At 70.3% G+C, this 112,954-nt stretch carries 111 protein-coding genes, 1 tRNA gene, 1 pseudogene and 1 riboswitch (2 of these 114 cut by a window edge); of the genes and pseudogenes, 65 read left to right on the forward strand and 48 right to left on the reverse strand.

Translation table 11 applies throughout. From position 1 onward, the window contains the following. Positions 1–250 carry the 3' portion of an STAS domain-containing protein gene (locus tag AB0C16_RS15025; protein ID WP_357682795.1) on the forward strand. Its footprint begins 68 nt before the window's first position, so 250 of the gene's 318 nt are visible here — the last part of the coding sequence; its start codon lies beyond the left edge, outside the window; it ends in the stop codon at positions 248–250. Between the two features lie 230 nt (positions 251–480). On the opposite strand, the gene AB0C16_RS15030 is transcribed toward AB0C16_RS15025, so the two are convergent. The 4 genes from AB0C16_RS15030 to nucS form a co-directional block, all read right to left on the reverse strand. Next, positions 481–1,041, reverse strand: a complete 561-nt coding sequence (locus AB0C16_RS15030; RefSeq protein WP_357682797.1) for a TetR/AcrR family transcriptional regulator — start codon at positions 1,039–1,041, stop codon at positions 481–483. A 144-nt stretch (positions 1,042–1,185) separates the two neighbouring features. Further along, complete coding sequence (locus tag AB0C16_RS15035) at positions 1,186–2,658, reverse strand: aldehyde dehydrogenase family protein (protein WP_357682799.1); 1,473 nt, start codon at positions 2,656–2,658, stop codon at positions 1,186–1,188. 4 nt (positions 2,659–2,662) lie between these two features. Next, on the reverse strand, positions 2,663–4,000 hold the full coding sequence (locus AB0C16_RS15040; protein ID WP_357682801.1) for a carotenoid oxygenase family protein: 1,338 nt from the start codon (positions 3,998–4,000) through the stop codon (positions 2,663–2,665). 106 nt (positions 4,001–4,106) lie between these two features. Beyond that, complete coding sequence (gene nucS, locus AB0C16_RS15045) at positions 4,107–4,769, reverse strand: endonuclease NucS (RefSeq protein ID WP_357682803.1); 663 nt, start codon at positions 4,767–4,769, stop codon at positions 4,107–4,109. A 36-nt stretch (positions 4,770–4,805) separates the two neighbouring features. Here nucS and AB0C16_RS15050 point away from each other — a divergent pair, with 36 nt between their 5' ends. The 7 genes from AB0C16_RS15050 to AB0C16_RS15080 all read left to right on the forward strand — a co-directional run bounded on the left by AB0C16_RS15050 (position 4,806) and on the right by AB0C16_RS15080 (position 16,092). Continuing rightward, positions 4,806–6,254: a 3-hydroxyacyl-CoA dehydrogenase NAD-binding domain-containing protein gene (locus AB0C16_RS15050; RefSeq protein WP_357682805.1), complete on the forward strand. Its 1,449-nt coding sequence runs from the start codon at positions 4,806–4,808 to the stop codon at positions 6,252–6,254. Further along, entirely contained in the window at positions 6,251–6,541 is a 291-nt protein-coding gene (locus AB0C16_RS15055) for an ATP/GTP-binding protein (RefSeq protein ID WP_357682807.1), read from the forward strand. Before AB0C16_RS15050 ends, AB0C16_RS15055 begins: the two co-directional genes overlap by 4 nt. Positions 6,542–6,558: 17 nt before the next feature. Next, on the forward strand, positions 6,559–7,263 hold the full coding sequence (locus AB0C16_RS15060; RefSeq protein WP_357682809.1) for an alpha/beta fold hydrolase: 705 nt from the start codon (positions 6,559–6,561) through the stop codon (positions 7,261–7,263). Between the two features lie 481 nt (positions 7,264–7,744). Continuing rightward, positions 7,745–7,897: a hypothetical protein gene (locus tag AB0C16_RS15065; RefSeq protein ID WP_357682811.1), complete on the forward strand. Its 153-nt coding sequence runs from the start codon at positions 7,745–7,747 to the stop codon at positions 7,895–7,897. 28 nt (positions 7,898–7,925) lie between these two features. Further along, positions 7,926–14,189 carry an RHS repeat-associated core domain-containing protein gene (locus tag AB0C16_RS15070; RefSeq protein ID WP_357682812.1) on the forward strand — a complete coding sequence of 2,088 codons (6,264 nt, stop codon included), beginning with the start codon at positions 7,926–7,928 and terminating at the stop codon, positions 14,187–14,189. Between the two features lie 240 nt (positions 14,190–14,429). Then, positions 14,430–15,194: a glucose 1-dehydrogenase gene (locus tag AB0C16_RS15075; RefSeq protein ID WP_357682814.1), complete on the forward strand. Its 765-nt coding sequence runs from the start codon at positions 14,430–14,432 to the stop codon at positions 15,192–15,194. A gap of 103 nt (positions 15,195–15,297) precedes the next feature. Then, a complete protein-coding gene (locus tag AB0C16_RS15080; RefSeq protein ID WP_357682816.1) occupies positions 15,298–16,092 on the forward strand; it encodes an alpha/beta fold hydrolase in 795 nt (264 codons plus the stop codon). Here the strand turns inward: AB0C16_RS15080 and AB0C16_RS15085 are convergent. From AB0C16_RS15085 to mce, 3 genes are all read right to left on the reverse strand, one after another. After that, on the reverse strand, positions 16,052–17,254 hold the full coding sequence (locus AB0C16_RS15085) for an AI-2E family transporter (protein WP_357682818.1): 1,203 nt from the start codon (positions 17,252–17,254) through the stop codon (positions 16,052–16,054). The two genes, AB0C16_RS15080 and AB0C16_RS15085, sit on opposite strands and share 41 nt — an antisense overlap. A 137-nt stretch (positions 17,255–17,391) precedes the next feature. After that, a complete protein-coding gene (locus AB0C16_RS15090; RefSeq protein WP_357682820.1) occupies positions 17,392–18,678 on the reverse strand; it encodes a DivIVA domain-containing protein in 1,287 nt (428 codons plus the stop codon). Positions 18,679–18,861: 183 nt separating this feature from the next. Then, positions 18,862–19,293 carry a methylmalonyl-CoA epimerase gene (gene mce / locus AB0C16_RS15095; protein ID WP_357682822.1) on the reverse strand — a complete coding sequence of 144 codons (432 nt, stop codon included), beginning with the start codon at positions 19,291–19,293 and terminating at the stop codon, positions 18,862–18,864. An 81-nt stretch (positions 19,294–19,374) separates the two neighbouring features. Here mce and AB0C16_RS15100 point away from each other — a divergent pair, with 81 nt between their 5' ends. Beyond that, entirely contained in the window at positions 19,375–20,559 is a 1,185-nt protein-coding gene (locus AB0C16_RS15100) for an acetyl-CoA C-acetyltransferase (RefSeq protein WP_357682824.1), read from the forward strand. Between the two features lie 18 nt (positions 20,560–20,577). Here AB0C16_RS15100 and AB0C16_RS15105 read toward each other — a convergent pair whose 3' ends face one another. Beyond that, complete coding sequence (locus AB0C16_RS15105) at positions 20,578–21,249, reverse strand: DUF4230 domain-containing protein (protein WP_357682826.1); 672 nt, start codon at positions 21,247–21,249, stop codon at positions 20,578–20,580. 28 nt (positions 21,250–21,277) lie between these two features. Further along, a complete protein-coding gene (locus AB0C16_RS15110; protein WP_357682828.1) occupies positions 21,278–22,636 on the reverse strand; it encodes a hypothetical protein in 1,359 nt (452 codons plus the stop codon). Positions 22,637–22,872: 236 nt separating this feature from the next. Here AB0C16_RS15110 and AB0C16_RS15115 point away from each other — a divergent pair, with 236 nt between their 5' ends. The 4 genes from AB0C16_RS15115 to AB0C16_RS15130 are packed head-to-tail and all read left to right on the forward strand — an operon-like array spanning position 22,873 to position 26,437. Further along, positions 22,873–23,400 carry a MarR family transcriptional regulator gene (locus AB0C16_RS15115; RefSeq protein WP_357683058.1) on the forward strand — a complete coding sequence of 176 codons (528 nt, stop codon included), beginning with the start codon at positions 22,873–22,875 and terminating at the stop codon, positions 23,398–23,400. Continuing rightward, positions 23,393–24,331 (forward strand): tetratricopeptide repeat protein, encoded by a 939-nt coding sequence (locus AB0C16_RS15120; protein ID WP_357682830.1) that lies wholly within the window; start codon positions 23,393–23,395, stop codon positions 24,329–24,331. Before AB0C16_RS15115 ends, AB0C16_RS15120 begins: the two co-directional genes overlap by 8 nt. A 9-nt stretch (positions 24,332–24,340) precedes the next feature. Beyond that, entirely contained in the window at positions 24,341–24,970 is a 630-nt protein-coding gene (locus AB0C16_RS15125) for a cytidylate kinase-like family protein (protein WP_357682832.1), read from the forward strand. 57 nt (positions 24,971–25,027) lie between these two features. Beyond that, positions 25,028–26,437 (forward strand): NAD-dependent malic enzyme, encoded by a 1,410-nt coding sequence (locus AB0C16_RS15130; protein ID WP_357682834.1) that lies wholly within the window; start codon positions 25,028–25,030, stop codon positions 26,435–26,437. A gap of 5 nt (positions 26,438–26,442) precedes the next feature. Here AB0C16_RS15130 and AB0C16_RS15135 read toward each other — a convergent pair whose 3' ends face one another. Continuing rightward, positions 26,443–26,988 (reverse strand): hypothetical protein, encoded by a 546-nt coding sequence (locus tag AB0C16_RS15135; protein WP_357682836.1) that lies wholly within the window; start codon positions 26,986–26,988, stop codon positions 26,443–26,445. Positions 26,989–27,104: 116 nt separating this feature from the next. Between AB0C16_RS15135 and AB0C16_RS15140 the strand changes: the two genes are divergently transcribed. Then, positions 27,105–27,683 (forward strand): YqgE/AlgH family protein, encoded by a 579-nt coding sequence (locus tag AB0C16_RS15140; RefSeq protein WP_357682838.1) that lies wholly within the window; start codon positions 27,105–27,107, stop codon positions 27,681–27,683. Here AB0C16_RS15140 and AB0C16_RS15145 read toward each other — a convergent pair. Beyond that, positions 27,680–28,291, reverse strand: a complete 612-nt coding sequence (locus tag AB0C16_RS15145) for a TetR family transcriptional regulator (protein ID WP_357682840.1) — start codon at positions 28,289–28,291, stop codon at positions 27,680–27,682. The two genes, AB0C16_RS15140 and AB0C16_RS15145, sit on opposite strands and share 4 nt — an antisense overlap. A gap of 155 nt (positions 28,292–28,446) precedes the next feature. Here AB0C16_RS15145 and AB0C16_RS15150 point away from each other — a divergent pair, with 155 nt between their 5' ends. The 6 genes from AB0C16_RS15150 to AB0C16_RS15175 all read left to right on the forward strand — a co-directional run bounded on the left by AB0C16_RS15150 (position 28,447) and on the right by AB0C16_RS15175 (position 35,605). Next, positions 28,447–30,051 carry a DHA2 family efflux MFS transporter permease subunit gene (locus AB0C16_RS15150; RefSeq protein ID WP_357682842.1) on the forward strand — a complete coding sequence of 535 codons (1,605 nt, stop codon included), beginning with the start codon at positions 28,447–28,449 and terminating at the stop codon, positions 30,049–30,051. Between the two features lie 107 nt (positions 30,052–30,158). Continuing rightward, complete coding sequence (locus AB0C16_RS15155) at positions 30,159–30,413, forward strand: DUF3039 domain-containing protein (RefSeq protein WP_357682844.1); 255 nt, start codon at positions 30,159–30,161, stop codon at positions 30,411–30,413. 77 nt (positions 30,414–30,490) lie between these two features. After that, complete coding sequence (locus AB0C16_RS15160; protein ID WP_357682845.1) at positions 30,491–31,402, forward strand: zinc metalloprotease; 912 nt, start codon at positions 30,491–30,493, stop codon at positions 31,400–31,402. Positions 31,403–31,423: 21 nt separating this feature from the next. Beyond that, positions 31,424–32,812, forward strand: coding sequence for an MFS transporter (locus tag AB0C16_RS15165; protein ID WP_357682847.1), 1,389 nt, complete (start codon positions 31,424–31,426; stop codon positions 32,810–32,812). Between the two features lie 104 nt (positions 32,813–32,916). Next, positions 32,917–33,720, forward strand: coding sequence for a hypothetical protein (locus tag AB0C16_RS15170; protein WP_357682849.1), 804 nt, complete (start codon positions 32,917–32,919; stop codon positions 33,718–33,720). 133 nt (positions 33,721–33,853) lie between these two features. Beyond that, positions 33,854–35,605: a DEAD/DEAH box helicase gene (locus AB0C16_RS15175; RefSeq protein ID WP_357682851.1), complete on the forward strand. Its 1,752-nt coding sequence runs from the start codon at positions 33,854–33,856 to the stop codon at positions 35,603–35,605. 36 nt (positions 35,606–35,641) lie between these two features. Here the strand turns inward: AB0C16_RS15175 and AB0C16_RS15180 are convergent. Beyond that, a pseudogene (locus tag AB0C16_RS15180) lies at positions 35,642–35,743 on the reverse strand (arginine deiminase family protein); the annotation flags it as partial. A 114-nt stretch (positions 35,744–35,857) separates the two neighbouring features. On the opposite strand from AB0C16_RS15180, the gene AB0C16_RS15185 reads away from it, so the two are divergent. Next, positions 35,858–36,232 (forward strand): STAS domain-containing protein, encoded by a 375-nt coding sequence (locus AB0C16_RS15185; RefSeq protein WP_357682853.1) that lies wholly within the window; start codon positions 35,858–35,860, stop codon positions 36,230–36,232. On the opposite strand, the gene AB0C16_RS15190 is transcribed toward AB0C16_RS15185, so the two are convergent. The 3 genes from AB0C16_RS15190 to AB0C16_RS15200 all read right to left on the reverse strand — a co-directional run bounded on the left by AB0C16_RS15190 (position 36,229) and on the right by AB0C16_RS15200 (position 38,845). Beyond that, complete coding sequence (locus AB0C16_RS15190; protein WP_357682855.1) at positions 36,229–36,858, reverse strand: hypothetical protein; 630 nt, start codon at positions 36,856–36,858, stop codon at positions 36,229–36,231. The two genes, AB0C16_RS15185 and AB0C16_RS15190, sit on opposite strands and share 4 nt — an antisense overlap. 112 nt (positions 36,859–36,970) lie before the next feature. Next, entirely contained in the window at positions 36,971–37,540 is a 570-nt protein-coding gene (locus tag AB0C16_RS15195) for an isochorismatase family protein (protein WP_357682857.1), read from the reverse strand. A 15-nt stretch (positions 37,541–37,555) separates the two neighbouring features. Further along, positions 37,556–38,845 carry a nicotinate phosphoribosyltransferase gene (locus tag AB0C16_RS15200; protein ID WP_357682859.1) on the reverse strand — a complete coding sequence of 430 codons (1,290 nt, stop codon included), beginning with the start codon at positions 38,843–38,845 and terminating at the stop codon, positions 37,556–37,558. Positions 38,846–38,876: 31 nt separating this feature from the next. Here AB0C16_RS15200 and clpS point away from each other — a divergent pair, with 31 nt between their 5' ends. From clpS to AB0C16_RS15225, 5 genes are all read left to right on the forward strand, one after another. After that, positions 38,877–39,179 carry an ATP-dependent Clp protease adapter ClpS gene (gene clpS / locus AB0C16_RS15205; RefSeq protein WP_185089642.1) on the forward strand — a complete coding sequence of 101 codons (303 nt, stop codon included), beginning with the start codon at positions 38,877–38,879 and terminating at the stop codon, positions 39,177–39,179. A gap of 10 nt (positions 39,180–39,189) precedes the next feature. Beyond that, entirely contained in the window at positions 39,190–39,720 is a 531-nt protein-coding gene (locus AB0C16_RS15210) for a DUF2017 domain-containing protein (protein ID WP_357682861.1), read from the forward strand. Positions 39,721–39,730: 10 nt separating this feature from the next. Beyond that, on the forward strand, positions 39,731–40,132 hold the full coding sequence (locus AB0C16_RS15215; protein WP_357682863.1) for a M67 family metallopeptidase: 402 nt from the start codon (positions 39,731–39,733) through the stop codon (positions 40,130–40,132). Positions 40,133–40,272: 140 nt separating this feature from the next. Next, positions 40,273–40,545 carry a MoaD/ThiS family protein gene (locus AB0C16_RS15220; RefSeq protein ID WP_357682865.1) on the forward strand — a complete coding sequence of 91 codons (273 nt, stop codon included), beginning with the start codon at positions 40,273–40,275 and terminating at the stop codon, positions 40,543–40,545. 1 nt (position 40,546) lies between these two features. Then, positions 40,547–41,494 carry a cysteine synthase gene (locus AB0C16_RS15225; protein WP_357682867.1) on the forward strand — a complete coding sequence of 316 codons (948 nt, stop codon included), beginning with the start codon at positions 40,547–40,549 and terminating at the stop codon, positions 41,492–41,494. Between the two features lie 202 nt (positions 41,495–41,696). On the opposite strand, the gene AB0C16_RS15230 is transcribed toward AB0C16_RS15225, so the two are convergent. After that, a complete protein-coding gene (locus AB0C16_RS15230) occupies positions 41,697–43,721 on the reverse strand; it encodes a DUF3352 domain-containing protein (RefSeq protein ID WP_357683060.1) in 2,025 nt (674 codons plus the stop codon). Positions 43,722–43,807: 86 nt separating this feature from the next. Continuing rightward, on the reverse strand, positions 43,808–44,134 hold the full coding sequence (locus AB0C16_RS15235; RefSeq protein WP_357682869.1) for a hypothetical protein: 327 nt from the start codon (positions 44,132–44,134) through the stop codon (positions 43,808–43,810). Between the two features lie 109 nt (positions 44,135–44,243). On the opposite strand from AB0C16_RS15235, the gene AB0C16_RS15240 reads away from it, so the two are divergent. The 3 genes from AB0C16_RS15240 to AB0C16_RS15250 all read left to right on the forward strand — a co-directional run bounded on the left by AB0C16_RS15240 (position 44,244) and on the right by AB0C16_RS15250 (position 46,673). Next, complete coding sequence (locus AB0C16_RS15240; RefSeq protein WP_357682871.1) at positions 44,244–45,035, forward strand: thioesterase family protein; 792 nt, start codon at positions 44,244–44,246, stop codon at positions 45,033–45,035. Between the two features lie 65 nt (positions 45,036–45,100). Beyond that, the gene (murI, locus tag AB0C16_RS15245) at positions 45,101–45,967 is read left to right on the forward strand and encodes a glutamate racemase (protein ID WP_357682873.1); all 867 of its coding nucleotides are present in this window, start codon (positions 45,101–45,103) and stop codon (positions 45,965–45,967) included. Next, on the forward strand, positions 45,921–46,673 hold the full coding sequence (locus tag AB0C16_RS15250; protein WP_357682874.1) for an MBL fold metallo-hydrolase: 753 nt from the start codon (positions 45,921–45,923) through the stop codon (positions 46,671–46,673). Before murI ends, AB0C16_RS15250 begins: the two co-directional genes overlap by 47 nt. On the opposite strand, the gene AB0C16_RS15255 is transcribed toward AB0C16_RS15250, so the two are convergent. Continuing rightward, complete coding sequence (locus tag AB0C16_RS15255) at positions 46,658–47,914, reverse strand: MFS transporter (protein WP_357682876.1); 1,257 nt, start codon at positions 47,912–47,914, stop codon at positions 46,658–46,660. The genes AB0C16_RS15250 and AB0C16_RS15255 overlap by 16 nt on opposite strands. Before the next feature lie 53 nt (positions 47,915–47,967). Here AB0C16_RS15255 and rph point away from each other — a divergent pair, with 53 nt between their 5' ends. The 5 genes from rph to AB0C16_RS15280 all read left to right on the forward strand — a co-directional run bounded on the left by rph (position 47,968) and on the right by AB0C16_RS15280 (position 52,557). Then, complete coding sequence (gene rph / locus AB0C16_RS15260; RefSeq protein WP_357682878.1) at positions 47,968–48,687, forward strand: ribonuclease PH; 720 nt, start codon at positions 47,968–47,970, stop codon at positions 48,685–48,687. Further along, positions 48,684–49,286: an RdgB/HAM1 family non-canonical purine NTP pyrophosphatase gene (gene rdgB / locus AB0C16_RS15265; protein ID WP_357682880.1), complete on the forward strand. Its 603-nt coding sequence runs from the start codon at positions 48,684–48,686 to the stop codon at positions 49,284–49,286. Before rph ends, rdgB begins: the two co-directional genes overlap by 4 nt. Before the next feature lie 46 nt (positions 49,287–49,332). Beyond that, the gene (locus tag AB0C16_RS15270) at positions 49,333–51,072 is read left to right on the forward strand and encodes a molybdopterin-dependent oxidoreductase (protein WP_357682882.1); all 1,740 of its coding nucleotides are present in this window, start codon (positions 49,333–49,335) and stop codon (positions 51,070–51,072) included. A 370-nt stretch (positions 51,073–51,442) separates the two neighbouring features. Next, on the forward strand, positions 51,443–52,291 hold the full coding sequence (locus AB0C16_RS15275; protein ID WP_357682884.1) for a toxin glutamine deamidase domain-containing protein: 849 nt from the start codon (positions 51,443–51,445) through the stop codon (positions 52,289–52,291). Next, a complete protein-coding gene (locus AB0C16_RS15280) occupies positions 52,288–52,557 on the forward strand; it encodes a hypothetical protein (protein WP_357682886.1) in 270 nt (89 codons plus the stop codon). The genes AB0C16_RS15275 and AB0C16_RS15280 overlap by 4 nt, the downstream gene beginning before the upstream one ends. 143 nt (positions 52,558–52,700) lie before the next feature. Here AB0C16_RS15280 and AB0C16_RS15285 read toward each other — a convergent pair whose 3' ends face one another. The 4 genes from AB0C16_RS15285 to AB0C16_RS15300 all read right to left on the reverse strand — a co-directional run bounded on the left by AB0C16_RS15285 (position 52,701) and on the right by AB0C16_RS15300 (position 57,872). After that, entirely contained in the window at positions 52,701–55,190 is a 2,490-nt protein-coding gene (locus AB0C16_RS15285) for an FtsX-like permease family protein (protein WP_357682888.1), read from the reverse strand. Position 55,191: 1 nt separating this feature from the next. Further along, a complete protein-coding gene (locus AB0C16_RS15290) occupies positions 55,192–55,944 on the reverse strand; it encodes an ABC transporter ATP-binding protein (RefSeq protein WP_357682890.1) in 753 nt (250 codons plus the stop codon). A gap of 126 nt (positions 55,945–56,070) precedes the next feature. Then, positions 56,071–56,721 (reverse strand): response regulator transcription factor, encoded by a 651-nt coding sequence (locus AB0C16_RS15295; RefSeq protein ID WP_357682892.1) that lies wholly within the window; start codon positions 56,719–56,721, stop codon positions 56,071–56,073. Continuing rightward, entirely contained in the window at positions 56,718–57,872 is a 1,155-nt protein-coding gene (locus AB0C16_RS15300) for a sensor histidine kinase (protein WP_357682894.1), read from the reverse strand. Before AB0C16_RS15300 ends, AB0C16_RS15295 begins: the two co-directional genes overlap by 4 nt. Positions 57,873–58,289: 417 nt before the next feature. On the opposite strand from AB0C16_RS15300, the gene AB0C16_RS15305 reads away from it, so the two are divergent. Next, on the forward strand, positions 58,290–58,631 hold the full coding sequence (locus AB0C16_RS15305; protein WP_357682896.1) for a hypothetical protein: 342 nt from the start codon (positions 58,290–58,292) through the stop codon (positions 58,629–58,631). Between the two features lie 92 nt (positions 58,632–58,723). Next, positions 58,724–59,641: an NAD(P)-dependent oxidoreductase gene (locus AB0C16_RS15310; protein WP_357682898.1), complete on the forward strand. Its 918-nt coding sequence runs from the start codon at positions 58,724–58,726 to the stop codon at positions 59,639–59,641. Between the two features lie 11 nt (positions 59,642–59,652). On the opposite strand, the gene AB0C16_RS15315 is transcribed toward AB0C16_RS15310, so the two are convergent. Both AB0C16_RS15315 and bcp read right to left on the reverse strand, forming a co-directional pair. After that, positions 59,653–59,725, reverse strand: a tRNA-Leu gene (locus tag AB0C16_RS15315). Positions 59,726–60,365: 640 nt separating this feature from the next. Further along, positions 60,366–60,839 carry a thioredoxin-dependent thiol peroxidase gene (gene bcp / locus AB0C16_RS15320; RefSeq protein ID WP_357682900.1) on the reverse strand — a complete coding sequence of 158 codons (474 nt, stop codon included), beginning with the start codon at positions 60,837–60,839 and terminating at the stop codon, positions 60,366–60,368. Positions 60,840–60,985: 146 nt separating this feature from the next. Between bcp and AB0C16_RS15325 the strand changes: the two genes are divergently transcribed. After that, positions 60,986–61,315, forward strand: coding sequence for a DUF3618 domain-containing protein (locus tag AB0C16_RS15325; RefSeq protein ID WP_357682902.1), 330 nt, complete (start codon positions 60,986–60,988; stop codon positions 61,313–61,315). Positions 61,316–61,347: 32 nt separating this feature from the next. Here the strand turns inward: AB0C16_RS15325 and AB0C16_RS15330 are convergent, their stop codons facing one another. Beyond that, a complete protein-coding gene (locus AB0C16_RS15330) occupies positions 61,348–62,541 on the reverse strand; it encodes an amino acid deaminase/aldolase (protein WP_357682904.1) in 1,194 nt (397 codons plus the stop codon). A 138-nt stretch (positions 62,542–62,679) separates the two neighbouring features. On the opposite strand from AB0C16_RS15330, the gene AB0C16_RS15335 reads away from it, so the two are divergent. Together AB0C16_RS15335 and AB0C16_RS15340 are read left to right on the forward strand one after the other, a co-directional pair. Then, entirely contained in the window at positions 62,680–63,279 is a 600-nt protein-coding gene (locus tag AB0C16_RS15335) for a DUF6286 domain-containing protein (protein WP_357682906.1), read from the forward strand. Then, on the forward strand, positions 63,279–63,779 hold the full coding sequence (locus AB0C16_RS15340) for a hypothetical protein (protein ID WP_357682907.1): 501 nt from the start codon (positions 63,279–63,281) through the stop codon (positions 63,777–63,779). Before AB0C16_RS15335 ends, AB0C16_RS15340 begins: the two co-directional genes overlap by 1 nt. A 1-nt stretch (position 63,780) precedes the next feature. Here the strand turns inward: AB0C16_RS15340 and AB0C16_RS15345 are convergent, their stop codons facing one another. The 4 genes from AB0C16_RS15345 to AB0C16_RS15360 all read right to left on the reverse strand — a co-directional run bounded on the left by AB0C16_RS15345 (position 63,781) and on the right by AB0C16_RS15360 (position 65,721). Beyond that, a complete protein-coding gene (locus AB0C16_RS15345; protein ID WP_357682909.1) occupies positions 63,781–64,026 on the reverse strand; it encodes a hypothetical protein in 246 nt (81 codons plus the stop codon). Next, the gene (locus AB0C16_RS15350) at positions 64,026–64,331 is read right to left on the reverse strand and encodes a type II toxin-antitoxin system Phd/YefM family antitoxin (protein ID WP_357682911.1); all 306 of its coding nucleotides are present in this window, start codon (positions 64,329–64,331) and stop codon (positions 64,026–64,028) included. The genes AB0C16_RS15345 and AB0C16_RS15350 overlap by 1 nt, the downstream gene beginning before the upstream one ends. Before the next feature lie 159 nt (positions 64,332–64,490). Continuing rightward, positions 64,491–65,222, reverse strand: a complete 732-nt coding sequence (locus AB0C16_RS15355) for a hypothetical protein (protein WP_357682913.1) — start codon at positions 65,220–65,222, stop codon at positions 64,491–64,493. Continuing rightward, the gene (locus AB0C16_RS15360) at positions 65,209–65,721 is read right to left on the reverse strand and encodes a SigE family RNA polymerase sigma factor (RefSeq protein WP_357682915.1); all 513 of its coding nucleotides are present in this window, start codon (positions 65,719–65,721) and stop codon (positions 65,209–65,211) included. The genes AB0C16_RS15355 and AB0C16_RS15360 overlap by 14 nt, the downstream gene beginning before the upstream one ends. Before the next feature lie 142 nt (positions 65,722–65,863). Here AB0C16_RS15360 and AB0C16_RS15365 point away from each other — a divergent pair, with 142 nt between their 5' ends. Then, on the forward strand, positions 65,864–66,742 hold the full coding sequence (locus AB0C16_RS15365; RefSeq protein ID WP_357682917.1) for a hypothetical protein: 879 nt from the start codon (positions 65,864–65,866) through the stop codon (positions 66,740–66,742). A gap of 36 nt (positions 66,743–66,778) precedes the next feature. Here AB0C16_RS15365 and AB0C16_RS15370 read toward each other — a convergent pair whose 3' ends face one another. The 8 genes from AB0C16_RS15370 to AB0C16_RS15405 form a co-directional block, all read right to left on the reverse strand. Continuing rightward, entirely contained in the window at positions 66,779–68,155 is a 1,377-nt protein-coding gene (locus AB0C16_RS15370) for an L-serine ammonia-lyase (protein ID WP_357682919.1), read from the reverse strand. Positions 68,156–68,204: 49 nt separating this feature from the next. Further along, complete coding sequence (gene gcvH, locus AB0C16_RS15375; protein ID WP_357682921.1) at positions 68,205–68,594, reverse strand: glycine cleavage system protein GcvH; 390 nt, start codon at positions 68,592–68,594, stop codon at positions 68,205–68,207. Further along, positions 68,591–69,676 carry a glycine cleavage system aminomethyltransferase GcvT gene (gcvT, locus tag AB0C16_RS15380; RefSeq protein WP_357682923.1) on the reverse strand — a complete coding sequence of 362 codons (1,086 nt, stop codon included), beginning with the start codon at positions 69,674–69,676 and terminating at the stop codon, positions 68,591–68,593. The genes gcvH and gcvT overlap by 4 nt, the downstream gene beginning before the upstream one ends. A 133-nt stretch (positions 69,677–69,809) precedes the next feature. Then, a riboswitch (glycine riboswitch) is annotated at positions 69,810–69,907 on the reverse strand. A gap of 18 nt (positions 69,908–69,925) precedes the next feature. Beyond that, positions 69,926–70,291 (reverse strand): FAD-dependent monooxygenase, encoded by a 366-nt coding sequence (locus tag AB0C16_RS15385; RefSeq protein WP_357682925.1) that lies wholly within the window; start codon positions 70,289–70,291, stop codon positions 69,926–69,928. A 139-nt stretch (positions 70,292–70,430) separates the two neighbouring features. After that, a complete protein-coding gene (locus AB0C16_RS15390; protein ID WP_357682927.1) occupies positions 70,431–71,120 on the reverse strand; it encodes a gamma-glutamyl-gamma-aminobutyrate hydrolase family protein in 690 nt (229 codons plus the stop codon). Between the two features lie 9 nt (positions 71,121–71,129). Next, on the reverse strand, positions 71,130–71,894 hold the full coding sequence (locus AB0C16_RS15395; protein ID WP_357682929.1) for a 3-oxoacyl-ACP reductase: 765 nt from the start codon (positions 71,892–71,894) through the stop codon (positions 71,130–71,132). 51 nt (positions 71,895–71,945) lie between these two features. After that, the gene (locus AB0C16_RS15400; RefSeq protein ID WP_357682931.1) at positions 71,946–73,289 is read right to left on the reverse strand and encodes an aldehyde dehydrogenase family protein; all 1,344 of its coding nucleotides are present in this window, start codon (positions 73,287–73,289) and stop codon (positions 71,946–71,948) included. 8 nt (positions 73,290–73,297) lie between these two features. Next, positions 73,298–74,668 (reverse strand): glutamine synthetase family protein, encoded by a 1,371-nt coding sequence (locus AB0C16_RS15405; protein WP_357682933.1) that lies wholly within the window; start codon positions 74,666–74,668, stop codon positions 73,298–73,300. A gap of 124 nt (positions 74,669–74,792) precedes the next feature. On the opposite strand from AB0C16_RS15405, the gene AB0C16_RS15410 reads away from it, so the two are divergent. From AB0C16_RS15410 to AB0C16_RS15420, 3 genes are all read left to right on the forward strand, one after another. Continuing rightward, positions 74,793–75,497 carry an FCD domain-containing protein gene (locus tag AB0C16_RS15410; protein WP_357682935.1) on the forward strand — a complete coding sequence of 235 codons (705 nt, stop codon included), beginning with the start codon at positions 74,793–74,795 and terminating at the stop codon, positions 75,495–75,497. A gap of 69 nt (positions 75,498–75,566) precedes the next feature. Next, on the forward strand, positions 75,567–76,319 hold the full coding sequence (locus tag AB0C16_RS15415; RefSeq protein WP_357682937.1) for a hypothetical protein: 753 nt from the start codon (positions 75,567–75,569) through the stop codon (positions 76,317–76,319). Positions 76,320–76,322: 3 nt separating this feature from the next. Next, positions 76,323–76,718 carry a hypothetical protein gene (locus AB0C16_RS15420; protein ID WP_357682939.1) on the forward strand — a complete coding sequence of 132 codons (396 nt, stop codon included), beginning with the start codon at positions 76,323–76,325 and terminating at the stop codon, positions 76,716–76,718. A 73-nt stretch (positions 76,719–76,791) separates the two neighbouring features. Here AB0C16_RS15420 and AB0C16_RS15425 read toward each other — a convergent pair whose 3' ends face one another. From AB0C16_RS15425 to AB0C16_RS15445, 5 genes are all read right to left on the reverse strand, one after another. Beyond that, positions 76,792–77,601 carry a GDSL-type esterase/lipase family protein gene (locus AB0C16_RS15425; protein ID WP_357682941.1) on the reverse strand — a complete coding sequence of 270 codons (810 nt, stop codon included), beginning with the start codon at positions 77,599–77,601 and terminating at the stop codon, positions 76,792–76,794. After that, positions 77,598–78,173, reverse strand: a complete 576-nt coding sequence (locus AB0C16_RS15430; RefSeq protein WP_357682943.1) for a PadR family transcriptional regulator — start codon at positions 78,171–78,173, stop codon at positions 77,598–77,600. The genes AB0C16_RS15425 and AB0C16_RS15430 overlap by 4 nt, the downstream gene beginning before the upstream one ends. Positions 78,174–78,255: 82 nt before the next feature. Next, on the reverse strand, positions 78,256–79,716 hold the full coding sequence (locus AB0C16_RS15435) for a sulfite exporter TauE/SafE family protein (protein WP_357682945.1): 1,461 nt from the start codon (positions 79,714–79,716) through the stop codon (positions 78,256–78,258). Beyond that, positions 79,713–80,912, reverse strand: a complete 1,200-nt coding sequence (locus AB0C16_RS15440) for a hypothetical protein (RefSeq protein WP_357682946.1) — start codon at positions 80,910–80,912, stop codon at positions 79,713–79,715. The genes AB0C16_RS15435 and AB0C16_RS15440 overlap by 4 nt, the downstream gene beginning before the upstream one ends. Before the next feature lie 149 nt (positions 80,913–81,061). After that, the gene (locus AB0C16_RS15445) at positions 81,062–82,438 is read right to left on the reverse strand and encodes a DUF4331 domain-containing protein (protein WP_357682948.1); all 1,377 of its coding nucleotides are present in this window, start codon (positions 82,436–82,438) and stop codon (positions 81,062–81,064) included. Positions 82,439–82,673: 235 nt separating this feature from the next. Between AB0C16_RS15445 and AB0C16_RS15450 the strand changes: the two genes are divergently transcribed. Genes AB0C16_RS15450 through AB0C16_RS15460 form a run of 3 tightly spaced genes read left to right on the forward strand, consistent with a single transcriptional unit; the run spans position 82,674 to position 86,978 of the window. After that, complete coding sequence (locus AB0C16_RS15450) at positions 82,674–84,395, forward strand: ABC transporter ATP-binding protein (protein ID WP_357682950.1); 1,722 nt, start codon at positions 82,674–82,676, stop codon at positions 84,393–84,395. A 52-nt stretch (positions 84,396–84,447) separates the two neighbouring features. Continuing rightward, the gene (gene hutU / locus AB0C16_RS15455; RefSeq protein ID WP_357682952.1) at positions 84,448–86,097 is read left to right on the forward strand and encodes a urocanate hydratase; all 1,650 of its coding nucleotides are present in this window, start codon (positions 84,448–84,450) and stop codon (positions 86,095–86,097) included. A 47-nt stretch (positions 86,098–86,144) separates the two neighbouring features. Next, on the forward strand, positions 86,145–86,978 hold the full coding sequence (locus AB0C16_RS15460) for a MurR/RpiR family transcriptional regulator (protein ID WP_357682954.1): 834 nt from the start codon (positions 86,145–86,147) through the stop codon (positions 86,976–86,978). A gap of 23 nt (positions 86,979–87,001) precedes the next feature. Here the strand turns inward: AB0C16_RS15460 and AB0C16_RS15465 are convergent, their stop codons facing one another. Beyond that, the gene (locus AB0C16_RS15465; RefSeq protein WP_357682956.1) at positions 87,002–87,583 is read right to left on the reverse strand and encodes an ATP-binding protein; all 582 of its coding nucleotides are present in this window, start codon (positions 87,581–87,583) and stop codon (positions 87,002–87,004) included. Between the two features lie 356 nt (positions 87,584–87,939). On the opposite strand from AB0C16_RS15465, the gene AB0C16_RS15470 reads away from it, so the two are divergent. The 18 genes from AB0C16_RS15470 (at position 87,940) to AB0C16_RS15555 (ending at position 106,332) form a co-directional block, all read left to right on the forward strand. Then, entirely contained in the window at positions 87,940–88,764 is an 825-nt protein-coding gene (locus AB0C16_RS15470) for a helix-turn-helix transcriptional regulator (RefSeq protein WP_357682958.1), read from the forward strand. Then, on the forward strand, positions 88,761–88,979 hold the full coding sequence (locus AB0C16_RS15475; RefSeq protein WP_357682960.1) for a DUF397 domain-containing protein: 219 nt from the start codon (positions 88,761–88,763) through the stop codon (positions 88,977–88,979). Before AB0C16_RS15470 ends, AB0C16_RS15475 begins: the two co-directional genes overlap by 4 nt. 149 nt (positions 88,980–89,128) lie before the next feature. Further along, positions 89,129–89,401 carry a putative ATP-grasp-modified RiPP gene (gene tgmA, locus AB0C16_RS15480; protein ID WP_357682962.1) on the forward strand — a complete coding sequence of 91 codons (273 nt, stop codon included), beginning with the start codon at positions 89,129–89,131 and terminating at the stop codon, positions 89,399–89,401. A 26-nt stretch (positions 89,402–89,427) separates the two neighbouring features. Continuing rightward, the gene (tgmB, locus tag AB0C16_RS15485) at positions 89,428–90,387 is read left to right on the forward strand and encodes an ATP-grasp ribosomal peptide maturase (protein ID WP_357682964.1); all 960 of its coding nucleotides are present in this window, start codon (positions 89,428–89,430) and stop codon (positions 90,385–90,387) included. After that, positions 90,384–91,508, forward strand: coding sequence for an ATP-grasp peptide maturase system methyltransferase (tgmC, locus tag AB0C16_RS15490; RefSeq protein ID WP_357682966.1), 1,125 nt, complete (start codon positions 90,384–90,386; stop codon positions 91,506–91,508). The genes tgmB and tgmC overlap by 4 nt, the downstream gene beginning before the upstream one ends. A 64-nt stretch (positions 91,509–91,572) precedes the next feature. After that, positions 91,573–92,259, forward strand: a complete 687-nt coding sequence (locus AB0C16_RS15495) for an SDR family oxidoreductase (protein WP_357682967.1) — start codon at positions 91,573–91,575, stop codon at positions 92,257–92,259. A 33-nt stretch (positions 92,260–92,292) separates the two neighbouring features. Further along, positions 92,293–93,564: an allantoate amidohydrolase gene (locus AB0C16_RS15500; protein WP_357682969.1), complete on the forward strand. Its 1,272-nt coding sequence runs from the start codon at positions 92,293–92,295 to the stop codon at positions 93,562–93,564. Further along, the gene (locus AB0C16_RS15505; protein ID WP_357682971.1) at positions 93,555–94,877 is read left to right on the forward strand and encodes a formimidoylglutamate deiminase; all 1,323 of its coding nucleotides are present in this window, start codon (positions 93,555–93,557) and stop codon (positions 94,875–94,877) included. Before AB0C16_RS15500 ends, AB0C16_RS15505 begins: the two co-directional genes overlap by 10 nt. 5 nt (positions 94,878–94,882) lie before the next feature. Continuing rightward, on the forward strand, positions 94,883–96,040 hold the full coding sequence (hutI, locus tag AB0C16_RS15510; RefSeq protein WP_357682973.1) for an imidazolonepropionase: 1,158 nt from the start codon (positions 94,883–94,885) through the stop codon (positions 96,038–96,040). Positions 96,041–96,143: 103 nt separating this feature from the next. Further along, on the forward strand, positions 96,144–97,085 hold the full coding sequence (locus AB0C16_RS15515; protein WP_357682975.1) for a sigma-70 family RNA polymerase sigma factor: 942 nt from the start codon (positions 96,144–96,146) through the stop codon (positions 97,083–97,085). A 184-nt stretch (positions 97,086–97,269) separates the two neighbouring features. Beyond that, positions 97,270–97,839, forward strand: coding sequence for an ABATE domain-containing protein (locus tag AB0C16_RS15520; RefSeq protein WP_357682977.1), 570 nt, complete (start codon positions 97,270–97,272; stop codon positions 97,837–97,839). Positions 97,840–98,055: 216 nt separating this feature from the next. Then, positions 98,056–99,366, forward strand: a complete 1,311-nt coding sequence (locus AB0C16_RS15525) for an ammonium transporter (protein WP_357682979.1) — start codon at positions 98,056–98,058, stop codon at positions 99,364–99,366. After that, positions 99,363–99,701: a P-II family nitrogen regulator gene (locus AB0C16_RS15530; RefSeq protein WP_357682981.1), complete on the forward strand. Its 339-nt coding sequence runs from the start codon at positions 99,363–99,365 to the stop codon at positions 99,699–99,701. Before AB0C16_RS15525 ends, AB0C16_RS15530 begins: the two co-directional genes overlap by 4 nt. A 70-nt stretch (positions 99,702–99,771) precedes the next feature. Then, complete coding sequence (locus AB0C16_RS15535) at positions 99,772–101,997, forward strand: [protein-PII] uridylyltransferase (RefSeq protein ID WP_357682983.1); 2,226 nt, start codon at positions 99,772–99,774, stop codon at positions 101,995–101,997. Positions 101,998–102,290: 293 nt separating this feature from the next. Next, the gene (locus tag AB0C16_RS15540) at positions 102,291–104,936 is read left to right on the forward strand and encodes a nitrate- and nitrite sensing domain-containing protein (RefSeq protein ID WP_357682985.1); all 2,646 of its coding nucleotides are present in this window, start codon (positions 102,291–102,293) and stop codon (positions 104,934–104,936) included. Positions 104,937–104,961: 25 nt separating this feature from the next. Continuing rightward, positions 104,962–105,384: a roadblock/LC7 domain-containing protein gene (locus AB0C16_RS15545; RefSeq protein ID WP_357682987.1), complete on the forward strand. Its 423-nt coding sequence runs from the start codon at positions 104,962–104,964 to the stop codon at positions 105,382–105,384. A 26-nt stretch (positions 105,385–105,410) separates the two neighbouring features. Next, positions 105,411–105,773 carry a DUF742 domain-containing protein gene (locus AB0C16_RS15550; RefSeq protein ID WP_357682989.1) on the forward strand — a complete coding sequence of 121 codons (363 nt, stop codon included), beginning with the start codon at positions 105,411–105,413 and terminating at the stop codon, positions 105,771–105,773. Next, positions 105,754–106,332 (forward strand): ATP/GTP-binding protein, encoded by a 579-nt coding sequence (locus AB0C16_RS15555; RefSeq protein WP_357682990.1) that lies wholly within the window; start codon positions 105,754–105,756, stop codon positions 106,330–106,332. The genes AB0C16_RS15550 and AB0C16_RS15555 overlap by 20 nt, the downstream gene beginning before the upstream one ends. A 16-nt stretch (positions 106,333–106,348) precedes the next feature. Here AB0C16_RS15555 and AB0C16_RS15560 read toward each other — a convergent pair whose 3' ends face one another. Beyond that, complete coding sequence (locus AB0C16_RS15560; protein ID WP_357683063.1) at positions 106,349–107,113, reverse strand: TetR/AcrR family transcriptional regulator; 765 nt, start codon at positions 107,111–107,113, stop codon at positions 106,349–106,351. 240 nt (positions 107,114–107,353) lie between these two features. Between AB0C16_RS15560 and AB0C16_RS15565 the strand changes: the two genes are divergently transcribed. Beyond that, positions 107,354–108,604 (forward strand): ATP-binding protein, encoded by a 1,251-nt coding sequence (locus tag AB0C16_RS15565; RefSeq protein ID WP_357682992.1) that lies wholly within the window; start codon positions 107,354–107,356, stop codon positions 108,602–108,604. Here AB0C16_RS15565 and betA read toward each other — a convergent pair. The 4 genes from betA to AB0C16_RS15585 form a co-directional block, all read right to left on the reverse strand. After that, complete coding sequence (betA, locus tag AB0C16_RS15570; RefSeq protein WP_357682994.1) at positions 108,582–110,249, reverse strand: choline dehydrogenase; 1,668 nt, start codon at positions 110,247–110,249, stop codon at positions 108,582–108,584. The two genes, AB0C16_RS15565 and betA, sit on opposite strands and share 23 nt — an antisense overlap. Further along, entirely contained in the window at positions 110,246–111,181 is a 936-nt protein-coding gene (locus tag AB0C16_RS15575) for an ABC transporter substrate-binding protein (RefSeq protein ID WP_357682996.1), read from the reverse strand. Before AB0C16_RS15575 ends, betA begins: the two co-directional genes overlap by 4 nt. Before the next feature lie 65 nt (positions 111,182–111,246). Then, positions 111,247–112,212, reverse strand: a complete 966-nt coding sequence (locus AB0C16_RS15580; RefSeq protein WP_357682998.1) for an ABC transporter substrate-binding protein — start codon at positions 112,210–112,212, stop codon at positions 111,247–111,249. After that, positions 112,209–112,954: the end of an ABC transporter permease subunit gene (locus tag AB0C16_RS15585; protein ID WP_357683000.1), read on the reverse strand. 1,168 nt of this gene lie beyond the right edge of the window; the window shows 746 of its 1,914 coding nt (coding positions 1,169–1,914); its start codon lies off the right edge, out of view; the stop codon is at positions 112,209–112,211. Before AB0C16_RS15585 ends, AB0C16_RS15580 begins: the two co-directional genes overlap by 4 nt.

Genomic DNA, 112,954 nt, shown 5'->3' on the forward strand with positions numbered 1-112,954 from the left:
CGCCGGAGTCCGGTCGCGGCTGCACGACGCGGTCGACCGCGGCGACGGCGATCTGATCCTCGACGTCTCGGAGTTGGAGATGATCGATGCCACCGGGCTGGGGGTTCTCGTAGGCACGCATCGGCGCGCGCTCAGCGTGCAACGCCGTCTCGTTCTTCGGGGGGTGCCGCCGCGGATCATGCGGATTCTCGCGGTGACCCGGCTGAATCGGGTCCTTCACGTCGAGGTGCCCGCGGCCGCGGTGGCCTGACGGGGCGGCGACGGGCCCTTGGGGCCCGCCGGATGCCGTGCCATATGGAGCGGGCGACGATCAGCCGTTGCCCGCTCCCGTGTGCCGCCTCGTGGTCAATGTCCTTTCCGGACAGGACTCGATTGTGCGGGCCGGAACCCTTAACTACTCCCGTACGCGAGAGTAGTTAAAAATCCGCCCGATATGCGAATAGCGGGCGATTATCACCTTGTCACGCGATCATGTACTCACTATGTGTGATCAACGTCGCGTGGTGACCCGAGCGCTCGCCCGAAGATGTGCACGGCCACGCCGACCAGATCCTCGATCTCCGGTGGATCGTCCGACAGCAGCCATTCGATGAGCAACTCTTGTAGCGCCCCAATTGCCCCAAGAGCCACCAGCCGCCGGTTCACCGCGCCGGCGGATGGAAAATCGGCTGAGGCGTCCTCCACGAGTTGGGCGAAGGACTTGATCGCGCGCTGTCTCGAGTGCGTCAGAACGTCACCCGATCTTCGCACCTCCAGGTGCATGATGCGGGCGCGACGCCAGTCGGCGGTCGCGAATCCGATATACGCCCGAATCCCGGCCTCGACCCGCCCGGCGAGCGTGCCGGGCGCCTCCTCCAGAGCCTTGGCCACAACGGAGAGGCTTTCCTCCACGCACCGCTCGTGCAGTGCCTGAAGGAGTTCCTCCCGGCCGCCGAAACATTCGTAGAAGGCGCGGTTGGAGATCCGCGCCTCGGAGCACAACCTTTCGATCGTCGTAGCCGCGAAACCAGGCTTCGCGTATAGCGTGTAGGCGGCTGTCATCAGCCGCTCCCGTCTGTCTGCCAGCCTTTGCTCAGCCGACATTCCCCGGTAAGACCGGTTCACATTCCACCCGTCCAACATGATCGTGGCCCCCAGAGCACACAATTATGGACGGATGATCCGTTTTGGGAAAGGGCGTAGAGTTTACCTCTTACGTCGTCCGTGCAAGAACGTGACAAGGCTGATCAGTCGCTCAATCTCGTCAGCCCCTCGGGCGAAGGAAGTGAGGTTCATTCCCGGCATGGCGAAGCGCTGACGGGAGATGGCCTTGGGCCTGGCGAACTCCCGCAGGCCATCGGCTCCGTGGATGCGCCCGAAGCCCGAGTCGCCGACGCCGCCGAACGGCAGCGCGGGCACCCCGGCGAACGAGATGACCGAGTTGACGGCCGTCATCCCCGATCGCATCATGCGGGCCAGCTCCATCGCCCTGCGCGTGTTGCGGGAGAAGATGGTGCCCGCCAGACCGTAGGCCGAGGCGTTGGCCAGCTCCAGCGCCTCCTGCGCGTCGCGGGTGCGCCGCACGGTGATGGTCGGGCCGAAGGTCTCCTCGCGCACCGCGGGGGAGTCCTCGGGCACGTCCTCGACGATCACCGGGTCCACGTACGGCGGGCGGACCGAGTCGGGGCCACCGGTCACGACTTTTCCGGACTTGGTGGCGTCATCGATGTGCCGCTTGATGATGTCGAGCTGCCCCGGCATGGTGATGGGCCCGTACTGGTCGCCGGCCTTGACCGTGGCGACGCGCTCCGACAGCTCGCGTATGAAGCCTTCGTAGACCGCGTCCACCACGTAGACCCGCTCCACGCCCACGCACGTCTGCCCGGCGTTGGACATCGCGCCCCACAGGCAGGCGTCGGCGGCGGCCCGCAGATCGGCGTCGGCGTCGACGATGAACGCGTCCTTGCCGCCGCACTCGGCCACGATCGGGGTGAGGTTCTCCGCGCAGGCCGCCATGACGCGCTTGGCCGTCGCGGTCGAGCCGGTGAACGCCACCTTCTTGACGCGCGGATCGGAGGCGAGCGCGGCGCCCGTCTCGCCCAGCCCGGTCACGGTCTGGAACACCGGCTGCTCCGGCACCGACTCGGCGAACAGCTCCGCCAGCCGTACCCCGACCCCGGGAGTCAGCTCGGATGGCTTGAACACGACCGCGTTGCCCGCGGCGAGCGCGTAGGCGATCGAGCCCATGGGCGTGAAGACGGGATAGTTCCACGGCCCGATCACGCCGACGACGCCCAGCGGCAGGTATTCGAGCGTGGCGGACAGGTTGAGGCCGATCATGCCGGTCGCCACCCGGCGGCGGCCCAGGACCTTGTGCGCGTTGCGGGCCGCCCAGTCGATGTGCGTGATCGCCAGCACGATCTCGAGCGTGGCATCGCCCACCGGTTTGCCCGTCTCGTCGTGCACCAGGGCGGCCAGCTCCTTGATGTGCTGGGCGATGACCGCCTTGTAGTCGAGCAGCCGCCGCCTGCGCTCGGCCGGGGCGAGCCCGGCCCACCAGGCGGCGGCCTTCTCGGCCTTGCCGACAGCTTCGTGCACCGCGTCGGCGGTCTGCTTGGGGTGGCTGCCGACGATCTCGCCGGTCGCCGGGTTGAGTGAATCGAAGCTCAGCGTCGTCATGGCGTCACGATAGACCGGTAAGCCGACGCTTACTAGGGGCGGTCTCGTCCTCGAACCACGATCCGTGGAACCCGGCCGGGACGCGGCGCGGCAGCCGTACCGAGGCCACTTCGGACAGGTCGCCGGCGTCGAGCACCAGCAACTCGGAGGAGTCGCCGGCGGTGACCACGGACAGCAGCCAGCCCTCGTCCTCGGCGCTCGCCCCGGGCGCCGGCGCGAAGACCGCCTCGCCCGTGTAGCCGCCGGTCTGGTTCATACGGGTCTCACCGGAGCGCTGGTCGTACTTGACCACCGACTCCTCGCCCACGGTGTAGAGGTAGCGGCTGGCCCGGCCCAGCAGGCCGTCGTTGAACGTGGGGAACTCGACCGGCCGGTCGTCCAGCGCCTCGTCCACGACCTTGCCCGTCGCCGGGTCGAGTGTCCAGCGATGCAGCACGCTGCCGAACATGCTCGCTGCGTGCCGGGCGGGGTCGCTGGTGCCGCTGATGCGATCCCACAGCGGGCCGAAGACGCCGGCGGTGTAGCGGGCGGCGTTCAGCACGATGCGCCCCTCCGTGTCCTCCCAGGCGTTGCCGACGTGGAAGACGTAACAGGGGTCGATCTCGAACCAGCGCGTCGGCCCGCCCGCCTTGGGCGTCACGCCGATGCGCGCGCCGTAGGACTCCTGCCAGGCGTAGGGCATGGCGCCGCGCCTGAGGTCGAACACCACGGGCAGGTCCAGCCAGATCAGGTAGTGCTCGGTGACCGCGAAGTCGTGCATCATCGTCGACTCGGCCACCTCGATCTCCCGGCTCTCCACCAGCTCGCCCTCGGCGGACAGGCGGTGGTAGGTGACGAAGGGCGGGGCGAAGCCGTAGCCGAAGAAGTGCAGCTCGCCGGTGACAGGGTCCTGCTTGGGGTGCGCGGTCATGGCCGTGGTCAGCCGCCCGCCGAAGTCGCACGGCCCCACCGTGGCGAGCTCCGGCGTCACCTCGTACGGCAGGCCGTTCTCGACCAGGGCGAGGATGCGCTCGCCGTGCCTGATGACGTGGGTGTTGGCCGTGACCGCGGCCAGGTCGAGGCCCTGGTCGCCGAGGAACCGGGCGTCGTCGGTGAACTTGCTGGTGCGGACCCAGCGGTTGCGGTACCACTCGGCGCGGCCCGCTCTGAGCCGGATCCCGTGGATCATGCCGTGGCCGGCGAACCAGTGGCCGGGGTCCTCGCCCGGCTTCGGATTGGGGCCGTTGCGGAAGTAGCGGCCGACCAGCTCGGGCGGCAGGGCGCCGGTGACGGGAAGGTCGTGGGCGTCGGCCTCGTCGGGGACGGGTGCCAGGTTGTCGCTGAGGTAGTAGGGGGTGGTCATGGAAACACTCCAATCACGATATGTCGAACGTAGAACTTCTACGTAAGACCTGTCAATGATGGAACGTCGGAGGTGACCGCGGGGGCGGCCGTACCGGCCGGGAAGGTCAGAAGAGGGTGGGGTTCTCCGGCTCGATGCCGCGCAGGGCGGCGTAGTCGAGGGTGACGCAGTCGATGCCGCGGTCGGTGGCCAGCACCCGGGCCTGCGGCTTGATCTCCTGGGCGGCGAACACCCCGCGGACCGGGGAGAGCAGCGGATCGCGGTTGAGCAGCTCGAGGTAGCGGGTGAGCTGCTCGACCCCGTCGATTTCGCCCCGCCGCTTGATCTCGACCGCCACGGTCGCGCCGCCCGCGTCGCGGCACAGGATGTCGACCGGGCCGATCGCCGTCATGAACTCGCGGCGGATGAGGGAGTAGCCGGGACCCAGCGTGGTGATGTGCTCGGCGAGCAGCTCCTGCAGGTGGGCCTCGACGCCGTCCTTGATCAGGCCGGGATCGACGCCCAGCTCGTGGCTGGAGTCGTGGAGGATCTCGTCCATGGTCAGCACGAGCTTCTCGCCCGTCTTGCCGTGGGTGACCGTCCAGGTCTCGCCGTCCTCCTTGAGCTTGCACGGTGGGTTCATCCAGTTGAGCGGCTTGAAGGCACGGTCGTCGGCGTGAATGGACACGCTTCCGTCGGCCTTGATGAGGACCAGCCTTGGCGCCATCGGCAGATGTGCCGTGAGCCGTCCGATGTAATCCACACTGCATCGTGCAATGACCAGCCGCATGACGGTCCACCCTACCGGCTCTGGAAAACTGGACACATGGTGTTTGAAATGGTGGGAGTGGTCGGGCTCGGCACGATGGGCGCCGGCATAGCGGAGGTCTTCGCACGGGCGGGGTTGCGGGTGATCGGCGTGGAGGCCGATCCGGAGGCGCTGGCCAGGGGGCGCGGCCACCTCGAGCGCTCCACCGGCCGCGCGGTCGACCGGGGCAAGCTGACCGGCGGCGAGCGCGACGAGATCCTCGGCCGCATCACGCTCACCACCTCGCGCGACGACCTGCGCGACGCCGACCTCGTGGTGGAGGCGATCCCCGAGATCCTCGACTACAAGGTGTCGCTGTTCAAGGACCTCGACGGGATCTGCAAGCCCGAGACGGTGCTGGCCACCAACACCTCCTCGCTGTCGGTCACCGCCGTCGCCGCCGCGACGGGGCGTCCCGGCCGGGTGATCGGGATGCACTTCTTCAACCCGGCGCCCGTGATGAGGCTGGTCGAGGTCGTGGACACCGTGGTGACCGAGCCTGAGGTGGTCGCCGGCATCTCCGAGCTGTCCGTACGACTCGGCAAGACGCCGGTGGCCGTGGGCGACCGCGCCGGGTTCGTGGTCAACCGGCTGCTGCTGCCCTACCTCAACCACGCCGCCGTGCTGCTCGACCTGGGCCTCGCGGGGCGCGACGAGATCGACGCGGCGATGAAGCTCGGCGTGGGCCTGCCCATGGGGCCGTTCACGCTGCTCGACCTGATCGGGCTCGACACCGCCTACGAGGTCATGGGCGTGCTGTTCGACGAGACCCGCGACCGCCGCCACGCGCCGGCGCCGCTGCTGCGCGAGCTGGTCACCGCCGGGCTGCTCGGCCGCAAGACCGGCCGCGGCTTCTACGGCGACGAGACCGGGCCGGCCGAGCCGGAGCGGACCGCGGACATCACCTTCGGCGTCGACGGCGACGACACCTCCTCGATCGCCGAGCAGCTGGTCAAGGCCGGGTTCGCCGCGTCCGGCGATCCCGACGTGCTGCTCCGGCTCTCCGACCGCCCGGTGGTCGAACACGCCGTACGCCTGCGCCGCCCCTCCGCGCTGGTGGGTGTCCACCTCGTCGGCGACCAGGTGGCCGAGCTGGCCGCGACGGCGCTCACCTCGCCCGAGGCCGCCCGCGCCGCCGCCGGCCTGATGACGGCCATCGGACGCACCCCGGTGCCGTGCAAGGACCGGGCCGGGTTCGTGGTCGACGCGCTGCTCTACCCCTACCTGAACGACGCGGTGCGGATGCACGACTCGGGCTACGCCTCGATCGAGGACATCGACGCAGCCATGCGCCTCGGCTGCGGCTACCCGGCCGGGCCGTTCGAGATGCTCGAGTCGCTGGGGCCGGCCCGGGTCCGCGACGGGCTGCGCGCGCTCTACGCCGAATACCGCGAGCCCGCCTTCGCTCCGGCCCCGCTGCTCGACCACCTGGTCACCGCCGGCATGACGGCCTTCCCCCGGCCATGAGCCCGCGTCGTGCCCGCCGCAGGGAGCCCTCCCGCCCTGTCGCCTTCCCCCAGGGCACGGACCGGGTCGAGGAATGGCCCGACGGCGAGTGGAAGGTTCGCATGCTGACGGGCGCGACCTCGGGCAAGAGCTACCGGTGCCCCGGCTGCGACCAGGAGATCTCCGCCGGCCAGCCACACCTCGTCTGCTGGCCCAACTGGGCCGGCGGCGACGAGGAGCGCCGCCACTGGCACCGCGCCTGCTGGCGCAAGAGACTTGACCGCGGCCCCGGCCGCAGCCGTTACTGACGACCGAAAGGACCCTCGTGGAGATCCGCGCGGCGACGGAGCTACCCGCCCGGCGAGAGCCGATCGAGCTGCACACCGGCGACGGCCTGACCCTGGTCGGCGAGCTGGCCCGACCCCTTGACCGCCCGCCGGTGGCCACGCTGGTCACCCTGCATCCGCTGCCCACCCACGGCGGCTTCATGGACAGCCACCTCTACAAGAAGGCCGCCAACCGGCTGCCCGCCCTCGCCGACCTGGCGGTGCTCCGCTTCAACACCCGCGGCACGTCGTCCGACCGGGGCACCTCGCAGGGCGCCTTCGACAAGGGTGAGGGCGAGCGCTACGACGTGGCGGCGGCCCTGGAATACGCCGAATTCCACGATCTGCCGCACATCTGGGTGGTCGGCTGGTCCTTCGGCACCGAGCTGGCCCTGAAGTGGGCGCACGATCCGGCGGTGGAGGGCGCCGTCCTGCTGTCGCCGCCGCTGCGCCGCGCCTCCGACGACGATCTCGACGCCTGGGCCCGCTTCGGCCGGCCGCTGGTGGCGCTGGTGCCGGAGTTCGACGACTACCTGCGGCCCGAGGAAGCCCGCCGGCGGTTCGCCCGGGTGCCGCAGGCCGAGGTCATCGGGGTCGACGGGGCCAAGCACCTGTGGGTGGGGGAGCCGTACGTGCGCGTCGTCCTGAACGAGATCGTCAAGCGGGTCAACCCGGCCGCCTATCCGCTTCCCACCCACGTCTGAGCGCGGCGGACATCTTCTACTGACCGGTACGCGTGCCGCCGGCGATTTTTTCCAAACCGAACCTGCCTCTGACGAGATATGCCATTCGCGTATGGACGGATGGCTTTGCCGGAGTCACAATCCGAGTGTCAAGTGAAGATCGTGGAGACGCCGGTGCGGTCGCTGACCCGTACGGCATCCCAGCTCGGCAGGGGCGTGGGCGCATGCGGGTGGTTCGCGGGCTGGTGGCGGCGGTGTCGGCGGGCGCGTTAACGGCGGCGCCCGGCGATCGTTCGGGCGCCGCCGCCGACACGCGACATCAACACACCGGGGCGGTCGCCCGGCAGGACGACGGCCCGGTCGCGCCCGTCGCGACGGCGGTCGACCTGCACTTCTCGGGTGGGGGGAGCGAGCCGCTCGCCCGGATGGCACGCGGGGGCCCGGGCCGCCGGCCTCCTGCTCGGTCAACGGCCGGCTGTCCGCCGGCACCGTCACCGATCACGTGAGTCTGTGGAACGCGGCCGGCCCGCTGCAGGTGGGCCGGTTCAAGGACACGGGCGCCTTCACCGGTCACTGGCCAGGGGCCGCTGACGACGTCCGCGCGTGCGACGGCGTGCTCAGCGCCGAACAGATCTCCCAACTGGCCGCCCAGTAGCCCCTTCGACTGATCGGGTGAGGTTCGCATGGATGTGCCGACCGAGTTAGACCTGCCAGAGTCCTACTGGAATCGTTTTCAGGAGCAGCCCGTACGCCAGTCGCCGTGGCCACGACGGCTGGCCACTCTGCTGGCCGTCGTCGTCGTCCTGCCGCTGGCGCCTGCCGTGCCCGCGAGCGCCGCACCGGCCACCGCCCCGGCCGTGCGCAACGAGACCCCGGTCCGCGGCAAGCCGGTCCCGGTGCTGCCACGGGAGGCCGATCCGGCCCAGGAACACGCCTGGAAGGCTCCGCCGGGCGTCGCCTGGCCGAAACCGCAGGCGGTCGAGCTGTCCACGACCGGTGACCCGGCCGCCCGGACCCTGACCGCCGGCTTCCCGGTACGGCTCGCCGAGCCGGACGAGCCGGCCAAGAAGTCGAGCAAGAAGTCGGCCACGGGGTCGAGCTCGGAATCGGAGGCGGCGTCGGTCAAGGCGTCGGCGCCCGAGCGGGTCCGCGTCGAGTTGCTCGACGCCACGCAGGCGGCCCGGCTCGGCCTCGCGATGCGGGTGACGCCCGGCCAGGGACTCGCGGCCGAGCGCGGCAGGACCCGCCTGCGGATCGACTACTCCGGATTCCGCCACGCCTTCGGCGGCGACTACGGCACCAGGCTCCGGCTGGTGCGGCTCGACGAGTGCGCCCTGAACGCCGCCGCGACGGCCCCGGGGACGGCCTGCCCGCTTCCCGTGCCGGTGCCCGGCCGGAACGACGCGAAGGCGGGCACGCTGACCGCCGACGTCGAGCTGCCCGCGTTGTACGCGCTGGCCGCCGCGCCCTCGGGGCCGTCGGGCGACCACGCGGCGACCTCGCTCGCGCCCTCGGCCGACTGGAGCGTCGGCACCCAGTCGGGCGACTTCACCTGGTCCTATGGCCTGCGCTCACCGCCCGCGCTGGGCGACGACGAGCCGGAGATGTCGCTCTCGTACTCCTCCCAGAGCGTGGACGGCCGTACCGCGTCCACCAACAACCAGCCGTCCTGGGCGGGAGAGGGCTTCGAGCTGAGCCCCGGCGGCTACATCGAGCGCCGCTACAAGTCGTGCATGCTCGACGGCAAGAAGACCGGCGACCTGTGCTGGGACCAGGAGAACGCGACCCTGGCCCTCGGCAACTCGGCCGTCGAGCTGGTCAAGGACGCCACGACCAAGCAGTGGCGGCCCAAGCGTGACGACGGGACCCGGGTCGAGTACCTCAAGGGAGCCGTCAACGGCGACAACGACGGCGAGTACTGGCGGGTCACCGACGAGGAGGGCACCCAGTACACCTTCGGCCTCAACCGCCTGCCCGGATGGGCCACCGGCAAGCCGGAGACCAGGTCGACCTGGACGACGCCGGTGTTCGGCAACAACAGCGGCGAGCCCTGCTACAAGAGCGACAGGACCGCCGCCTGGTGCCAGCAGGCCTACCGGTGGAACCTCGACCTCGCGGTCGACACCCACGGCAACGCCACCACCTACTGGTACGAGACCGAGAGCAACTACTACGGCCGCGACATGAAGCCCGAGCAGGGCACCGTCTACGTCCGCGGCGGCCACCTGACCCGGATCGACTACGGCTACCTGCAGGGTGAGCTGTTCACCCGGTCGCCCGCGGCCCGGGTGCTGTTCGACGTCGCCGAGCGGTGCGTCCCGGGCGGGGCCGTCACCTGCGCGCCCGACCAGCTCAAGAAGGACACCGCGAGCCACTGGCCGGACGTCCCCTTCGACCAGATCTGCAACGCCGGGGAGAAGTGCACCGACCGGCTGTCGCCGACGTTCTTCTCCCGCAAGCGGCTGGCCAAGATCACCACCCAGGTGCTCGACTCCACCAGGTGCCAGCCGTACTGCGCCGTCGACTCCTGGACGCTGACGCACGCGTTCCCCGCGACGGGTGACGGCCTCAGCCCCTCGCTGTGGCTGGCGTCCATCCAGCAGAGCGGCCATGTGGGCGGCACCATCACGCTGCCCGGGATCACGTTCAGCGGCGTCCAGCTTCCCAACCGGGTCGACGCGGACGAGGGCCGCGCGCCGCTGGTCAAATGGCGGGTCCAGGCGGTGAACAACGAGACCGGCGGGCAGCTCCGGGTCAACTACGCTCCCGCCGACTGCCTGCCGGGCGAACTGCCGGCCGCCGACCGCAACACGCGGCGCTGCTTCCCGCAGCGGTGGGCGCCGGAGAACGAGCCCGAGGTCACGGACTGGTTCCACAAGTACGTGGTGGCCCAGACGCTCGAGATCGACCGGGTCGCCGGGTCGCCGGCGGTGGTCACCGACTACGAGTATCTCGACGGGGCCGCCTGGCACTACGCCGACAACATCCTGGTCAAGCCCGAGCACCGCACCTGGGCGGACTGGCGCGGGTTCGGCAGGGTCCGGGTCCGCGAGGGCGACGGGCAGGACGGCAGGCGCCGGCTCACGGAGTTCAGGTACTTCCGCGGCATGAACGGCGACCGCCTGGCCGACGGCACCCAGCGCAGCGCGCAGGTCGAGGACAGCGAGGGCCGCAAGCTCGACGACCACGATCAGCTGAGCGGCTTCGAGCGTGAGGAGATCCTCTACGACGGCGACGGCGGCGTGATCGTCAGTGCCATGACGGAGGAGCCGTGGTCGCTCAAGACCGCGGAGTCCACCCAGGGCGGCGTCACCAAGGCGGCGCACATCGTCCAGGCCAAGTCCATGGTCACCCGTACCGCCCTGGGCGGCGGCACGTGGCGGCGCACCGGGGAGGAGCGGGCCTTCGACGAGTACGGCCTGCTCACCCAGGTCGACGACAAGGGCGACCTGGCGACCGCCGACGACGACCAGTGCACGCGCTACACCTACGTCCGCGACCCGGCGAGCTGGATGCTCGACTACACCAGCAGGATCCACAAGGTCGCCGCCGGGTGCGGCACCGGCATGGCCACGCTGGCCGCCACCGACGTGCTCTCCGACGAGCGGGTGCACTACGACGGCCGGCCGTACGGGCAGGCGCCGGTCAAGGGCGACGTCACCACCGTCCAGGAGGTCGTGTCCGGCGACGGCGCCACCGTCGACGACGCCGTCCGGACCTACGACGCGTACGGGCGGATGACCAGTGAGACCGACTCGGTCGGCACCAAGGTCACCACCACCTACACGCCGGCGTCGGGCGCCCCGGCGACCGAGATCAAGGAGACCAACCCCCTCGGCCACGAGGAGCGCACCTTCATCGAGCCGGCTTGGGGCGAGCCCGTGGCCGAGATCGACGCCAACAACCGGCGCACGGACATGGAGCACGACGCGCTCGGCCGCCTGGTCAAGGTGTGGCAGAGCGACCGCAGCAAGGGGGCCGGCCAGTCGCCCAACACGGAGTACTCCTACCTGACCCGCGACGACGGTCCCAGCGTCGTCACCACCAGGACCCTCGGGGCGGACGGCGCCTACACCACCAGCCACGAGCTGTACGACGGCCTGCTGCGCCCCCGCCAGACCCAGGAGCCCGCGCCCCGCGACGACCAGACGCAGGATCCCGCGTTGCGCGACGGGCGCACGATCACCGACACCTTCTACAACTCCTTCAGCGAGGTGGCCAAGTCCAACGGCGGCTACTTCAGCCCCGGTGTGCCGTCCACCGACCTGCTCGGGGTGGCGGACGCGGACGTCCCCAGCCAGCTCGCCGCGGTCTACGACGGCACCGGCGAGCTGACCGCGCAGGTCCTGCTGGCCAAGGGCGTGGAGAAGTGGCGCGCCTCGGCCACCCACAAGGGCGACCGGGTGGACGTCACGCCGCCGCCCGGAGGCACGGCCACCACCAGCATCGGCGACGCCGAGGACCGGCTGGTCGAGCTGCGCCAGTACAAGGGGGCCACACCGACCGGCGAGTACGAGGCGACCAGATACGCCTACGACGACGCGGGCCGGCTGGCCAGTGTGACCGACCACGCGGGCAACGTGTGGCGCTACCACTACGACATGCGCGGCCGGGCGATCAGGACCGAGGACCCGGACAAGGGCGTCACGACCTTCACCTACAACGACGCCGACGAGATCGCCACCACCACCGACGCCCGGGGCATGACCCTCGCGTACGTCTACGACGACCTCGGCCGCAAGCGGGAGCTGCGCGAGGGCTCCACGGACGGTCCGCTGCTGGCCGAGTGGAAGTACGACGCGCTGGCCAAGGGGCATCTGAACGCCGGCATCCGCTACGTGGACGGCCAGGCGTACAAGGCCGAGATCAACGCGATCGACGCCCAATACCGCACCCTGCGGCAGACCGTCACCATCCCGGCCCGTGAGGGCAAACTGGCCGGGTCGTACGTGCTCAACACCCGCTACACCCTCGACGACCAGGTCCAGTCCATCAGCTTCCCGGCAGCAGGCGGGCTGGAGGCGGAGTCGGTCGTCTACTCCTACGACGGGCTCAGCCAGCCCACCAAGGTGACCGGCCTGTCGTCGTACGTCACGGCGACCCGCTACTCCAAGATGGGCGAGACCCTCCAGCACGAGCTGAGCACCGGAGGCAAGAAGGCCTGGCTCACCTTCACCCACGACGAGACCACCCGCCGGCTGACCCGAAGCCGGCTGGACCGCGACGGCGCGGCGTCGGCCGACCTGGACCTCAACTACACCTACGACCCGGCCGGCAACATCACCAAGATCACGGACATGGTAGGCGGGCAGTCCAGGGACACCCAGTGCTTCACCTACGACCACCTGCGCCGGCTGACCTCGGCATGGACGGCCACCGATGGCTGCGCGAGCGGCGCCCCGCAGCCGGACGGCATCGGCGGCGTCGCGCCGTACGCGACGAGCTACGCCTACGACTCCACCGGCAACCGGACGAAGGAGACCAAGCACGCGTTCGGCGGGCGCGCGGAGTCCGTCCGCTCCTACACCTATCCCGCGGCCGGCGCCAAGCAGCCGCACGCCGCGCTGTCGGCCGGCACGGACACCTTCGCCTACGACGCGGTGGGCAACACCACCAGGCGCAAGGTCGCAGCCACCGACCAGACCCTGGTCTGGGACGCCGAGGGCAACCTCCAGTCGGTGACCGAGGCGGGCAAGGTCACCTCCTTCCTGTACGACGCCGACGGCGACCGGCTGCTCCGCAGGACGCCGACGGACTCGACCCTCTACATCGACGACATGGAGCTGAGGTTCGACGTCGCCAAGGACGTCGTCGAGGCCACCCGCTACTACACCATCGGCGGCCAGGCGGTGGCCGTGCGCACTCCGGACAACCAGGTGTACTTCCTGGTCTCCGACCACCAGGGCACGGCCCAGGCCGCGGTCAACGCCGGCAACGGCGACCTGGCCGTACGCAGGACGACGCCGTTCGGCGAGGACCGCGGCGCTCCACCGCCGTGGTGGCCCGGCCGGCGCGGGTTCGTCGGAGGCGGGCAGGACCCGTCGACCGGGCTCGTCCACCTCGGCGCCCGCGAGTACGACGCGAGGAACGGGCGGTTCCTGTCCGTCGACCCCGTGATCGCCGAGGACGATCCGCAGCAGCTCAACGGCTACGCCTACGCGAACAACAGCCCCGTCACGATGAGCGACGCCGACGGGCAGCTCGTCTGGTTCGTGGTCGCGATCGGGGTCAGGGTCGCGGCCCAGGTGATCGCCAGGAGGCTCGCCCTGGCCGCGGCCAGGCGCGCCGCCATCGCGCTGGCCAGGAAACGCGCCGCCGCGCTGGCCAGGAAGAAGGCCGCGGAGCTGGCCAAGAGGAGAGCCCTCGCGGCGGCCAAGAAGAAGGCCCGGGAGAAGGCCAAGAAGAAGGCGGCGGAGCTGGCCAGGCGGAAGAAGGCGGCCGAGGCGAAGAAGAAGGCGGAGGCGATGCGCAAGAAGGCCGCCGCCGAGGCGGCCAAGCGCAGGGCCGCCAAGGCGCGCCGCCAGCTGGCGAAGAACACCAAGCGCCTGCGGGCCGCCCAGCGAGCCCGCAGCAGGCGCGCGAGCAGGGCTCCGGACCGGGTCGCCCGGCAGCGGCCCGCCCACCGGCCGACCAGCCAGCGGGCGGCCCAGCGGGAGATACCGCCCAGGGCCGGTCGCGCACCCGTCAGGCAGGGGCAGGTGTACAACATCAACGGCCAGACCCAGCAGACCAGATCCATCACCGTCTACCGCGACGGCCGGATGTACCCCGACGGGCGGCCACCGGTCAACCCCAACGGCTCCGGTCAGCTGCAGAGGCAGGACTACAAGCCATGGGAACTGGAGCCGCCACATACGAGAACGGGCACTGTCGCTGAAACCGGGGCACGCGTCACCCGCTGGATCGACCAGAGCGGGCTGGACGACTTCTTCGGCTTCTTCTTCTGACCCGGCTCGACGTCTGACCCGGTTCAGCTTGTGACCCGGTTCAGCTTGTGACCCGGCTCGGCTTGTGACCCGGCTCGGCTTGTGACCCGGCTTGGCTTGTGATCCGGCTTGGCTTGTGACCCGGCTCGCGGGGAACGGCGCGGGGCATCCTGCCCCGCGCCGTTCGTCGCGCACGGGGCATGGCGTCGCGGGCGCGCGAGTCCATAGAATCTTGTTCGGTTCTAGCCGGAGGAGGACACTGTGGGCGCGTTCGATCTCAGCGGGAAGAAGGCCTTGGTCACCGGGGCGTCGAAGGGGATCGGGCGGGCCATCGCGCTCGCCTACGCCGAGGCGGGCGCGGACGTGGCGCTCGTGTCGCGGTCGGCCGCGAGACTGGCCGAGGTGGCCAAGGAGGTCGAGGCGCACGGCCGGGAGGCCGTGGTGATCCCGGCCGACCTCACCGATCGCGACCAGGCCGCCGGCGCCGTCCACGGGGCGATCGACGCGCTGGGCCGGCTCGACATCGTGGTCAACAACGCCGGAGGGTCCAACTTCCTGGTCGAGTTCAAGGACCTGCGGCTGTCCGGGTGGGACAAACTGATGCGGCTCAACCTCGACTCCGCCATGGCCGTGTGCCACGCGGTCGCTCCGCACCTGCTCGAACGGGGCGCCGGGTCCGTGATCAACGTCGCCTCCGCGGCGGCCCTGGGCGCGCCGCTGCTGGCTCCCTACGCGGCGGCCAAGGCGGGCGTGGTCGCGCTGACCAAGTCGCTGGCCGTGGAGTGGGCGCGGGCCGGCGTGCGGGTCAACGCGCTGTGCCCCGGCTGGACGGCCACCGACCTCAACCGCAACCTCTGGGACGACGAGGCGGCCAGCGCGTCGACCATCGCGGGGGTGCCCATGCACCGGTGGGGGAGCGCGGAGGAGATGGCTCATCCGGCCGTGTTCCTGGCCGCGCCCGCCTCGGCGTACATGACCGGACAGGTGCTCTTCGTCGACGGCGGGATGACGGCGACCGCCGGATGACCTCGGGCGGGAGGCGTTTTCTGGAGAACTGGTCGGCGCATTGGGGGTATATCGGCATACGTCGTGGAGTGATTGTCGCGGGGAACAGGGCTACCGTGTGGTCGTGCAGCTCTACACGAGATCAACCGGGACCGGACTCCCGGTCGTACTGCTCCACGCGTTCCCGCTCTCCTCGGCCATGTGGCTGGCACAGCGGGAGGGGTTGGCCAAGTCGTGCCGGGTGATCACCCCTGACCTGCGCGGCTTCGGGGGTTCACGGCTGGGCGAGGACGAGCCGTCCGTCGACCTGATGGCGGACGACGTCGCCAGGCTGCTCGACGACGAGGGCGTCGACCGGGCGGTGGTCGGCGGCCTGTCGATGGGCGGCTACGTCACGATGGCGTTCTGCCGCCGCCACCCCGATCGCCTGCTGGGGGTCATCCTGGCCGACACCAAGGCCGGGCCCGACCCGCGGCCCGCCCGCGACAACCGCGAGCGCATCGCGCAGGCCGTGCTGTCCGGCGGCAGCGACGTGCTGCTCACCGACGTGCTGCCGGCGCTCATCGGGCCGACCACCAAGGAACGCCGGGCCATGGTGTTCGGGCGGGTCAAGGGCCTCGTGCAGTCGGCGCCGCCGGGCGCGGTGGCCTGGGCGCAGCGGGCCATGGCGGGCCGGCCCGACTCCTTCGCCACGCTGGCCGCGCTCGAGGTGCCGCTGCTGGTCGTGGTGGGCGAGGAGGACGAGCTCACGACGCCGGTCGACGCCGAGGCGATGGTGCGCGCCGCGTCCGACGGCAGGCTGGAGATCATCCCGAAGGCCGGTCACCTCAGCGCGGTCGAGCAGCCCGAGGCGTTCAACGCGGCGGTGGCGGAGTTTCTCAGTACCGGGCTTGGCGAGGCAGCACGATCTCCCGGATGATCAGGGCGATCGCGGCGGCCACGGGGATGGCGACCAGGGCGCCCACGATGCCGAGCAGAGCGCCGCCGAACAACGCGGCGATGACCGTCACCGCCGGCGTCACGTCCACCGAGCGCTTCATGACGCGCGGGTAGATCAGGTAGTTCTCGACCTGCTGGTAGATCACGAAGAAGATCGCGCAGGCGAGGCCCGCCGGCACCGACTGCAGCAGCGCCACGCCCGAGACCAGCACGGCTCCGATGGTCGCGCCCACCAGCGGGATCAGGTCCGTCAGCGCGATCACCAGGGCCAGCGCCAGCGCGTACTTCACGTCCATGATCGACAGGAAGATCCAGGCCAGCACGCCCGCGATGACCGAGATGAGGACGTTGCCGGCGACGTAGCCGCCGATGCCGTCGAGCACCTCCTCGGCGATCCCGCGGGTGCGATCGCGCCGCGAGGCCGGGACCAGCCTGAGCAGGTAGTCCTTGATCGTGGGCAGTGAGCCGAGGAAGTACAGCATGAGCACCAGCAGCGTCACCGTGGTGAACATGCCGTCGAGCACCACGAGCCCGGCCCCCACGACACCGGTGGCCAGCGCGGGCCCCAGCGTGCCGGTGACGAACGCGGCCAGCTTCGGCAGGATCTGATACTCGGCGTCCAGCCGGCGGAGCGTCGGATGGTTGCTCAGCTCGGTGACGTAGCCGGGCACGGCCGCCACGAACTCAGCCAGTTGCTTGCTCACCGGCGGCACCACGGCCAGCCCGAAGAGCACGAACGCCACGATGACCCCGGCGAACACGATCGAGATCGCCCCGCGCCTGCCCAGCCGGCGCCGCTGCAGCGCCTCCACGGCGGGGTTCAGCCCGACGGCCAGGAACATCGCCACCACGACCAGGATGATCACGTGCAGCGAGGCGACGACCATCTGCGCGATCGCGATCGCCGTCAGCACCCCCAGCCCGCCGACCAGCCCGAACAGGAACGGGCCGCGCGCCAGCGGTTTCCCCGGCAGCCCGTACGGCGCGCCGCCGGCACCGGCCCTTCCGGGAGTCGTGCTCTCCGCGGAAGTTGTGCTCTCCGCCGGGGCTGTGCTCTCCGCCGGGGCTGTGCCCTCGGCCGGAGCAGTGCCCTCGGCCGGAGCTTCGCCTTCGGCTGGAGCGGGCTCGACTTCTGCGGACACGGGAGACTCCTGGTGACTCGGGGGGTGAAACCGCGACGAACGCCGTAAGCCGCGGCAACAGGAAGAGAGCCTAGCGACCATCAAGGTCACCAGGCTCTCTTCAGCCGTCTATCAGCCCCCGCGTAGTGGCTTGCTGGCTACTCCTGCCACCACTCCGCGTCGTCCTCGGCCTTGGCCGCCGGCTTGGGAGCGGGCGCCGGCGTGGCCGGCTTGTCGTTGGCGGGTGCGGCGATCGCCGGCTTCGGCGGGGCCGCGACCACCGCGGGCTCGGGCTCCATGCCCGGCAGCGCGGCGCCGCCGAGCAGCTGGCGCAGCTGCGCCAGGTGGCTGGTGATGCTGTCGCGCTGGCGGGTGAGCTCGTCGACCTGGCGCTGCATCGAGCTGCGGGTGCGCTCGGCTTCGTTTTTCGCCTCGGTCACTATCGTCTCGGCGCTCGACTTGGCCTCGGCCACGATCTGCTCGGAGTTCTTGCGAGCGTTGGCGACCAGCTGCTTGGCGTGCAGATCGGCCTCGCGGCGGGTCTGGTCGGCCTGCTGGGTGGCCTTCGTGGCCCTCGTCTCGGCGGTCGCGGCGCGCTGCTCGGCCTCGTCGACCAGCTTCTGGGTGCGGGCCTGGGCGTTGTCGTGGCGCTCCGCCTCCTGGCGCTCCGCCTCCTCGCGCCGGGACGCCAGCTGGATCTCGAACTCCGCCTCGTCCTGCGCCCGCTTGGCCTCGGACTCCTCCAGGACCCGCTGAGCCTGCGCCCGCATCTCGTCGGCCTGGCGCTTGGCGGTGGTCAGCACCTCGTCGCGCTCGCGCTTGGTCGAGGCCCGAAGCTGGGCGACCTCGCGCTCGGTCGTCGTGCGCAGCTTGGCGATCTCGCGCTCGGCGTCGGCCCGCTTCTCGGCCACCTCGTGGTTGGCGGTGGCGCGGAGCTTGGCCGCCTCGCGCTCGGTGGTGTTGGTCAGCTCGTCGGCCTCGCGGCGCGCGGTCGAGCGGATCTCCTCGGCGTCACGCTCGGCGCTGGTGCGCATCTCGTCGCTCTCGCGAGTCGCCTGCGCACGCTTCTCGGCCGCCTCGGCCTCGGCCGCCGCCCGCAGGTCGGCCGCCTCGACCTTGGCCGCGGCCTTGATCTCGTTGGCCTCGGACCTGGCGGCCTGGACGAGCTCGGTGGCCTGCTCCTCGGCGAGCCTGAGCAGCTGCTCGATGCGGGCGCCCAGACCGGAGTAGGTGGGGCGCTCCTGCTCCTGGAGCTGGCGCTGCGAGTCGGACAGGTCGCGCTGCAGGCCGGTGACCTGCTCGCGGGCCTGTCGTAGCTCGCCGTCCAGCTGCTTCAAATGATCATGGACCTGATGGCGATCATAACCGCGGAGCACCACGTCGAACTCGCGTGCCGGGGCGTCTTCGAAGAAGTTGTTGAGTTGGGCGTCGATGTCGGACTGCATGGAGGCTCGATCCTGGGTTGTCGAGACGGCTACACGGGCCGGACGGGGGGTTCGGGGCATCAGAGCCAGGAGCCTGTGCCTCGCGGCAGGCCCCTTGTCCGGTGGAAAGCCAGCGTACTCCGCCGATGCCGACTCCGAGGCCCCGTCCAACTTTCTGCGTGACTAGTTACATATGAACGATTTTTAGGTTTGTGCGGGCCGGGCCGCCTGGACCAGCTCCGTGAGCATTCCTCCCACGTCCTTGGGGTGCAGAAACGCGATCTCCGACCCCATCGAGCCGTGCCGCGGGCGTTCGTCGAGCAACCTGACGCCCTTCGCCCCGATCTGATCCATCGCCTTGGCGACGTCGGGCACTCCGAAGGCCACGTGATGAACCCCTTCGCCGCGCTTCGCCAGGAACTTCCCCACCGGGGAGTCCTCCGACAGGGGTTCGAGCAACTGGATGTAGGAGCCGCCGCCCTCTCCGTCGGCGATGTGGAGCATGGCCTCCTTGACGCCTTGCTCCTCGTTCACCTCACGGGCCACCACGGTCAGATCGAACGTTCCAGAGAACAGCTCGATCTTCTCCTCGAGGTCGTGGCAGGCGATCCCGATGTGATCGATGCGCATGAACATATGTGGCCTACCTCCCTTGCTAACGTCCTTTTGCACGTAGGTATGGTGTCAAAGAATCCCCCGTGGGCACAGGAGGCCGCCATGTCTGGTTCCGTCATCGTCGCAGGGGCACGCACCCCGATCGGCAAACTGCTCGGCTCCCTGTCCGGGTTGCAGGCCGTCGACCTGGGCGGCATCGCCATCAAGGCGGCCCTGGAACGTGCCGGTGTCGCGCCCGAGGCCGTGGAGTACGTGATCATGGGCCAGGTGCTCCAGGCGGGCGCCGGCCAGATCCCCTCCCGCCAGGCGGCGGTCAAGGCCGGCATCCCGATGACGGTGCCCTCGATCACCATCAACAAGGTGTGCCTGTCCGGCCTCGACGCCATCGCCCTGGCCGACCAGCTCATCCGCGCGGGAGAGTTCGACATCGTGGTCGCCGGCGGCATGGAGTCGATGACCAACGCCCCCCACCTGCTGCCCGGCCTGCGCAAGGGCGTCAAGTACGGCGGCTCCGAGGTGGTCGACTCGATGGCCCACGACGGCCTGTTCTGCGCCTTCGACCAGTGCGCGATGGGCGAGTCCACCGAGCGCCACAACACCCGCCTGGGCATCGGCCGCGAGGAGCAGGACGCCGTATCGGCCCGCTCCCACCAACTGGCCGCGGCGGCCGCCAAGAACGGCGCCTTCGAGGACGAGATCGTGCCGGTGGAGATCCCGCAGCGGCGCGGCGAGCCGCTGGTCGTCAAGGAGGACGAGGGCGTGCGGGGTGACACCACCGTGGAGACGCTCGCCAGGCTGCGGCCCGCGTTCGCGGCCGACGGCACGATCACGGCCGGTTCCGCCTCGCAGATCTCCGACGGCGCCTGCGCGGTCGTCGTCATGTCCAGGGCCAAGGCCGAGGAGCTGGGCCTGCCCTGGCTGGCGGAGATCGGCAGGCACGGCAACGTCGCCGGCCCCGACGCGTCGCTGCAGTCGCAGCCGGCCAACGCCATCAAGCACGCCCTGGGCAAGCAGGGGCTGGCGGCCGGCGACCTCGACCTGGTCGAGATCAACGAGGCGTTCGCCGGCGTGGTGGTCCAGTCGGCCAAGGAGCTCGGCCTGCCGCTGGACAAGGTGAACGTCAACGGCGGCGGCATCGCGCTCGGCCACCCGATCGGCGCCTCGGGTGCGCGCATCGTGCTCACCCTGGCCCACGAGCTCAAGCGCAGGGGCGGCGGCCTGGGCGCGGCCGCCCTGTGCGGCGGCGGCGGCCAGGGAGACGCGCTGATCATCCGCGTCCCGGCCTGATCGGGGGCCCCGGGGGCCTCAGAGCTCGTCGGCGAACTTCACCGTCACCTTGCTGAACCCGAGCGACCTGAGCAGCCCTTCGAGCATGGCCTTGGTGTTGGCGTCGGCCCTGGCTCGCAGGTCGCTGGCGGTGGCGGCCTCGGCGATCTTCTTCTCCGCCAGCACGTACAACTCCCGCTGGTCACCGGGTGAGGACGACAGGAAGTCCTCGACCCGGTCGAGCAGCCCGCGCTGCTGCGCGAAGACGTAGGAGCGCCGGTTGTCCAGGTTGGGCTTCTCGAGTTGCGCGCGAGGCAGCCGGATGGTGGCTTCGGTGCGGTCGGCGTTGACCGTCACGGCGCCGTTCGCCATCGTCGAGAAGTCGACGTAGGCGTCCACGCCGCCCGCGCCCACGAACAGGGTGCGGCTGCCCTTGACCGCGTCGGGCAGGAAGTTGGCGTCCTTCTCCAGGTCCACCACGACCTGGAAGTTGCCGGTCGCCGCCTCGAACCGGCTCAGGTCCTTGAGCGACTGCAGGAGCACCGGCTGACTCCGGTCGACCGTCTGCTCGCCGAAGGGGTCGAGCCAGCTCCAGGCCAGGCGTCCGCCGACCACCAGCAGGATCGCCACGACGAGGAACCCCGCCAGATATCGCCACTTGCGGCGCCGTCGGGGGGTCTCCGCCACAGGCTCCGTCCGGGTTGTCTTCATGCGGTGTTGACTACCCGAGCATGGATCATCATTGCCAGCCATTTGGTGACATCTGTGGTCCCCAGGTCGGTGAGGGGTTGCCGCTGGGGCCGGGGTAGACCGGGTAGACCGGCGAGGAACCGCCCCCCGACGGGGGCGCGGGCGCGGGCGCCTGGGCGGGGCCGCCGCCGAAGTGGGTGCTCGACAGTTTGCAGGCCTGGAAGTCGCTGTAGAACATGCCCAGCCACTCGCGCCTCTGGTGCTCGCTCAGCCCCGAGAACCAGGCGGCGGCGTACTGGTGGTCGGGCAGCGGCCCGCCCGGCAGCGGCTCGCCGCGCAGCCAGGCCATCACGATCTCGCGGTAGCCGTCGGCCGGGGTGCCGGGGCAGCGGGCCGCCAGCGACTCGACGTACTCGTAGGACGCCTGGTCGGCGAAGCCGGCGGACAGGTCGCGCACGTGGATCGGCGCCAGGCCGGTGGACGGCTTGAGGTTCTCCTCGAGCGGCCGCTGCTCCACCCGGGTGAACGCGGCGGGGGTGCCCGCCAGCCGGGAGGCGATCTTGGTGAAGGTGGCGCCCAGCTCGGTGAGGCCGCTGCGCATCCCGGGGTGCAGGCAGACCGTGATCGGCCAGTCCTGGCAGCTGTAGGCGATCTCCTGCGCGGCGGCCGGCTTGGGCTCGGCCAGCAGCCGCGCCACCCCCGTGCCCGCCGCCAGCACGGCCAGCAGCGCGCAAGCCAGCACCAGCGCCTGCTTGGTGACCAGCGCCGTCCAGCCGAGCAGCAGCGCCGCCGTGATGCCGAGCAGCCAGATCGTCTGGTTGAGGAACGCGGCGCCACTCAGCCCCTGGAACAGGTCGTACGGCTCGCCCGTGCCCGGAGCCAGCCGGTCGGCCCAGCCGCGGCCGTCGGCGAGCCAGCTGAACAGGCCGTAACAGCACAGCCCGGCGAGCGGCGGCGTGACGGCGCGGGGAGCCAGCCAGCCGGCGACCCACCCGATCACCGAGTAGAGCGCCAGCCCCGCCATGCCGACGCCCAGCCCCGGCAGGCTGAGCCGGCCCGACTGCTCGGTGAGCACGGTCTTGACGGCGAGCACCAGCACGGTCGCGGCGAACGAGCCGAGCACCACCAGCACGATGGCCAGCGGCGCCTTGAGCGCGCGCCACGCCGTCAGGCAGCGGTCACCCAGCGCCCTGCGCTTGCGCAGGGCCACCCACGCGGCGAAGGCCGCCGCCACGGGCCCGGTCAGGCGGAGCGATCCGATCACCGCGGCCACGATGTTCTCCCAGGCGTCGACGCCTGGGATCAGGACACTCCACGCAGCGACCAGGCCGAGCGCCAGGAGCACGGCGACCGTGACGGCCGCGCTCTGCTTCAGCTCCTCGCGTGAGACACCCACGTGTTCAGGCACGCGTTACCCCGTTGACGTTCATCAAGCACCCCCCGTGCCCCGTTGGTAAAGCGGAAACGATCAGTCCGGGCAGGTCCCCACCGCCGGTGAACTTGGCTTCCGCGTCACCTTTCGATGCGAGAACCATAACTGAGCGTGATGTTTCACGTCCGCATTCTTGGTCAAGTAGCGAATCCGATCGCTCAGAGTAACCAGTCTAAACGGGACGAGCGGCGCGCTACGGTAGCGCTGTGTCAGTGCCGAAGCCTCTCAACCTGCCGTTCGATCCCATCGACCGCGCTGCTCAGACCTGGCGTGCCCGCTTCGGACCCGCTTCCGCGATGGCCGCCGTCACCTCGATCATGAGAGCGCATCAGATCCTGCTGTCGCAACTTGACTCGCTCCTGAAGCCGTACGACTTGACCTTCGCCAGGTACGAGGCTCTCGTGTTGTTGACCTTCAGCAGAACCGGGGCGCTCCCCTTGTCGAAGATCGGAGAGCGTCTCATGGTGCATCCGACGAGCGTCACCAACACGGTCGACCGGCTGGAGCGGTCGGGGCTGGTGCGCCGGATGCCCAATCCGCGCGACGGTCGCGGCGTGCTCGCCGAGATCACCGACGCCGGTCGCGACGCCGTGCGGCAGGCGACCGCCGACCTGATGGCCGCCGATTTCGGGCTCACGATGTACGACGAGGACGAGTTGCGGCAGATGTTCGACCAGCTGCGCACCCTGCGGGTGGCGGCGGGTGACTTCGCGATGCGGCAAGATGAGGAGCATGGCTGACTTCTCTAGGCCCGGGTCGCTCTACGGAGCGGTCGATCTGGGCGCCCGTAAGCAGGCACTGGAGGCGCAGGCCCGGCGAGAGACGGGAGGGCCCCAGGCGGCTTCCTCGGCCTCGATCGTCGACGTGACCGAGGAGACCTTCACGACCGACGTCATCGACCGGTCGATGACCGTGCCCATCGTGCTCGACCTCTGGTCGCCGCGGGCACCCGGCAGCGCCCAGCTCAGCCCCGTGCTCGAGAAGGTGATCGGCGAGACCGGCGGCAGGGCCGTCCTGGCCAAGGTCAACGTCGACGCCAGCCCGCAGATCGCGCAGGCCCTGCGCGTGCAGGCGGTGCCGACCGTGCTGGCGATCTTCCAGGGGCAGGCCGTCACCGGCTTCCAGCAGGTGCTGCCCGAGCAGGAGGTGCGCCGCTGGCTCGACGAGCTGATGGCCGCGGTCGAGCAGTTCTACGAGGCCAACCCCGACGCCAGGCCGACCCCCCAGGCGGGAGACCAGGAGGCCCCCGAGGGCCCGCTGGCCGACCCCGACCTCGTGGCCGCCGAGCAGGCGATCGACGAGGGCGACCTCGACGCGGCCCAGGCCGCCTACGAGCGGCTGCTGGCCCGGGCGCCGGGCAACGAGGACGCCAGGATGGGGCTCGCGGGCGTCGGCCTGATCAAGCGCACCGCCGACGCCGACCCCGCCGACGTGCAGCGGCGCCTGGCCGACCCGGCCGACATCGACGCGCAGCTGCTCGCGGCCGACCTCGAGATGCTGTCCGGGGCCGTCGACGAGGCGTTCGACCGTGTCATCGCCGTGGTCAGGCGCACCTCGGGTGACGAGCGTGACAAGGCCAGGCGTCATGTGCTCGGGCTGTTCGAGGCGCTTCCCGCCGAAGACCCGTCTCTGGCCAAAGCGCGTAGAGCTTTGTCGAGCGCGCTGTTCTAACCTGGGTGTATGCGGGTCGTCACGATCTCCGCGACCTACGGCACGGCGGGCAGTCTCATCGGCCCGGCGGTCGCCGAGCGACTTGGTGTGCCCTTCGTCGACCGTGCCATCCCGAGCGCCGTGTCCGAGGAGCTCGGCTGCACGCTCGAGGAGGCGCTGGCCCATGACGACCGGGCCGAGCACGGCCTCGGCAGGCTGCTCTCCGGTGCGATGCGGCTGCCGACGGTCACCTTCGGCGGCGTGGACATGTACGTCCCGGGCGTGTTGCCTCACGCGCCCGAGGACTTCGTCCGCCGCACCGAGCACATGCTCAAGGAGACCGCCCGCGTGCAGGGCGGCGTCTTTCTGGGCCGGGCCGGGGCGATCGTGCTCGCCGGCCATCCCGGCGCGCTGCACGTCAGGCTCGACGCGCCGCTGAAGCGCCGGGTGCGGCAGACCGCCACGCTCGGAGACCTCGGCGAGCGGGAGGCGCGCCGCCTCATCGAGGACAACGACCGCGCCCGCGCCGCCTACGTGCGCCACTTCTACCGGGCCGACGCCGCCGACCCCGGGCTCTATCACCTGGTCATCGACAGCACCAGCATTCCCGTGCCGGTGTGTGTCCAGCTCATCGTGACGGCGGCCGAGGCTCTGGGCTGACCTGAGTTCCCCCTACGATAGGAGGACTTCTTGGTCAGGCCCGAAGGAGCGATTGACGTGGCGACCGTCCCGAGTGTGTCGTACTCCATCACTGTGCGGCTGGAGGTGTCGGCAGGCGGCAAGGCCGTCAGCCAGCTCACCCACGCCGTAGAGTCGGCAGGCGGCGTGGTCACCGCCCTCGACGTCACCAACGCAGGCCACGAGAGGCTCCGCATCGACGTCACCTGCGCGGCCAGGGACACCGATCACGCCCAGGCGATCGTCGACCAGCTCGAGGGCGTCGACGGCGTCGTCATCCACAAGGTCTCCGACCGCACCTTCCTCATGCACCTCGGCGGCAAGATCGAGATGGTGTCGAAGGTGCCGCTGCGCAACCGCGACGAGCTCTCCATGGCCTACACGCCGGGTGTGGCGCGGGTGTCGATGGCGATCGCCCGCAACAAGGAGGACGCCCGGCGGCTGACCATCAAGCGCAACACGGTCGCCGTGGTCACCGACGGCTCCGCGGTGCTGGGGCTGGGCAACATCGGGCCCGAGGCGGCGCTGCCGGTGATGGAGGGCAAGGCGGCGCTGTTCAAACGGTTCGCGGGCATCGACGCCTGGCCCATCTGCCTCGACTCGCAGGACGTCGACGAGATCGTCCGCACGGTCCAGCTGATCGCGCCCGGCTTCGGCGGCATCAACCTTGAGGACATCTCCGCGCCCCGCTGCTTCGAGGTGGAGCGGCGGCTGCGCGAGCTGCTCGACATCCCGGTCTTCCACGACGACCAGCACGGCACCGCCATCTGCGTGGTCGCCGCCCTCACCAACGCGCTGCGCGTGGTCGACAAGCCGCTGGAGAGCGTCCGGATCACCATGGCGGGAGCGGGCGCCGCGGGCACGGCGGTGCTGCGGCTGCTGCTCGCGGCCGGCGCGCGCGACGTGATCGTCTGCGACTACCTCGGCGCCGTCCACCTGGGCCGCGACGACCTCGACGACTCGCTGCGGTGGATCGCCGAGCACACCAACGCCCAGGGTTACGCCGGCGACCTGCGTGGCGCGGTCAAGGACGCCGACGTGTTCGTGGGCGTCTCCGCGCCGGGCATCCTGACGGGCGACGACATCGCCGCGATGGCCCCCGACGCGGTGGTGTTCGCGCTGGCCAACCCGGAGCCCGAGGTGTCTCCCGACGACGCCCGCGAGCACGCCGCCGTGGTGGCCACGGGGCGCTCCGACTACCCCAACCAGATCAACAACGTGCTGGCGTTCCCCGGCGTCTTCCGCGGCCTCCTCGACGCGCAGGCCACCGAGGTCACCTCGGAGATGCTGCTGGCCGCCGCCGGAGCCCTCGCCGCCGTCGTGACGCCCGAGGAGCTCGGCCCCAACTACATCATCCCCAGCGTCTTCCACCCCGACGTGGCCACCGCCGTCGCCGCGGCGGTCCGTGAGTCCGCGGGCGGGCGTGCCCGCGGCTTCACGGAGGCGTGATCCGGTCAGGAGGAGCGGCGGGTGGTCAGCGGGCCCGGGTGGCCGGACCTGGGCCAGACCGACCCGTACCACCACAGGATTCCGCCCATGAGGAGCAGCGCGACCGCGGTCGCCACCTTGGCCAGGAGGGCGAGCGGCGGCCCGGTGAACGGTAGTTGCTCCTGACGCCAGCCCTGCGGGCAGTCGTTCTCCGCGCGCGCCGAGCTGACCAGGGTCTCGCCTCGTGAGCCGCCGATCGAGTACGCCTTGATCCGCACGCTGTCGCCGCGCTGGACGGTGATGTTCTGCCTGACGGTGTCGTAGCCGTCGACGGAGCCGGCGACCACGGTGGACGAGCCGGCCCGCAGGTCGAAGCGGGCCGGGTGACGGGTGCGGTTGCGCAGCGCGACCGAGACCTGCCCGGTGCGGCAGCTGATCCGGTCGACCGACATGGTGATCGGGTCGTCGAAGTCCGGCCAGGCCCCCGCCTTGGCGGGCAGCAGGAGCGTCACGGCCAGGGGCAGGACGGCCAGGAACAGTGCGGTCAGGCTGAGTCGGGTTGCGGTGCGCATGATCGGGCTCCACGACGATGCTGATCTTTGCTCCATATAGTGCCCAATTGATTGCGTAGAGTAACGTCGTTGGAGCGGGGGAGCGAGATGGGCGGTTGACCCATCATGATGGATGTATGGCCGAAGCGATCTACGTTGGCGGGTTGTTGGTGGCGACGCCGCTCCTCGACGACCCCAACTTCCGGCGTAGCGTCGTCCTCATCCTCGAACACGACCTCGACGGCGGCACCCTCGGGGTGGTGCTCAACCGGCCGAGCGAGATCTCGGTGACGCAGGTGCTGCCGGTGTGGGATCCGCTGGTGACGGGCCCGCCGGTGCTGTTCGAGGGAGGCCCGGTGCAGACCGACAGCGCGCTGGCGCTGGCGGCGGTGCCGAGTGGGGCGGAGCCGCTCGGCTGGCGCCGGCTCCACGCCGGCACGCCCGCCGTCTCGCGGCTCGGCACGGTCGATCTCGACGCCCCGCCCGAGATCCTGCAGGGAGAGATCGCGCAGATGCGCATCTTCGCCGGTTACGCGGGGTGGACCTCCGGGCAGTTGCAGAGCGAGATCGCCGAGGGCGCCTGGTACGTCGTCGACTCCGAGGCCGGCGACACCTTCCACGCCGATCCCGGGTCGCTCTGGCGTCACGTGCTCCGGCGGCAGGCCGGAGAGCTGGCCTTCGTGGCGACCTGCCCCGACGACCCGACGCTCAACTAGGCGTCCCAGCCGGGCCGCATGAGGCTCTGGGTCAGCTCGATCGTCTCCCGCATCCGCCGTACGATCTCGTGCAGGTCGTCGACGTCACGCCGCGGGCACTCGAAGCCGACCCGCAGCGTCGACATGGCGAACGCGACCGCCAGGTGCGACAGCCGGTCGGAGTCGGGGTCGACGCCTCTGCGGGAGGCGATCTCGCGGGCCAGGACACGTTCGGCCTCCGCGGCCTTGCCCACCGAGAGACCCACCAGGCGCGGATTGCCGTCCAGAACCTGGTGCAACTTCAGGAACCGGGCGGCGTCATCGGGCGTTGAGCCCTCCATGTCGTCGAGCACCGCGCGCAACGCGTGTGACAGTGACGTGAAGGGGGGCTCGTCCGCGGGACGGGTCCGCAGGGTGTCCATCATGATCTCCGTGCCCTGGTCGTGAAACCAGAGCACCAGGTGGTCCTTGCCGGTGAAATAGCGGAAGAAGGTGCGCGGGGAGATCTCGACCGACCCCGCTATCTGGTCGATCGTGGTCGAGTCGTACCCTTGTTCGAGGAACAGGTCGAGTGCCGCGTCGAGGATCGCCAGGCGCGTCTTCGTCTTCTTGCGTTCCCGCAGCCCCACAGATGTCACTCCCTCGAAACCTGCCTGTCATAGTGTGCCATAAGTCATGAACTGACGAATAAAATCCATTTGTCATGTGTCACTGGCTGACATAGATTACCCGAGGCTTAAGAGACGTTTGCCCCTGCTTGGGGTGTGTGTTGAGGGGGATTTTCATGGCTCACGCGACGGTCGACGCGCCGTCGTCGCCGGGCCCCGGCAGAACGGGGACCGGCGGCAACCCATGGCTGGTGCTGCTCGCGGTCAGCCTCGGCGTCATCATGGTGATGCTCGACGGCACCGTGGTAGGCATCGCCAACCCGGTCATCCAGAAGGATCTGGGCGCCTCCCTGTCCGACCTGCAGTGGGTCACCAGCGGCTACCTGCTGGCCCTCGCGGTGTTCCTGATCACGGCGGGCAAGCTGGGTGACCTGTTCGGCCACAAGCGCGTCTTCCTGATCGGCGTGGTCGGCTTCGCTCTCACCTCGGTCGGCATCGGCCTCAGCGCCGAACTCGCCGAGGTCGTTCCCGGCGTCACCCCGGTGGGGGCGCTGATCGGCCTGCGCGTGCTGCAGGGCCTGTTCGGCGCGCTGCTCCAGCCCGCCGCCCTGGCGCTGCTGCGTGGCGCGTTCCCCGGCGAGAGGCTTCACCAGGCCATGGGGGCGTGGGGCGCCATCATCGGCCTGTCCAGCGCCGCCGGTCCGATCATCGGCGGGCTGCTGGTCGAGAAGGTGAGCTGGGAGTCCGTCTTCTTCATCAACGCGCCGGTGGGGATCATCGCCCTGCTGATGGGCCTGTTCCTGATCAAGGAGCACCGGGTGCAGACGATGGCCCGCATCGACTGGGGCGGCGTGGTGCTGCTGTCCGGTGCGATGTTCGCGCTGGTCTGGTCGATCATCAAGGCTCCCGAGTGGGGCTGGGGCGACAGCAGGACGGTCGGCTTCCTCGCCGGTTTCGCGGTGCTCATCGCCGCGTTCATCTTCTGGCAGAGCAAGGCCAAGCAGCCGCTGGTGCCGCTCTCGCTGTTCAGGAACGCCTCGATCTCGATCGGCACCCTGCTGATGATGATGGTCACGTTCGCCATGTTCGGCGCGATGTTCTTCCTCGGCTTCTTCTTCCAGGGCGTCCACGGCCTGAGCCCGCTCGACGCCGGTATGCGCATGCTGCCGATGAGCGCGGGCATGATCGTCGCCTCGCCGCTGGCCGGTATGCTGCTCGGCAGGCTCGGTCCGAAGATCACGATGACCGCGGGCCTGCTGATCACGTCCGTCTCGATGTTCCTCATGTCGCAGCTCACCATCGACGCCTCCTTCCTGGAGACCTCCATCCCGTTCGTGCTGCTGGCGTTCGGCCTGTCGCCGGTCTTCGTCGGCGCCACCGAGATCATCGTGGGCAACGCCCCGCTCGAGCTCAGTGGCGTCGCGGGTGGCCTGCAGCAGTCGGCCATGCAGGTCGGCGGCGCGCTCGGCACCGCGATCCTCGGCGCCGTCATGGCGGGTGAGATCTCCGGCAAGCTGCCCGGCTACCTCGGCCCGGCGGCCCAGGAGATCCCGCCGGCGCAGATGACGCTGCTGGAGAAGGCCGCCGCCTTCGGCGGGCTCCCGGAGGGCACACCCGAGCAGATCAGGCAGTTGGTCGGCCCGGCCGTCAACAGCGCGTTCATGGACGGCATGCACCTGGCCTTCCTGGTCAGCACCGCCGTCGCGCTGCTGACCGCCGGCCTGGCCCTGTTCGTCAGGTCGGGCCGCAAGTCCGAGGGCGCGCCGGCTCACATGGGCTGACCCCGCTCGTCCCGGATACGGCTCCCGCCCTCGTGGCGGGAGCCGTATCCCTTTGGGGACGAACCGCGCCAGCGGGAGCGCTCGCCGGCGGGCATAAAATCGGTGAGGTGAGCACGAAGATCCTTCCAAAGCAGGAAACCACGCCGCAGACGTCACACGGTGACGGCGACCACGAGCGGTTCTCCCACTACGCGGACAAGCACAAGATCACTGAGAGCATGGTGACCGGCACACCCATCCGGGCCCTGTGCGGCAAGATCTGGGTGCCCAGCCGCGATCCGAAGAAATATCCGGTCTGCCCGGAGTGCAAGGAGATCTACGAGGGGCTCCCACCGGGCGGCGGCGACGACGACAAGCAGTGAGTGTTGCTCCCCTGTGATCCTCCCCGGTAGGGCTACGGTCTGTAATCAGACCTGCTCATATCGTTTACGGGGGATGTATGGCCAGGCGCGCGACCGCGGTCTCTTTGGCATGCTTGTTCACCGCCACGCTCACGCCGCCGCTCCGCCTGGACTCCGTGGCGTTGGCCGCGTCCGGTTGCGTGGCTCCGGGCGCGGCCCGGCAACACCCTGACCCGCGCGAGCCCGAGCCGAGGGCGCCCAGGCCCAGCGACGTGGCCGGGGTCCTCAGCGAGATCGACGCGCGGCTCGGCGGCACGGCGCCGCCCGCCTCGGTGACGGTGCCGATCTGGGTGCACATCCTCACCGACGGCATCACCCGGGTCCCCGATCGCAGCGTCAAGGCGCAGCTCACCACGCTCACCTCCGCCTACTCCGGGCGCTTCGGCGGAGCCGACACCGGCATCCGCTTCCGCCTCGCCGGCACCGAAGTCACCGAGAACTCCGCCTGGTTCACCGATCCGATAACCAACGAGTCGCCGATGAAGACAGCGCTGCGCAGGGGTGGACCCGAAACCCTCAACCTCTACATCACCCAGCTCGACAACCGGGTGCTCGGTTTCTCCACCTACCCCTACTGGTACAACAGCGGCCCCACGTCCGATGGCGTGGTCATCGACTGGCGCACGATGCCGGGCGGTCCGCTGACCGACTACAGCCTCGGCTACACCGGCGTCCACGAGATCGGCCACTGGCTGGGCCTCTTCCACACCTTCGAGAACGGCTGCCTCCAGCCGGGCGACGGGGTCGACGACACGGCGCCGGAGGCCAGGCCCACCGAGGGCTGCCCGCAGTTCAAGGACACCTGCGAGCGCGGCGGCACCGACCCGATCCACAACTACATGGACTACGGCTACGACCGGTGCATGCGAGAGTTCACCCGGGAGCAGTCCGCGCGGATGCGCCAGATGTGGGTGGTCTATCGCGACCAGAGGCTGCGCACCGCCGTGTAGAGGCGCGTCTAGGATGTCGGCGTGACAGCAGCGAAGGCAGTCGACACTCCATACAAACCCCCGGGCGTTCTCAGCCCGGCGTACCGTACCGCGACGCTCGGCATCCTGCTCGTCATGACGCTGGTCGCCTTCGAGGGCATGTCCGTCGGCGTCGTCATGCCGGAGATCTCCGAGCAGCTCGACGCGCTCAACCTGTACGGGGTGAGCTTCTCCGCCTTCCTCATCGCCAGCCTGTTCGCGAACGTGGTGTCCGGCCTCTGGGCCGACCGCCGCGGCTACGCCGTGCCGTTCCTGATCGGGATGGCGCTCTTCGTGGCGGGCATGGGGCTGGCGGGCGCGGCGGGGGGCAAGGAGGTGTTCCTGGTCGCGCGGGCCGTACAGGGGCTGGGGGCCGGGTGCACGATCGTGGCGATCTACGTCATGATCGCCCGGGTCTACCCGCCGGACGTGCGGCCCAAGGTCTTCGCGGCGACGTCGGCCGCCTGGGTGGTGCCCGCCATGATCGGCCCGGCCATCGCCGGGGTCGTCGCCGACGAGTGGGGCTGGCGCTGGGTGTTCTTCGGCATCGTCCCGCTGGTGGTGCCCGCCCTGATGATGCTGCTCCCGTCGCTGAGGAGGCGACCGGACGAGGAGGAGTGGACGCTCTCGTCGGGCCCCCGCTCCAGGCCGCTCACGATGACGCTGGCGGCCACCGCGACCGCCGGGGGAGCCGGCGTGCTGTTGTACGGGGTGGACGAGCTGCGCACCTCACCCGTGCCGAGCGTCGTCGCGGTGATCGTGGCGGCGGTCTTCCTCGTGTACGGGCTGATCAAGCTGCTGCCGCCGGGCGCGCTCCGCTTCGGCCATGGCCTGCCCACCACGATCATGCTGCGCGGCCTGTTCTCGGCGGCCTTCTTCGGCGTCAACTCGTTCATCCCGCTGGTCCTGCAGTCGGTCAAGGGGTTCGGCCCCACGGCCGCCGGCATCGCCCTCACCACCGGGGCCCTCGGCTGGTCCACCGGGTCCTACCTGCAGAGCAGGCGCGAGGTCGAGCCGTACAAGCGGATGAGGCTGGGGGCGGCCTGCGTCGTGGCCGGGATCCTGCTGACGATCCTGGCCGTGGTCCCCGGGGTCACCGGGTGGGTCGCGGTGCCCGCGTGGGTCGTGGCCGGCCTGGGAATGGGCCTGGGCATGGCCACGGTCAGCGTCACCGCGCTCAAGCAGTCGCCGGTCAACGAGCAGGGGGCCAACAGCGCGGCCCTGTCGGTGACGGACATGCTCGGGTCCGCGCTGGCGCTGGGGATCGGCGGGGCGCTGATCAACGTGATCGGTCACAGCCCGGAGCAGATCGCTCGCGGCTTCGTCGTCATCGCCTGCCTCATGGCCGTCGTGGCCCTGGCGGCCACCCTCCTCGCGCCCCGCGCCCGCTGAGTCCCGCGCCCGTCGAGTGTGATTCCGCACCTCGCGTCACAACGATCACGGATTCCCTGATCGCCGCCCGAAGGAGTGATAGGACAGCGGGACAGGGAGGTGTCATGGAGGATGATCGCCGTGTCTGGCCCGTAGGTCCCGGCCCCAGGCATCGCCGTCCTCCACCGGAGCCGGAGTGGGACGACGAGGAGCCCGCCCGGCCCGCCCGTTCCCCTGGTGACGACGACGAGGCGTGGAACCCGCGGATCAGCCGGCCGGCCGGTCGCGCGATCGAGCACGGCGGCACGCGACCGTCCTGGGAGTCGCTGCCCCCCTCCGCCCGCTACTACGGCTCACCCGCCGACCCCGGGCTGCCGAGGCGCGTCAGGGGACGCGCATGGCGGCGGCGCACGGCGGCGCTGCTCGCCCTGCTGGCCGCCTCGGCACTGGTCACGGCGCTGGTCATGGCGGTGCTGCGGCTCGCCGAGCCCCGGCCCGAGACCGGGCGCCTGGACGACTCGCTGGCCGGGGTGTCGGTCCCGCTGCCCGCCGGGTGGCGGCAGGGGGCGGTGCCGCCGGTGACAGGGTTCACCTCGGTCGCCAGAGACTCGGCCGGCTCGCTGATCATGGCCAGGCCGGTTCCCGGAACCGTGGACGACGCCCGGCAGGCCGCGGTGGAGGCGGCCGAGCTCTACTCCCGGTTGCTGCTCAAGGGCGACCGGGTCAGCGTCGTGGAGGACAAGGAGCTGGCCCGGGGACACACCCGGGCGCTGCGGGCCGAGTATCAGGACGTGGTCAACAGGCCCGCCTACCTCCGGGTGATCCTGCTCACCCGCGACGAGCGGGGAGTGCTCCTGGTGGGCCTGCTCCAGCCCGAGGAAACCGCACGCAGGCAGGTGCTCGACGGCCTGATGGCGAGCGTGCGATGAGCCATGTACGGCCAATAGCACGCAACGATGACCTTGGCCAGGATTCGCGGTGCACGGCACGTCTTGTCGGTGGCCCCGATTACTCTTGGGTCACTGTGAGAAAGCGAAGCACACCAACCCCAGAGGTGATGCGGTGAGCACCTTCGCCGCATCCCACCTGTCGCCTTCCTATCCCGACCGTGCCGCGTGGGGCACCGCTCCCAAGTTGCGGGCCTGGCAGCAGGAGGCGTTCGACCTCTACTTCACCCGTGAGCCGCGTGACTTCCTCACCGTGGCGACGCCGGGCGCGGGCAAGACCACCTACGCGCTGCGCATCGCGAGCGAGCTGATCGCCAACGGGGTGATCCGGGCGATCACCATCGTCACCCCCACCGAGCATCTCAAGCGCCAGTGGGCCGACGCCGCGGGCAAGGTCGGCATCAGCATCGACCCCGAGTTCAAGAACAGCCAGGGCGCCACCTCCCGCGACTACATCGGGGTCGCGGTGACCTACGCCCAGGTCGCCATGCACCCCGCCCTCCACCGGGCGCGCACCGAGGCGCGCAAGACGCTGGTCATCTTCGACGAGATCCACCACGCGGGCGACGCCAAGTCGTGGGGCGACGGCATCCGCGAGGCGTTCGAGCCCGCCGCCCGCCGGCTCCAGCTCACCGGCACACCGTTTCGGTCCGACGACAACCCGATCCCGTTCGTCGGCTACGAGGAGGACGTCGAGGGCCTCAAGCGCAGCGTCGCCGACTACTCCTACGGCTACGGTCCGGCGCTCGACGACGGCGTGGTCCGGCCGGTCATCTTCCTGGCCTACTCCGGCGAGATGAGGTGGCGCACCCGCGCCGGCGACGAGATCGCCGCCACACTCGGCACCCCGCTCACCAAGGACCAGCTCTCCCAGGCCTGGCGCGCCGCGCTCGACCCCAAGGGCGACTGGATCCGCCAGGTCATGCAGGCCGCCGACCGGCGGCTCACCGAGGTCCGCCGGGGCGTTCCCGACGCGGGCGGCCTGGTCATCGCGACCGACCACGAGACGGCCCGCGCCTACGCCCGCCACCTTCGGTCCATCAGCGGCGAGGGCGCCACCGTGGTCCTGTCCGACGACCCGGGGGCGTCCAAGAAGATCAAGGCCTTCGCGGCGTCCCAGGATCGCTGGCTGGTCGCGGTCCGCATGGTGTCGGAGGGCGTCGACATCCCGCGGCTGTGCGTCGGGGTCTACGCCACCTCCACCTCCACCCCGCTGTTCTTCGCCCAAGCCGTGGGCCGGTTCGTGCGGGCCCGCAAGCGGGGCGAGATGGCCTCGGTCTTCCTGCCCTCGGTGCCGACCCTGATGGGGCTCGCGGGCGAGATGGAGGTCGAGCGCGACCACGTCCTCAACCGCAGGCCGCCCGAGGACGGGCTCGACGACAGCCTGCTGGAGCAGGCCAACCGCAAGCAGGACAACCCTGACGTCCTGGGTGACGAGTTGCCGTTCGAGACCATGGAGACGTCGGCGACGTTCGACCGGGTGCTGTTCGACGGCGGCGAGTTCGGCACCGGCGCCGAGGTGGGCTCGGCCGAGGAGGAAGACTTCATCGGGCTGCCGGGGCTGCTGGAGCCCGACCAGGTGGCCACCCTGCTCCGCAAACGCCAGTCCGACCAGCAGGCGGCCAGGCGCAGGCAGCCGGAGTCCCCGGCCACCGCGACGCTGGCGCCGCACGAGCAGATCGCCGAGCTGCGGCGCGAGCTCAACGGCCTGGTCGGCGCGTGGAACCATCGCACGGGGCAGCCGCACGGGGTCATCCACTCGGAGCTCCGGCGGGCGTGTGGCGGCCCGCCGATCGCCCAGGCCACGGCCGAGCAGATCCAGGAACGGATCGGCAAGATCCGCCAGTGGGCCACCCAGCGGCGCTGACAGCCTTCGCCATCCGGGCACGGGCGGGACGGCGGGTCAGATGCCGTCCCGCTCGATCGGGCAGGTCATGCAGTGGGCGCCGCCGCGACCCTTGCCGAGCTCGAAGCCCTCGATCTCGATCACCTCGACGCCGCGTTCGTGTGCCCCCTGTGGCCATACGCGTTCGGTCACACACCCGTGACCTTCTGATTAGGACGGGGCAGAACCGGTAACAACCACTTTGGCTACTGGTGAGCGGGAAGGGCGTTGCCTATGTCGTTTGGGGCCACGGGCAAATCGACGTTAGTCGTCACATCCGGTCTCGTCCCCAACGCATCGATCCTCCGCCTCGAAGGCGAGCTCGACGTGTACGTGCTGCCGCTGCTGCGCGAGCATCTGAAGCGGATCTGGGAGCTCCCCGCGACCCCGTTCATGATCGTGGACCTGGGCGAGGTCGGCTTCTGCGACTCCATGGGGGTCAACACGCTGGTCGAGGTGATGCAGCAGTGCGAGGCCAGAGGCACCCGGCTGCTCCTGGGCGGGGTCCGGGGGGTCATGGCGCGGGTGCTGTCGATCACTGGCCTGCGCAACGCGTTCGAGGTGTACGACGACGTCGACGACGCGCTGAGATGCGCGATGACGCCCTAGGGACGCGCCGCGCCGTCATGACCCGGGCCCGGCATCGCGCCGGGACGCGCCAGGAGCGCCTCGTGGCGCGCCGCGACGTCCCGGCCCTCGCTCGGGATGCGGCGCCCGGTGCGGCCGTCGACCGGCACGTAGTGGCTCCCGCCGTCGAGCGGCACCACCAGCGACGCGGCGCCGTGCTCGACGCGCACCGGCAGGGTCCGGGGCGCGCCCGCCGGCCGGGCCTCCCCGTGCCCGACGTACGGCTCTCCGCGGTGCTCGCCCTCCGGCGGACCCTCGCGCACCCAGACGCGCAGCCTCCTGCCGTCGTGACGCACGACGACCCTGGCCGTCGCGCATTCGCCGGGGGCCGCGGGCCACGACAGGGCCAGGCCGTCGTGCCGGCCGTCCAGCCGAGCCGACTCGGGCACCGGCCGGCGCTCCGCGCACACCGCCTGGTCGGGTACGGAGGGCATGTCGTGGGCCACGACCTCCAGCGGCGAGTGGGCTTCCGTCGTGATCGTCGCCACCTCCAGCGCCGCCACCGTCAGGAGGGCGCCGAGCCGGGCCGGATTACGGCCGCGGACGAGAACCCAGAGGCTGAGCGGGCCGAGCACCAGCCAGGCCAGGCCGAGGGAGAAGGCGGGCATGACACCTCACACGAGGACGAGGACAGATGAGTCTCCGTCCTACTCCGGCGGCGTGGCGGCCCGGTGACGCCTTGACCATCATGTGGATGTGCGCATGCCATGCGTATACGCGTCAGCCGACGACGGGCGCCCCGTGCAGGGTGACACCGGCGTTGTCGAGCTCGGCCACGGTGGCGTCCGTGGTCGAGCGGGCCACCCCGGCCGTGAGGTCGAGCAGCACGCGTACGGCCAGCGCGTTCTTGACGGCGTCGAGCGCCGTGGCCCTGACGCAGTGGTCGGTGGCGATGCCGACCACGTCGACCTCGTGCACCTTGCGTTCGTACAGCCAGCTGCCCAGGCTCACCCCGTCACCGGAGGAGCCCTCGAACCCGCTGTAGGCCGCCTCGTGGGCGCCCTTGCTGAACACCTCCTCCACCGCGCCGAGGTCGAGCGCCGGGTGGAAGTCGGCGCCCGGCGTGCCCACGACGCAGTGCGGGGGCCAGCTGGACACGTAGTCGGGCCGGTCGGAGAAGTGGTGGCCCGGGTCGATGTGGTAGTCGCGGGTCGCCACCACGTGGTCGTAGCCGTGTGCCGCCACGTGCCGCGTGATCGCCGCCGCCACCTCCGATCCGCCCGCCACGGCGAGGCTGCCGCCCTCGCAGAAGTCGTTCTGAACGTCGACGATGATCAGCGCGGTGCCCATACGAAGCACGATACGTCAGGCGAACTCCGTGGGGATCGCCGCGTACCCTCGTGCGAGGTGCAACGCGTCCGCGGGGAGCAGCGCGACCGCCTCGACGTGCCGTTCGCGGGCTGCGGAGAGCGGCTCCGCGCCGACGGCCCGGCCGTCGCGCACCAGCTCGCGCAGCAGCGGGATGCCGTCCTCCGGCACCAGGCCCGACGTGGTGACCAGCTCCGTCTCCGCCCGGCCGGTCTCGTCGAGCAGCCGGTACGCCTCCTTGCGGCCGCCGCGCGACGGCTTGCCGACCGAGCGTTTGGCGACGGGCTCCATCCGGCCCCCGGCGGTCTCGCGGGCCACCATCTTGTAGACCAGCGCGGCCGTGGGCACGCCCGATCCGGTCACCAGTGAGGTGCCCACGCCGTAGCCGTCGACCGGGGCGGCGGCCAGGGCGGCGATGGCGTACTCGTCGAGGTCGGAGGTGACCAGGATGCGGGTGTTGAAGGCGCCGAGCGCGTCGAGCTGCTCGCGCACCTCCTGCGCCGCCGCTCCCAGGTCGCCCGAGTCGATGCGGACCGCGCCCAGCTTCGAGCCGACCAGTTCGACCGCGGTGCGGACCGCCTCTGCCACCTCGTAGGTGTCGACCAGCAGCGTGGTGCCGGGGCCGAGCGAGGCGACCTGGGCCTCGAACGCGGCCTTCTCCGAATCGTGCAGCAGCGTGAACGCGTGCGCCGCCGTACCGGCTGTGGGAATGCCGTATACGTGCCCGGCCATCAGGTTGGAGGTCGAGGCGAAGCCGGCGAGGTAGGCGGCGCGGGCGGCGGCGACGGCGGACCGCTCGTGGGTGCGGCGCGAGCCCATCTCGATGAGCGGGCGCCCGCCCGCTGAGTTGCGCATCCGGGAGGCGGCCGAGGCGATCGCGCAGTCGTGGTTGAGGATCGACAGGATCAAGGTCTCCAGCAGCACGGCTTCGGCGAACGTGCCCTCCACCACCATGATCGGGGAGGCGGGGAAGTAGAGATCGCCCTCGGCGTAACCCCAGATGTCGCCGGAGAAGCGGTAGTCGGCGAGATACGCCAGGGTGGATTCGTCGACCACCTGGTTGTCCCGCAGAAAAGTAAGCTCTTCGTCACCGAATCGGAATCGATCCAGCTCGTCGAGCACTCGTCCGGTTCCGGCGACGACGCCGTACCGCCTGCCACCGGGGAGATGCCGGGCGAAAACCTCGAAGACCGCGCGCCTGGAGGCGGCTCCACTTCGGAGGGCGGCCTGCAACATTGTCAGCTCATAGTGATCTGTGAGCAACGCAGTGCTCATGGTCATCGTCACGACTCGAAGACTACGGCTGAGGTAGGGCAGGATGGGGGATGTGGGTAGCACCGCTCCAATCGCCGTCGAGCGTCCGTCAACGGACGTCCGGCCCGATCTGCCATGGGTGACGATCGTCTGGAATGACCCGGTCAACCTCATGTCCTACGTGACCTATGTCTTCCAGACCGTCTTCGGCTACACCCGCGAAAAGGCCGAGAAGCTGATGATGGACGTCCACCACAAGGGCAAGGCCGTGGTGTCCAGCGGCACGCGCGAAGAGATGGAACGCGATGTGCAGATTCTTCACTCCTACGGCCTGTGGGCGACGCTCCAGCCGGATTCGGTCAAGTAAGGCGGCACGGGTGAGTTCGGGATTCTCTTCGGGCCGTGGCGGGGTCGTCGTCGCCGACTTCGAGTCGGCGGAGGTCTCGATCCTGCGTTCGCTCGTCGCGCAGGTGCTCGGCCTCGTGGCGCCGGGCGAGACCGGCGACGACCCGCTCGAACGCGCCCTCGGCATCGGTGCCGTCGGCGGCAAGGCGCCGGACGATCCGGTGCTCGCGCGGCTGTTCCCCTCGGCCTACCAGGACCCCGACGAGTCGGCGGAGTTCCGCCGCTACACCGAGGCGACGCTGCGCGACGGCAAGCGGGCCGACGCCCAGACCATGCTCGACACCGCCAGGCCGGGGCGCAGCGAGCTCACGCCCGAGCAGGCGCAGGCGTGGTTGCGCTCCCTCAACGACGTGCGGCTGGCGCTCGGCACCAAGCTGGAGGTGACCGAGGAGATCCACGACGAGATCGCGATGATGTCCGAGGACGACCCCCGCTACCCGGCCTATGTGACCTACGACTGGCTGACCTACCTCCAGGACACCCTGGTCCGAGCCCTCTGGTAGCTTCCGGGGCATGCTGACGATCCCGCAGGAACTCGTGGACAAGATCGTTGCCCATGCGCGGGCCGACCACCCCGATGAGGCGTGTGGCGTGATCGCCGGACGAGACGGTGTCCCGGAGCGGTTCATCCCGATGGAGAACGCCGAGCGGTCGCCCACCTTCTACCGCTTCGACTCGATGGAGCAGTTCCGCGTCTGGCGCGAGATGGACGAGCGCGACGAGGAGCCCGTGGTGATCTACCACTCCCACACGGCCACCGAGGCCTACCCGTCGCGCACCGACGTGGCCTACGCCTCCGAGCCGTACGCCCACTACGTGCTCGTCTCGACCAGAGACGAGGACAAGGTGGAGTTCCGCTCCTACCGGATCGTGGACGGCGAGATCACCGAAGAAGAGGTAAGGTTTGTCCCATGATGGTCCGGCCTGTGCAGAGTTATCGTTTTGCGCACACTCCGGCTGTCGTCCTCTACGACTGTCGTTGAGCTGGAATTTCGCATCCAGCCATCGGGTTGCTGCCGATGGGACGACGACGTGATCCAAGGAGACTGACGGCGATGGCCATCGAGGTCCGCATTCCGACCATCCTGCGTAACTACACCGACGGCGCCAAGGCCGTCGACGCCGAGGGCGCCACCCTCGACGAGCTCATCAGCAACCTGGAGTCCCGCCACCCGGGTCTCAAGGAGCGTCTCGTCGAGCAGGGCGCCCTGCGCCGCTTCGTCAACGTCTACGTCAACGACGAGGACGTCCGGTTTCTCGGCGGGCTCGGCACACCCGTGTCCGATGGCGACACGGTGACCGTTCTTCCGGCCGTCGCCGGCGGGTGACATGCGTTTCGACTCACTGATCGACTCGGTCGGCCGCACGCCGCTCGTCGGTCTTCCCCGGCTCTCGCCTTCCGCGGACGTGCGGGTCTGGGCCAAGCTCGAGGACCGCAACCCGACCGGGTCGATCAAGGATCGACCCGCGCTGTGGATGATCGAGGCGGCCGAGAAAGACGGGGTGCTCACCCCCGGCTGCACGATCCTCGAACCGACCAGCGGCAACACCGGCATCTCGCTGGCCATGTCGGCCACGCTCAAGGGCTACAAGCTGATCTGCGTGATGCCCGAGAACACCTCCGAGGAGCGGCGTCAGCTGCTGCGCATGTGGGGCGCGGAGATCATCTCCTCGCCCGCCGCCGGCGGCTCCAACGAGGCCGTCCGGGTGGCCAAGGAACTGGCCGCGAAGAACCCGTCCTGGGTGATGCTCTACCAGTACGGCAACCCGGCCAACTGGCGTTCCCACTACGAGACGACCGGTCCGGAGATCCTCGAGGACCTGCCGGGCGTGACCCACTTCGTGGCCGGTCTCGGCACGACCGGCACGCTCATGGGCGTCGGGCGGTTCCTGCGCGAGCGGGTGCCCGACGTGCGGATCGTGGCCGCCGAGCCGCGTTACGGGGAGCTGGTCTACGGCCTGCGCAACGTCGACGAGGGCTTCATCCCCGAGCTCTACGACGAGTCCGTGCTGACCACGCGCTTCTCGGTCGGCTCCGCCGACGCGCTGCGCCGCACCCGCGAGCTGCTGTCGGCCGAGGGCATCTTCGCGGGCGTCTCCACCGGGGCCGCGCTGCACGCCGCCCTGGGCGAGGCCCGCAAGGCCGTCAAGGCGGGGGAGCGGGCCGACATCGTCTTCGTGGTGGCCGACGGCGGGTGGAAATACCTGTCCACCGGGGCCTACGAGGGCACTTTGGACGAGGCCGAGGAGAGGCTCGAAGGCCAGCTCTGGGCGTAGTCGCCTCACGACGGCGGCAAGTCGCCCGACGGCGGCAAGGCGTCACGACGATGGCGGAGTGGCTACAACGACGCGAGTGGCTACAACGACGCGAGTCGCTACAACGACGCGAGTCGCTACAACGACGAAACGGGCGGCCGGTGACAGACCGGCCGCCCGTTCGCGTGTCGCGCATCAAACTTCGCGCATCAGCTGACGCGCATCAGTTGAACAGCACCCGGAGGGAGAACGTGCCCTCGGTGGCGGTCTGCTTGCCGCTGAGACCGATGGCCCGCAGGACCTGGGCGTTGGCCTTCTCGTCGCCCTTCATGCTCTCCAGGTAGTACTTCTCCACCTTGTCCAGGTCGACGAACAGGGCGAAGGTCGCCGAGTCGGCGTCGGGGACGGCCGTGGTGAAGGTCTTGCTCTCGCCCAGCGTGCCCTCGGCGGACAACTGCTTGGCGTACTCCTCGGACGTGGCCAGGGTGAACGTCTCGTCACCCGCGACCTTGGCGACCTGCGGCACAGGCTGGCCGCTGGACGTGATCGCCTGCTGGACCTTGTCGAACACGGCCTGGGCCTTGGCCGGGTCGGTGACGATGCGGACGCCGCCCTTGATCTGGTCGCTGTCCAGGCCCTCGCTGTCGACCGCGACCGTCAGGTTCTTGCCCAGGAAGGTGGCCAGGTCGTCGGGCAGCTGCAGGCCGTACGTCTGCTTGGCCTGGTCCACGAACTGCTTGAACTGCTCGCCGCCGGGGGCGGCGGCGGCCGACTGCTCGATCTCCGCCCACTTCTTGGTGATGACCTGGTCGAGGCCCGAGATGGACAGCGCGCCCGCGGTGCTGGCCGGCAGCGTGCCCAGGTCGGCGGCCCGCAGGTCGCCGTCGGTGAACCCCTCCATGCCGCGGACCACGCCGGCCAGCTCGACGTAGGCGCTGTCGAAGCGGAGCGCGCCCGCGAACCGGGCGTTCTTGACCTGCTCCAGCGCCTTGGTCTGCTCGGCCGACATGTCGGCCTCGGCCAGCCCGGCGAGCTTGCCCAGGTGACCCCAGAAGGACAGGACACCCTGCTCGCCGAGCGCGTCCAGGTCGTCGCTGAAGTCGGCGTTGTCGGCGAGGCTGCCCTCGGCGGCGGCGTACTTGTCGGCCTCCGCCTGCGTGGCGGCGAGCAGCGCGTAGTCGTCGCGGAAGGCGATCCCGACCTTCTCCTCGCCCATCAGCTTGGCGATGCCCGCCTTGGCCTGCGCCTCGTCCTTGACCTGGACGGCGACCGCGACGCCCGGCTCCTTGGCGCCCGCCGCCGGAGGCAGCACGGCCATGCCGATCCTGCTGCCCAGCCAGGGGTCGACGTCCTTGGCGAAGTCGATGTCGGCGACGCTCTTGTCGCTCTTCTTGATCGCGTCGAACAGCGCCTGGCGCGGGTCCTCGCCGGAGAACGAGTCCTTGGTGACGGTGAACTTCTTGGCCAGCTGGAACAGCGCCACCTTCTGGTTGGCGGCCGGGTCCAGGTCGAGCCGGATGTAGGCCACGGCGGCGGCCGGCAGCACCTCGTGCGGCTGCGTGCCGCCGCCGCCGATCGCGCCCACGGCCCACACGGCGCCGCCGCCGAGCAGCACCACGGCCAGCGCGGACGCGATGGCGACGATCCAGCCCTTGCGGCCCTTCTTCGCCGGCTCGGCGGGGCCGAAGCCCTCCGGGCCCTGCTGCTGCCAACCGGCCTGCGCGTACTGGTCCTGCTGGCCGTACTGCTGCTGGCCGTACTGCGGCTGCTGTGCGTACGGGTCCTGCTGGGTGGGGGGCTGCTGACCATAGGACTGCTGACCATGAGGCTGCTGGCCGCCATAAGCCTGCTGGCCATAAGACTGGCCATAGGGCTGCTGGTCGTAACCCTGCTGGCCATAAGCCTGCTGGCCGAAAGACTGCTGCTCGGTCGGCTGCTGGCCGTACGGGTGCTGGCCGTAGCCGGCCTGCTGCTGGTAGGCGGCCTGTCCATGGTCCGGCTGCCCGTAGTCCGGCTGGCCGTAGGACGCCTGCTGCCCGTACGGAGCCTGCTGTCCCGAGGACGCCTGCTGTCCATACTGCGGCTGCTGGCCATAGGGCTGCTGGCCCTGGTAGGGCTGCTGCGGCGGGTACGGCTGGCCCGGCGAAAGCGGCGTCGTCGGCGGGTTCGCCGGCTGCTGCTCCTGGTTCCAACGGTATGCCGTGGTCCGGTCAGGATCCTGGCCACTAGGGGGATTATTCGCAGACATCACTCAACTCACAATGTGGACTTATGACCACAGTGAAGGTAGCTGATGTTGCTAGACAGGCGCTTGCAATGTGCTGAAGTCTGGATTCATGCCCTTGTGAGCTCTTTTCGGCCCGCGCTGAGGCGGACCTCGCCCTCGCCGTAGTCGTCCACGGCCGACCAGGGCACGAACGTGCATCCCGCGTAGACCATGCGCGCCACCAGCCGCGACAGCCAGCCGCGGCGTCCGGGACGCTCGCGGGTCAGGCCGAGCATGATCGGCCCCCGGTTGGCCGAGACCACGAGGCCGTAGACGGTCTGGCTGCGCTGCAACTCGCCCCGGTGGCGGATCACGCGGATGTCGACGACGTGACCGACCCATATTCCGTCCACGTCCCACACCGACTGCCCGATGAGTTCGGAGACACTTGCCATGCTCGAACTGTCCCATCCGGAGCACGTTTTCCCTGGTAGGCGCGCTGATGGATGGATGCCGTAGAGTATGGGGCTACTAGAATAAAGTTCGGATTCAAAGGCAGGGCGGATGACCAAGTTCGACGAGGCCACGCAGGCGATCCGGGTCGACGAGACCACCTACGACGTCTGCCTTGATCCTGGGTACGCGATCGGCGGCCCGCTCAACGGCGGATACCTGATGGCCGTCATCCTGCGCGCGGTGGCCGACTCCTCGCCGTTCGAGCACCCCGTCAGCACCACCTCGCAGTTTCACCGGGCGCCCACCGCCGGCCCCGCGCGGGTCGTGGTCGAGCAGCTCAAGGCGGGCAGGACCGTGGCCTTCACCAGGGCGACGCTCGTCCAGGACGGCGTGGCGCAGATCGAGAGCCTGGTCACCACGGCCACGCTCGGCGACGCCCAGCCCGCGTACGCCGAAGAAATGGGATATGTCATGCCGCCCCCCGAGGAGTGCGTGAAGCTGCCCGACCCCAAGCCCGAGTCCAACATGACGCTCAACGCCCGCATGGAGATGCGCTTCGACCCGCCCACGATCGGCTGGCTGAACGGCGAGCCGACGGGCCGGCCCGAGTCCCGGGCCTACTTCAGGATGTCCGAGCCCCAGGACCCCGACCCCTACGTGCTGGCCCTCGCCGTCGACGCGCTGCCGCCCGTGGTGTTCTCGGCGGGCGCGCGGGGCTGGGCGCCGACCGTCGACCTGACCTGGCACCTGCGGGCGCTGCCGGCCCCGGGCTGGCTCACGCTGATCGGCAGCGGGCGCCTCATCTCCGACGGCTGGTTCGACGAGGACGTCGAGGTCTGGGACTCCGCAGGGCGGCTCGTCGCGCAGTCACGCCAGCTGGCCCGCGTGGGACGCGGGTGACACGAACGAGCACTGTGAGCATTCTTACGCAGTGAGAATCCGGCAGGTCGCCTACCCTCTGAAGGGTGCCGGACGCGAGCATTGGGATCTTCGACAGCGGGGTGGGCGGCCTGACGGTCGCCCGGGCGATCATCGATCAGCTGCCGCATGAGTCCATCACCTACGTGGCCGATACCGCCCGCCAGCCGTACGGCCCCAAACGCATCGCCGAGGTGCGCGCCTACGCGCTCGAGGTGATGGACCACCTCGTCGAGCACGACGTCAAGATGCTCGTGATCGCGTGCAACAGTGCCAGCGCCGCCGTGCTGCGCGACGCCCGCGAGCGTTATGACGTGCCGGTCGTCGAGGTGATCCAGCCGGCCACCCGGCGCGCGGTGCGCGCCACCCGCACCGGCAGGGTCGGCGTGATCGCCACGCGGGCGACCATCCAGTCGATGGCCTACCACGACGCCTTCACCGCCGCTCCCGACGTGCGTCTCACCGGCGTGGCCGCCCCACGCCTGGTCGAGTACGTCGAACGAGGAGAGACGGCGAGCGCGGAGCTCATCGAGGTCGTGAGCGAATACCTCCGGCCCATCCAGGACGCCGAGTGCGACACGCTCATCCTCGGCTGCACCCACTACCCACTGCTCACCGGCGCCATCTCCTACGTCGCCGGTGACGGGGTCACGCTGGTCTCCAGCGCCGACGAGACGGCCAAGGACGTCTATCGGATCCTCCACGACCGCGACCTGGCGGCCGGAAGCGACGCCACCCCCCGGCACCGCTTCCGCGCCACCGGCGATTCCACCCTGTTCGCCCAGCTCGGACGCCGCTTCCTGGGCCCGGAGATCGACGCGGTCGAAGTCACACCGGTGGGGGGTACTACCTCTAACGGAGGCCCACATGAAGGTGACCATCATCGGCTGCTCGGGGAGCTTCCCCGGTCCTGACAGCCCCGCGTCCTGCTACCTGCTCGAAGCCGACGGCTTCAGGTTGCTGCTGGACTTCGGCACAGGAGCGCTGGGAGCGCTCCAACGGCATATCGGCCTCTACGACGTCGACGCGATCTGCCTGACCCACCTGCACGCCGATCATTGCCTCGACCTGTGCGGCTATCACGTGGTGCGCACGTACGGGCCCGACGCGCCGTACCCGCGAGTGCCCGTCCACGCGCCGGCCGACGCGCCGCGCCGGCTGGCCGCCGCCTACGGCATGCCGGACGAGCCGGGCCTGGAGACCGCCTTCGACTTCACCCGGCTGCGGCCGGGCACGTTCGGGGTCGGGCCGTTCACCGTGACGGCCGGCCTGGTCAACCACCCGGTCGAGGCGTACGGGTTCCGCGTCTCACACGGCCCGCGAAGCGTCGCCTACTCCGGCGACACGGGCGAGTCGCCGGAGCTGGTCAAGCTGGCCGAGGACACCGACCTGTTCCTGTGCGAGGCGTCCTTCGTCGACCAGCCGGGGCTGCCCGCCGGCCTGCACCTGACGGGTCGTCAGGCCGCCGAGCACGCTGCGAAGGCGGGCGCCGGCCGGCTCGTGCTCACGCATCTCGTGCCCTGGAACGACCAGGCCCGAATCCTGGACGACGCCTGCCGCGGCGGCTACGGCGGCCCGATCGACCTGGCCAGGAGCGGCACCGTCTACGACTTGGCCTGAAGCTGCGTGAAGTCGCGCAGCCGCGGCAACGGTGAGAACAACAGCGGGACGAACGAGATCAGCCGGCCGCCCATGAACACCCAGAGCGCCTGCCGCACCCCGATCTGCTGGGCCACCAGCCCTCCGAGCAACGCCCCCAGCGGCATCGTGCTCCAGACGACGAACCTCACCGTGGCGTTGACCCTGGCCAGCATGTGCTCCGGCGCGACCGTCTGCCGGTAGGTCAGCTGCCCCACGTTGTAGAGGATCGCGCCCCAGGACAGCGCGATCGAGGTGATGCTGAAGAACGACATCCGCCAGTCGGCCTGCGTCATCGGCAGCAGCAAGCCGAAGGGCGAGGTCACGGCGATGGCCAGCCAGGTCACCCGGGCCGTGCCGTACCTCTTGAACAACCATCCGCCGGTCAGGCCGCCCAGCAGGCCGCCGACCGCGCCCGACATGAGCAGCACGCCGATCACCCCGGGCGGTAATCTCACCACCTCGGCCAGGAACAGCACCGACAGCCCCAGCACGGCGCTGAGGCAGAGGTTGGTGCCGGCGGTCGTGGCGGTGATCGTGCGTAACAGCCGGTCCTCCCAGACGAACACCAGCCCCTCGCGGATGCCGCGCCACATGCCCGGACGCTCCCCGGCGGGCGGCGCCAGACGGTCGGAGGCCTTGATCGAGCCGAGGAGGAGCGCCGAGCCGAACGAGGTCAGGGCCGTGGCCAGGATGGTGACGGGCGAGCCGAGCAACTGCACCAGCACACCGCCCAGGCCGGGACCGGCCAGGGAACCCCCGGCCCGGACGAACTCCAGCTTGGAGTTGCCGCTGCTCAGGTCGTCCTTGCTCATCAGCTCGGGCAGGTAGGTCTGGTCGGCCACGTCGTTGAAGACCTGGACCATCCCCACCAGCAGCGCGACCGCGAACATCAGCCCGATCGACAGCAACCCCAGTGTGTACGTCAGCGGGATGCTCGCCAGCAGCAACCCCCGCGCCAGGTCGGCGACCATCATCACGTGCCGCTTGCGCCATCGGTCGACCCAGACGCCCGCGGGCAGGCCGATCAGCAGGAAGGCCGCCGTCTGCAGAGCCGACAGCAGGCCCACCTCCAGCGCGCCGGCATGCAGGACCAGCACGGCGACCAGAGGAAGCGCCACACGCGAAATGTTGACCCCGAGTTCGTTGGCCACGTGTGAGCCGAGAAATCTGCGAAAATCAGGGCTCCGCAACACCCCCGTTGTCATTGCGTAAGGATCCATGTGTCGGACTCGATCGGTCAAGAGTATGGCGATGCGGAGATAGGGTGATCTGCATGTCTCGACAGGATGGCCGCGGCCCCGACCAGCTCCGCCCGATCACCATCACCAGGCAGTGGCTCACCCATGCGGAGGGCTCGGTGCTGGTGGAGTTCGGCGGCACGAGGGTGCTCTGCGCGGCCTCCGTCCAGGACAGCGTGCCGCGCTGGCGCAGGGGCAGCGGCCAGGGCTGGGTGACGGCCGAGTACGCGATGCTGCCGCGCGCCACCAACACGCGCAACGACCGCGAGTCCGTCCGCGGCAGGATCGGCGGACGCACACACGAGATCTCCCGGCTGATCGGCCGCTCGCTGCGGGCCTGCGTCGACTACAAGGCCCTGGGCGAAAACTCCGTCCTGCTCGACTGTGACGTGCTGCAGGCCGACGGCGGCACCAGGACAGCCGCCATCACCGGCGCCTACGTCGCCCTGGCCGACGCCATCGGATGGATGCGCGAGCGCAGGATGTGCCCGGGCGACCCGCTCGTCGGCTCGGTGGCGGCCGTGTCGGTCGGTGTGGTCGGCTCGGTGCCGATGCTCGACCTCTGCTACACCGAGGACGTCGCGGCCGAGACCGACATGAACGTCGTCATGACCGGCACGGGCAGCTTCGTCGAGGTGCAGGGCACCGCCGAGGGCACGCCGTTCGACCGGGGCGCGCTCGACCAGCTGCTCGACCTCGCCGTGACCGGATGCGAGGAGCTCACGCTGATCCAGCAGGAGGCACTGGGCCGGTGAAGATCGTGCTGGCGACCCGCAACACGGGCAAGATCGCTGAGCTGCGACGCATCCTGTCGGAGTTCGCCGACCTCCAGGTCGTGGGTTTGGACGCGTTCCCCTCCATCGGTGACGTGCCGGAGACCGGCGTCACCTTCGAGGCCAACGCCCTGCTCAAGGCGCACGCCGTGGCCCAGGGCTCAGGGCTGCCCGCGGTCGCCGACGACTCCGGTCTCTGCGTCGACGTGCTCAACGGCATGCCGGGGGTGTTCTCGGCCCGCTGGTCGGGGCGCCACGGCGACGACCGGGCCAACCTGGAGCTGCTGCTGAGGCAGATCTCCGACGTGCCCGCCGACCTGCTGACCGCCCGCTTCACCTGCGCCGCCGCACTGGCACTGCCGTCGGGGGAGTCACGCGTGGTCGAAGGCGTCCTGCCGGGACACATCGTCACCACGCCGCGCGGCTCCAACGGGTTCGGCTACGACCCGATCTTCGTCCCCGACGGCGAGACACGCACCACGGCCGAGTTCGCGCCCGAGGAGAAGGACGCGATCAGCCATCGTGGCCGCGCCTTCCGGGCGCTGGCGCCGATCGTCCGCGACCTTCTGGCGCCTTCGTAACCACCGCGTAAGAACCTTCCGCCGGCGAGGGCGTAGCGTCGGACACGTGCAGAGGAATGACGTGGTGCCCGCCTGGGCCGGCGCGCTCGCGGGACTGGTCGCGGGGGGCGTGGCCCTCGGGGTGGCCCAGTTGGTCGCGGGGGTCGTGGGGCCCGCGACGTTCCCGGTCGTGGCCGTGGGCGATGTGGTGGTCGACCTGACGCCGCCGCCCGTGAAGGACTTCGCGATCGAGACCTTCGGCGAGAACGACAAGACCGTCCTCGTGGGCGGTGTGCTCGTGGTGCTCGCCCTCGTCGCCGCCGTGATCGGGCTTCTGGCCAGGCGCCGGCTCGCCTACGGGTACGCGGGGCTGGCGGCGTTCGGGGTCGTGGGCGTGCTGGCCGTGCTCACCCGGCCCGGCAGCCGCCCGCTCGACGTGTTGCCGACCGTGGCGGGGGTCCTGGTCGGCGGCTGGGCGCTCGCGTGGCTGCTACGACGCGCCACCATCCAGTCCGGCCAGGCCGGCTCGTACGACGGGGGCGTCTCGTCCGGGCGGGGTGGCTCGGCAAAGGGCGGTGGCTCGGGGGGCGCCTCGCCGGAGGGGGACGTCACGTCCGGGCGGAGCGGCTCGTCTGAGGGTGAAGTCCTGGGTGATTCCTCGCCGGGGGAGCGAGGTGGGTCGCCGGAGGGCGGCGGTGCGGAGCGGCCGACGGTGATGCGGGCCGGGGCCGGCCTGCACGCCTTCGACCGGCGCCGCCTGCTGACGGGTGCGGCCGGTGGGGTGGTGGTCGCGGGGGCCGCCGCCGTGCTGGGCCGGGAGCTGTCGGGGCGGCGCGCGGTGAACACCGCCCGTACCGCGCTGACGCTGCCCGCACCCGCCACACCCGCCAAGCCGCTGCCCGCAGGGGTGGACTTCGGCATCAACGGCCTGTCCCCGTTTGTCACGAAAAATCGGGACTTCTATAGGGTCGACACCGCGCTCATCGTCCCTCAGGTCGACCCCGCGACCTGGAAACTGCGCATCCACGGCATGGTCGACCGCCCGATCGAGCTCACCTACGCCGACCTGCTGAAGAGGCCGCTCACCGAGGCCGACGTCACGCTGGCGTGCGTGTCCAACGAGGTCGGCGGTCCGTACGTGGGCAACGCCCGCTGGCTCGGCGTCCGGATGGCCGACCTGCTGCGCGAGGCCGGGATCCAGTCCGGGGCCGACATGCTGCTGTCCACCTCCGACGACGGCTTCACCTGCGGCACCCCGGTCGACGTGGTGACCGACGGCCGCGACGCGCTGTTCGCCATCGCGATGAACGGCGAGGTCCTCCCGGTCGACCACGGCTTCCCCGTGCGCCAGGTGGTGCCCGGCCTGTACGGGTACGTCTCGGCCACCAAGTGGGTCGTGGACGTCAAGGTGACCCGCTTCGACAGGGACGAGGCCTATTGGACGCCGCGCGGCTGGTCGGCCCAGGCGCCGATCAAGACCGAGTCCCGCATCGACCTGCCCAGGGCCGGAGCCTCGCTGAAGCCCGGTCGCACCACGATCGCCGGGGTCGCCTGGGCGCAGCACACCGGGATCGACGCCGTGGAGGTACGGGTCGACCGTGGCACGTGGCAGCAGGCCCGGCTCGCCCAGGTGCCGGGTCCCGACACGTGGCGGCAGTGGGCACTCGACTGGGACGCCCCGGCCGGCAAGCACACGATCGAGGTACGCGCCACCGACGCCGCCGGCCGTACCCAGACCGAGCGGCAGGTCCCTCCTGCCCCGGACGGCGCCACCGGCTGGCACACCATCACCGTCAAGGTCGCCTGACCGCGGACCCCGCCGTCCCCGGGTGCGGAGGCGTGGCCGATGCCGCGCCGCCGGGAATCGGTGGCCGCCGCACGGCCGGTCCGGCCGCTGTCACGACCCGGCGGCGTCGATGTGGCCTGACGAGGGCGTCACGTCGCCGCTGCCGTCCTTGTCCGGCGACAGTGCCTTCTCGCGTTTCCCATCCTGCGCGGCGGCGGTATGTCGGCGGGACCGCGGATCCTTGAGGCCGGGATGAGGTCGTTCTGTGTCGTGGTTCTCCGCGTTTGTGCTGGTAAGGCCGGTAGTTCGGGGCGGGAAAGTTCCTGACTGCCCCTCCCGGGCCGGCGTTACGGCCCTACGATCGGTCGTCGAGCATGACAGGAGGCAGGCCGTGTCCCGCGACCGCAACCCGAGCGTCCGGTGGGTTCTTCCCGAGGGCCGCTACGATCCCGTGGTCGGCGACGGGTTGCGCTGGCGTGACTACGAGCGCGCCGCCGAGTCGGCCCCGGACGACCCGATCAAGCTCACCCCGGACGAAGCGGCTCCGGGTGAGGTGGCCCTGCGTGTCCCAGAGGGGCAGGAGGCGCCGGTCTCCGGCTCCGAGGCGGTCGTGGCGGGGGGTGACTGGTTCGACCGGCAGGACCGGCCGCCGCCACTCGCCGCGTGCCGGCCGTACGGCGTGCCTGGGGGGCTGGCGCAGCCGGACCCGCAGGTGGAGCAGGACCTCGTCGTCGCGGTGCCGACGGGCGAGCGGTTTCCCGATCCGCGGGGCACCTGGGTCAGGCTGATCAACGGCGGCGGGCCGGCGGACGACCCGTTCCGGGCCTCCAACGCCGCCGACTGCGCGCTGTCCGTGCTGTCCACCTGGCACGGCGAGCCCGTCGCCGCCGCGCCCAGGCTGCCGGAGTACGACCGGATCGGCAGGCCGCTGGTCGCCGGCGAGAGCGGCGGGACGGCGCGGATCGAGCGGTGGGTCGGGCAGCGGTTCACCTACTCCGGCCAGGGGCGGCGGGCCTATCCGATGGTGGCGCGGCGGCTGGCCGAGGCCGGGCACGGTGCCGGGGCCGTCATCGTGGTGCGCTGGCCAGGCGGCGGCTCGCACGCGTGGAACGCGGTCAACGCCGGTGGCGAGGTGATCTGGATCGACGCGCAGCGCGGGCACATGTCGGTCGAACCGCCCTACACCACGGTGACCGGCGTCTTCTGCGTCGTCGTCGACAGGCAGGGCCGGCCTCGATGAACCACGACCAGGCCAGGGCGCTGGCGGAAGAGTACTTCAACGGCGCGCGACCTTTGACGGACCCGGTGCCGGTGGGGATCTACGGGTTCGACGAGGGCTATGTCGCGTGGGTGCGTGAGCCCGATCCCGACGATCCGACCATACTTCCGAGCACGGTCGGCAGCGGCTGCATCGTGATCGACAAGCTCACCGGTGAGATGGTGATCCGCCCGCTCCTCGACCCCGAGACGGTCGCCGAGTTGTGGCCCGGCCACACCCCCCGCTAGGCGGACATGCGTGGGGCCGAGCGCCGCCCCCATGGGACGCCCGGCCCCGCGAGCGCGGGCCGTGAGGATGCAACTCGCCGTGGCCCGCACATCTTCTAGCCCATTTGTCGGGCTTTATGTCCAAATAACCAAGAATATCCGGTTCAACCCGCAGTCAGGGACCCGACGATCGACGCCCGGGCCGCACGACGCGCCGGCAACACCGCGGCCAGCACGCCCGCCAGCCCGGACAACACCACGAACAGCGCGATCTGCCCCAGCGGCGCCGAGAACAGAGCGCCGTCCAGCATCGCCCGCATGGCAGCCCAGCCGAACACGCCGCCGAGCGCCACCCCGACCAGCGCGCCGATCAGCCCGAGCACCAGCGCCTCCACCGAGAGCATCCGCCGCAACTGCGCCCTGGTCAGCCCGAGGGCTCGCAGCAGTGCCGACTCCCGAGTGCGCTCATGGACGGACAGGGACAGCGTGTTGGCGATGCCGAGCAGCGAGATGAGGATCGCCAGGCCCAGCAACCCAGTGATGATCATCAACAGCATATCCAGAGTCTCGTCGAACTGCCCCCGCACCTCGGTCGAGCTCGACACCTTGATCGTCGGGTGTTCGGCGACGGCCGCGTCCACCACCGCGCGCGCCCGTTCCGCCGGTACGCCGTCGCCGGCGTTGATGAGCACCCGCGAGTCGGGCACCGCCCCGAAGTAACGCTCGAACTCCGGTTCGGCCACCGTGAGAGCCGGCAGCGGAGAGTCGCCGCCGAGGAGGGCCACCACCGCCAGCGAGACCGTGCCGGCCGCCTTCGTCCGCACGGCCACGGTGTCGCCGATCCGCACGCCGAGGCGCTCGGCCATCGGGCCGGCGACCGCGACCTGACCGGCACCGAGATCGCGCATCGCACCGGCCGTGACGTCCGGTGTGATGGGCCCGCTGAACGTGCCGACCTCGACGCGGTTGCCGCCCACCTCGGCCGCGGCGTCGCGGATCTGCACCACCGACGCCAGCTCCGGACTGCCCCGCAGGGCCGCGCCCACCGACCGGGGGATGCTCGCGTCACGTTCCTGTGTGACCAGCAGGTAGTCGATGGGGAACTGGTCGTCGAGCTTGGCGGCCACCGTCACCCGGGTGGAGGCGGTGATCACCGAGATCAGCGTCATCAGCGTCACCCCGATGGTCAGCGCCACCGTCGTGGTCGCGGCCCGCTTGGGGTTGCGGCCCGCGTTGTCCACGGCCAGCCGTCCCGGCACGCCGAACAGCTTGCCGGGAATCCAGCCCACCAGGCCGCTGAGCGGCTTGACCAGCACCGGCCCGAGGATCAGCACCCCGAGGAAGGTCAGCACGCCCCCGCCCATGACGACGACGAGGGAGACCTGCTCGCCGGGCGTCATGACCAGCGCCCCGACGGCGGCCGTGCCCAGACCGGCGAGGAGGAAGAGCGCGGCGGAGAGCACCCGGAGCAGGCCGGCGCGGAACGTCCGCTGCTCGGGCTGCGTGCGCAGCGCCGCGATCGGCGCGACCCGCGTGGCCGTCCGCGCGGGCAGCAGCGCCGCGCCCACGGTGACCACCAGGCCGATGGCCAGCCCGGTCGCGATCGTCGTCGGCGACAGCGTCGCGGTCGCGTCGGTCGGCAGCGGCGCCTCGACGGCGTCCAGGACCCTCAGCGTGACCGTGCCCAGTCCGTAGCCGGCGAGCAGGCCGAGCACGGCCGAGACCAGCCCGACCACCACCGACTCGATCAGGATCGAGCCGAACACCTGCCCGCGCGTGGCGCCGATGCAGCGCAGCAGCGCCATCTCCCTGGCGCGCTGCGCGACGAGGATGTTGAACGTGTTGTAGATGACCAGCGCGGCGACCAGCATCGCCACCAGGCCGAACATCAGCAGCCCCACGCTCAGCGCCTTCATCTCCACCCCCGCCCGCCGAGCCAGGTCGGCGGCCAGCTCCTCGCCGGTCTGGACCACGACGCCCGGCCCCGCCGCCTCGGTGACGGCCTCCTTGAGCCGTGCCGGGTCGGCCCCGGCGACGTCGATCTCGTGGAAGCCCTTCTCACCGGTCATCCGCTGCGCCGTGGCCGTGGTGAAGCCGAGCGCGCCGGTGTAGGCGAGCTCCTGGTCGATGCCGGGATCGAGCAGGCCGACCAGCCTGAACCGGTGCTCCCTCCGGTCGGGGCCGAGCACGGTGATCGTGTCGCCGACCTGGAAGCCGTGGGCTTTGGCGGTGTTCTTGTCGAGCACCGCCGCCTGGTCGTCGGATCCCGGTCCGGCGCCGCTCACGATCGTGGCGCGGTTCAGCGGGCCGGGGACGATCGAGATGGCCGTCGTGGCCACGTCGCCCACCGCCCTGCCGTCCTTGCCCAGCAGCGGCGCCTTCCCGCGTACCAGGCCCTGCGCGTCGAGCACGCCCGGCACGGCGCGCACCCGCACCAGCAGCCGAACGGGCAGCGGGGAGTCGGCGGCCTCGGGCAGGACGGCGACGCCGACCTTGTCCGCTTCGGCCGTGACCCGCTGAGAGAACCCCGCCTGGACGGTGTCGGTGAGCACGAACGTGCCCGCGATGAAGCCCACGCCTAGCGTGATCGCCAGCGAGGTGAGCAGCAGTCTGAGCCGGTGCGCGCGCAGCCCGGCCAGAGCCGTTCTCAGCACGTCAGCCCTCCAGCTTCATCAGCGTGTCGAGCACCGACTGCGGCGTGGGCGCGGCGAGCTCGGTGACCAGCTCGCCATCGCGCAGGAACACCACCCGGTCCGCGTACGCGGCCGCCACCGGGTCGTGCGTCACCATGACGATGGTCTGCCCCAGCTCCCGCACCGACGCGCGCAGGAACGACAGCACCTCCGCGCCGCTGCGCGAGTCGAGGTTGCCGGTCGGCTCGTCGGCGAAGATCACCTGAGGCTTGCTGATGAGCGCCCTGGCCACGGCCACGCGCTGTTGCTGCCCCCCGGACAGCTCGGCGGGCCGGTGGCCGAGCCGGTCCGCCAGCCCGACCGTCTCGATGACCCGGTCGAACAGCACCTGGTCCGCCTGCCGGGCGGCGATCTCCAGCGGCAGCCGGATGTTCTGCTCGGCGGTCAGCGTCGGCAACAGGTTGAACGCCTGGAAGACGAACCCGATCCGCTCCCGGCGCAGCAGCGTCAGCCGCTTGTCGCTCAGCCCGGTCAGCTCCACGTCACCGACGTGCACGGTGCCGGAGGTGGCCGTGTCGAGCCCGGCCAGGCAGTGCATCAGCGTGGACTTGCCCGAGCCCGACGGACCCATGATCGCGGTGAACGCGCCCGTCGCGAACGACACGTCCACCCCGCGCAGGGCGTGGACCCGGGCGTCGCCCTGGCCGTAGGTCTTGGTCAGGGCGCGGGCCACCACGGCGGGAGGGGCTTGGCGCCGGGTCTCGGTGAGGGTCACGTTCACTCCTTCGGGCTTCATCCGGAACTGGGCTTCATCCGGGAACGCGAACCACGCTATGGGCGAGACATCCGGCATTCGTGGGCCCTGAGGAGGGACTTCGTGTAGGCCGTGCGATGACCCGGGTCAGCCTTTCGGCCGAGGGGAGGGCACGATCAGCCCGGTTTCGTACACGTAGACCACGGCCTGGGCCCGGTCCCTCAGGCCCAGCTTGGCCAGCACCCGGCCGAGATGCGTCTTGACCGTCGCCTCGGCCACCTCCAGCCGGGCGGCGATCTCCAGGTTGGACAGCCCGCGCCCCACCATCAGCAGCACCTCGCGCTCGCGGGGCGTCAGCTCCGCCACGTCGCCCGGCTCCTCGCCCGGCAGGACGGCGGCGAACCTGCCCAGTAGCCGCCGCAGCGTGCTCGGCGCCACCACCGAGTCGCCGTTGTGCACGGTCCTGATCGCGGTCACCAGGTCGCCCGGCGGCACGTCCTTCAGCAGGAAGCCCGACGCCCCCGCCTTCACCGCGGCGAACGCGTACTCGTCCAGGTCGAACGTGGTCAGAATGAGCACCTTGGGGCCGTCGATGTGCCTGGTCGCCTCGACGCCGTCCATCCCGGGCATGCGCACGTCCATGAGCACCACGTCCACCTCGACGCCGCGCAGCACCTCCAGCGCCTCGGCGCCGTCGCGCGCCTCGGCCACCACCTCGATGTCCGGCTGCGCGCCCAGCACCATCCGGAACCCCGCCCGCAGCAGCTCCTGGTCGTCGACGAGCATCACCCGGATCACGAGGCGGCCCTCGTCATCGGCACCGGCAGCCGGGCCAGCACCTCGAACCCGCCACCCGGCCGGGGCTCCGCCGACACCGTCCCGCCGTACATGCCCACCCTCTCGCGCATCCCGACCAGCCCGTGCCCGTCGGGGCTGCGTGGCGCCGCCGCGCCCCTGCCGTCGTCGGTCACCCGCACGACCAGCTCCGCCCCGGCACAGCCGAGCTCGACCACCGCGCGGGCACCGGGTCCGCCGTGCTTGAGCGTGTTCGTCAGCGCCTCCTGCACGATGCGGTAGACCGTGAGCTGCGGCCCCTCCGGCAGCTCGCCCGGCACGGCGCCGATCCGCAACCGCGCGGGCACGCCCGCGCCGCTCACCAGCTCCTCCAACTGGGCCAGGCCCGGCTGCGGTGTGTAGTCGGTGGCGTCCGCGTCGTCCTGGCGCAGCACGCCGACCAGCCTGCGCATCTCCGCGAGCGCCTCGCGGCCGGTCTTGGAGATGTTCCGCACGGCCAGCCGCGCCTCCTCGGGGTCGCCGTCGATGGCGTAGCCGGCGCCGTCGGCCTGGACGACCATCACGCTGACGTTGTGCGCCACGACATCGTGCAGCTCCCTGGCGATCCTGGTGCGCTCGGCCGCCGCGGCCATCCTGGCCTGCTGGTCGCGCTCGTGCTCGGCCCGTTCGGCGCGCTCCTCCAGGCCCTCCAGATAGCGCCTGCGCGTGCTGGCGTACAGACCGGTGAGCCAGACGGTCACGACGAAGATGGAGCCGCTGAAGAACATGCTGAACGAGATCGTGTCCCAGTGCACGAGCACCAGGAACACCCCGAGTTCGGACACCAGGGCCGCCGCCAGGGTCCACGGGAACGAGCACGAGTAGGTCACCGACCAGAGCGCCACCAGCACCGCGAGGTTGGCGGGCAGCGGATCGACCCCTGCCAGCCACTGCCCGAAACTGACCAGCGACACGGCCGCGAAGACCGCCGGTGGGTGCCTGCGCTGCCAGAACAGCGGCGCCAGCAGCGCCGCCGAAAGGAGCAGGTAGCCGACGCGGCCGGGCGACGTGGACGACCATATGGTCAGCACAGTCAGCACGGCCAGGGGCGCCACCCGGAGGGCGTCCATCAGCCTGACGTGGCGCGTCGACCACGCGCGTACCCTGCCGAACACATCCTCACGATATGTAGCCATTGCCGGGACTTGGTCCGCCTTGAGGGGGAAGTTCGCCTACGACCCAGGTCTTACGCGCGGCTTACGGTGTTTCCGGCAATCTTGTCCTTGGGAGAACCCGCTTCGGGTGAGTAAAGGGAGATCGTGATGGCGGATCATGATCGCGCTGGTGGGTCGCGCGGCGAAGAGGAAGTGCCGCGCGACCCTACCTCCGTCCCTCCATCGGACACCCCGGACGCGCACCCCACCGTTTCGGACACGGGTCCTGCCGCCCCGGGCGCGGGTCCTGCCGGTCCAGGTACGGGTCCTACGGCTCCGGGTACGGGTTCCATCCCTCCGGGCGCGGGTCCTGCCGGTCCAGGTACGGGTCCCACCGCTCCGGGGGCGGGTCCTGCCGGTCCGGGGTTCGGGCATGGGATGCCCGGGTGGGGACCGCGGCCGTCGAGCGGGTTTCGTGACTTCGTACGGCAGAAGCCGGCGCAGATCATCGGTGCCGGGCTGATCGGGTTGATCGTGGGCGGGATCCTGGGCGGCGGAGCCGTGGCCGTGATCAGCGGCATCACCGCCCGGCAAGACCGTCACGTCCACTGGCAGCACCCGGGCTGGGACCGGCGCGGAGGCCCCGGCTTCCAGGAGTGCCGGCCTGTCCCCGGCGGGATGAACTGCCGCTACGGCGACCCGTACCCCTATCCGGTGCCGACGATGACGATGATGCCGCCGGCCATCCCCGCGACCCCGGTGCCGACGCGCACGGGTTAGGCGGACCTCCCGGCGCGCGGGCGTCGGCGGGTTTCCGGGCGCGGCCCGGGGAATGACTGGGACATCGACTGCCGGCGACCCGAGGGACGAACATGGCGGAGACGACCGGCGACGTGGTCACCCTGGTGCCCGAGCGGCGTGGTGTCGAGATCCTGTCCGAAACGCAGGGCGTCGCGCCGCTGCTCTACGACGTGATGGAGCCGTTGCCGGCCGGCGCGGCCGAGGCGAGGGTGATCGTCGTCCCCTCCCGCCCCGTGGACCGGGTGCTGGAGCTGATCGCCGGGCTCCCGGCGCTCGGCCTGGTCCAGACCCTGAGCGCGGGCACCGACCAGTGGACCGGCCGGCTGCCGGATCACGTGGCCCTCTCCAGCGCGCGAGGCGCTTACGGCCCGCCCGTGGCGGAGTGGGTGGCCGCGAGCCTCCTGGCGGTCTACCGCGACCTGCCGGCGTTCGCCGCGGACCAGGCCGAGGCCCGCTGGAGGGAGAGGAGCACCGAGACCCTGGACGGCAAGCGGGTGCTGATCCTCGGGGCCGGCGACCTGGGCACGAATCTCCGTGTCCGCCTCGAACCCTTCGGCGCCCACGTCACCATGGTCGCCCGGCGCGCCCGCGCCGGGGTGCGCGCCGTGGACGACGTGCCGGCGCTCCTGCCGGGCCAGGACGCGGTCGTCCTCATGCTGCCCCTCACCGACGCCACCCACCACCTGGTCGACGAGGTGTTCCTGGCCGCGATGAAGGACGGCGCCATCCTGGTGAACGCCGCCCGCGGCCCGATCGTCGACACGCCGGCCCTGCTGGCCGAGACCCGGTCAGGCCGCCTGCGCGCCATCCTCGACGTCACGGATCCCGAACCCCTGCCCGCCGGCCACCCGCTGTGGCACGTGCCGGGAGTGCTCATCACGCCGCACGTGGCGGGTGACGTGGAGGAGTCGGACGAGCGCGCCTGGCAGGTCGCGGCCACCCAGATCGCGCATTACGCCAAGGGCGAGCAGCCGGCCAACCTGGTCTGAACATTGAATTGTAGGGCCGGTGGGATTCGAACCCACACTAACAGCCACCTAAAGACTGCGCCTCTGCCATTGGGCTACGACCCCTTCTTGGCCTTTCCCCTGCCGGCGGAATTTCCGGTCTGGGAATGGCGGTTCGGGGCAGAGGAAACGCGAATTCTCCAGGCGGTTGTCGAGCCGGTTTTCGTTCATGTGGTCGACATGGAGCGTTAGCGGCTTTCCCTGCCACGTGCCGTCAATCTTACAGCCTGCGCACGTGTACGGAACCCCGGCGTCCTGCAACGCCCGGCGAAGCGCGGCGGCCCTTCTCTCGTGTCGACCGTGGTGCACGCAGGGCCGGAATCTGCTGGTGAGGCCGTTGGGCCGGTGAGCTCTTGCCGTTGCCGTGAGCCTGCCCAACGAAGTGTGCGGTGTCGATGCCGAAGTGTTTGAGGCGCCGACTGAGGTGGGCGTGACTCCCGCCGGTCCACTTGATGCCAAGCTGGCGCAGCACGTCGGCTACGCTGCGAGCTCACCGCAGCCCCTGCGAGGAGCTCCGGGGTGTATTTCTCATAGGCTGACATTGTCCGAGTCTAGAAATGGGCACTGACGGTTTCGTGGATGGTTCTGTTTATTCGCCGTCTCTTTCTGTGGATTCTTTCGGTTTGACCGTTATTGCCTGGCGAAAACCGTGGCATGTCGACGACCTGCGTGGCGGGCCCGTGGAAAAGGGCCCGCGCGAGAGGCGTCAGGCGAGGCCGAGCTTCTTCTTCAGACTCGCCACGTGACCGGTGGCCTTCACGTTGTAGAGGGCCTGCTCGATCTTGCCGTCGGCGTCGATGACGAAGGTGGAGCGGATCACGCCCACGATCTCCTTGCCGTAGAGCTTCTTGGTGCCGTAGGCGCCGTAGCTCTTGTGAAGGTCGAGGCCGGGATCCGACAGCAGGGGGAATGTCAGCGCGTCACGTTCGGCGAACTTGGCGAGCTTCTCCGGCTTGTCCTTCGACACGCCGAGCACCGCGAAACCCTCGGCGGTCAACTGGCCGAGGCTGTCGCGGAAATCGCACGCCTGCTTGGTGCAGCCGGGTGTCATCGCGGCGGGGTAGAAATAGAGGATCACCCGCTTGCCGCGGAGGTCTTCCAGGGTGACGGACTTTCCGTCGGCTGTGGGTAGCGTGAACTCGGGCGCGGCGTCGCCGGGCACGAGCTTGGTTTCGGTCATAAGGCCCTCCTGAGTTCTTGTGGCAAAACCTACCGGCCTGCCCGCCGTGCCGTACGGCGTGCTGACCTGACAGACTGATCACGACCGGAGCGGACGCGACTCGTTCGGCACGCGGAGCGGGCATGAGCGCGGTCGAGAGGAGAGTCATGGTTGACACCGATCCCGATGAGCTGGAGCGGCGGATCGCGCGGACACGCGCGGAGCTGGCGCACACGGTCGACGCCATCGCCGACCGGGTGAGCCCCAAGCGCGTGGCCGAACGCACGGTCGCCGATGTCAAGACGCGGGCGGGACACCTCGTCTCCTCGGTGGGCGACGCGCTGGGGGTGGCGTCGCGGCCGGTGGAGTTCGGCGACGACCCCGACCGGTTGTGGGAGGAAGAGCCGCCCAACCCGGCCCCGGTGCTCATCGCCGTGGGCGCGGTGCTGGTGATCGGCGCCGCGATCGTGCTCTGGCGCCGCCGCCGTCGCCGCTGAAGCCTCTCGGAGAGCCCGCGGAGAGGCAGCCTTCAGAGGAACGTCCTGCCCTCGCCCCGGTAGGTGGGCGCCGTGCCGACGATCGCGTCACCCTCGACGAGGTGGAGGGTGGCGAACCGCTCGCACAGCTCGCCCGCCTTGGCGTGCCTGAACCACGTCCGGTCGCCCACCCGCAGGTCCTGCGCCGCCTGGCCGATCAGGGGCGTCTGCACCTCACCCGCGCCCTCGTCCGCCGAATACCGCAGCCCCGCCGGGAGATACGGCTGGGGGAGGCGGCTCCGGCCGGCAGGACCGGAGGCGAGGTAGCCGCCGCCGAGCACCGTGACCGTGTCGGGGGAGGGGCGGCGGACGACCGGGAGGGCGAAGAGCGCGGCCGGGCGGCCGGTGAAGCCGCGGTAGAAGTCGAACAGGCGCGGGTGGAAGAACCCCGAACCGGCCGCGACCTCGGTGACTGCCTTCTCACGCACGGTCCGTTCGATGGAGCCGGTGCCGCCGCCGTTGACGAACTCGAGGTCGCAGATCTGGCGGACGGCGTTGACGATGCGGCCGCGGCGCAGGATGAGGTCGCGGGCGGAGCGGCCCTGCATGAACCTGATCGCCCGGGCGTACATCGCGTTACCCGGCGGGTCGTCGCCCACGCCGGCGATCTGGGCTTCGTAGGCCATCAGGCCGACCAGACGGTAGCCGGAACGCTTGGCGATGTCGGCGGCCAGGTCGGCGGCCTGCTCGGGCTCGCGGATGGTGGAGCGGAGCGCGCCCGCCCGGAACCTGCCGCCGAGGGCGACATATCCGGCGTCGATGTCCATGGAGATCCGGAGCTCGTGGCGCGGGCGCACGTCCTCCAGCACGTCGTCGAGGTAGTCGAGGTGCTCGGCCGAGTCCACGGTCAGTGTGATCTCCCTGGCCGCCCGCGCGTCGCCGGCCAGCGCCGTGAGCGCCCGCCGGTCAGCGGTCGGGTAGGCCACCAGGACGTCGGTGAACCCCTCGGCCACCAGCCAGAGCGCCTCCGGCAGGGTGAACGCCATCAGCCCGCGGAAGCCGTCCATGTCGAGGATCTGTCGCAGCACCGGCCGCGAACGGATCGACTTGGTGGCCACCCTGATCGGTTTGCCGCCCGCTCGACGTGCCATCTCGGCCGCGTTGGCGCGCATGGCCGCGAGATCGAGGATCGCGAACGGCGGGTCGAGTGCCGCGGTGGCTCGGTCGTATCGCTGGCGATCGTTCATACCAGGAGCGTAATGGCATACCGGGCAAAAGAATATGAGGGAGATTCACGTTACCTGCCTGGCCGGTAATGATCCCGCAAACGGGCGGCGAGGGCATGGTCGGTTCGATGCCCGTTCCGTGTACCCCTGATCGGTGTGATGACCACGCTCCAGCAGATACTGCCCGGCGCCGCCGTCGCCGCACAGGAGAGCCCGCTGCGCAGATCGCGCCGGGTGCTCAGACCCGCGCGCACCCCGGCGGGGGCCACGGTGGCCCTCGCGCTCACCGCGGCGCTGGGGCTCAGCGCCGCCGAGGTCGTGGCCGCCCTGATGGGCCGCCCACTCGGCTGGCTGCCGGTGGACCGGCTGATCGAACAGGCCGGCCGATCATCGTGGCGCGACCTGTCGCTCGTCGCCCTCGGCCTCGCGGCCGCGGGCCTGACGCTGCTGCTTCTCGCGGCCGTGCCCGGCCGCTGCAAGCTGGTGCCGGTCGAGACCTCCGACCCCAACATCGTCATCGGCATCACCCGCTCGGGCCTGCGCCGCACCCTCCGCACCGTCGCCCAGCAGGTCGAAGGCGTCCGCAAGGCGAGGGTACGGCTGCGCAGGCGGACGATCGAGGTCACCGTGATGACCGGCCCGGAGAGCCCCGGCTCGATGCTCCGGCAGGTCGCGACCGCCGTGGGCGACCGCCTGGCCGGCGTGGGCACCCTCACGACGGGTGAGGTCGTGGTGCGGCTGCGCAGGAGGGGGATCTGATGCGGCAGTACACGGGCAACCGGATCGGCCTCGCCGTGGTGGGGACACTGATGCTGGCCATCGGCGGTTATGCCTGGATGCGCGGCCAGGACCGGCTACCGGGCCTGGCGTCGCGGGCCAAGGTGCTGCCGGAGCGCACCGCCCAGTCGATCGCCGACCAGCCGTGGGCGCTGTGGCTGGCCGCGCTCGGCCTGATCCTGCTCGCCCTCGTCACGCTCCGCTGGCTGCTGGTCTGCCTGGGCTGGGGCCGTCTCGGCACCCGCTCCGGCACCGGGACGGCCATGCTCTGCGTCGGGCTCAAGGACATCGAGGGGCTCACCCGGGCGGCGGTGCGCGTCATGGGCAACGGCTCGCGCCTGCGCATCTCGGTCACCTGCCCGGCCTCCGCCGACGCGGGGGCCATGGTCGGCAAGCTCGACCGGGAGATCGTGGGCCGCATCCGCCGCGAGGTGCGCGACGACGACCTCGGCACCCTCGTCCGCCTCCACGTCCGCCGCTGACTCAGCAGTTGACCTTCAGAATCCAGATACGGACCTCGTCGTCGTAGATGGTGAACTTCATGATTAGCTCGGAGGTATGGATCGCATAGGCGTTCGGCACATCGACATCGGGCAGGGTGTCCTTGGGCGGGATCGGCCCCGTGGCGAGTTCGGCGAGAAGGGTGTTGACGAGTCTCCTCAGGCGAGGTGGAAGCCGGCTCGCGTACTGCTCGGTCGGTGGCTCCCACCTGACATTCCTGAGCGTCACTAGGTCAGCCCCAGCGCCTCGTTGAGCTTGGCTTCCAGCTCCTCGCGTGAGCTGGCGGAGATGGTGATCATGCCGAGGTCTTCGCCTGCCGCCAGGCGCGCTTCTCGGTCGCGGATATACCGGCGATCGGCCTCATCTTGGAATTCGCGCAGTTTCTCCTTTGTCCTGGCATAGTCATCGGCGGACACCAGCACCGCCTCCGGTTTGCCGTGGCGGGTGATGGTCACCGGGCGGTGGGCGTGGTGCACCTGTGCGACGAGCACGCCGAGCTTCTCGCGCGCCTCCTGGAGCGGGATGTTTTCCATGCGCCAAGACTAGGCGACAACCTTGAGGTCTGTAAGGTTCTCTAGGTTTCTAGCAGCGGGCGCTGTGCGTGTCATTCGGCCACAGTCGCACCCTCCCATCACCGCTGGGCCGGAAGGCGTTCACGACAAGGGCGCCGATGGGTCCCCCGGCCGCCGGGGTCAGAGAGTGGAGGTGAGTCCCTCCGCGATCTTCTTCAGTTCGGCGTTGACGGCGCCAGCGCCGGAGAACTCCTTCGCGTACGTGGGGCTGAACATGATCTCGGCCCACTGGCTGTCGCCCATTTTGAGGAAGATCGTCGGGGTGCCCTTCATGCCGTCCTCGCCCACGCCCTGCACGACCAGGTAGCCGGTCCGGTCGCCGATGGTCACCTCCTCGCCGTCCCCCTCGTCGCGGTACCCCTGGATCCGGTCGCCGATCTCCTGGACGGCCGCCTCCTCGTACATGAAGATCTGGACGCAGTAGAAGCCACGCTTGTCTCCCTTGTAGTCGTACGAGGTCGAGTACCTGTCGCCGAAGTCCACCGACCAATGGGACCAGCGCAGCCGCTCGGGCAGGTATCCCACCTTGACGTGCCCGAACTCTTTCCCGTCGCCCAGGTCTCCGAGGTTCGGCGGGTCGGATGGCACGGGCGGGGTGTCGTCGATGGGGGGTGGTTCCGGCGCCGCGGAGACCGTGGCCTGATCGCCGGTCGTGGCCACCGAACCGGCGGTCAGATAGGCGACGGGCGTGGCGGCGACGACAGCCACGGCCGCGGCCACCGCCGCGGCCCAGGCCCTTCTTCTCTTGTTCCGGGAGGAGCGCATCACCCGCTCCAGCAGGTCGGGCGCGGCGTGCAGGCTCGCGGTCTCGTCCGCCATGAGCCGGCGGATCTCCTCATCAAGCGTGGGCATTCCTGATCACTCCTTCCACCGTTTCCCGGCCGAGCGCCGAACGGAGCTTGGCCATGGCCTTCGATGCCTGGCTCTTGACCGTGCCGACCGCGCATCCGAGCACTTCGGCGGTCTGCGTCTCGCTGAGGTCCTCCCAGTACCGCAGGACGATCACCGCGCGCTGCCGGGGCGGCAGGGCGCGCAGCGCCTCCATGAGCACATGACGCAGGTCGGCGTCGCTCGCGCGGGCCGACGTCTCCGGCGGGTTGCGCATCGGGATGACGCTGAGGATCGCCCGGCGGCGGGCGCGGCTGATGGCGGCGTTGACGATGACGCGGCGCACATAGGGCTCAAGGCTTTCGGGGCGGACCCGGTGCAAGTTCCGGTAGGTACGCTCCAGCGCCGTCTGCAGCAGGTCCTCGGCCTCCGTCTTGTCGCCACAGGCGAGATAGGCGACCCGCAGCAGGCTCGTGGCACGTGCGGCCACGAAAGCGCCGAAGTCATGTTCAACGTCGCTCACGGCTGTCTGTCCAATTTCACGTCTCCTAATACGCCCCGGCGTTGACAACCGTTGCCCGCTCGCGAAGAACACCTCGCGGGCAACCGTTCGAGGGGAGCCAGGCGTATGGACAGTCGTGACTTCGCATGTATGGAGGAAACGTATGAAGTTCGCGAGCACACAGGCCCGGCGGCTGATCACTCTCGGCGTCGTCCTGGCCGTGGGCGCCACCGTCTTGGGCGCGCCGGCGGCCGCCGCGGTCGCTCCCCCGGAGGGCGCCTACTGGCACACCAGGATGCTGACGACGACCACCGACCATTGGCGGTTCGGCACCAGGTCGGATCCCTACTCGCTGCTCCAGCAGGAGATCACGGAGAGGTGGAGCGCGCCCGACGGCAGGTCGTGGTTCGGATACCGGGAGCTGGGGTCGGTGCCGAAGAGCGCGGCGGACAAGAAGGCATGGCAGCGCGACGGCTCCCCCTCCAAGTGGAGCGAATCGATCGACGGCAAGACCGTGAAGTTGTCCATCCAGCCCTCCAAGGGCCACGTGGGCCCTGTGCCACAGCAGAACTCGTTCCTGTTCGCGGGGCAGTGGCTGACCTACGACGAGGTCCAGCGACTGCCCGCCGATCCGCACCGCCTGAAGGCCTGGATCGAGGAGGCGGGCCGGGTCGGCCGCGAGATCCTCGTTGACGGCGGCTGGCTCAGGTGGAACCTGCTTGAGATCCTGTACGACCTTCCCGCTCCGAAGGAGGTCCGCGCCGCGGCCTACCACGGGCTGCTGACGATGCCCGGCGTACGCGCCGAGGGCAACGCCAAGGACAAGCTAGGCAGATCCGGCACGGCCCTCCTGATCGACATGCCGGGCGGGAAGGGCACGGTCCCGGTCAAGACGAGGCTGATCGTGGACACCGGCAGGATGGCGCTGCTGTCACAGGACGAGACGGTCACGTACACGAAGCCGGCGCTCGTGGTCAAGACCAGCAAGCTGGTCGAGTCCGGATGGACCGACTCCCCGCCGGCCGTGCCGGCCCTGCCCTGACGGCCGGCGAGACTCCTCAGGCCGGTGACCGGGCCGTCAGCACTCGATGACGTTGACGGCGAGGCCGCCGCGGGACGTCTCCTTGTACTTGTCGAGCATGTCGCGCCCGGTGTCGCGCATGGTCTTGATGGCCTTGTCGAGGGCGACGAAGTGGCGGCCGTCGCCGCGCAGGGCGATGCGGGCCGCGGTGATGGCCTTGATGGAGGCGACCGCGTTGCGCTCGATGCACGGGATCTGGACGAGGCCGCCGATGGGGTCGCAGGTCAGGCCGAGGTTGTGCTCGATGCCGATCTCGGCGGCGTTCTCCACCTGTTCGGGCGTGCCGCCGAGCACCTCCGTCAGGCCGGCGGAGGCCATCGAGCAGGCGGATCCGACCTCACCCTGACAGCCGACCTCGGCCCCCGAGATGGAGGCGTTCTCCTTGAACAGGACGCCGATCGCCGCCGCCGTGAGGAGGAAGCGGACCACGCCTTCGTCATCGGCCGAAGGGACGAAGCGGGAGTAGTAGGTCAGCACGGCCGGGATGATGCCGGCGGCGCCGTTGGTGGGGGCGGTGACGACGCGGCCACCGGCGGCGTTCTCCTCGTTGACGGCCAGGGCGAACAGCGACACCCAGTCGAGGGCGCGCAGCGGGTCGGTCTCCGACGTCTCGGTCTGCAGGCGGCGGTGCAGCTGGTTGGCGCGCCGCTTGACCTTGAGACCGCCCGGCAGCACGCCCTCCTTGGCGATGCCGCGCTTCACGCACTCGGACATGACCTGCCACAGCCGCAGGATTCCGGCGCGGATCTCCTCCTCGGTGCGGCCGAACGCCTTCTCGTTCTCCAGCATCAGGGCGGAGATCGACAGGCCGGTGTTGGAACAGTGCTTGAGCAGCTCCTCCCCGGTGGTGAACGGGTAGGGCAGCACGGTGTCGTCCGGCTTGATCCGGTCGGCGCCGGTGGCGTTCTCGTCCACGACGAAGCCGCCGCCGACGGAGAAGTAGACCTTCTCGCGCAGCGGCTCACCGGAGTCGGCGTAGGCGGTGAAGCGCATGCCGTTGGGGTGCTCGGGCAGCGAGATCTTCCGCTCGAAGACCAGGTTCTCGCCGACCACGAACGGGATCTCCCGGGTGCCGTACAGCGTGACCGTGCCGGAGGCGTGCATCTCCGCGAGCCGCGCGTCGATGCCGTCGACGTCCACCAGCTCGGGCTTCTCGCCCGACAGGCCCAGCAGGACGGCCTTGTCGCTGCCGTGGCCCTTGCCGGTCAGGCCGAGCGAGCCGTACAGGATGGCGTCGACGCGGGCGGTGCGCGGCAGGAGGCCGTCGTCGTGCAGGCCGCGGGCGAACCGGTGCGCGGCGGCCATCGGCCCGCCCGTGTGGGAGCTCGACGGCCCGATGCCGATCTTGAAGAGGTCGAAGACGCTGATCGCCATTGATGCGCCCTTCAGCAGGGCCGGGGCCCGGCAGGGCCCCGGCGGACGGTCAGGATTCGCCCGATGTGAGCGCCGAGTATTCCTCGGCGGAGAGAAGGTCCTCGGGGGCGCCTTCCACGCGCACCCGGAACATCCAGCCCTCGCCGTAGGGGTCGCTGTTGGCCAGCGACGGATCGTCCACGAGGGCCTGGTTGACCTCGACGATCTCGCCCCCGACGGGGGAGTAGATCTCGCTCACGGACTTGGTCGACTCCACCTCGCCGACCGAGTCACCGGCCGCGACGCCGGTGCCCGCCTCCGGGAGCTGCACGTAGACGACGTCACCAAGGGCCTCCGCGGCGAACGCGGTGATGCCGACCGTCACCGTGATGCCGTCGTCCAGCCCGGCCACCCACTCGTGCTCCTTGGTGTAGCTCAGCTCGTCAGGGATGTTGCTCACTTGTTCCTCCTGTAGAAGGGCAGCTCCACCAGGTCCACTGGTTCATGGCTGCCCCGGATGTCGACGGCCAGACCTTCTTCGGCCTCCGTGTCCACGTACGCCAGCGCGATGGGCTTGCCCAGGGTCTGGGAGGGGGCCCCACTGGTGACCTCGCCGACGACGGCACCGTCCTTGGTGACCGGGTACCCGTGACGGGGCACCCGGCGGCCACGCGCGACCAGGCCGACGAGCCTGCGCCGGGGCGGGGTGTCCTTGACCGCCTCCAGCGCCGACCTGCCGACGAAGTCGCCCGGCTTGTCGAATTTCACCACTCTGCCCAGCCCCGCGTCGAACGGGGTCAGCTCGGCTCCCAGCTCGTTGCCGTAGAGCGGCATCCCGGCTTCGAGCCGGAGCGTGTCGCGGCTGGACAGACCCGCCGGACGCAGCCCGTACGGCTCGCCCGCCCTCGTCACGGCGTGCCAGAGCGGCACCGCGTCCTGGTTGGCCACGAACAGCTCGAAGCCGTCCTCGCCGGTGTAGCCGGTGCGGGCGATCAGCGCCTGCCGCCCGTCGACCAGGCCGGGCAGGCCCGCGTAGTACTTGAGCCCGGCGAGGTCGGCGTCGGTGAGCGTGGCGAGGATCTCCTGGGCGCGCGGCCCCTGCACGGCGATCAGCGCGTACTGCTCCGAACGGTCCTCGACCACGGCCTCGTACGACTTGGCGCGGCCCTCCAGCTCGTCCGCGACCTTCTCGTAGTTGGAGGCGTTGGCCACCACCATGAACTCCTCGTCGCCGAGCCGGTAGACGATGAGGTCGTCGATCACCCCGCCCCGCTCGTTGACGATCATGGTGTAGCGGGCCCGGCCGATCGCCAGTGCCGACAACTGCCCCACCAGCGCGTAGTCGAGCGCCTCCGCGGCCTGCGGGCCGGTCACGAAGATCTCGCCCATGTGCGACAGGTCGAACAGCCCGGCCGCCTGCCGGACGGCGTTGTGCTCGGTGGACTCGCTGCCGTAGCGCAGCGGCATGAGCCAGCCGGCGAAGTCGGTCAGGGTCGCGCCGAGACTCTCGTGGACGTCTCGCAACGGTGTCGGTCGGGACATGAGTCGCACCTCAGGGCAGGATCGGATGCCAGGATCCTCCCCCTCTGTCATCGATGCCTGAGAGCTTCGCCCAGGTTTTGCCCGGACTTTCACCTTCGGCGAGGCCACGTGGGGCCTGCTTTCCAGAGGTCACCTCGTCCGTGCGGTCCTTTGCCTTGAGAGGTTCGCGGGGAGGGCTTGCTCCTTCAGGGGCCCTGGATGGCGGTCAGGGCGCTCTCCCGCACGGTTTTGTCGGTGATGTCCGCAAGCCTAGTGCCGTGGCGGGGATGTTGTCGCGTCCCCGTCACGCGTGTCCGGCCGGGCGAACGGGTGGCGCCGCGAGGCGTGCCCGGCCGCGAAGCCGTATCTCAGCATCTCCTGCTCGTATACGGCCTTCGCCGGCCCGAGCGGGACCCGGCCGGCGGCCACCTCGGCCAGCGTGAGGGTGAGCGGCCGGGCGTCGCGCAGGGCGGTGTTGGCGTCGTCGCCGCGCCCGGGCGACATGGTGTGCGCGGCGTCGCCGAGCAGCGTGACGTGCGGGTCGCCGGACGGATCGGGCGCCTCCAGGGCCCAGGTGAAGTAGTCGCCGGGCCGGCAGGTGGCGACGGCCATCGACGGGCCGCCCGGCTCGGTCATCCGGTTGAACGATCCCGCTCACAAGACATGAACCGGATCGCCTGCCACCAAGGGGCTGCGTCGCCGGCTCGACCGGAGGTACGGCGAGGGCGCAGTCGAGGGGGTGCCGGCCTGGGGCCGGAGGCCCGGCCCAGGCAGGTCAGCAGGCCGCGATCAGGGCTTCGAACAGGGCGCAGTCGGTGGCGGCCTCCGGGTGCCACTGGACGGCCACGGTGAAGTCGTGCGCGTCGAGCTCCACCGCCTCGACGGTGCCGTCGTCGGCCGTGGCCGTGACGGTGAGATCGGCGGCGAGACGGTCGATGGCCTGGTGATGGTAGTGGGGCACGTCGACGGGGCCGCCGCCCAGCGCCTTGGCCAGGCGGGTGCCGGGCACGGGGTGCACCGGGAGCTCGCCGAAGCTGCCGGGCGAGGGCGAGTGGCCGGTGTGGCCGACCACGTCGGGGAGGTGCTGGTGGAGGGTGCCGCCGAGCGCCACGTTCAGCACCTGGAGGCCCCGGCAGATGCCCAGGAACGGCAGCCGGGCCGTTAGGGCCGCCTCCATCACCGCAAACTCGGCCTCATCCCGAAATTTCCGGATGTAGCCGGTGGTTGGCTGCTCGGCCTCGCCGTACCGCGCGGGGTCGATGTCGCCCCCGCCGGCCAGGATGAGCCCGTCGAGGCGCCCCACCAGCGAGGCGGGCTCGCCGACCGGCGGCAGCAGCACCGGCTGACCGCCGGCCCGCGTTACCTGCTCCACGTACATGTACGGGAGCAGCGCGACGGGCAGGTCCCACACGGTGTAGCGCGCGGGCTCGACGTAGGTCGTGATCCCGATGACCGGACGCCGCACGATCCCTCCTTACAGCGGTGTGACGTACGCGCTGGAGATGCCCCCGTCGACCAGGAACTCCGAGCCCGTGATGAACGACGCGTCGTCGCTGGCCAGGAACGCCACCGCCGCCGCGATCTCCGACGCCTCGGCGAAGCGGCCGACGGGCACGTGCACCAGGCGGCGCTGCGCCCGCTCGGGGTCCTTGGCGAACAACTCGCGCAGCAGCGGCGTGTTGACCGGCCCGGGGCACAGGGCGTTGACCCTGATGCCCTCGCGGGCGAACTGCACGCCCAGCTCGCGCGACATCGCCAGCACCCCGCCCTTGGACGCGGTGTAGGAGATCTGCGAGGTCGCCGACCCCATGACGGCCACGAACGACGCCGTGTTGATGATCGAGCCCTTGCCCTGCCGGCGCATGTAGGGGATCACGTGCTTGCAGCACAGGTAGACGCTGGTCAGGTTGACCTCCTGCACCCGCCGCCAGGCGTCGATCCCGGTCTCCAGGATCGAGTCGTCGTCGGGAGGCGAGATGCCCGCGTTGTTGAACGCGATGTCGACCGAGCCGTAGGTGTCGAACGCCGTCTGGTACATCCGTGCCACGTCGTCGTCACTGGTCACGTCCGCCCGTACGAACAGCCCGCCGATCTCGGTCGCGGCCTTGGCGCCCGCCTCGGCGTCGACGTCGGCGCAGACCACCCTGGCACCCTCCTCGGCGAACCGGTGGGCGGTGGCCAGCCCGATGCCGCTGCCCGCGCCGGTGATGACGGCGACGCGATCCCGCAAACGCTGCATAGATGTCACTCCGTTGAGGTGGATCCGCCGCTGGTCGAGGCGGAGGCGAGGTCAGTCCGTTGAGATGAAGACGTTCTTGGTCTCGGTGAACGCCGCCAGGGCGTCCGGGCCGAGTTCCCGGCCGATTCCGGATTCCTTGAAGCCGCCGAACGGTGTCCAGTAGCGCACCGAGGAGTTGGAGTTGACCGACAGCGCGCCCGCCTCGACGGCCCGCGCGACGCGCAGCGCCCGGCCCACGTCACGGGTCCAGATGGACCCGCTCAGGCCGTAACGCGTGTCGTTGGCGATCCGTACGGCCTCCGCCTCGTCCGCGAAGGGCACCACCGACACGACGGGACCGAAGATCTCCTCGGTGAAGGCCCGGTCGGTGACCCGCGAGGTGAGCACGGTCGGCGGAAACCAGTAGCCCTTGCCGGACGGGCACGAGCCCTGAAGGTGGGGCGTGCCGTCGACGAAGCCGCGGACCCGGGCGAGATGCTCGGCGCTGACCAGTGGCCCCATCTCGGTGCTCTCGTCGAGCGGGTCTCCGACCGTGATGCCGAGCACGGCGGCGCCGAGGCGTTCGAGGAACTCGTCGTAGACCTCGGCCTGCACGAGCAGCCGGGATCGGGCGCAGCAGTCTTGCCCAGAGTTATCGAAAACTGCATATGGAGCGGCTTGCGCCGCTTTTTCAAGATCTGAGTCCGCAAAGATGATATTTGCGGACTTGCCGCCTAGCTCCAGCGTGACCCGCTTGACCTGGGCGGCGGCCTTCGCCGCGATCTCCTTGCCCACCTCGGTGGAGCCGGTGAACACGATCTTGGCGACGTCCGGATGCTCGACCAGCCGGGCCCCCGCCACCTCCCCTGCTCCAGGCAGGACCTGGAGCACCCCCTCGGGGAGGCCCGCGGCCAGGGCCAGCTCGGCCAGCCTCAACGCGGTCAGCGGAGTCCACTCGGCGGGCTTCACGATCACCGTGTTACCCGCCGCGAGCGCCGGGGCGACGCCCCAGCTCATGATCAACATCGGGAAGTTCCACGGCACGATCACGCCCACCACGCCCAGCGGCTCCTGGAACGTGACGTCCACACCGCCGGGCACCGGGATCTGGCGGCCATGGTTGCGCTCGGGCGCGCCGGCGTAGAAGTGCAGCACGTCGCGGACGCCGCCGGCCTCCCAGCGGGCGTTGCCGATCGGGTGGCCCGCGTTGGCGACCTCCAGCAGGGCCAGTTCCTCGCCGTGGGCGTCGACCAGGTCGGCGAACCGGCGCAGCAGCCGCGCCCGGTCGCCGGGCGACACCTCGCGCCAGGCCGGGTAGGCCCGCCGGGCCAGCTCCACGGCCCGGTCGACCTCGGCCGGCCCGGCCATCTCCACCTCGGCGACGACCTCTTCCGTCGCCGGATTGATGATCTTCATGCCCCCCGTCACATTCTTTCGAAACCGCGGAACAGCTCCCAGTCGGTCACCGCCGCGTCGTACGCGGCCAGCTCCACCCGGGCATTGTTCGCATAGTGCTCCACCACGTCCTCGCCAAACGTCTCGCGGGCCAGCTTCGACCCCTCGAACAGGGTCAGCGCGTCGCGCAGCGTCGTCGGCACCGTCTCGGCTCCCGAGGCGTAGGCGTTGCCCTCGAACGCGTCCTCCAGCGCGAGCTCCTCGTCGATGCCGCGCAACCCGGCCGCGACGAGCGCCGCCACCGCGAGGTAGGGGTTGACGTCGCCGCCCGGCACCCGGTTCTCCACCCGCAGCGACGGTCCGTGGCCGACCAGGCGCAGCGCGCAGGTGCGGTTGTCCACGCCCCACTTGACCGCGGTCGGGGCGAAGCTGCCGGGCACGAAACGCTTGTAGGAGTTGACGTTCGGCGCGTACAGGAGAGTCAGCTCGCGCAGACCGGCCAGCTGCCCGGCGATGAACCGGGCGCCCAACTCGGACAGCCCGTGCGGGCCCCGGCCCGCCATGACCGGCTCGCCGTCGAGGTCGCGCAGCGAGATGTGGATGTGGCAGGAGTTGCCCTCGCGCTCGTTGGGCTTGGCCATGAAGGTGATCGACCTGCCCTGCTGGGCGGCGATCTCCTTGGCGCCGTTCTTGTAGATCGAGTGGTTGTCGCAGGTGCGCAGCGCCTCGTCGAAGCGGAAGGCGATCTCGTGCTGGCCCAGGTTGCACTCGCCCTTGGCGGACTCGACGTAGAGGCCCGCGCCCTCCATGTCACGCCTGATCCGGCGGAGCAGGGGCTCCACGCGGGCGGTGCCGAGCAGCGAGTAGTCGACGTTGTAGAGGTTGGCGGGTGTCAGGTCGCGGTAGGCGCGCCGCCAGGCGTCCTCGTAGCTGTCCTCGTAGACGACGAACTCCAGCTCGGTGCCGACGTAGGCGGCCAGCCCCCGCTCGGCCAGCCGGGCGAGCTGCCTGCGCAGGATCTGCCGCGGCGAGGCGGTCACGTCCTCGCCGCCCTCCCAGGTCAGGTCGGCCATCAGCAGGGCGGTGCCCTCCAGCCACGGCACCCGGCGCAACGTCGACAGGTCGGGCCTCATCACGAAGTCGCCGTAGCCGCGTTCCCACGACGACATCGCGTAACCGGCGACCGTGTTCATGTCGACGTCCACGGCCAGCAGGTAGTTGCACCCCTCGGAGCCGTGGTGGAGCACCTCTTCCAGGAAGTAGCGCGCGGACAGGCGCTTACCCTGGAGCCTGCCCTGCATGTCGGCGATCGCGAGCAGAACGGTGTCGATCCGCCCGGCCGTGACCTCGTCGCGAAGCTCGTCGACGGTGAGGAATCCGGGACTGACTCGCTCGCTCACGTATCGTCGCTCCGATCCGGCCTGAGGCGCTTTCCCGTTGATTGGGCTAGTGTCAGACCATTGATGTGCATGGCGGGATCGCTTGTCAAGACCTGAGGACACCTTGGACGATTCGGCGCGTTTGATGACAGTGTTGCGCCCGGTCAGGGCGGGCAACGCCTTCGAGGAGACCGTGGAACGCCTCCTCCAGGCGATCAAACTGGGCGTGGTCGGGCCGGGTGAGAAACTGCCTCCCGAGCGCGAGCTCGCCGTCCAGCTCGGCATCAGCAGGGTCACCCTGCGCGAGGCCATCCGCGCCCTCCAGGACGCCGGCTACCTCGACGTACGGCGAGGCCGTTACGGCGGCGCGTTCGTCACCTACGTCCCGCCCCAGCCCGGCACCGGAGACCTGCGCCGGGTCGTCGCCGACATGGGCACCGCCGACCTGGCCGACGCGCTCACCTTCCGGATGGCCGTGGAGTGCGGCGCCGCCGAGGTGCTCGCCGCCGCCCCGCTCGCCGACGACCAGCGCGACCTGCTCCGCCGCCGACTCGTGGACGTCAACGAGGCCGGCGTCGACGACTACCGCCGGCTCGACACGGCCTTCCACCTGACCGTGGCCGAGCTCACGGGCTCCTCCCTGCTGACCACCGCCTGCGCCGACGCCCGCCTGCGGGTCAGCGACCTGCTCAACGCCATCCCGATGCTCCACGTGAACCTCGACCACTCCGCCAGCCAGCACGAGGCCATCGTGGCCGCCATCCTCGCGGGCGACCCGGAGGCCGCCCGCCGCGCGGTGTCCGAGCACCTGGAGGGAACGGCCGCCCTCCTCCGCGGGTTCCTGTCCTGAACTCACCGCGAAGACCCGCCCTCCGGTACGAGGCAGCGTGACCGGGCTCGTAGCATCGGTGGCAAGGTCATGGGGGAATGGTTCCGGCAGAGCATCATCTCGACAGGACGGCTGCCGCTGTTCTGTTTCTTCGTCGCGCTGATCGTCGCCTTCATCGCCACGCGCATCAACGTCCGGCTGATCCGGGCCAAGATCGGCTGGTTCCGCAACGTCAGCGTGGGCGAGATGCACATCCACCACGTGGTGTTCGGCGTCGTGCTCATGCTGTCCGGAGGCGTCGCCGGGCTGATCCTGTCGTCCGCCTCGCAGGCGGGCTACGCCGTCGCGGCCTCGGTGTTCGGCATCGGGTCGGCGCTCGTGCTGGACGAGTTCGCGCTGATCCTGCACCTGCACGACGTCTACTGGGAGGAGGACGGCCGCGCCTCCGTCGACGCCGTGTTCATCGCGGTCGCCGTCACCGGGCTGCTGCTCATCGGCCTCCGGCCGCTCAGCTGGGACTACGGCACCCCGGTCAACCCCGCCGTGCTGATCGTGGCCAACCTGCTGCTCGCCGTCGTCACGCTGCTCAAGGGCAAGATCTGGACGGGGATGGCCGGGTTGTTCCTGCCGGTCCTGCTGATCGTCGGAGCGGTGCGCCTGGCGCGCCCCGGATCCCCATGGGCCTACTGGTTCTTCGCCAAGCGGCCGCGCAAGATGGCCAAGGCCGTCCACAGGGAGGAGCGGTGGCGGCGGCCGGCGATCAGGGCGAAGATCGCTTTCCAGGAGTTCCTCTCAGGGCGCCACGATCTGCCGTCCAGCAGGCGGCCACGTCGGCATACTTAGGGCATGTCGCCTCCATCGCGATGGGACGGAACCGGCCAGTCGCTGCCCGAGCCGATCGGCCTCGACGACGCGGTGGGGCTCAGGATGCGCGCCCTGCACGAGAGAGGCCTCGCCCGTGACGTCATCGACGTCGCCGCCGTGGCACACCACTACTCCTTCCGCGACCTCGAACGCCTCGCCAGGGCGCACAACGACGTGTTCTCCCCGCGCGAGCTCGCCATGCGGCTGGAGTTCGTCGACTCCATCGCCGACGAGGAGTTCGAGGCGTACGGGCTGGGCGGGGACCGCGTCCGGGAGATCCGGAGGTTCGCCGCCGCCTGGGCCGAGGACATCAAGCTGCGGCGGGCCGAGGAGGGCGACGCCGACTACGACGACCCCGACCTGCCCGGCATCGACTGAGACGACCTGGTTTGTGAAGAGGTCCGTGGTCGGGCGAGACGATTTCGACTGAGACGACCGTTTCGCGTAGGGGTTATCCGTGGTCGGTCGAGGCGGTTTCGGCCTGACCGTCGTCGACCGATGCGACCGGGGTGAGGAGCGGGCGTTTGGCGGTGAAGCCGTCGCCCGAGGAGCGGCCCCGAAGGCGGCGGACCACCCAGGGCCCGGCGAAGGAGGCGGCCCAGCGCAGCTCCGTGGCGGCCACCTGCCAGCCGGCGGGCCGCGGCTGCGGGGCGAGCGGGAGCGCCCAGTCGCCGTCGCTGCCCGGCAGGCCGAGCGCGTGGGCCACGGCGGCCGCGATGCGGGCGTGACCCAGGGAGTTGGCGTGCAGCCGGTCGCTGCTCCACATCCGGGAATCGGTGGCGAACGCGTGGGGGTAGGTGTCGACCACCGTGACACCGTGGCGGGCCGCCGCCGCGCGCAGGCAGGCGTTGAACTCGACCACCCGCGGGGCCAGCCGGCGGACCAGCGGCGCGATCCGCCCGATGTCGGGGAAGGTCACGGTGACCACGTGCGCGCCCGCCCCGGTGAGGGCGGCGAACATCTCCTCCACCACACCCGCCACCTCGGCGGCCCGGAAGCCGGGACGGATGAGGTCGTTCATCCCGGCCATCACGGTCGCCAGGTCGGGGCGCAGCTCCAGGGCGGTCGCGAGCTGCTGGTCGCGGATCTCCGCCGCCCGCCGGCCTCGCACGGCCAGGTTGGCGTAGAGCAGGTCCGGATCGGCACGGGCCAGGTGCTCGGCGAGCCGGTCGGCCCAGCCGCGGTGCCCGAGGGTGTCGTCGCCGTCGCCCAGACCCTCGGTCTGACTGTCGCCGAGGGCGACGTAACGCTTGAAGCTCATCGGATCTCCCTTCCGGCATGGTGGGCGCGCTCGCTCAGTGTCCGCGCGGTGGACAGGCACCAGTCGCGCATCTCGCGTTCCAGCCGGCACCCGGCCAGGCAGGAGAGGTAGGGGCCGACGCGCTCGCCCTGCCGCAGGAACGCCTGCTCGTCCAGGTCGCCGCGCATGCGCAGCAGGGTCTTCTCGAAGATCGCGAGCTTGGCCGCCGCCTCGGCGGCACGCTCGCGGAGCTGCGCGACCACGGGCGCCGGGTCGAGCAGGTCCACGGCGTGGACCTTCACGGCCAGGTCGTCGCGGATCAGCAGCGGCCTGCCCGGGGCGGCCGTGAACGCCGCCAGCTCGCCCAGCCCCGCTTCGGTGACGGTGAAGACCCGCTTGTTGGGCCGGCCCCGCTGGACGACCTCCCGGCCGGAGATCAGGCCGTCGCCCTCCAGCCTGGTCAGCTCGCTGTAGAGCTGCTGTGGGGCGGCGTACCAGAAGTTGGAGACGCCCATGTCGAAGATCTTGGTGAGCTGGTAGCCGCTGTATTCGCCGTCGAGCAGCGCCGCGAGCACCGCGTGTCGCAGGGCCACGGGTCAGCGTTGGTCATGGGGATGATTAGTCATGGACATGACTATAGCTGTGGTGGTGCGCAGGAGCCAGAGTGAGTGGCGGTCAGAGGGTGGCCGCCGAGCGGAGGGCCAGGCCGGCGCCCAGCAGCACGACCATCGCGGCGGTGCCCAGCGGGGCGAGGCCCGACAGCCGCATCGCCAGGCCGCGCCCGGCCGCGGCCCTGCGCTCCAGCCGGTCGACGAGCTTGACCAGCAGCAGGCCCGTGACGGTCAGCGTCGCCGCCATGCCGACGCCGTACGCGGTGACGAGCGCGACCCCGAACCAGGTACGGCCCAGCGCGATCGCGCCCAGCAGCACGATCAGCGCCGAAGGGCTGGGCACCAGCCCGCCCGCCACCCCCAACCCCACCAGACCACCCCGCCCACGATCGTGCCCATGTCCGTGGCCGTGCCCATGTCCGTGCCCATGTCCGTGGCCGTGTCCGTGGGCGTGGGCGTGCTGGCCGTGGCGGGCGGACTTGAGGAGGCGGAGGCCGATGACGGCGATCAGGAGGCCGCTCACGACCCCCAGCCAGGCCAGCACCGACTCGCCGGCCAGCGCCGTGAACGCGCTGAGCAGCAGCCCCACCACCAGCACCCCGGCCGTGTGCGTGGCCGTCACCGTGGCGCCCACCACGACCGCGTCACGCGGACGGCCGCGCCGTCCGGCCAGGTAGGCGGCCATGATGGTCTTGCCGTGTCCGGGGATCAGCGCGTGGCCGGCGCCGAGCACCACCGCGAGTCCCAGCGCCAGCAGCCCGAGCGGCGCCGTGAGCCGGTCGGAGCCGATCAGCCCGGTGAACGTCCGGTCCAGGGCCGCCAGGGCGTCGCCGATCGGCCCGCCCAGCGCGATCCCGCCGCTGATCCCGCCCTGGCCGGGCGGGTCCGGGGCGCCGGAGCCGGCCGGGCCGCCGAGCCCGGCGACGGTCAGCGTGGCGGTCCGCTGGTCGAGCGGGTCGGCCAGCAGGTCGTCCGGGTAGCGGCGCAGCTCGTCGCTCACACTGGCCGAGGGCACCGACGAGCGCGCCAGCCGGACCCCGTCGCCGACGGCGGTGATCTCCCGCCAGCCGATCCGATCCTGCTCGAAGCCGTCGGCGAACTCCACGGCCCCCGCAGGGCGGACGCCGGCGACGAGTTCGCAGGTCAACCGGCTGGTCTCCAGGCCGCCCTGGCCGGGGGCGTACCCGTGCGCCGAGCGGGTCACCCGCCACGGCACCGCCGTGCCTCCGACCGTGAGGCGTTGGGCGGCGGCCAGCGCGGCGCACCTGCGGGGCGCGTACGAGCCGTCGACCTCGGGCTTGGCCTGTAGGGTCGGCAGCTCCGCGGCGTCCACCACGGCGGTGTTCCGCACCTGGCCGGTCAGCAGGCGCAGCCCGTTGTAGTGGTTGACGGTGAAGTTGCCCAGCGGGTGGGCCAGCGCGGGCCGGGACTCGGCCCGCGCCGCCGCGACGAACACGACCGCCGCCGACAGCGACAGCAGCAGCCCCGCCAGGACGGCGAGCAGGCCCAGCCGGATGAGTCTCATGAGAACCTTCCCAATGCGGGCAGGGACGGGTCGAAGGCCGGGTCGACGCGCGCGGGCAGCCCCAGCGCCTGCTCGATCCGCGCCCGGTGATAGCCGATCAGCGGGTGGTGCCAGCCGGTCGAGGTGGCCTTCCTCGCGTATCGCAGCGCGGCGCGCGGCTTCCCGTCCTGGAACAGCGCCCAGGCGAGCGCGTCGGCGGCGACCAGGTTGGGGTTGCGGGCGTATTCGGCTCTGGCGTGCCGTACGGCCAGCGCCGGGTCGCCGTGGTCGGCCTCGAACTCGGCCCAGGTGAGGTCGTCGCGCACGCCGGCCGACCGCAGCAGCTCGCGCTGGGCCCGGAGCAGCGTCCAGTCGGCCGTCAGGCCCGCCTTCATCCGGGTCTCGCCCTGCTCGATCAGGTATTGGGGCAGGGGCAGCCGCTGGACGACCCGCTCGTAGAGGGTGAGCGCCTCGGTCAGCCGCCCGCCGAGGGCCGCGACCTTCGCCTGCCCGGCGAGCGCCGGGGTGTAGGCCGGGTACGCCTGCAGGGCCTTGCCGTACCATTCGCCGGCCGTGCGCAGGTCGCCGGAGTGCAGGGCCAGCTCGCCCAGGTAGTGGCGGGCGTAGGCCCGGTCGGCGGGCAGGAAGGCGTCGTCCTCGGCGTCCTGGAGGAACTCGCGGGCCCTGTCCCGGTCGCCGCGCAGCTCGGCCGCGTAGGAGGCGCGGGTGAACGCGGGGACGCCGGGGCGCAGGCTCAGCATCCGGTCCACGGCTTTCTCGGCGCCGCGCAGGTCGCCGAGCTGCGTCTTGGCGTCGGCGAGCACGCCGTGGGCCGGCGCGCTGTAGGGGTTGACGTCGATGGCCCGGTTGGCGAGCCGTACCGCGTCGGCGAACTCGTGGCGGCCGGCGGCGAGCACGGCCTGGCCGGTCAGCACGGCGTCGTCCTCGGGAGCCAGCCGGGCGGCGGTGGCCAGGGCGCCCTCGGCCTTGGCGTAGAAGGACGGGTCGCCGGTGATCCTGGTCTGGTCGACGTACTCCATGCCGAGCCGCGCCCAGCCGCGGTAGTCGCCCGGCAGGCGCTTGAGGCGGGCCTGCAGCGTTTCCGTGAAGGGCGCCGCCTGCTGCTCCTGGCGTTGCTCGGGCGCGGACACCGCGACGGTGGTGAAGGCCAGCGCGCCGGCCAGGACCACGCCGCAGGCGAGGACGAGCGATCGCATCGAGGGCTCCGAACGGTCTGAGGGTCGGGCAGGGGCCGGCCGGCCGCGACGGGGTACCCGGCCGGCCGGTGAGGCGGCGGGAATCGGGGAGACGGGACCCGCCGCGGGGGAGACCGGCCGGCCGGAGAGGGAGCCGGCCGGTCACGGGGTCAGCGCTGGTTGACCGCGACGTTGCCGGGCAGCGGGATGTACGGGAACGTCGTCAGGAAGGGCTTGTCGTTCCTGTCGACCTTGTCCGTCAGCCCGGGGACGAGCTTGCCCGACTGCGCGGCCCCGGCCAGGGCCTGGAGCTCGATGTCCACCACGTCGTCCGACAGGCGCCGGCCGTTCGGGAAGCCCTGCAGGTCACCGGCCAGCACGCCGAGCCTGTTGGGGTCCTTGGTGGGCGGGATCGACATGTTGAGCCGCAGCATCTCCGCGGGACGGAGCTTGCCGGCGTCCTTGTTGAGCGTCTGCGAGTTGAGGTCCGCCATGATCGGCCCGTTGCCCTTGGCGATGCCGGTCAGGAAGATCTCGACCAGGTCGTTGCGGGGGGTGGCGGGCGCCTTGATCCCGTAGATGGACTCCAGCAGCCTGGACACCTCGGGGTCGGTGACCCGCTTGACCAGGGCCGGCTCGTCGGCGTCCTTGGCCGGAGGCAGCGCGTTGAACGCGTCCTTCAGCCCGGCGGGCGCCACGACCTCGTTGACCAGCGGGTTGCCGAGGCGGGAGACCTGGACGAAGCCGTTGGGGCCCTGCTTGTCGGTGGTCGACCAGACGCCGATCACCGGGTTGCGCTTGGCGTCGCCCTTGAGCGCGAGGTCGGAGGCGGGCACCTGGATCGCCAGGGTGTTGACGTTGTAGCCCCGGGTGGTGTCCTGGCCGACCTCGGACAGGTCACCGCCGTACAGCAGGTCGAACACGCGCAGGTCGAGGAAGAACGCCTCGTCGGACTGGCCGGCGAGCGCCTTGCCGCCGCCGGGCAGGCTGGTGATGGCCTGCTTTCTGAGCGTGCCGTAGTCGGGCATGGAGGCCGGGCCCACGTTGCTGGGCGCCACGATGCCGTTGGAGACCAGGGTCCTGCTGCCGCCCGGGGTGATCCTCTTCAGGGTGTAGCGCTGGCGGTAGAGCAGGTTCTGGTCGTCGAGCGAGGTGACGGGCCCGTTGTTGTAGAGGAACGTGGTGGTGCCGCGCCGGTCCTCGTCGCGGAACGTCCACTGGTAGGTGATGTCGGGCTTGGCGTCGCCGTTGTTGTCGATCTTGACGTTGTAGCGCGACTTGGTGGCGAACGGGTAGAAGTTCGGGCCGCCGTGGGGCTCCTGGAACGGGACCCAGTTGGCCAGCAGCGTCACCGTGTCGGCCTTGTCGGGGCTGACGAACGCGTAGACGTCGGTGTTGTCGTGAAGCGGGTCGGCCAGGATCGCCGGGGCCTCGCGGTGCGAGGAGGCGGCGCCGGTGTCGGTGCGGAGCACGGCGAACGAGGAGGCGGTCAGTGCCGCCGCGACGCCGAGTCCGACTAGAGCGCGCCGGTTGATCCGGAGCTCCATGTTCGGTCCTTTCGAAGGGCTGATCGGTTCGATTCGAGAGGTCCCGGCCGGGTTCCTCGACGCCCTATTCGTCGGAGCGGGCCCGGCGGATGTCGGGCTCCTCCTCAAGGATGAGAGGTCAATCAAAGTTGACATACTTGAGTCGTCAATTTAGGTTGACGGGTGCCGATCGGTCTCGGCCGATCGTTGGGGGTTCGGGGGGTTCGGGGGGTTCGGGGGTTTTCGGGGATTCGTCGTGAGAGGAGAAAAGGTGATCAAGGAGCTGCTCGCCTACATCCGTCCGCATCGCAGGATTCTGGTGATCGGCGGGCTGCTGGGCCTGATCGGGTCGGCGGCGGGGCTGTCGATGCCCTTGCTGGCCAAGTACGTCGTGGACGCCTTCGGGCAGGACACGTCGATGGCCGGGCCCCTCATCGGGCTGACCGTCGCCGTGGTCGTCGGCGCGGTCGTGTCGGCCGGGGGCACCTACCTGATGGAGCGCACCGGCGAGGGCATCGTGCTCGGCGCCCGACGCCGGCTCGTCGACCGGATGCTCCGGCTCAAGGTGGCCGACGTGGACCGGCTCAAGCCCGGCGACCTGCTGTCGCGGGTGACCGGCGACACGACGCTGCTGCGGTCCGTGCTGACCAACGGGATCGTCAACTCGATCGGCTCGGTGTTCATGCTGGTCGGCGCGATCGTCCTGATGGCGACCATGGACGGCGTGCTGCTGCTGGTCACGCTGCTCGTGGTGGTCGTGATCGGCGGGCTGGTCGGGCTGATCATGCCCCGGATCCAGCGGGCGCAGAAGCAGGCCCAGGAGGCCGTGGGCGAGATGGGCGCGGTGCTCGACCGGGCCCTTCAGGCGTACCGCACGGTCAAGGCCAGCGGCGCCGAGGCGCGCGAGATCGACGTGGTCGGCGCGGCCGCCGTACGGGCCCGCGATCGCGGCCTGCAGGTGGCCGGGTGGACCTCGCTGGCCGGGGTGGCGACCTGGATGGCGGTGCAGATCGCGTTCCTGTGCGTGCTCGCCGTGGGCGGCGCGCGGGTCGCCTCGGGCGCGCTGGAGGTGTCGTCGCTGATCGCGTTCCTGCTCTACCTGTTCTACCTGGTCGCGCCGATCGGGCAGCTGGTCGAGGGCGCGGTGCAGCTGCAGCAGGGCCTGGCCGCGATGACGCGCATCAGGGAGATCGAGGAGCTGCCCAGCGAGGCCGTGGTGGTCGCGGCTCCCGCCTCGGCCGAGCCGGTGGGCGTGCGGTTCGAGGACGTGGTGTTCCGCTACGGCGACGACCGGCCGATCGTGCACGACGGGGTCGGCTTCGAGGTGCCGCCCGGCGGGCTGACGGCGCTCGTCGGGCCGTCCGGCGCGGGCAAGTCCACGGTGTTCGCCCTGCTCGAACGCTTCTACGAGCACCAGGCGGGCACGATCACGGTCGGCGGGCGCGACATCCGCGACTGGCCCCTCGGCGAGCTGCGCGGCGCTCTCGGCTACGTCGAGCAGGACGCCCCCGTGCTCGCGGGCACGCTCAGGGAGAACCTCCTCTTCGCCGCCCAGGACGCCACCGAGGAGGAGCTGCGCCGCGCGCTCACCCGCACCCGCCTCGACGACCTGGTGTCCAGGCTGCCCGAAGGGCTCGACACCGCCGTCGGCCACCGCGGCGTGCTGCTGTCGGGCGGCGAGCGGCAACGGGTCGCGATCGCCAGGGCGCTGCTGCGCAAGCCGCGGCTGCTCCTGCTCGACGAGGCCACCTCCCAGCTCGACGCGGTCAACGAGTTACGGCTGCGCGAGGTCATCGCCGAGGTGGCGACGGAGACCACGGTTCTCGTCATCGCCCACCGGCTGTCGACGGTGACCAACGCCGACCGCATCGTGGTCATGGAGGCGGGCGGTGTGCGGGCCGTCGGCTCCCACGAGGAGCTGATCGGCCGGGACGAGCTCTACCGCGAGCTGGCCACCACCCAGTTCCTGGTGAGTTGAGGCGTTGTACCCTGCCAGTGACATAGATGAATGTGTTCATTCAGGAGGACGCATGAGCCGCACCGTGCGCGCGCCGCGAGGCACGACGATCACCGCCAAGGGGTGGCCGCAGGAGGCCGCGCTCCGGATGCTCCAGAACAACCTGGACCCGGAGGTCGCCGAGCACCCCGAGCACCTGGTCGTCTACGGCGGCTCGGGCCGGGCGGCCCGCGACTGGCCGTCGTTCGACGCGCTGGTCAGGACGCTCACCACGCTCGAGGGCGACGAGACGCTCCTGGTCCAGTCGGGCCGCCCGGTCGGCGTCTTCCGCACCCACGAATGGGCGCCCAGGGTGCTCATCGCCAACTCCAACCTGGTGCCCGACTGGGCCAACTGGGAGGAGTTCCGGCGGCTGGAGGCGGCCGGGCTGACCATGTACGGCCAGATGACCGCGGGCTCCTGGATCTACATCGGCACCCAGGGCATCCTGCAGGGCACCTACGAGACGTTCGCGGCGGTGGCGGCCAAACGCTTCGGAGGTTCGCTGGCCGGCACCATCACGCTGACCGCGGGCCTCGGCGGCATGGGGGGCGCGCAGCCGCTCGCGGTCACCATGAACGGCGGCGTCGCCATCTGCGTCGACTGCGACCCCCGTTCGGTCGACCGGCGCATCGAGCACGGCTACCTCGACGTGCGGGCGTCGTCGCTGGACGAGGCGCTGCGGCTGGCCTACGAGGCGCGCGACGCCCGCCGGCCGCTGTCCGTCGGCGTGGTCGCCAATGCCGCCGAGGCGGTGCCCGGCCTGCTGGCGAGGGGCGCCGAGATCGACATCGTGACCGACCAGACCTCGGCGCACGACCCGCTGATGTACCTGCCGCTCGGGGTGGCCTTCGAGGACATGGCCGCCGAGCGGGAGAAGGATCCGGCCGGCTTCACCCACCGGGCCCGCGAGTCGATGGCCCGCCACGTGGAGGCCATGGTCGGCTTCCAGGACGCCGGGGCGGAGGTCTTCGACTACGGCAACTCCATCCGCGGGGAGGCCCGGCTGGCGGGCTACGCGCGGGCCTTCGACTTCCCCGGTTTCGTGCCCGCGTACATCAGGCCGCTGTTCTGCGAGGGCAAGGGGCCGTTCCGCTGGGCGGCGCTGAGCGGCGACCCCGCCGACATCGCCGCCACGGACCGCGCGATCCTCTCCCTCTTCCCGGACAACGAGCCGCTGGCCAGGTGGATCCGAAAGGCCGGCGAGAAGGTGCACTTCCAGGGGCTGCCGGCGCGCATCTGCTGGCTCGGCTACGGCGAGCGCGACCGGGCGGGCGAGCGGTTCAACGACATGGTGGCGTCCGGGGAGCTCCAGGCGCCCGTGGTGATCGGCCGCGACCACCTCGACAGCGGATCGGTCGCCTCCCCTTACCGCGAGACGGAGGCCATGGCCGACGGCTCCGACGCGATCGCCGACTGGCCGCTGCTCAACGCCATGCTCAACACGGCCTCGGGTGCGGCGTGGGTGTCGATCCACCACGGCGGCGGCGTCGGCATCGGCCGTTCGATCCACGCCGGGCAGGTCACGGTCGCCGACGGCACGGCCCTGGCCAGGGAGAAGCTCAACCGCGTGCTCACCAACGACCCCGGGACGGGCGTGATGCGGCACGTCGACGCGGGCTACGAGGAGGCCGCCTCGGTGGCCGCCGAACGAGGGGTGCGCATCCCGATGCGCGAATCGTGATGGGGCCGGCGGGATGAGAAAGACCTGTTGGTGACGTTGGAGCTGGTGTGACCGGCGGATACCAGAGCGGGATGGACACCTTGCTGGCCGGGCGAAGGCTTTCGCCCGTGCAGCGGAGGATCGCGCACTACCTGTCCGAGCATCTCGACGAGGCCATCTTCCTGTCCAGCGTCGAGCTGGCGGAGCGGGCGGGCGTGAGCCAGCCGTCGGTGACCCGGTTCGCCATGGTGCTCGGCTTCGCCGGTTATCCGGAGCTGCGGCAGGCGCTCCGGCCGCTGGTGATGGGCGGGCTGCCCGACGTGCCGCAGGCGAGCGTGCTGAGGAGCGCCGTCGACGACGAGATCCGCAACCTGACCGTGGTCCGCGACCGACTGGCGCACCTCCCGCTGCGCGAGCTGGGGGAGTCGCTGGCCGCCACCGAGCCGCTGCCCGTGCTGGGGCTGCGGGTGTCGTCGGGGCTGGCCACCACCTTCGCCTACTACGCGCGGCGGATCCATCCCGACGTACGGCTGCTGACGCACGGCGGGTCGGAGCTGGCCGACGGGCTGCACGCCGCGCGGCGCGCCGGGGCCGAGTGGGTGGTGGCGGTGGTGCTGCCCCGGTATCCGGTGGAGGCGGTGCAAGCGCTGGAGTACGCCGCGAAACTGGGATTGAAGGCCGCGGTCATCACCGACAAGCCGGGCCTTCCCGCCGAGGTCGTGCTCGACGCGCCGGTGGGGGATCGGCTGGTGTTCGACTCCCACGCGGCGCCTCTGGCCCTGGCGATGGCCTTGGTGGAGGCCATGGCCGACGCGGCGCCCCTGCGGACCCGGGCCCGGCTGGAGGAGTTCGAGCGGATGACCGACGAGACCGGGACGTTCCTACCCGGCGAGCCGGTGTAGCGACCGCGCCGACCAGGTCACGGTCAGCGCGGCCAGCGCCGCCATGATGCCGGACGCTGTTCCGCCATCGGCCTCCACCGCTTCGCGGCCGGGTCCTTCGCATGGAAGCCGGCCGCTCCACTCCCGGCCAGTTCGCCCCTGATCCGAACCAGCGGCCCAGAACACTCCGTGCCGTCTTCTTTGCCCGTGTCAAACGGCACCTCTTGCGCCGTGGACACCTCTGCCCAGATCACGCACCATTCGAGGGCTGCTCGGCGCATGCCCCACCTGAGCGACGACCGTTCGACAAGCCACAACCCTCGCCCGTTCTGGTGTTCCTGATCAGGAACACGAGGCCGGGGGACAGCACTTGCCCCCTCATCGATCACCTCGATACGGGCCATCCCGCCATCAATGGTGTTGATTTCGACAGTGATAACCCCACCCGGACGCCCCGAGGCGGTGTGAATCACCGCGTTGGTAACCAGTTCGGTAACCACGAGTCGCGCGGCTTCCACATCCCGGTGTCCCGCCGCCGTCAGCATCTCCCCGACGCAGCGACGAGCCACCGGCACCGAATGCACAACCCCTGGCAACACAAGCTCACCGAGAAACTGACCGCTCATCGCGCCGCCCTCCTGATCCGATCGAGCGCATCCACCTCAACCGCGCCAACCGTGGTGCCGCGACGCGCCACCCAAGCGGCGAGAACACCAGGAGTTCTGTCTCCTACTTCATCCGTCATTGCTATGTCACCGACCACGTTCGTGTCTGGAATCCGGCTCGCGTTACAACAAGAATCCGGACTTGTCCTGTTTCGCATAACCGGGCCGCACTCATTCGTTCCCTGAGGGGCATTTCAAGAATGCCTGCGACCAGCTATGTTCGGGACCGGAGTTACCGAAACACCTCCTGCCAGTTTTGTTGCGGCGGTTGTTGTGGAGCTTCGCAACTCCTGTTGTTGCCGTCAAACGGAGGCGAGATGTCATCAGGGCCAGACTTGTCCTTCGCCGTTCCCCCAGAGGTCGCGTTCGGCCGGGAACTGCGTGCGCTGCGCCACGCTCAGGGGTGGTCGCTAGACGCTTTCGGGAAACGGATCGGGTATTCCGGGACGATGGTGGGCTACTACGAGCGGGCCAAGCGCCCCGTTCCAGAAGCGTTCGTAGCGAAAGCCGAGGAGGTTCTGGGGCTCAGCGGGGAACTGGTGACGCTCTGGAAGGCAGTCAATCCCCAGACCGCACCGAAGTGGTTCAGGCAATGGCCGAAGATCGAATCGGCGGCCCGCACGCTGCGGTCATGGGAACCGCTGCTCGTTCCTGGCCTGCTCCAGACGGAAGAATACGCCAGTGCGGTTCTGCGGGCCGAACCTGGCGTTACAGAAGAGCAGATAAAGGACGCGCTAGAGACCCGACTCCGCCGACAAGCAATCTTCAGTCGGCCTACTCCTCCGACGCTGGTAGCCGTGATCGACGAGGGTATCTTGCATCGCCCTATCGGTGGCAAGTCCATCATGTACGACCAACTGACGCATTTGCTTGCGCTGATGGATCACCCGAACATCACGATCCAAGTTGTGCCTCTAGCAGTAGGGGCGAACGGGGGGCTACTGGGCGGGTTCGCTGTCGCGCACCGGCCCGGCGCGCCGGATGCCGCCTACCTGGAGACCGCTGGCAACGGGCAAGTAACCGATCGCGTGGAGGAGGTGGAGGCCATTAGCCTGAGGCATGACACGATCCGTGCATGGGCTCACCCCCTGCACGTCACCAGGGACGTGATCCGCGAGATGATAGTGAGGTATGAGCAATGAGCGACCAGCAGCCCGACGAGCTGGCCCAAGCTGCTTGGCGTAGGGCCACAAAGACGGGCTCGAACGGCGGAAACTGCATCGAGGTTGCGCCACTGTCTGGCGGGCGCGTGGGCATCCGTGACTCAGAGGCACCCGAGAAGCCTCCGTTCGTTGTCCGTGGTGCCGTTTGGGATGCCTTCATTGACGGCGCAAAAAAGGGCGAATTCGACTTTTAAGCAAACAAAGCCCCCGGCTCCTTCCGGGGCTTTGTCGTTGTCCTGATCGTGTTGCGATGTTTGTTGCGCCGCAAACCTTCGCCACATCTGGCCCTTCTGGAAGACTGAATCTATCGTCAAGGAGAAACTTCCCTCTTACGGAGGCTCAAATGGCCTTGACGCAAGATCAGCCTGTACGCCCTTGGGGCATGAGCCGTGCAACGAAACACTGGCCGGAAGCGTCCCTTCCGTGGTTCGCGACGCGACTGGACCCTGACACACAGCTCACGATCTTCTGCGATGAGCAGGGGGCGGCCATCGATATATTCGCGGGCGGCTCCAACAGGACTTTCCCAACGGTCTCCATGTCCAAGCCGGGGGACGGCGCAAAGAACGCCCCTCTAAAGGCGGACGACTCCCCCAACGACAACGAAAAAGACTAGGCGTGCCGTCTACCCGAGACACCGTCATGGTGATCACGTGCGAGGAAGACGCCACCGCCAATCTGGTCATCACCGCGCTCAACGAGCGAGGGGCGACGGTCGCACGGGTCGACCCGGCCGACATAGGCTCCGATCTGACGTTCAGTGCACAGATCGGGGCCGGTCAGATGCAATGGGCGGGACGGTTGCGTACTCCTAGCCGCGAGATCGCCCTAGAGGATGTGCGGGCGGTCTACTACCGTCGCCCGTCCCCCTGGCGTTTCAACGAGCTGGATCCGCAGGCACGGGAATTCGCCGTCGCCGAGGCAAGGCACGGCCTGAAAGGCTTGATCGCCAACCTGGAGGGTTGCCTCTACGTCAACCATCCCGCCCGCAACGACTGGGGTGAATACAAGCCCGCACAATTGCAGACGGCTGTACACGTAGGACTTGAAGTGCCCGCGACCTTGATAACCAACGATCTCAAGGCGGTCGGCGGGTTTGCTCTGAATCATGGCCCGATGATCTATAAATCCTTTCGAGGAATGCCTTCTGCCCCTGGTGGTGAAGTGGCGGCGATCTGGACTCAGCGAGTCGATCCGATGGCGGTAGACGAGTCGGTAGCGGTCACCGCCCACATGTTTCAGGCTGAAGTGCTCAAAGACAGCGACGCGAGAGTGACCGTCGTAGGCTCCCGCGTGTTCGCCAGCGAGATCACTAATCCAGGGGGAGTGCTCGACTGGCGTCACGGCGATTGGGCCGCGCTCGAACACAGCCCAATCCGTGTACCCTCGTCAGTCGTGATCGCGCTTCACGGCTACCTCGATCATTTCGGGCTGGTGTTCGGCTGCTTCGACTTCGCCCTGGAGAAGGCCAAAACGGGGACCGGCCCTTACCGATGGATATTCCTCGAATGCAACCCGAACGGGCAATGGGGTTGGCTGCCCGATGCGGGCGCGATAGCCGAAGCTTTCGCCGAAACTCTGCTGGAGGGATGGTTCACATGAACCTGGCCGCCAAGCTTCGCCACGAACTAGCCGTCGCGATCGGCTCGCCGGACTGGCAGGCGGCGCTTGAAGCGGTGCCGCGCGAACTCTTCGTGGGTGATGCCGTCTACCGCGACGACGCCGGACTGGGCTGGGTGCCGGTGCACCGCTCCCAGATGAGCCCCGAAGACTGGCTGGCGCTCGTCTACACCGATGAGACATGGGTGACCCAGGTCAACGGCGTCATGGCCGAGAACGCAATCGAACCGGTGGCCATCCTGCGGCCTACGTCGTCTTCCACACTCCCGAGCCTGGTTGTGCGGATGCTCGAAGCCGCCGGAATCAGCGAAGGCGAAAACGTCCTGGAAATAGGCACCGGAACCGGCTACTCGACGGCGTTGCTGTGCCATCGGTTGGGCGACAAGGCCGCAACGTCGATCGAGTTTGATCCTGTGGTCGCTGATCGCGCGAAGGTCGCCCTAGCCGTTGCCGGTTACACGCCCACGCTCGTGCAAGGTGACGGGTTGCTCGGGTACGAGGGCAACGCGCCCTATGACCGACTCATTGCCACCTGCTCCGTGCGCACCATTCCCCTCGCATGGGTACGGCAGGTCTGCGAAGGAGGGACGATCACGGCCCCCATGCTGGGCTGGACAGGAGGAGTCGCATTCGCTCACCTCCGGGTTGCCGACGACGGCACGGCAAGCGGCCGGTTCCTCAACGACGACGTGTACTTCATGCCTGCCAGGCCGCACGCTGCACCGCCACTCGATGTCCTGGAGTTGGGCAGCGGAGACGTGAGCGACACCCAGATCGACCCGTTGCTCTTGACCGACGACGCGGCGCTGTTCGTGGCTCAGCTTGCCGCCCCTCAGGCCCAGCATGGATGGGCCGGAGACATTCTGACGCTGCACGATGTGGACACAGGGTCGCATGCTGACGTCAGGCCATCACCCGGTGGCGGATGGGTGGTCCATCAGCGCGGGCCGCTTCGCCTTTGGGACGAGGTCGAAAAGGCCATCGTGACGTGGCAGGAAGCCGGGCGGCCTCACCAATCTGGGTTCGGGCTCATCGTGACGGGTGAGGAGCAGCGCGTCTGGCTTGGCGATCCCGACGGGCCTGGCTGGAACCTACCCGCCTAGCGCCTACGGGTGCCCGGTTACAGCAGCGGGAGAAGGTTTTCGTCAAGGTCATAAGCTGTCGGCCATGACTGAACGACCGACGGCGCTGGTCACCGGCGCCTCACGGGGGGTGGGCGAGGCGATCGCCCGGGCGCTGGCGCCGACGCACCACGTCATTCTCGGCGGCCGCGACGAGCGCGCCCTGGCCGGGCTGGCCGGCGAACTGCCCGACGCGCGGCCCTGGCCGGTCGAGCTGACCGAGCTCGCCCCGGCCGACGTCGAGGGCATCGAGCGGCTCGACGTGCTCGCGCACAGCGCCGGCATCGGCCCGCTCGGCCGGATCGCCGAGCTGCCCCCGGACGTGTGGCGCGGCACGATGGAGGTCAACGTGATCGCGGTCGTCGAGCTCACCCGCCTGCTGCTGCCCGCGCTCCGGGCGGCCGGCGGCCACGTGGTCTGCGTCAACTCCGGCGCGGGCCTGCGCGCCAACCCGGGCTGGGGCTCCTACGCGGCGAGCAAGTTCGCGCTTCGGGCCTTCGCCGACGCGCTGCGCCAGGAGGAGCCCGCGCTGCGGGTGACGACCGTCTACCCGGGCCGCGTCGACACCGACATGCAGCGCGCCGTGCGCGAGCACGAGGGCGGCGAGTACGAGCCGCACCGCTATCTCCGGCCCGAGACCGTCGCCAGGGCCGTGCTGGCCGCGGTCAACGCCGGGCCCGACGCCCATCTGACCGAGCTGACCCTGCGCCCTCGCGGGGGACCGGTCAACTGACGCCTGAATGGATTCATTCACTACAGTGGGTCCATGCTTGACGAACTCTCGCACATCGGACGTGATCCATCGACCAACGGCTACGTCAGGGACGCCTGGTCGGCCGCCGACCTGGAGCTGCGCGAGTGGTTCAGGGGTGAGGCGGCGAAGCGGGGGCTCGACACGCGCGAAGACCGCAACGGCAACCTCTGGGCGTGGTGGGGCGACCCGTCGCGGGAGCCCGGCGTGGTCACGGGCAGCCATCTCGACTCGGTACGGCAGGGCGGCGCGTTCGACGGCCCGCTGGGTGTGGTGTCCGCCTTCGCCGCCCTCGACATCCTGAAAAATCGTGGCATATCGCCAAACAGGCCGCTGGGTGTCGCGTGCTTCACCGACGAGGAGGGCGCCCGGTTCGGCGTCCCCTGCATGGGATCGAGGCTGCTCACCGGGGCGCTCGCCCCCGGGAGGGCGCTCGGTCTCACCGACGACGAGGGCGACACCCTGGCCGACGTCCTGACGGGGGCGGGACGCGACCCGCGCGCGATCGGGCGTGACGATCCGACCCTCGCCACCGTCGGCGTCTTCGTCGAGCTCCACGTCGAGCAGGGGCGCCGGCTCGCCGGCCAGGGCAGCCCCGTCGGCGTGGCCAGCGCGATCTGGCCGCACGGCAGGTGGCGGTTCGACTTCCGCGGCCAGGCCAACCATGCCGGCACCACCCGGCTGGAAGATCGCGACGACCCGATGCTGCCGTTCGCCCGGATGGTGCTGGCGGCCCGCGAGGCGGCGGCGCGGCGCGGCGTGGTGGCCACCGTCGGCAAGGTCCGCGTCTCGCCCGGCAACGCCAACGCCGTGCCCGGCCTGGTCTCGGCCTGGCTCGACGCCCGCGGCGCCATCGAACGCGACGTCCTCGACCTGGTGACCGAAGTGGCCGAACTGGCCGCGGGGGCGGAGGTGAGAGAGGAGTCCTGGACCCCCGTGGTCGACTTCGACGAACCCTTCAGAGACCGCCTCGCCACCCTGATCGGCGCCACGGGCGAAGGTGCCGCAGGCGAAGCCGCCACGGGCGAAGGCGCCGCTGGGAGCGCCGCCGAGGGCGCTGCCGGGGGCGTCGCGGAGGGCGCGACCGGGGGCGCGGCGGCGCCGATCCTGCCGACCGGGGCCGGGCACGATGCCGGGATCCTCGCTTCGGCGGGCGTGCCGAGCGCGATGCTGTTCGTGCGCAACCCCACCGGCGTGTCCCACTCGCCGCAGGAGCACGCCGAGCAGGCAGACTGCGAGGCGGGAGTGGCCGCGCTCGCGACCGTGCTGGAGGACCTGTGCCGCTGACCTACTGGTGCGAGCAGGCGTGGCTGCCCGGCGGTGTCACCGACGGCGTGCTCGTCGAGATCGAGGGGGCGCACATCGTCCAGGTCGGGCAAGGTGAGCCGGGAGCCGCCGAACGGCTGGCCGGGCTCACCATCCCGGGCCTGGCCAACGCCCACTCGCACGCCTTCCACCGGGCGCTGCGCGGCGCCACCCAGGCGGGCGGGGGCGACTTCTGGACCTGGCGCGAGCGGATGTACGAGGTGGCCGCCCGGCTCGACCCCGACACCTACCTGGCGCTGGCCCGGGCCGTCTACGCGGAGATGGCCCTGGCCGGGGTGACCTGCGTGGGGGAGTTCCACTACCTGCACCACGGCCCGGGCGGCGTGCCGTACGACGACCCCAACACGATGGGCCACGCGCTCGTCCAGGCCGCGCGTGAGGCGGGGCTGCGGATCGCGCTGCTCGACACCTGCTACCTGACGGGCGGCATCGGTGTCCCGCTCGAGGGCCCGCAGACGCGCTTCGGCGACGGCGACGCCGGGGGCTGGGTGGCCCGCGCCGAGCTGCTGGCCGCCGCGTACGAGGGGCAGCCGGACGTCGAGATCGGCGCGGCGGTCCACTCGGTGCGCGCGGTGCCGGCCGAGCAGATGCCGCTGGTCGCCGAGTTCTCCCACCACCACGCCGCGCCGCTGCACATGCACGTCTCCGAGCAGCGCGCCGAGAACACGGCCTGTGTGGAGGCGTACGCGGCGACCCCCGTGGAGGTGCTGCACGAGCACGACCTGCTCGGGCCGCGCTCCACCGCCGTGCACGCCACCCACCTGACCGACGCCGACATCGAGCTGCTCGGCCAGTCCGACACGCACGTCTGCATGTGTCCCACGACCGAACGCGACCTGGCCGACGGCATCGGCCCCGCGAGGGCCCTGTACGACCGGGGGGCGGCGCTCACGCTGGGCTCCGACAGCCACGCGGTGATCGACCTGTTCGAGGAGGCCCGCGCGGTGGAGCTGGACGAGCGGCTGGCCACCGAGCGACGCGGCCACTGGCGGGCGGCCGAGCTGCTGACCGCCGCCACCGGCAGGGGCCACGCCTCGCTCGGCTTCCCCGGCGCGGGGCAGATCGTGCCCGGAGCGTGGGCGGACCTGGTCTCGGTACGCCTCGACTCGGTCCGTACGGCGGGCACGACCGGACTGGAGGCTCTGGTGTTCGCGGCCACGGCGGCGGACGTGCACTCGGTGATCTCGGGCGGCCGCCGTGTGGTGACCGACGGACGGCACCGGCTGGGTGACATCGGAGCCCTGCTGGGCGAGGCGATAGGACGGATGCGTTGACCACGATGACCACGACGAGCACGACGCTGATCGACGGGATCGGGTTGCTCTACACCGGCGACCCGGAGCGCGAGGAGATCGAGGACGCGGCACTGGTCCTGGAGGACGGCCTGGTCGCCTGGCTCGGGCCCGCCGGGCGGGCGCCGGCGGCCGACCGGCGGATCGCGGCCGGGGGCCGGTGCGTGATCCCCGGTTTCGTCGACAGCCACGCCCACCTCGTCTTCGCCGGCGACCGGACCGCCGAGTTCGAGGCCCGGATGTCCGGCCAGGCCTACGCCGGAGGCGGCATCCGCACCACGGTCGCCGCCACCCGGCAGGCGAGTGACGCCGAGCTGGCCACCCGCGCCGCCGCCCTGGTCGCCGAGATGCTGGCGCAGGGCACCACGACCGTCGAGATCAAGAGCGGCTACGGGCTGAGCGTCGAGGACGAGCGCCGCTCGCTGGAGATCGCCACCGGCCTCACCGACGAGACCACCTACCTCGGCGCGCACCTCGTGCCCGCCGGCGTCGCGGCCGACGACTACGTGCGGCTGGTCACGGGCGAGATGCTGACGGCCTGCGCGCCGTACGCGAAGTGGGTGGACGTCTTCTGCGAGCGCGGCGCGTTCGACGGCGACCAGACCCGCGAGATCCTGAGCGCGGGCCTCAAGGCCGGGCTGCAGGCCAGGGTGCACGCCAACCAGCTCACCGAGGGGCCCGGCGTGCTGATCGCCTGCGAGCTGGGAGCGGCCTCGGCCGACCACTGCACCCACCTGAGCGCGGCCGACGTCGACGCCCTCGCCTCGTCGGGCACGGTGGCGACCCTGCTGCCGGGCGCCGAGTTCTCCACTCGCTCGCCCTACCCCGACGCCCGCCGGCTGATCGACGCCGGGGTGACGGTCGCGCTGGCCACCGACTGCAACCCGGGCTCGTCGTTCACCTCCTCGATGCCGTTCTGCGTCGCGCTGGCCGTACGTGAGATGCGCATGACGCCGCTGGAGGCGGTCAGGGCCGCGACGTACGGCGGGGCGCGCGCGCTGCGCCGCACCGACGTGGGCCGGCTGGTGCCGGGAGCGCGGGCCGACCTCGTGGTCCTCGACGCCCCTTCCTACACGCACCTCGCCTATCGACCTGGTGTTCCGCTCGTCCACCAGGTCTTCCAAGGAGGTCTCCTCCTTGAGTAGGACATCCAGAACCCTCCGCTGGTCGTAGTCCTTTAGGGAATCTTTGCATCTGGCCGGACGTTGGCCGGGTATAAGACGCAGCTGCGGAACGAGGTGCCTGGGGATGGCAAGGCCTACGGGGAGTCGCACGCAGGAGCAGCACGTCGCAGACCGCGACCTGCTGGGTACTTACCTGGCGGAGATCGGCCGGGTGCCGCTGCTCACGGCGGAGGAAGAAGTGGAGCTGGCCAAGCGGATCGAGGCGGGTCTCTTCGCCGAGCAACTGCTCGACAGCGGTGGCTCGGAGCCGCGTTGCGGGGACGCGGCCGACGAGGAGCTGGAGCGCCTGGCGATCTCGGGCCAGCGGGCCAAGGACGAGTTCATCCAGGCCAACCTGCGTCTGGTGGTGGCCGTGGCGCGCAAATACTCGGGGCGCGGGATGCCGCTGATCGACCTGGTCCAGGAGGGAAACCTGGGGCTGGTCCGGGCGGTGGAGAAGTTCGACTACAAGCGGGGCTACAAGTTCTCGACCTACGCCACGTGGTGGATCAGGCAGTCGGTGGGCCGGGCCATCCACGAGCAGGCGCGGCCGGTTCGGCTGCCGACGCATGCCGGCGAGCAGATGACCAGGTTGATGCGGGTGCGCAGGGACATGCTGGCCGAGTTCGACGTCGAGCCGACCGACGACGATCTCGCGCGGCTCCTGGAGCTGCCGATCGAGCGGGTGCGCGAGCTGCGCCGCTGGGCCTCCGATCCGGTCTCGCTGCAGCTGGGCGTGGGCGACGAGGACGAGACCGAGCTGGGCGACATGATCGCCGACGACACGTGGGCCGATCCCGAGCAGCAGGCCATCGACATCCTGGAGCGCGAGCGGCTCGACCAGTGGCTGACCGGTCTCGAGGGTGACACGCGCGACATGCTGCGCTGGCGCTACGGCCTGGTCGACGGCCGCGAGCACACGCTCACCGAGGTGGGTGAGCGCTACGGCATCGGCCGCGACCGCGCCCGCCGCATCGAGCGCGACGCCCTGGCCCGGCTGCGCCGGATGGCCAACGCCGCCGCCTGAGTCGTCGCGGGATGGCCAACGCGCCCGCCTGAGTCGTCGCGGGAGGCGGCGGCGCCGGATGGCCAACGCGGCCGCTTGTTGAGCCGTCGCGGGAGGCTCGTTCGGTCAGCGCGATCAGGTCGTCCGTCATGGTTCTGCTCCAACTGACACCGGTTTAACCGGTGTCGAGTGTTACGCTCGCGGCGTGGACGGTGCAAGCGCGATGACGCTTACCGCGCTCGACGGGCAGCGGTTCCGGTTCGACGCCGGCACGCTGTGCCTGGACTTCCTGCTCATCGGAGCGGTCGAGCCGTGGGAGCAGTTGCACGAGCCCGGCGACCTCATGGCGTGGATCGGCCGCTCCCGGCTGGGAGTCGAGGGCGATGTGGTGGCCGGCCAGGGCGACCTCATGGCCGCCGAACGGCTGCGCGGGGCGGTCCAGCACCTCGCCGAGCGCGCCGCCCGGGGCGAGGCCTACGACTCCGCCGACCTCTGGGCGCTCAACGAGGCCGCGGCCGCGCCGCCGCCCGTGCCGGTGATCGGCGTGGGGCTCGACCGGGGCTGGTCCTATCCGGTGACCGCGACGCAGTTTCTGTCGGCGGTGGCGCGTGACGCCATCGAGCTCTTCAGCGGCCCCCTGGTCAAACGGGTGCGGATGTGCGCGGGCGAGCTCTGCTCCCTCATCTTCCTCGACACCTCACGGCCGGGCACCCGCCGCTGGTGCTCGATGAGCCGCTGCGGCAACCGGCAGAAGCTGCGCACCAGGCGCTCGTAGGCGCCGCTCCGGGAGTGTCGCGCGGGTGACCCGCCAGGGCAGGTCCAGCCGTCGATTTTGGGGGTGCATTGCCCGAAATGCGGGGGTGTGAAAGGCCCGAAACGCTGTCGAAACACCAGTGTGGCGAGATTCACGAATGTGAAACACACCTGGTCGAGTCACGAAACGGCGGCCGAACACGCTGTGGCCACACGTCACAGGTAAGGAGGGTCGGCCGTGGAGATCGATACCGGCACGACTGCCTGGATGCTCACAGCCACCGCGTTGGTGTTGCTGATGACTCCGGGGCTCGCGTTGTTCTACGGGGGCATGACCAGGGCCAAGAGTGTCCTGAACATGATGATGATGTCGTTCGTCGCCATCATCACAGTGACCATCGCCTGGATGATCTACGGGCATTCGCTGGCCTTCAGCGAGAACCCGATGTCCTGGCTCAACAATGTCGTCGGCGGCCTGGAGCACCTGGGCCTGCAGAGCCTCGTGAACACTGCCACCGCGGACGATGGCACCGGCATGCCCAGCCTGGTCTTCTCGGCCTTCCAGCTGACGTTCGCCATCATCACCGTCGCTCTCATCAGCGGCGCGATCGCGGACCGGGCGAAGTTCGGCGCCTGGGTGGTCTTCACCGTCGTCTGGGCGACCATCGTCTACTTCCCGGTCGCGCACTGGGTCTGGGGCGGCGGCTGGCTCAACACCATGGGCATCGAGGACTTCGCCGGCGGCACCGTGGTCCACATCAACGCCGGAGCCGCGGCGCTCGCGCTGGCGCTCATCATCGGCAAGCGGCAGGGCTGGCGCAAGGAGCCGATGCGGCCGCACAACCTGACGCTGGTCCTGCTCGGCGCGGCTCTGCTGTGGTTCGGCTGGTTCGGCTTCAACGCCGGCTCCGAGCTCGTGGTCGACGGCATCGCCGGCCTCGCGTTCATGAACACCCAGATCTGCACCGCCGTCGCCGCCGGCGCCTGGCTCGTCACGGAGAAGCTCCGCGACGGCCACGCCACCAGCCTCGGCGTCGCCTCCGGCGCCGTCGCCGGCCTGGTGGCCATCACCCCCGCCTGTGGTTTCGTCGACCCCTGGGCCGCCGCGCTCATCGGCTTGGTCGCCGGCGCCGCCTGCTCCTACGCCGTCGGGCTCAAGTACAAGCTCGGCTACGACGACTCGCTCGACGTGGTCGGCGTCCACCTGGTCGGCGGCGTCATCGGCGCCGTCGCCCTGGGCTTCGTGGCCGCCTACCCCGCCACGGACGCGCAGAGCGAGGGCCTGTTCTACGGAGGCGGCTTCGGCCAGCTCGGACTCCAGGTGCTGGGCCCGGTCGCCGTCGGCGGCTACTCGTTCGTCGTCACCTGGATCATCGGGACGGTCATCGACAAGGTGATGGGCTTCCGGATCACGGCCGAGGACGAGCAGACCGGCATCGACATCACCACCCACGCCGAGACCGGATACGACCTCGGCACCGTTCACGCCTCCGGTGTGAGCAGCCCCAACGGCCCGGTCACCACTGCAGCCAAGAAGGTGGACGCATGAGACTCATAACGGCCGTCATCAAGCCCTTCAAACTCGATGACGTGAAGGCGGCTCTGGAACAGTTCGGCGTCAAGGGCATGACGGTCAGCGAGGCCAGCGGTTACGGCCGCCAGCGCGGCCACACCGAGGTCTACCGCGGTGCCGAGTACCAGGTCGACCTCGTCCCCAAGGTTCGCCTGGAGGTCCTGATCGAAGAGGACGACGCCGAGGACGTGATCGACGTCATCGTCAAGGCCGCCCAGACCGGCAAGATCGGCGACGGCAAGGTCTGGTCCGTCCCCGTGGACACGGTCATCCGCGTCCGCACCGGCGAACGCGGTCCAGAGGCTCTGTGATGGATCCGCGGCGAAGCGAGGACATCCGTCGCAGGGTGGGTGTCCGAGCGGAGCTCGGCAAGGAGATGTCTTGAGGGGTGAAGCCCGTTCGTATGCCGCGGCCCGCAAGGAGCGGGCCGCGGACACCGACCGCTGGCTCAAGGATCTCTTCCATACGGCGAGCGACGGCGACCAGGTGTCCCTGGTCGCCGTCGGCAGCCTCGGCCGAGGGGAGCTCGCTCCGGGCAGTGACCTCGACCTGGTCCTGCTGCACAACGGCAGGCCGGACGTGGCCAGGGTCGCCGAGCGCATCTGGTATCCGATCTGGGACTCCGCCGTGGGCCTCGACCATTCGGTGCGCACCGTGGAGCAGGCCGTGGCGGTCGCCCGTGACGACCTCAAGGCGGTGCTCGGCCTCATCCAGGCCAGGCACGTGGCCGGTGACCCCGAGCTGACCAGGAGGGCCAGGGAGGCGGTGCTCGCCGAGTGGCGGGCCGACTCCCGCCGCCGGCTGGGCGAGCTGCGGGAGGCGTCCGACCAGCGGGCGCAGGCGAGTGGTGAGCTGGCTTTCCTGCTCGAACCCGATCTGAAGGACGGCCGCGGCGGGTTGCGCGACGTCCAGGCCATGCAGGCGGTCGCGGCGGCGTGGGTCGCCTCCGCCCCGGGCCCCCGGGCCCGCGAGGCGTACGAGCTCATCCTGGACGTGCGGCACGCGCTGCACGTCGTCACCGCGCGCGGCGCCGACCGGCTCGTCCTCCAGGAGCAGGACGCGGTCGCGGGGCTGCTGGGCCTGCTCGACGCCGAGGCGCTGATGCGCAGGCTCGCCGAGGCGGGCCGGACGATCTCCCACGCGTTCGACGCCACCTGGCGCACGGTTGACAGGCTGCTGTCAGGGCCGGCCCCGCGCGGCCGCCGTCCGCTGGCCGACGGCGTGGTGGAGCACGGCGGCGAGGTGGTGCTCGCCAGGGGCGCCAGCCCTCGTAAGGACCCGCTGCTGGCGCTCCGCGCCGCGGCGGCCGCGGCGGAGTCGGGGCTGCCGCTCGCGCCCGCGACGGTGTCCATCCTGGCTGGTCAGTCGCCTCCGATGCCGGTGCCATGGCCTGACGAGGCCCGTGACTCGCTGGTGTCGATCCTCGGCGCGGGCCGCGCCGCCGTGCCCGTGTGGGAGGAGCTCGACCAGGCGGGCATCCTGGTCAGACTCCTTCCTGACTGGGAGCGCGTACGGCATCGCCCGCAGCGCAATCCCATCCACCGCTTCACCGTCGACCGGCACCTGATCGAGGCCGCGGCCAACGCCGCGAGCCACACCCGCGAGGTGTCGCGCCCCGACCTGCTGCTGATCGCCGCGTTGCTACACGACATCGGCAAGGGCTGGCCCGGCGACCATTCGGCGACGGGTGAGGTCGTGGTCCGCGACATCGGCACCCGCATCGGGCTGCCCGCGTCCGACGTGGACGTCCTCGCCACCGTGGTGCGCCACCACCTGCTGCTGCCCGAGATGGCGACCCGCCGCGACCTGGACGATCCGGTGACGATCGAGAAGGTCGCGGGCACGGTCGGCTCGCGCGAGGTGCTCGACCTGCTGGCCGCGCTGGCCGTCGCCGACGGTCACGCCACGGGCCCCGCCGCCTGGAACTCCTGGAAGGCCGGGCTGGTCGCCGATCTCGTGCGCCGCGTCCGTTCGGTCCTGTCGGGCTCGCCGCCGCCCAAGGCGCCGGCCCTGTCGCCGGAGCGGGCCGGGCTGGCCAGGCACGGCGGTGGCGCGGTCCGGGTGAACGGGGGAGCCGTCACAGTCGTCGCCCCCGACCGGGTGGGCCTGCTCTGGAGCGCCGCCGGCGTGCTGGCCGCGCACCGCCTGATCGTCCGCTCCGCCTCGGCCGCGTCCGCCGGCTCCACGGCCGTGATCGACTTCTCCGTCGTCCCCGAGTACGGCTCACCGCCGGACCCCGCCACGCTCGAAGCGGATCTCCGTCTCGTCCTTGCCGGCCGTCTTGACATCGAGCAGCGTATGGCACGCCGTTCGAGGGCGGTCAGACCTCCTCGCGTCCCCGTGGCCCCACCCCGGGTGACCTTGGTGGACGATGCCTCCGCGACCGCCACGGTGATCGAAGTCAGAGCCCATGACAGGCCGGGACTCCTGTGGCGCATTGGGCGGGCGTTCGGGGAGTGCGGTCTTGACGTGAGGGCTGCTCGCGTGGAGACTCTCGGCGCGGAGGCAGTGGATGTCTTCTATGTGGTAGACCGCGCCGGACGCCCCCTCAGCGACGACGCACAGCGGAGTCAAGTCCGCGATCTGGTGCTCGCAGCACTGCGGTAACCGCTAGCGCACGAGCAACGGTCACCTATATAACGATTGCGCCCGATTTGCGTGGTAAGTCGGATGCTGCGGATACCTTGTGGGACGGCCTATGACCCGGAGTGAGCCGGGATGATTGAGGGGTAGCGGGAGCAGTGACTACGGGGAACTCCGACAGCGGCCACGCTGCGAGGCGAGACCGCGGAAAGCGGCCCCTGCCCCGCCTGGGCCTGCGCAACTGGCGTGTGAGATGGCGCCTCACGGCGCTCATCCTGGTTCCCACCATCGTCGGCGTAGGGCTCGGGGGAGCCCGCGTGGTGGGCTCGGTCCAGAGCATCAACGACTACGACCGTACGGCCGTCGCCGCCGAGCAGGCGGGCCGGATCCGCGACCTGGTCGAGGCCGTCGGTCTGGAGCGTGACACGGGAGGCTGGCTGGACGCCGCCAAGGCCCTGCGCAAGAAGCTCACCCAGCCGTACAACGAGCGCAAGGCGCAGGTCGACACCCTCGTGAAGACCGTGCAGGCCGATCTGGCGACGATGGACGAGTCCTACGGTTCCCGGGTGCTCGACGTCGTCAGGCGTGCGCACGCCGACCTGGACAAACTGGACAGCATCCGCAAGGAGGGGCAGCGCGACACCACGCGCTACGACTCCCTGCTCGACTCGCTGCTCCGCCTGCACGACGAGCTGAGCCTGCTCAGCGATGACCCGCAGATCATCGGGCAGTTCCGCGCGCTCAGCGCGCTGGCGCGTGCCAAGGAGCAGGTCTCCCGGCAGCGCGTGCAACTGCTGAAGGGCTACTACAACTCCGCCAGCGTCGACGCCAAGGAGGTCGAGCGGTTCATCGCCGCCAACGCCGCCCAGCGGGCCCAGATCGCCATCGTCGGCCAGGAGGCCGGCCCGCGGGTCGGCATGGAGCTGCAGAAGGCGCTGACCCGGCAGGAGTATTACAACACCGAGCTCACCAAGTCGCGCGCGATCACCCTGGCCAGCGGCAAGGCGCCCGGGGTCAGGATCAGGCAGAACCTCCTCGCCGCGACCGGCCGCGACAAACCGGCCCCCGACCAGTGGTTCGACGACAACGCCATCACGATCGCCGCCCTCCGTTCGGTCGAGGAGCCTCTGAGCACGCAGGTGACCCTGCGCAGCCAGGATCTGCGTGACGCCGAGATCCGTAACGCGATCATAGCGGGTACCTTGATCTTGGCGTTGCTTTTGCTGGTTTTGTTGCTGACTGTCGCTATTGCCCGCTCGATGGTCGCGCCGCTGCGCCGCCTGCGCACCGAGGCCCTGGAGATCGCCGGTTTCCGGCTGCCCGACGTGGTGCGCAAACTGCGCGTCTCGGGCGACGCAGGGACCGACGTCCACCCGATCGACGTCGAGGGCGACGACGAGATCGGCGAGGTGGCCAGGGCCTTCGACCAGGTCCACCGCCAGGCCGTACGGCTCGCCGGCGAGGAGGCCGAGCTGCGCGGCAACATCAGCTCGATGTTCGTCAACCTCTCGCGCCGCACCCAGACGCTGGTGGAGCGGCAGATCTCGCTGATCGACGGCCTGGAGAAGGGCGAGCAGGACGGCGGCCGGCTGTCCGACCTGTTCAAGCTCGACCACCTGGCCACCCGCATGCGCCGCAACTCCGAGAACCTCCTGGTCCTCGCCGGCCACGAGCCGACCCGCAGGCGCAGCCAGCCGGCCAAGCTGGTCGACGTGGTCCGGGCCGCGCTGTCCGAGGTCGAGGGCTACGAGCGCGTCCAGGTCAAGGTCCACCGCGGCACCTCGGTGCTCGGCAGCGCCGCCAACGACCTGGTCCACCTGGTGGCCGAGCTGGTCGAGAACGCCATCCAGTTCTCGCCCAGCAACGCGCAGGTCACGGTGTCGAGCAGCCACATCGAGGGAGGCGGCGCGCTGCTCTCGGTGAGCGACCTGGGCATCAGCATGACCGAGGACGAGCTGGCCGAGGCCAACCGCCGGCTGGCCGAGCCGCCGGTGGTGGACGTGTCGGTCTCCCGCCGCATGGGCCTGTTCGTGGTCGGCCGGCTGGCGCTGCGCCACGGCATCCGCGTCCAGCTCCGCAAGGGCGACGGCGCCGGCCTGATCGCCATGGTGCTGCTGCCGCCCGCGCTGATCGCCGGCGGTCAGAATCAGCCGCTTCCACAGCGCCCGGCGTTCGGCGGCGGCGCCCCGGCCACACCGCCGAGCGGCGTGCCCGCGCAGAACGGCACCTTCCGCTCGTACACCGGCCACGACTCCATGGAGATCACGGGGGCGGGACCGGTCCGGTACGGGATGCCGCCCTTCACGGCCGACACCGACGGCGACGCGTTCAGGCAGCGGCAGCAGTACGACACGGGCGGCTATCCCTCCTATCCGAGCCCCGCCTACCCCAGCGTCGAACGCCCGGGCTCGTACCCCTCCCAGCCCGTCGCCGGATCCGGGAACACCGCGTTCCCGACGCCGCCGCCGGCCGACCGGCCGTTCAACAGCGGTGATTTCCGCAGGCCGGAGCCGCCTCCCTCGGTGAACGTGTCACCGATGGAGCCGGAGCAGGAGGAGTATCTGCCGATCTTCGCGTCGGTGGAGTCGGCCTGGTTCCGCAGGGCGCCGGACGAACCAGGGCAGGCGACGCCGAACCGAGATGAGCCCAACCCCTCACAAGCCGTACCCTCTGGGGAGGAAGCGTGGCGAACCGCTGCTGACGCCGGATGGCGGGCGGCGGCCGCCGCGAGCGACCCGAGTCTCGGCGGCATCACGGCCGCCGGACTGCCCAAGCGCACCCCCAAGGCAAACCTGGTGCCCGGTACGGCAAGCCAGCCGGCCACGGGACCGCAACGGCAACCGCAGCGACAAGCTCCGATGCCGCCGGTCTCAGCCGACCGGATCCGCAGCAGGATGGCCAGTTTCCAGCAGGGCGTACGCCGGGGTCGCGCGGAAGTACGTGAACAGGAGGAACGAGAGTGAGTGAGCGTCCTGCCAGGGAGGGCGAGTGACAACGCTTAGCCATGAGGCGCATCGGTTCGACTGGCTGATCACCGACTTCGTGCGGAACACGCCCGGGGTCGCGCACGCGGTCGTCGTCTCAGCCGATGGCCTCTGCCTGGCGAGTTCCGAGGGCTTCCCGCCGGACCGGGCCGACCAGCTCGCCGCGGTCTCCGCGGGCCTGCTGAGCCTGACCGTGGGCGCCTCGCGCGTGTTCGAGGGCGGCTCCGTCACCCAGACCGTCGTCGAGATGCAGCGCGGACTGCTCATCGTGATGGCGATCAGCGACGGCTCGGTCATCACCGTGCTGGCCTCGCCCGAGTGCGACATGGGGCTGGTCGCCTATCAGATGACGCTGCTGGTCGACAGGGCCGGCCAGGCCCTGACGCCCGCACTCCGCGCGGAGTTGCAGGCGGCCAGGACGCGGTGAGGTAATGACACTTTTGGGAGTGGGTCGTGTACGGAAGTGACGGGATCGGGGACGAAGAGCCCCTCTTCCGTCCGTACGCGGTGACCGGCGGCCGATCGGAGCCGCGTTATCACCTTGCGATGGAGACGCTGATCTCGTCCATGTCCATTCCGGACGACGAGATGGCCTTGCTCACCCCCGAGCAGGAGGCCATCATGCAACTCTGCCGCTCGATCCGGTCGGTCGCCGAGATCTCGGCCCTGCTCCGGGTCCCGCTGGGCGTGGCTCGGGTGCTCGTGGCGGACATGTCCGACGAAGGGCTCGTCCGCCTGCACCAGCCACGCCTCAGCGAGGGACAGCCAGACCTCAACATGCTCGAAAGGGTGCTCAGTGGACTTCGCAGGCTCTAGCCCCGGCCTCACGTCGACGAAGATCGTCGTCGCCGGTGGTTTCGGCGTCGGCAAGACGACGTTCGTGGGGGCGGTGTCCGAGATCCTCCCGCTCACCACGGAAGCGGTGATGACCGACGCGTCCGCGGGCATCGACGACCTCGCCCTGACGCCGAACAAGCAGACGACCACGGTGGCCATGGACTTCGGCCGCGTGTCGCTCGACCGCGACCTGATCCTCTACCTGTTCGGCACGCCCGGGCAGCACCGGTTCTGGTTCATGTGGGACGACCTGGTGCGCGGCGCCATCGGTGCGGTCGTGCTGCTCGACACGCGCCGGCTGGCCGACAGCTTCCCCGCGATCGACTACTTCGAGGAGGCCAAGCTGCCGTTCGTGGTCGGCATCAACGGCTGGGACGGGCAGTTCCCGCACTCCGACCAGGAGGTGCGCGAGGCGCTGGCGCTGTCTCCGAACGTGCCCATCGTCCGCACCGACGCGCGCAACCGCGAGTCGGTCAAAGCGACGTTGATCTCGCTCGTCGAGCACGTCGTCCGGCTTCGCGCCACGCCCGTCTCCTAGCGCGCGGGACACACGCTCAGGCCGTGCCGGCGCGCCGGTCCACCAGGGCCTGGATGCCGTCGAGGACGCGCCGCAGGCCGAACTCGAAGGCCTGCTCCGGGCTGTAGGCGCCGCCCAGGGCCTCTCCGGCGGCCTGGCCGACCCGGGCTGCCGTCGGGAAGCGGGACGCGTCGGCGATCCGGCTGAAGAACGGCGCGTGCGCGGCCCACCACTGCTCGTCGGACATGCCGGTCTGGCTCTCGGCCTGCGACGCCTCCACCGCGCCTCTGGCCGTGCCGTGCACGAACCCGGTGACCAGCGTGATCACCGAGTCCATCTCGACGTCCGTCAGCCCGATGCCGTCGACGGCTCGCAGCTCGTGGTCGTACTTGGCGGTGGCGTTCGGCCCGAGGACCGGGCGGCTCGTCGCCACCTGGAGCAGCCACGGGTGGCGCAGGTAGAGGGCCCAGTTCTCCCTGGCGATCAGCTCCAGCCGCTCCCGCCATCCGCCGGGCACCTCCTCCGGCCTGGCGGTCTCGCCGTAGACGGTGTCGAGCATGACGTCGAGCAGCTCCGGCTTGCCCGGCACGTACGTGTAGAGCGACATCGTGCCCACCCCGAGCCGCTCGGCCACGCGGCGCATGGACAGCCCCTGCAGCCCCTCGGAGTCGGCCACCTCGATCGCCGCCCGCACGATCCGGTCCACGCTCAGGTCGGGCTTCCCCTTACGGCTGGTCCGCTCGCTGGTGCGCCAGAGCAGCGCCAGGCTGCGGGCGGGATCGCCCTTGCCGCTGTACTCGATCACCCTCGTACGGTACACCGTACGCTCCAAGCGCCCGCGCCCCGGTCAAGACGGGCGGTGACCCCGGCCTCCAGCGCACGATAGTCAGCGTTTGTCGTGAAGTGTCGGTTCTCAAGCCTGTCAATTGTCGGTACGGATGTCGTGAAGTGTCGCTCCAATGGCCGTTGAGTGTCGGTTTGGAGCTCGTGAAGTGTCGGTCTAGATGCTTGTAGGATGTCGTTCCTACACGTTGGAGGCTTGGTGGACCTCGTATCCAGGCGGATCGCCGATCATGCGGTGGAGTTCCTCGATTCCTTCCGCGTAGTGATCATCAACGGTCCTCGCCAGTCCGGCAAGACCACTCTGCTCCGGCAGCTCAACGACTGCCGTGGCGGCACCTATCTCACCCTCGACGAGGGTGCGCTGCGCGGCGCGGCTCACGCCGACCCGGACACTTTCATCGCCGATGGCCCCAGGCCGATGATGATCGATGAGATCCAACGCGGCGGAGACGATCTCGTGCTGGCGATCAAGGCTTCGGTCGACGGTTCGTCTGATCGCGGGCAGTTCGTTCTGGCGGGATCCACCAGATTTCTGGCGACCCCTTCGCTGAGCGAGTCGCTGGCCGGCCGGGCCGGCGTGCTCGAAGTATGGCCCTTCGCCCAGCAGGAGCTCGTCGGGGGGAGCACGTCCTTCCTCAGCACGGCCTTCGAGGAGCCGGAAGCCTTCAGGACGACGAAGCAGAGCGCGTTCGGCAGGCCTGACTACTTCGAGCTCATCGCCAGGGGCAGCTACCCCGAGATCCTGACCATGAGATCGGAGCGTGCCCGTGACCAGTGGTACGCCGCCTATGTCCAGTCGATCATCGATACCGACATTCGCGAGATGGCGAAGATCGACGAGCCGAGCAGTCTCAGTCAGTTGCTGAGGCTCGCGGCCGCGTCCACAGCCCAGGAGTTCAACCTGGTCAAGGCGGGCAGCGATCTCGGGCTTCATCGCACGACCGTCAGCCGCTATCTCGGCCTGCTGGAAACCGTCTTCCTGGTGCGCTTCCTGCCCGCCTGGTCGCGCAACCCGACGGCGAGGGCGGTGCGGCGCCCCAAGCTGCACCTCACGGACACCGGCCTGGCCGCCCACCTGCTCTCGGTCGACGCGGAAGGGCTGGGCGCCCGCGTCGCGCCGGCCCGTGGACCGCTCGTCGAGACGTTCATCGTCGGCGAGCTGTCGAAGCAGGCGACGTGGTCACCGTTCCGGGTCGGCCTCCACCACTGGCGGGTCAGCCAGGGACCTGAGGTGGATCTGGTGATCGAGCGGACCAACGGCCGCGTGGTCGGCGTCGAGGCCAAGGCGACGGACGCCGTCGGCCTCGACGACTTCAAGGGGCTCGCCGCGCTCAGGGACTCGCTCGGTGACGGCTTCGTCCACGGATTCGTGTTCTACACCGGCAGGCGGTCTCTGTCGTTCGGAGACCGCCTGACGGCGTTGCCGATCAGCGCTCTGTGGGATCGGTGACGGCTCGGGTGTCGTGCCGGGTGTCGTGGCGGTGGAAGGGAGTGGGCTCGGGGGGCAGGGGGGTGTTGCCGAGGATGAGGTCGGCCGCCTTCTCGGCCAGCATCATGACGGGGGCGTAGATGTTGCCGTTGGTCACGTACGGCATGGCCGAGGCGTCGACGACGCGCAGGCCGTCGACGCCGTGGACGCGCATGGAGGAGGGGTCCACGACGGACATCTCGTCCACGCCCATCTTGCAGGTGCAGGAGGGGTGCAGGGCGGTCTCGCCGTCCTTCGCCACCCAGGCCAGGATCTCCTCGTCGGTCTTGACGCCGGGGCCGGGTGACAGCTCGCCGCCGTCGAGTGCCGCCCAGGCCGGTTGGGAGAGGATCTCGCGGGTGAGCCGGATGGCCTCGACCCATTCGCGCCGGTCCTGGTCGGTGGAGAGGTAGTTGAAGCGGAGCGCGGGCTTGTCCCGGGGGTCGGCCGACCTGATCCGGACCGAGCCGCGGGAGTCGGAGTACATCGGCCCGATGTGCACCTGGTAGCCGTGGCCGCCGGCGGGCGCCGAGCCGTCGTAGCGGACCGCGATGGGCAGGAAGTGGTACATCAGGTTGGGGTAGGCCACGTCGTCGTTCGAGCGGATGAACCCGCCGGCCTCGAAGTGGTTGGTGGCGCCGGGGCCGCTGCGGCGGAACAACCAGTCGGCGCCGATGAACGGCCTGCGCCACATGGCCAGCGACGGTTGCTGCGACACGGGCTGGGTGCAGGCGTGCTGGACGTACACCTCCAGGTGGTCCTGGAGGTTGGCGCCCACGCCGGGGAGGTCGTGGACGACCGGGATGCCCAGGGGCGAGAGAAGGTCGCCCGGGCCCACTCCGGACAGTTGCAGCAGTTGCGGGGAGTTGACGGCGCCGCCGCACAGGATGACCTCGCCGGCGTCGATGCGCTCGCCGCCGCAGATGACGCCCACCGCCCGGGTGCCGGCGAACACGATCCTCTCCACCAGGGCGCGGGTCCTGACCGTGAGGTTGCGGCGGTGGCGTGCCGGGTGGAGGTAGGCGCGGGCGGCGCTGAGCCGGCGGCCGCGGTGGACGTTGCGGTCGAAGGCCGCGAAGCCCTCCTGCCGGAAGCCGTTGACGTCGTCCGTGAGAGGGTGGCCGGCCTGCTGGACGGCCTCGAAGAACGCCTCGAAGAGCGGGCCGCGCGCGGGTCCGCGCTCCAGCTTGAGCGGGCCGTCGCCGCCGCGGAAGGCGGACTCGGGGTCGGCCAGGCAGTTCTCCATCTTCTTGAAGTACGGCAGGCAGTGCGCGTAGTCCCAGTCGGCCATGCCCGGATCGGCGGCCCAGCGCTCGTAGTCCAGCGGGTTGCCGCGCTGGAAGATCATGCCGTTGATGCTGCTCGAGCCGCCGAGCACCTTGCCGCGGGCGTGGTAGATCCGCCGGCCGTTCATGTGCGGCTCGGGCTCCGACTCGTACTTCCAGTCGTAGAAGCGGCTGCCGATGGGGAACATCAGCGCGGCCGGCATGTGGATGAACACGTCCCACAGGTAGTCGGGCCTGCCCGCCTCCAGCACCAGCACCGAGACCGAGGGATCGGCGCTCAGCCGGTTGGCCAGGGCGCAGCCGGCCGAGCCGCCGCCCACGATGACATAGTCGAAGCTCAACGCGGAATCCAGTCCTTCCACACGATCTTGTTCTCGCCCACCCAGCGCTCGGCCGCCTGCTCGGCGGTGAGCTTCCTGTTGATCATGTCGCTGGCCACCGCGTTCTGGTTCTCGTTCGTCCAGGAGAAGTTGCGGACCAGCTCGTACGCCCGGCCGCCGGTCTGGGCGAATTTCTTGCTCACGATCTTGTCCAGCAGGTACGGCGGGTAGTCGCAGGCGACCTTGGCCGCGTCGTCGTCGCAGCCGATGGCGTAGGAGGGCAGATTGATCTTCACCAGTTTGACCTTGGTGAACAGCCACTGCGGCTCGTAGAAGTACATCAGCAGCGGTTTCCTGTTCTTCGTCGCCGACTGCGCGGCCTTGATCAGAGCCGCTTCGCTGCCTGAGTAGACGACCTTGTAATTGAGGCCGAGATTCTTGACGAGGGTCTCGTCGTTCGTGACGAATGTCGGATCGCCGTCAAGGATCTGACCGAAATCACCGGATCGGGGGGTCCGAAAAAGGCTTGCGTACTTGTTCAGATTTCGCCAGTCGGTGATGTCGGGATATTTCTTAACCATCCACTCCGGGACGTACCACCCGATCACCCCTTTGTTCCCGGTGAGACCGGCGGAGAGCGCGACCTTCTTCTCCTCGATGTACTGCTTCTTCAGATCGGGATGGCCCCAGTTCTCGACGATGACGTCGACCTTGCCCGTCTCGAAATCCCGCCAGGAATCGGCCTCCGTCATCTGGCGGGTCCGCACCTGGTAGCCCAGTTCGTGCTTCAGCAGATATGCGAGCACGGCTGCCTGGGCCTCGTAGCCCGCCCAGGCGTGGACGTCGATGTTGACCGTGCCCTTCTTCTCGGCGCCGGGCGTGTTCTCCTCGCCGGAGCAGGCCGTCAGGAGCAGGACCGCCATCAGGGATCCCGCGAGTGTCTTGGTTCGCATGAGAGTCTCCGCGACCGTGACCCCGCCAGGCGGGGTCACGGTCAAGAGTCAGAGGGCCGGCGGGGTCACTTGGGGATCCAGGCCTGCCACTTGGCCGTGTTGGCCTCGACCCACTTCTTGGCGGCCTGTTCGCCGGTCATGCCGTTGTTGGTCATGTCGTCGGCGACCGCGTTCTGGTCCTCGTTGGTCCAGCTGAAGTTCTTGACCAGCTCGTAGGCCTTGCCGCCGGTCTGGGCGAACTTGGTGCTCACGACCTTGTCCAGGTCCATCTCGGCGTAGTCGCAGGCGACCTTCTTGGGGTCGGCGTCGCAGCCCTCGGAGTACGGCGGCAGGTTGACGCGGGCCAGCTGGGTCTTGCTGAACAGCCAGTGCGGGTCCCAGAAGTAGAACAGCAGCGGCTTCTTCTGCTCCTGTGCCTGCTGGGCGCCCTTGATCAGGGCCGCCTCGCTGCCTCCGGTGACGACCTTGAGGTCGAGCTTGAGGTTCTTGATCAGCGCGTCCTCGTTGCTGACGTACGACGGGTCGCCGAACAGCAGCTGGCCCTTGTCGCCCGACTCGGAGGTCTTGAACAGGTGGGCGTACTTGTTGAGGTTCTTGTAGTCGGTGATGCCCGGGTACTCGTCGACCATCCACTGGGGGATGTACCAGCCGATGACGCCCTTGTTGCCGGTCGAGCCGGCGGCCTGGGCGACCTTCTTCTCGTCGATGAACTTCTGCTTGAGGTCGGGGTGACCCCAGTTCTCGATGATGACGTCGACGTCGCCGGTCTCGAAGCCCTCCCAGGCGAGCTGCTCTTTGATCTCGGGCAGCTCCACGGTGTAGCCGAGCTCGTTCTTCATCAGGTAGGCGACCACGTTGGCGCTGGCCTCGTAGCCGACCCAGGGGTTGATCGCGATCTTCACGGTGCCGCCGGCCGACGCGCTGGAGCTCGCCTGGGGGGCGGCGGAGCTGGGCGTGTCCTCCACTTTGGCGCCGCCGCACCCGGCGGCGAGTCCAAGGACGAGCAGGCCTGCGAGCAGGCGAATCTTCATACGGACTTCCTTTGATGAGGGGAGGGGCGCCTGTCGGCGCCCTGCGTGATGCGGTCGAGCATGATTCCGAGCAGGACGATCGCCACACCCGCGGCGAAGCCCATCCCGAAATCGGTCCGCTGGGAGAAGCCGGAGACCACGTCGTAACCCAGCGCACCGCCCCCGACCAGCGCTCCGAGCACGACCATGGCGAGCGTCAGCACGATGCCCTGGTTGGCGGCCAGCAGGATCGCCTTGCGCGCCATCGGCAGCTGCACCTTGCGCAGCAGCTGGCCCGGCGTGGACCCGGCGGACAGGGCCGCCTCGACCACCGTGTGCGGCACTCCGCGGATGCCCTGTTCGACCAGCCGGATCACCGGCGGCGCCGCGTAGATCACCGAGGCGAAGATCGCGGTGAACTTGGTCGGGCCGAACAGCGCGAGCGCGGGCAGCAGGTAGACGAACGACGGCATGGTCTGGGCCGCGTCGAGCAGCGGGCGCTGCACGGCGGAGAACCGCGCCGAACGGGCCGCGGCCACGCCCAGCACCAGGCCGATCACCAGGACGACCAGCACCGCGACGACGACCATGGTCAGCGTCACCATGCTGTGCTCCCAGAGCCCGAGCAGCGCGATCGCCAGCAGGCAGCCGAGCGCCGTGAGCGCCGGCCGGATCCCGCTCGACCACCACGCCAGGAGCAGCACGGCCGAGGCGACCAGCCACCACGGCGCCGAGGTGAGCAGGCCCTGCAGGGGGTTCAGCA

It is taken from the genome of Nonomuraea sp. NPDC048916, assembly GCF_040649575.1.
In the GTDB taxonomy this organism is placed as follows: domain Bacteria; phylum Actinomycetota; class Actinomycetes; order Streptosporangiales; family Streptosporangiaceae; genus Nonomuraea.

Coding starts and splice junctions, on each gene's coding strand:
- AB0C16_RS15030 (WP_357682797.1), bottom strand. CDS start 1,041: ATGACAGCCGCCTACACGCTATACGCGAAGCCTGGTTTCGCGGCTACG.
- AB0C16_RS15035 (WP_357682799.1), bottom strand. CDS start 2,658: ATGACGACGCTGAGCTTCGATTCACTCAACCCGGCGACCGGCGAGATC.
- AB0C16_RS15040 (WP_357682801.1), bottom strand. CDS start 4,000: ATGACCACCCCCTACTACCTCAGCGACAACCTGGCACCCGTCCCCGAC.
- nucS (WP_357682803.1), bottom strand. CDS start 4,769: ATGCGGCTGGTCATTGCACGATGCAGTGTGGATTACATCGGACGGCTC.
- AB0C16_RS15050 (WP_357682805.1), top strand. CDS start 4,806: ATGGTGTTTGAAATGGTGGGAGTGGTCGGGCTCGGCACGATGGGCGCC.
- AB0C16_RS15055 (WP_357682807.1), top strand. CDS start 6,251: ATGAGCCCGCGTCGTGCCCGCCGCAGGGAGCCCTCCCGCCCTGTCGCC.
- AB0C16_RS15070 (WP_357682812.1), top strand. CDS start 7,926: ATGGATGTGCCGACCGAGTTAGACCTGCCAGAGTCCTACTGGAATCGT.
- AB0C16_RS15090 (WP_357682820.1), bottom strand. CDS start 18,678: ATGCAGTCCGACATCGACGCCCAACTCAACAACTTCTTCGAAGACGCC.
- mce (WP_357682822.1), bottom strand. CDS start 19,293: ATGTTCATGCGCATCGATCACATCGGGATCGCCTGCCACGACCTCGAG.
- AB0C16_RS15100 (WP_357682824.1), top strand. CDS start 19,375: ATGTCTGGTTCCGTCATCGTCGCAGGGGCACGCACCCCGATCGGCAAA.
- AB0C16_RS15105 (WP_357682826.1), bottom strand. CDS start 21,249: ATGAAGACAACCCGGACGGAGCCTGTGGCGGAGACCCCCCGACGGCGC.
- AB0C16_RS15120 (WP_357682830.1), top strand. CDS start 23,393: ATGGCTGACTTCTCTAGGCCCGGGTCGCTCTACGGAGCGGTCGATCTG.
- AB0C16_RS15125 (WP_357682832.1), top strand. CDS start 24,341: ATGCGGGTCGTCACGATCTCCGCGACCTACGGCACGGCGGGCAGTCTC.
- AB0C16_RS15135 (WP_357682836.1), bottom strand. CDS start 26,988: ATGCGCACCGCAACCCGACTCAGCCTGACCGCACTGTTCCTGGCCGTC.
- AB0C16_RS15140 (WP_357682838.1), top strand. CDS start 27,105: ATGGCCGAAGCGATCTACGTTGGCGGGTTGTTGGTGGCGACGCCGCTC.
- AB0C16_RS15150 (WP_357682842.1), top strand. CDS start 28,447: ATGGCTCACGCGACGGTCGACGCGCCGTCGTCGCCGGGCCCCGGCAGA.
- AB0C16_RS15160 (WP_357682845.1), top strand. CDS start 30,491: ATGGCCAGGCGCGCGACCGCGGTCTCTTTGGCATGCTTGTTCACCGCC.
- AB0C16_RS15170 (WP_357682849.1), top strand. CDS start 32,917: ATGGAGGATGATCGCCGTGTCTGGCCCGTAGGTCCCGGCCCCAGGCAT.
- AB0C16_RS15185 (WP_357682853.1), top strand. CDS start 35,858: ATGTCGTTTGGGGCCACGGGCAAATCGACGTTAGTCGTCACATCCGGT.
- AB0C16_RS15190 (WP_357682855.1), bottom strand. CDS start 36,858: ATGCCCGCCTTCTCCCTCGGCCTGGCCTGGCTGGTGCTCGGCCCGCTC.
- AB0C16_RS15195 (WP_357682857.1), bottom strand. CDS start 37,540: ATGGGCACCGCGCTGATCATCGTCGACGTTCAGAACGACTTCTGCGAG.
- clpS (WP_185089642.1), top strand. CDS start 38,877: ATGGGGGATGTGGGTAGCACCGCTCCAATCGCCGTCGAGCGTCCGTCA.
- AB0C16_RS15215 (WP_357682863.1), top strand. CDS start 39,731: ATGCTGACGATCCCGCAGGAACTCGTGGACAAGATCGTTGCCCATGCG.
- AB0C16_RS15220 (WP_357682865.1), top strand. CDS start 40,273: ATGGCCATCGAGGTCCGCATTCCGACCATCCTGCGTAACTACACCGAC.
- AB0C16_RS15225 (WP_357682867.1), top strand. CDS start 40,547: ATGCGTTTCGACTCACTGATCGACTCGGTCGGCCGCACGCCGCTCGTC.
- AB0C16_RS15230 (WP_357683060.1), bottom strand. CDS start 43,721: ATGTCTGCGAATAATCCCCCTAGTGGCCAGGATCCTGACCGGACCACG.
- AB0C16_RS15235 (WP_357682869.1), bottom strand. CDS start 44,134: ATGGCAAGTGTCTCCGAACTCATCGGGCAGTCGGTGTGGGACGTGGAC.
- AB0C16_RS15240 (WP_357682871.1), top strand. CDS start 44,244: ATGACCAAGTTCGACGAGGCCACGCAGGCGATCCGGGTCGACGAGACC.
- AB0C16_RS15250 (WP_357682874.1), top strand. CDS start 45,921: ATGAAGGTGACCATCATCGGCTGCTCGGGGAGCTTCCCCGGTCCTGAC.
- AB0C16_RS15255 (WP_357682876.1), bottom strand. CDS start 47,914: ATGGATCCTTACGCAATGACAACGGGGGTGTTGCGGAGCCCTGATTTT.
- rph (WP_357682878.1), top strand. CDS start 47,968: ATGTCTCGACAGGATGGCCGCGGCCCCGACCAGCTCCGCCCGATCACC.
- AB0C16_RS15280 (WP_357682886.1), top strand. CDS start 52,288: ATGAACCACGACCAGGCCAGGGCGCTGGCGGAAGAGTACTTCAACGGC.
- AB0C16_RS15305 (WP_357682896.1), top strand. CDS start 58,290: ATGCCCGGGTGGGGACCGCGGCCGTCGAGCGGGTTTCGTGACTTCGTA.
- AB0C16_RS15310 (WP_357682898.1), top strand. CDS start 58,724: ATGGCGGAGACGACCGGCGACGTGGTCACCCTGGTGCCCGAGCGGCGT.
- bcp (WP_357682900.1), bottom strand. CDS start 60,839: ATGACCGAAACCAAGCTCGTGCCCGGCGACGCCGCGCCCGAGTTCACG.
- AB0C16_RS15325 (WP_357682902.1), top strand. CDS start 60,986: ATGGTTGACACCGATCCCGATGAGCTGGAGCGGCGGATCGCGCGGACA.
- AB0C16_RS15330 (WP_357682904.1), bottom strand. CDS start 62,541: ATGAACGATCGCCAGCGATACGACCGAGCCACCGCGGCACTCGACCCG.
- AB0C16_RS15335 (WP_357682906.1), top strand. CDS start 62,680: ATGACCACGCTCCAGCAGATACTGCCCGGCGCCGCCGTCGCCGCACAG.
- AB0C16_RS15340 (WP_357682907.1), top strand. CDS start 63,279: ATGCGGCAGTACACGGGCAACCGGATCGGCCTCGCCGTGGTGGGGACA.
- AB0C16_RS15350 (WP_357682911.1), bottom strand. CDS start 64,331: ATGGAAAACATCCCGCTCCAGGAGGCGCGCGAGAAGCTCGGCGTGCTC.
- AB0C16_RS15355 (WP_357682913.1), bottom strand. CDS start 65,222: ATGCCCACGCTTGATGAGGAGATCCGCCGGCTCATGGCGGACGAGACC.
- AB0C16_RS15365 (WP_357682917.1), top strand. CDS start 65,864: ATGAAGTTCGCGAGCACACAGGCCCGGCGGCTGATCACTCTCGGCGTC.
- AB0C16_RS15370 (WP_357682919.1), bottom strand. CDS start 68,155: ATGGCGATCAGCGTCTTCGACCTCTTCAAGATCGGCATCGGGCCGTCG.
- gcvT (WP_357682923.1), bottom strand. CDS start 69,676: ATGTCCCGACCGACACCGTTGCGAGACGTCCACGAGAGTCTCGGCGCG.
- AB0C16_RS15385 (WP_357682925.1), bottom strand. CDS start 70,291: ATGACCGAGCCGGGCGGCCCGTCGATGGCCGTCGCCACCTGCCGGCCC.
- AB0C16_RS15395 (WP_357682929.1), bottom strand. CDS start 71,894: ATGCAGCGTTTGCGGGATCGCGTCGCCGTCATCACCGGCGCGGGCAGC.
- AB0C16_RS15400 (WP_357682931.1), bottom strand. CDS start 73,289: ATGAAGATCATCAATCCGGCGACGGAAGAGGTCGTCGCCGAGGTGGAG.
- AB0C16_RS15410 (WP_357682935.1), top strand. CDS start 74,793: ATGACAGTGTTGCGCCCGGTCAGGGCGGGCAACGCCTTCGAGGAGACC.
- AB0C16_RS15415 (WP_357682937.1), top strand. CDS start 75,567: ATGGGGGAATGGTTCCGGCAGAGCATCATCTCGACAGGACGGCTGCCG.
- AB0C16_RS15420 (WP_357682939.1), top strand. CDS start 76,323: ATGTCGCCTCCATCGCGATGGGACGGAACCGGCCAGTCGCTGCCCGAG.
- AB0C16_RS15425 (WP_357682941.1), bottom strand. CDS start 77,601: ATGAGCTTCAAGCGTTACGTCGCCCTCGGCGACAGTCAGACCGAGGGT.
- AB0C16_RS15435 (WP_357682945.1), bottom strand. CDS start 79,716: ATGAGACTCATCCGGCTGGGCCTGCTCGCCGTCCTGGCGGGGCTGCTG.
- AB0C16_RS15440 (WP_357682946.1), bottom strand. CDS start 80,912: ATGCGATCGCTCGTCCTCGCCTGCGGCGTGGTCCTGGCCGGCGCGCTG.
- AB0C16_RS15445 (WP_357682948.1), bottom strand. CDS start 82,438: ATGGAGCTCCGGATCAACCGGCGCGCTCTAGTCGGACTCGGCGTCGCG.
- hutU (WP_357682952.1), top strand. CDS start 84,448: ATGAGCCGCACCGTGCGCGCGCCGCGAGGCACGACGATCACCGCCAAG.
- AB0C16_RS15465 (WP_357682956.1), bottom strand. CDS start 87,583: ATGAGCGGTCAGTTTCTCGGTGAGCTTGTGTTGCCAGGGGTTGTGCAT.
- AB0C16_RS15470 (WP_357682958.1), top strand. CDS start 87,940: ATGTCATCAGGGCCAGACTTGTCCTTCGCCGTTCCCCCAGAGGTCGCG.
- AB0C16_RS15475 (WP_357682960.1), top strand. CDS start 88,761: ATGAGCGACCAGCAGCCCGACGAGCTGGCCCAAGCTGCTTGGCGTAGG.
- tgmA (WP_357682962.1), top strand. CDS start 89,129: ATGGCCTTGACGCAAGATCAGCCTGTACGCCCTTGGGGCATGAGCCGT.
- tgmB (WP_357682964.1), top strand. CDS start 89,428: ATGGTGATCACGTGCGAGGAAGACGCCACCGCCAATCTGGTCATCACC.
- tgmC (WP_357682966.1), top strand. CDS start 90,384: ATGAACCTGGCCGCCAAGCTTCGCCACGAACTAGCCGTCGCGATCGGC.
- AB0C16_RS15495 (WP_357682967.1), top strand. CDS start 91,573: ATGACTGAACGACCGACGGCGCTGGTCACCGGCGCCTCACGGGGGGTG.
- AB0C16_RS15500 (WP_357682969.1), top strand. CDS start 92,293: ATGCTTGACGAACTCTCGCACATCGGACGTGATCCATCGACCAACGGC.
- hutI (WP_357682973.1), top strand. CDS start 94,883: ATGACCACGACGAGCACGACGCTGATCGACGGGATCGGGTTGCTCTAC.
- AB0C16_RS15515 (WP_357682975.1), top strand. CDS start 96,144: ATGGCAAGGCCTACGGGGAGTCGCACGCAGGAGCAGCACGTCGCAGAC.
- AB0C16_RS15530 (WP_357682981.1), top strand. CDS start 99,363: ATGAGACTCATAACGGCCGTCATCAAGCCCTTCAAACTCGATGACGTG.
- AB0C16_RS15575 (WP_357682996.1), bottom strand. CDS start 111,181: ATGCGAACCAAGACACTCGCGGGATCCCTGATGGCGGTCCTGCTCCTG.
- AB0C16_RS15580 (WP_357682998.1), bottom strand. CDS start 112,212: ATGAAGATTCGCCTGCTCGCAGGCCTGCTCGTCCTTGGACTCGCCGCC.